The organism is uncultured Coprobacter sp. (assembly GCF_947855755.1).
Taxonomy (GTDB): Bacteria; Bacteroidota; Bacteroidia; order Bacteroidales; family Coprobacteraceae; genus Coprobacter.
Window position 1 is genome coordinate 1 of record NZ_CANUAR010000011.1, and the last position, 96,708, is coordinate 96,708.

A 96,708-nucleotide genomic window follows, 5' to 3' on the forward strand; every position below is an offset into this window, starting at 1 on the left:
TTAAACGAACGTTTTTTTAGACAGCGAAAGGGACTTCTATTTTTCGAAATACCTGAATCTAACCCCAATTTTTCTGTATTTACTTAGTTTTCATATCTGCATTCAATACAAGATATTCGTACCTTAAGAAATTTCTAATAAAATATAATAATGAAAAACGTCAACTTTTTTATAAAAACAGTATCGATTTACTGTATTTGTTTTTTATCTACAGCAATTACGGTATATTCTGCAACAAAAGACATGACAAACGGGAAATGGACCATCCGATTTAATGATGAGACCCGAAAAAGTGAATTTGTGAAAGATGGAACAACTATACTGCAAGATGTATCCGTCAAGTTTAAACATAATGCTTCAATTATAGAAAGCACATCATATTCCGATATAAAATTCAGTGAAGAGAATTATTCCGATGCAGCAGGCGAATGCAAAAGATTTATTATAGAATATAAGAATACAGAAAATTCAACCTATCCGACGATACAACAATGTTTCTATCTATATCCGGATAAAGACTACTTTTTAACCGATGTATTTCTATTATCTTCAGGAACTTCGAAAATAGAAAGCAATTACATCGCACCGATATATACAGAAACACAAAATCGTTTTTTACCACAAGATGCCAATAATCGTTTTTTATTCGTTCCTTTCGATAACGATGGTTTCATTACTTACGGGTCGCTTCCGTTATCCAGAGGAATAGATCCTACATCTTTAGGAGTGGGAAGGTACGCCAGGGATACGATTTCTTTCGAAGTGACATCAATATTTAACGGAGAAACACAAGAAGGTCTGGTTATAGGGTCTGTAGAACATGATACATGGAAATCTGCCATACGAATGACAGGTAGCCCCCTATCTCAAGCTTATATAAACAAACTTGAATGTTACAGCGGAGCGACACACAGTATTACACGAGATGCAACCGATGATAACTGGTTGCAGCCTCACGGAGCTGTAAAAGGAACGAAAATAAAATCGGCCCGAATGTTAGTAGGTCTTTTCGATGACTGGCGCACCGGTATGGAAACATTCGGAGACGTCAATGCTCTTATCGCTCCAAAAAGAGAATGGAATAATCCGACACCTTTCGGATGGAATAGCTGGGGCGGTATGGAAAGAAATATCAATTTCGACGGTGTTATTTCTGTATCAGACTTCATTAAAGAAAATATTCAAGGGAAAGGTCATTTTGGAGAAGATGGACTCGTTTTTGTAGGACTGGACTCTTTTTGGGACAATCTGAACTGGGATCAATTGAAACAATTTGCCGATTATTGTAAAGCAAACGGGCAAGTTCCGGGTATTTATTGGACTCCATTCTGCGACTGGTTTCCGGAAAATGATCGTGCCCTCGAAGGCAATAACGGTTATTTCTATAGCCAAACACATCTCAAAGTAAATGGAAAAACCAAAAAACTTTGCGGTGCCGGATGTATGGATCCGACCGCCCCATCAACCCTGTCCCGTATTAATTTCTTTATCGACAAATTTAAAGCTGCCGGATTCAAATATTTAAAACTGGACTTTATGACTAATGGAATCATAGAGGCAGACAGCTATTATAGAGATGATATTACAACCGGTGTACAAGCATACAATTTTGGGATGAAGTATCTGAGAGAACGCTGCGGAGACGATATGTTTATCGTCGAATCTATCGCACCTCTTTTCCCTGCTAATTATGCTCATGCCCGACGTATCAGTTGCGATGCTTGGGGAGAAATGTGGCATACCAACTACATGATGAACAGCCTTTCTTTCGGATGGTGGCTTAACCGGGTATATTGTTTTAATGATCCCGACCATTTGGTAATGGGAGACCGTAGCGATGCAGAAAATATGTCGAGAATGACAACCGGAGCTGTTACCGGCTATTGCATGTTAGGAGATAATTTGAGTACGGAAGGAACTTATATAGGCTCGGCAACATCTCAAGCCAAAGCAAAAAAATACGCCACATACGAAAAAGTCAACGATGTCATAAGACTCGGAAAGTCTTTCCGTCCTGCATACGGACACAAAGTCTTTGGGGATAATAAAGCCGTAGATCTGTTTTATTTAGAAACAGAAGACTCTTACTATATCGCTTATTTCAATTATAATGAAGGAGAAAAAAGCGGAACTCTCGACTTGAAAAAATTAAATATCGATCCGGATAACATAGATACAGGCAAGAGTTTTGAGTGTTGGTCTTCCGATCCGATAACTATCTCCGAAGGAATGCTAGAATACTCATTACCTAATAATCAGGCAAAATTGTACCATCTATTCAAAAAACAAAACACACAACCTAAAAACTAACAATTAAGAAAATCAACATTACATGCGTTAATAAAAATTTATACATAAATTAATTTCATCATGAAAAAACTCAGAAGTTTCAAACTGACAAGCAGTCTATGGGCTGTATTGTTAATGCTTGTTTTTGCTTCTTGCAAAGACGACAAAGAGAAATCTGCGACACACGATCCCAATAAACCGGTAACTTTAACCAATTTCTATCCGACCAATGGAGGCGTGGCGACCAAACTTATTTTAAACGGGGATAATTTCGGTTCAGATGCTAAAAACATCAAAGTTTTCATCAATGACAAACCAGCAGCCGTCATATCGTCTATCGGAAACAAGATCTATGCCATCTGTCCGAGAAAACCGGGTGAAGGTGACGAAAATCAGATTATCGACTGTAAGATCAAAGTTAAAATCGGAGACCAAGAAGTCGAATATCCTGAACACTTTATCTACCAAATACAGACCGTAGTAACAACCGTCTGCGGAATTAAAGATGCTCCGGACGATGTAGTAACCGGCAACCTTGCCCAAACGACTATGCCTCCGGTAACTTACCTGGCTATCGATAAGGACAACAATATTATTGCTTGTCTTCGTAACAGGAACAGTTATTACGACAATAATAAAGTTATTCTGGTAAATGAAGATGAAGATGCCAGTCGTCTGTTAATTCCGAATACAGGCGCTCCGTTGAATCAACCATGTATGTTGGATGACGGAAATACAGTATATATCCCGACAGATAGTAATTTAGATTATTGGGTTATGTCTTCTGAAAATTTATGGAGTCCGATAAAACAAGCTTTAAAACCTGCCACAGGAGAACAAGTCAATATCAATTTTAAACATTCATTTGCCATGTGTACGGTCGATGGCTATATGTACACTCGTGCTAAACAAAATGGTGTCCTTTACAAATTCGATCCGAAAACAGGATTGACAATGCAAGTTGCAACCGGATTAATGTCAGAAAGTGACGCTTATATGGCATTCAGTCAGAAGAATCCTTCAAAACTTTATTTGGCATATACCAACAGTCATTGCATATATACTTATGACGTACTTACCAAAAAGCATGAACTGTTCGCCGGTATCGTAAATAATTCGGGATATCTCGATGGTATCGGTTCATACGCCATGTTCAATCAACCCCGCCAATTGATTCTCGATGAAGATGACAATCTTTACATCGCCGATACGGAAAACCATGTAATCCGAAAAGTGACGCCTCAAGGACAGGTCAGTACCGTAATCGGACAAGCCGGTGTAGCCGGATATCAGGATGGTGACCCGGATGTAGCCCTATTCAACCGTCCTCACGGAGTTTGTATCAATAAAGAGGGAATTATTTATATCGGAGATTATGAGAACCAATGTATCCGCCGTCTGGCCATCGAATAACCTTAATTGCATCGAATAATTAAAATCTACCATAATGAAAAAAATCATATTTATAATCTTATTAGCGTGCTGTCAGATCACCGCATTTGCACAGCAAGCCGCTAAAACATTTACGGTATCGGGTACGGTAGTGGATGAAACCGACACACCGGTTCCCGGAGCCAGTGTGTACGCCAAGGATAGGGCAGGTATGGGAACCGCCACAGATGTTGACGGAAAGTTCTCGTTAAAAGTCCAAAAAAACGATATTCTAGTCGTTTCGTTTTTAGGTTATGCTCCTTCGGAAACCGCTATTACCAGACCTAAAAGCGATCTGAGAATCAAACTGACTCCATCAGATCACCAGATTGAAGAGGCGGTTGTTGTCGGTATGGGAACTCAACGGAAAATAAGCGTAGTAGGTGCCGTGACCAATGTCAATGTAAAAGAGCTCCAAACTCCGGCTACAAACCTCGCCAATATGTTAGGCGGTCGTATTCCGGGTATCATTTCGGTACAACGAAGCGGAGAACCGGGGAAGAATATTTCGGAATTCTGGATCCGGGGTATCGGAACGTTTGGAGCAAATAGTAGCGCACTCGTTTTGATCGACGGATTAGAAGGCGATTTGAGTGAAGTGGACCCTGCCGATATCGAAAGTTTCTCGGTCTTGAAAGATGCTTCGGCAACAGCCGTTTATGGAGTAAGAGGTGCAAACGGTGTCGTATTGATAACCACCAAAAGAGGTACTGCCGATCGGTTGCAAATCACCGGACGTATCAATCTGACCGTTTCGCATTTGACAAACATGCCCGAATACCTGAATTCATACGAATATGCCAAATTGGCAAATGAAGCTCGAGTTGTACGAGGTGACAGACCCCTATACTCGGATATAGAAATGGATTTGATCAAATACCAACTCGACCCGGATCTTTATCCTGATGTAAACTGGCAAGACGAACTTTTACACAAGAATGCTTTACAACAGACCTACTTCATCAATGCCCGAGGCGGAGGTAGCCTGGCCCGTTATTATTTAAGTATGGGTATGTCCAATGAATCGGCAGCCTATAAACAGGACAAGAACTCTAAATATTCGGCAAAAGTGGGATACCGCACGGTAAATTACCGTTCGAATCTGGATATAAATCTTACGAAAAGTACGGCTCTCTATTTCGGTGCCGACGGATTTATCTCCACCAAATCGGAACCGGGGAACAATGATACGGATGCGCTTTGGGCGACTCAACGCAATTTGACTCCGATTACCATTCCGACAATCTATTCGACAGGACATCTGCCGGCTTATGGCGTCGATAATGCATATTCTCCATACGTGATGTTAAACAAAACAGGTATGACCAATATCCGCCATTACCGGGGAAAAGCGACATTGGAATTGAAACAGGATCTCTCCATGCTCCTGAAAGGATTGAAAATCCGGGCGCAAGGTGCTTATGACACCGAAACGAACCTGAAAGAGATCCGGTCGATCCGTCCCGAAATGTACTATGCCCAAACTCGTAAATATACCGGAGAACTCGGTATCATCAAACGTGTAGAATCAGAACCGGCCAAATATACCCATGAAGATGAACAATTCTATAAAGTACATTTCGAAACAACGGCCACTTACGAAACCACAGTTGCCAAAGAACACCGACTATCCGCATTGCTTTACTATTACATGAGCAGCGAACAACGAATGAATAAAGACATAGACGCTAAGGCAGAAACATTACGAAGCATGTATGCCATACCTATACGCTACCAAGGATTATCCGGACGTATTACTTACGGATTTCGGGATACCTACTTCATGGACGTAAACTTCGGATATACCGGATCTGAAAACTTCCAATCCGGACATCGGTTCGGATTCTTCCCTTCGGTTGCCGTAGGTTGGATTCCCACTCAATATGAATTTATGCAACGGGGATTGCCTTGGCTGAATTTCTTGAAAATCCGGGCATCTTACGGTACGGTAGGTAACGACCGATTAACCGATGAACGTTTTCCCTATTTGACTCTCATGGTCGATGGTGACGGAGGAGGTTGGGGAAGCAGTAGCGGATATATTACAGAAGAACGGGTCGGTGCCAACAATTTAAGATGGGAAAAAGCCAAAAAAGCCGACTTAGGTATCGAAGGACGTTTATTCAACGAAAAGCTACAATTCGTTGTCGATTTCTTCCAGGATAAACGCGATGGAATTTACCAAAGACGTTCTCAAATTCCGAGTTATGTGGGGCTGACTCAAATGCCTTTCGGAAACGTAGGAAAAATGAAAAGTTACGGTTCGGACGGAAACATCTCGTTCACCCAAGATTTCGGCAAAGACATGACTCTTACGCTCCGCGGTAATTTCACCTATTCCGCCAACAAAGTGGAAAACTGGGAACAGGCATTCCAACCATATGAATACCAAAACTACACGGGATATGTCAACAACGCTTTCCGAGGATATATCGCTTTAGGTCTTTTCCGAGACGAACAGGATGTGGCACAAAGCCCGAAACAGACATTCGGTGAATATATGGCGGGAGACATCAAATACAAAGATGTAAACGGTGACGGGGTAATCGATGAAGATGATAAAGTACCTTTATCTTATCCGAACTATCCGCGTCTGATGTATGGTTTCGGAGGTGAATTCCGTTACAAACAATTTACATTAGGAATCTTGTTCAAAGGAACCGGAAATACCGATTACTACTATGTAGACGACAACGGATATTGGGATAAAGGAAAAAACGGTGAAGGCTATATTCCGTTCTATAATGGAGCTACCGGTAACGTACTGAAAATCGTTGCCGACCAGAAAAACCGTTGGACTCCGGCTTCCTATTCAGGTGATCCCTCTACGGAAAATCCGAATGCCAGATTCCCGAGATTAAGTTACGGGAAAAGCGCAAACAACACGCAGTTCTCTACTTTCTGGAAAGGCAATTCTCGTTATTTGAGATTGCAGGAAATCAACTTAAACTATAATCTGACCGCCGGAAAAATTCTGAAAACGTTAGGCGTAAGATCCTTAGACCTGCAATTTGTCATATCGAATCTCTGCGTATGGGGACCGGAGAAATTATGGGATCCGGAACAAGCCGATCATAACGGTGGCGCCTACCCGATTCCTACTCAGTACGCATTCCAGATGTATGTAAACTTCTAACAAAAACATTACGAAAAAATTTCGACAATTATGAACAATATAAAAAAGATAGTCTGGCTTATCGTAGCATTACCGATTATCGGCATAATCAGCTCATGTGACGATTTCCTCGATGTCGATCACTACTTCGACGATACCTTAAAATACGACTCGGTATTCGCATCTCGAAAAAATTTGGAAAAATATCTCTGGGGAGCAGCCGGAGAACTTCCCGATGAAAGCGCCATCTTCGGAGATGATGTAACTCCCGGAGTAACAGCTTCCGATGAAATCTTCACACTTATGAAACAGGATCTATTTCACGGAAAAGCCCTGACTTTAGGAGAAGTAAGTCCGTCAAATCTATGTAGTATGAATTCATGGGATCCGGCTTACAAAGTGATTCGGAAAGCCAATATGATTCTTGCCCGTATCGGAGAATGTAAAGACATTACCCCATTGCAACGGGCAGAATTGATCGGATATACCCATTTCCTCAGAGGATATGCCTACTATTTCATCCTGATGAATTACGGACCGGCAGTGATTGTCGGAGATTTGGTTTTCGACAACAATCAAGACGCATCGTACTACGAACGGCAACGCAGCACATTCGATGAAACGGTCGATTATATCTGTTCCGAATTCGAATTAGCTGCCCAAAATATCCCCGCAGATGCCCCGATTTTAAATTTCGGTCGTCCGACCAAAGGTGCGGCATACGCCCTGATCGCCCGGGTGCGACTGCATGCAGCCAGCCCTGCATTCAACGGAGGATCGGCAGCATACCGCTATTTCGGAAACTGGAAACGTAAATCCGATGGAGTTTATTATGTATCACAAACCTACGATGAACGGAAATGGGCGTTAGCTGCCGCAGCAGCCAAACGGGTAATGGATATGGGCCGTTACACACTTCATACAGCAGAACGCGTTTATTCTAAACCTGGAGGAGACGCAACAGAAGTCACTCCGGAACTACCCGAAAATGTATCGAATGCCGATTTTCCTTATGGAGCAGGAAATATCGATCCGTTGAAATCATATACCAACATGTTCAACGGAACTACCTATCCGGTACAAAACAAAGAATTGATTTGGGGTAAATATTCGGATAAAATACGGGAATATACTCGCCAATCATTCCCCATCTACATGGGAGGATACAATGCAATGTGTCTGACCCAAAAAGTGATCGATGCCTACCTGATGCAAGACGGGAAAACGATAGAGGAAGCACGAGCCACCGGTGAATACAGCGAAACCGGGAACTCCCGGGTCTTAAAATATTTCTCCGGATACCGCTTACTAAGAGGAACATACAATATGTATGTAAACCGGGAAATGCGGTTTTATGCTTGCGTAGGATTCAACGGCTGCTATTGGCCGGCCACCTCTTGCACAAATACCGATGTCAGAAACCAAACCGTATATTATTACAACGGAGGAAATGCAGGGCCTCAAACGGCCGGTTCTTCACAACAAGAGCAAAATACATGTATAACCGGATATGTGCTGAAAAAGTATATCCATCCGGAAGATAACTGGTATAACGGAAACGGTGCGACACGGGTAAATAAGGTGTTCCCGATTATCCGGTATGCAGAAATTTTGCTTTCTTATGCCGAAGCAATCAATCATTTACAAAGTTCGCATACGGTAACTCTGCCCAGCGGACAAACCTACACACTCTCCAGAAATTCGAATCTGGAAGACATGTTATTTGCATTCAACCAAGTACGTTTCCGCTCGGGACTTCCCGCTTTGAAACCGGAACAATACACTTCGGAAGATGCAATGGATGAGCAGATAAAGAGAGAACGTTTTATCGAATTCTTGTGCGAAGGACGTCGTTTCTACGATGTACGTCGGTGGGGTACTTATGAAGAAGAAGAAAATGTGCCCATAAGCGGAATGAATGTTAATGCCGGTCTCAACGATGGCTACTATACCCGCACGATTATGACCCACTCCGATTACAGGAACCGGGTTGTCGATAAGAAAACCGTATTCTTACCGATAGAACGGAATGAGATATTGAAATCCCGTTTATTGGACCAAAATCCGGGATGGTAATGACATAAATAACAAAAACAATACAGTTTATTATGAAAAAAATATTAAATATAGGACTACTTCTTCTAACCCTGACCGGAATAACCGGATGTAACGAAGACGAACAGTTCGAAGGCGAATTATATAAAAAAGTCATCTATCTTTTGAGCGATGATAATAAGGCTTTTCAGTCCGTACATGAATTCGGGAAAGAAAGTACCGGATATATAAGTGTTTGCTGCGGGGGCACTGAACATGTCACACAAGATGTTACGATAGAGTTGGAACCGGATGACCAAGTCCTTGCCCAATACAACAAAATAAACTTCGATATCGAAGAATCGAAATTCGCCAAAGAACTGAAATCCGACAGATATAATATCCCGACTTACCAAACCGTACTGAAAGCAAACAGCGAAGATAACTATGCCTTAGTACCTATTTTTGTCAATCCCGAAGGTCTGAGTCCCGATTCGATCTATATGATTCCGCTCCGGATAAAAAGCACCTCGAACTATGAGATCAATCCGGACAAACAACAGGTTCTATATCAAGTCGTACTTAAAAACGAGTATGCGACTATGGAATCGACGACCCACTATCAAACAGCGGGTACCGAGATCAAGCATACCACCATCGGAGACAAAGCCAACGGTTCGAACGTAACCCGAGTCGTAGCTCCGATCAATAAAAACCGAGTACGGGTATTTGTCGGGACTCATACTTATACACCGGGTAAAGTGACTAAAGAGGATATCGATAAATACGGCATGTATCTTACAATCAATGACGACAAATCCATTACCATAACTCCCTGCGGAAGTCTGCAAGTGGAAATGATCGGCGGAGCCGAAGATAATTACTATGAAATAGATAAAAAAGGTAGACAGATATTCTATCTGCACTACAAATACTTCGACACTAATGTTACGGTAACGGATGAAAGTAATAATAACAATACATGGACCGAAGATTGCTGGATCACCATGGAAGAAAAGGGTGTACGATCGTTATAAATAATGCATGACACTTCAATTTAAGAGCAAAATGAGTCTAAAATGCTATTTTTAGACTCATTTTTTATATAAAAAACAACCTTTTCGGAAGTATCTTTACGAAACGAAACACACAAAAAATACCGATACGTATGAGAAACATTTTCCTACCGATCTTATTTATTTTCTTTTTTTCATATAGCATATATGCAAAAAAGTCTCCTGTCGATTATGTGAACCCTTATATAGGCAACATCAGCCATTTGCTGAAACCGACCTATCCTACCGTACATCTGCCGAACGGAATGCTGCGCATATATCCTCAACGAGGAGACCATACAGAAAGCCATATTCACGGACTTCCGATAATCGTAGTCAATCACCGGGAAAACTGTTGTTTTAATTTATCTGCATTTCAAGGGAATGAGTCTCAACTGTCTCCCGTTATCAGAACAGATTATGACAATGAACAGATTATGCCTTATTATTACAAATCGGATATCGACAACCAACAGATAAAAGCCGAATTTACCCCTACATACAGGGCTGCGATCTATCGATTGACATATACTCAAAATAAACCGGGATATCTTATTCTAAATTCCGGAAACGGAGAAATGGAAATCGATGGAAACTCAATCAAGGGATACCAAAATACATGGGGAAATACCCGAGTATATATCTATCTCGAAACTGATATTATACCTTCAAAATCAGGGATATTGAAAGATAAAAAAATAAACACTGCACAAACCAAAACCTCCGGAGACAATTCTTGTGCCGTTTTTTGTTTTGACGGTCAAAAACAAATAAATGCCAAATACGGAATTTCGTTTATCAGTATAGAACAAGCAAAGAAAAACTTACAAAATGAAATACCCGATTTCAATTTCGACAAGGCAAAAAACAACGGACGCAAAATATGGAACGAAGCTCTAGGGAAAATCGAAGTAAAAGGTGGAACTGAAAATGATAAAACCGTTTTTTACACCTCTTTGTACCGTTGTTATGAACGTCCGGTAAATATCAGTGAAGACGGTTACTATTACTGTGCATCCGACCGGAAAGTACACAAGGACGATGGCCATGCCTACTATACGGACGATTGGTTATGGGATACCTACCGGGCAACGCATCCGCTGCGTACATTGATCGATGCAGATGTCGAAAACGATATTCTCGTTTCATTTATCCGAGCTGCAGAGTTATCGGAAAAACAGTGGTTCCCGACATTCCCGGCGATAACCGGAGATTCACGCAGGATGAACTGCAACCACGGTGTTGCAACGATTGCCGATGCATGGGAAAAAGGTCTCCGGAACTTCGATCTGAAAAAAGCTTACGAATACACCCGTAAAGGAATAGAGGAAAAGACTCTTGCGCCATGGTCTTCGGGAGATGCCGGATGGCTCGACCGTTTTTACAAAGAAAACGGATATATCCCGGCTTTAGCCCCGGGAGAAAAAGAAACAGTCCCCGAAGTAAACGGTTTTGAGAAACGCCAACCGATCCCCGTCACTTTGGGAACGGCTTACGACCAATGGTGCTTGTCGCGAATAGCCGCGGCCTTAAATAAAAAAGATGAATCGGAATATTATCTGAAATGTTCTTATAATTACCGCAATGTTTTTAATCCTCAAACGTCGTTCTTTCATCCGAAAGATAAAAACGGGAACTTCATAGAACCGTTCGATTATCGTTTTTCAGGAGGTATAGGTGCACGAGATTATTATGCAGAAAACAACGGATGGACATATCGCTGGGATGTACAACATAATATTGGAGATTTGGTGAATTTAATGGGTGGTGCCGAAAAATTCTCAGAAAATCTCGATCAAACATTCAGCGAATGGTTAGGTCGCAATAAATATGAATTCTACGCCCAATTACCCGATCAAACAGGGAATGTCGGACAATTTTCCATGGCAAATGAACCTTCTCTACACATTCCTTACTTATATAATTATGTAGGTAAACCATGGAAAACACAAAAAAGAATCAGAGACCTCGTACATCAATGGTTCAGAAACGATGTGATGGGTGTTCCCGGAGACGAAGACGGAGGCGGACTTTCCTCTTTCGTGGTTTTTTCTATGATGGGCTTTTATCCGGTTACTCCGGGATCTCCATCCTATAATATCGGAAGCCCGTTCTTCAATGAAATAAAAATAAAATTAAGCAACGGAAAAACATTCCGAATCATCGGAAAGCACTGCTCCGAAGAAAATAAATATATACAGTCTGCAAAACTGAACGGCAAAGAATGGGAAAAACCTTGGTTTTCTCACGATGATATAAAAGACGGAGGAAAACTTGAATTTATAATGGGAAACAAACGTAATACCGATTGGGGTAGTGATATGAACAACGTTCCTCCATCGGCGCACCCCTATCCGCAAGATTAAATTACCCAAATACATTATATAATATATATTTATGAAAACAGGAAAAAAATTCATCCCGATTTTATGCTGTATCAGCATTGCACATTTCTGTTCTGCGCAACAAATCGAATGGAAATACACAACAAATACCGACCGATGGCAGAACGAACATAATGTAACCATTTCCAAAGCCCAAAATCAGGTTAAATATGATGTTCTGATCACCCCCTACAAAGAACAGGTAATCGATGGTTTCGGAGGGTGTTTCAACGAATTGGGTTGGGATGCACTTAATCTTCTCGATCCTCAAAAGAAACAGGAGGTACTGAACTCTCTATTCCACCCTACTGAAGGAGTATGTTTTACTTACTGCCGGACACCCATAGGTGGAAATGATTTCTCCCGAAACTGGTATAGCCTGAATGATACGGAAGGCGATTTCAAAATGAAAAATTTCAGTATAGAACGAGATAAAGAAGCTCTTATCCCCTATTTAAAATCAGCATTAGCGATAAACCCGGACATGAAATTATGGGCTTGCCCTTGGAGTCCACCTACTTGGATGAAAACAACCCGTCACTATGCGACCAAGCCGGGTGATCATAATGACCTCAAAGACGAAAACCAAGTAGCGGCAGACGATCACTTTATTCAAGAAAAGAAATACCTCGATGCTCATGCTCTTTACCTGTCGAAATATATCAAGGCTTATCGCAAAGAAGGAATAAATGTATCGATGTTACAATTCCAAAACGAGCCTTATTCCCGTCAACAATGGCCGAATTGTCTGTGGACTCCCGAAGCAATGCGGAATTTCATAGCTAATCATTTAGGTCCGTTATTTAAAAAAGAACTCCCAAATGTAGAATTATGGCTCGGCACACTCAACTGTAACCGTATGGAAGACGTGAACCACATAATGAACGATCCTAAAGCCAGAAAATATATTAAAGGTATCGGATTACAGTGGGAAGGTAAAGATATTATTGCTGAAATTCACAGAAAATATCCGAAAATAAGATTGATGCAAACCGAAAACGAAGCCGGAGGCGGAACTTTCGACTGGGGTGCGGCAGAACATACATTCGATTTGATCAGAAAATATATCGGTGGCGGAGCAAATGCCTATATGTACTGGAATATGGTCTTACAGGATAAAGGGACGAGTACTTGGGGATGGAGTCAGAATGCGATGATCGTTATCGATTCCAAAACGAAACAGATCAATTACACTCCTGAATTTTATGTTATGAAACATCTCAGCCATTATGTAAAACCCGGAGATCACAAACTGAAAACATTGGGGCAGGATGAAAACTTATTAGCTTTCAGAAATAAAGAAGGAAAAACAATAATTCTCGTTGCCAATAAAGAAGACAAAATCAAAAATATGACGGTTTCAATCAACGGGAACGTATTGAATCTAAGTCTCAAACCGAAATCTTTCAATACTTTATCTATAAAACTCTAAAAAAACGATTATGAACATTAAATCAATATCCACAGCATTTTTATCGGTCATTTTCTGTGCCGGAATTTCTGCTCAAAAAGTTGAATGGAAATACTCTACTCAAGATAATTATTGGAAAAACGGAAAGGGAATAAAATGGTCGGATACTCCGGAACAAACAGGAGAAATCATCCGCATATCAAATGAAAAAGCACAATATATAGATGGCTTGGGGGGGACATTCAATGAGCTCGGATGGGATGCTCTATGTACTCTTCCCGAAGAAAAAAAGAATGAAATTCTTTATAATTTGTTCAGCCCGCAAGAATCCAACTATACCTACTGCAGAATGCCGATAGGAGCAAGCGATTTCGCCATGAATTTCTACTCACTCAACGATGTTGCCGACGACTTCGATATGATTAATTTCAGTATCGACAGAGACAGGCATATATTGATGCGTTATATTAAAGAAGCTCAAAAAATACATCCGGGACTGAAAATTTGGGCATCACCTTGGTGTCCGCCGGCATGGATGAAAACTAATAATCACTATGCCAGCGAATATGATAACAGCCCCGTCAATCATAACGGATTACCGCAAAAAAGAGCACTAGAACTGCCTACCACCGGATTTAAGATGCAACCGGGATATTTAGATGCCTACGCTCTCTATTTCACCAAATTCGTTCAAGCTTATGAGAAAGAAGGTATCAAAATTGAAGCTATTAATATTCAAAATGAGCCCTGTTCTACCCAAAAATACGCCAGTTGTACTTGGCGTCCTGAAGATATGGCATACTTCATCGGTAAGTTCTTAGGTCCGAAATTCGAAAAAGAAAACATTCAAACCGAAATCTTTTTCGGAACGATCAACCGGGACAACCCTCAATACACCAAAACAGCTCTCGATGATCCTATTGCATCGAAATATATCAAAGGAGTAGGATTTCAATGGGACGGAAAAGGAGCAATACCGACTATACACAAAGAATATCCACATCTGAAAATGATGCATACCGAGGCCGAATGCGGTAACGGATCGAATGACTGGGGCGCAGCAGAACATACGTGGTGGCAAATCAGTCATTATTTAAGAAACGGAGCTCGGGTATTTACCTACTGGAACATGATACTCGACCAAAACGGAATAAGCCCGTGGGGATGGAAACAAAACTCGCTGATTACTATCAATACCGAGAACGGAGATGTCATCTATCATCCTGAATTCTATTTGATGAAGCATTTGTGTCATTATATCGTTCCCGGAGCTTATCGATTGCAAACTCCGGACAATCAAGAAAATATTCTCGCTTTTGAAAATCCTGACGGAAAAATCACGGTATTAATCGTAAACCGAGACAATCAGGAAAAGAACATTTCTCTCTCACTCAAAGGGAAATATCTCAATCTAAAAGTAAGCCCGAAATCTTTCAATACATTAAATCTATAATCCCACCTGCTTATGACAAAAAAAATGAATTTAATGCGAAAAGCACTGTCTGGAGTCGGTCTATTCATGGCTTTAACACTTCATGCCCAAAACGAACAACCGTTATACAAGGACATGGATGCTCCTATTCATGACAGAGTTATGGATCTCCTTTCCAGAATGACAGTCGAAGAGAAAGTATCGTTAATGATACACAATGCTCCAGGAATTCCTCGATTAGAGATAGACAAATATTATCATGGCAATGAAGCGTTGCATGGAATCGTTCGTCCCGGAAAATTTACCGTATTCCCTCAAGCAATCGGTATGGCAGCCTCATGGAATCCTGAACTGATATACAAAATATCGACTGCCATCTCTGATGAAGCTCGAGGAAAATGGAATGCATTAGGATTAGGAAAAAAACAACTCGACGGTTCGAGCGACCTGCTCTCGTTCTGGTCTCCTACGGTAAATATGGCTCGCGATCCCCGCTGGGGACGTACACCTGAAACTTATGGAGAAGATCCCCATTTAACAGGAACTCTCGGATGCGCTTTCGTAAAAGGGCTGCAAGGAAATCACCCCAAATATCTGAAAGCCGTAGCAACACCCAAACATTTTGCGGTAAATAACGAAGAGCATAATAGATCACGCTGTAACGCCATAGTGTCGGAACGTGACTTGCGGGAATATTATCTTCCCTCATTTGAGAAATGTATCGTAGAAGGTAAAGCTCAATCGATTATGACTGCCTATAATGCTGTCAACGGAATCCCTTGCACGGTAAATACCTACCTGATGAAAAAAGTCCTCCGTCAAGACTGGGGATTTCAAGGTTATATAGTAACTGACTGCAGTGCTCCTGCATGGATGGTCACTCATCACAAATACGTAAAAGATTATGAAACGGCTGCTGTACTGATGGCTAAAGCCGGATCGGATATGGAGTGTGCCGATAATGTATATACACAGCCGTTATTGAATGCATATTATAACTATCGAGTAAGTGATGCCGACATCGACTCCATTGCTTATCATTTGCTTCGAGGACGTATGCTACTCGGACTATTCGATGATCCGGAACAAAACCCTTACAACAAGATAAGCCCCGAAAAAGTCGGATGTAAAGAGCATCAAGAATTAGCTCTCGAAACAGCTCGACAGAGTCTCGTGTTGCTGAAAAACGAAAATAACTTCTTACCGATCAATCCGAAAAAAATCAAATCGATCGCCGTGGTAGGGATCAATGCCGATCGTTGCGAATTCGGTGATTATAGCGGAACGCCGGTTAACGAGTCTGTAACGGTACTCGAAGGAATAAAAAGACTGGTAGGAGATCAGGTGAAAGTGGTACATGCGCCATGGGTATCCAGTGCGACAGGTTATGAACCTATTAATAAAAGTTTCTTCCCGAACGGATTAAAAGCCGAATATTTCAATAATAAAAATCTGGAAGGAACTCCGGCTGTCCGCACTGAAGAAGAGTTATACTATGACCCGGTAAACAGACCGCCAGATCCGTTTCTTCCGAAAGCTCCGATGTCGGCAAGATGGACAGGGGATCTGCTCCCGACCGTTTCAGGGGAATACCTGCTTACTCTAAAAACCGATGACGGCTGCCGTCTATATTTAGATGACAAAAAACTGATCGATTCTTGGGTAGATCGTCCTGCCACAGATGATAAGGTGTTGGTAAACCTCGAAGCCGGAAAAAGATATAAAATCAAAGTTGAATATTTCGACGGCGGAGGCGATTGTTTTGCCCGTCTTTATTGGAAAGCTCCCGACCTCGATAGCCGTGACCGTATAGATATGTTTGGCGAAGCGGGCAAAGCAGCTAAAGAGTGTGACGTCACTGTGGCCGTATTGGGTATAGATAAATCTATCGAACGAGAAGGTCAAGATCGATATACGCTCGAATTACCGGCTGATCAACAAGAATTTATCCGGGAAATATATAGGATAAACCCCAAGACAGTAGTCGTACTGGTTGCCGGAAGCTCTATCGCAATCAACTGGATAGATGAAAATATTCCTGCAATTATCGATGCTTGGTATCCCGGAGAACAAGGAGGAACAGCCGTTGCCGAAGCCTTGTTCGGGAAATATAACCCGGGCGGACGCTTGCCGTTGACTTTCTATAATTCGATGGACGAATTGCCTCCATTCGATGACTACGCCATCAAAAAAGGCCGCACTTATCAATACTTTACCGGTAAACCGCTATATGAATTCGGATATGGACTCAGCTATACCAAATTTAATTACAGAAAACTGAATATTGCATCAAAACAGGACACGATCAACGTGCAGTTCTCAATCTCGAATACCGGTAAATACGATGGGGACGAAGTCGCTCAAGTATATGTGCAATATCCCGAGACCGGAACATACATGCCGATCAAGCAATTGAAAGGTTTTAAAAGGGTTCATGTCAAAAAAGGACAGACTAAAAATATATCTATCTCAATCCCGAAAAAAGATCTTCGCTATTGGGATGAAAAAACGAGAAAGTTTGTAACGCCTTCCGGCAGTTATATTTTCCAAGTAGGAAGTTCTTCTCAGAAAATTAATTTACAACAAACTTTTGCTCTGTAAATGTTACTTTATCGTTATCAGGTGCACACATACCTGATAACGATAGACCGAAGCACTGTATAATACAAACTAAAACACAATTATCATGAGAAAAAAACTGTTATTCATATCATTACTTATAACAGCGATAGTAGGAACATCGGTTTCCACTGTTTCTGGAGCAAATGCTAAAAAGAAGAAAAAGGGAACACCGGTGACTTTAGGTCCGAATCCCTTTATTACACACATGTTCACAGCAGACCCGTCGGCCCATGTATGGAAAGACGGACGCTTATACGTTTACCCCTCTCACGATGTAGATCCTCCTCGCGGATGTGACCTGATGGATCGTTACCACGTCTTTTCTACCGATGATATGGTAAACTGGAAAGATCACGGAGAGATACTGAATTCGAGTCAAGTTCCTTGGGGACGTCCCGAAGGTGGTTTTATGTGGGCTCCCGACTGTGCATATAAGGATGGTACATATTACTTCTATTTCCCCCACCCGAGCAGTTCAGATGTGCACTGTTCCTGGAAAGTCGGAATCGCGACAAGCAAGTATCCGGCAAAGGACTTCAAAGTACAGGGATATATAAAAGGTATCGATGATGCTTGCGGAATGATCGACCCGTGTGTATTTGTTGACGATGACGGACAAGCGTATCTTTATCACGGCGGTTGCGGAAGAATTATCGGTGCCAAAATGAAAGACAATATGATGGAACTGGCGGAAAAACCGCGTAGCATGGAAGGTTTGAAAGATTTCCATGAAGGAGCCTGGGTACATAAAAGAAACGGAATTTATTATCTGATGTATTCCGACAATGTTCCCCATCCTGAAGGAAACCGGCTGGTTTATGCTACCAGTACAAATCCATTAGGGCCATGGACCTACCAAGGTGTAATTCTGGAAGCAACAGGTTCAGGTACAAGTCACGGATCTATCGTAGAATACAAAGGCGAATGGTTTCTCTTTTATCATAACAGCGATCTTTCCGGTGGAAAACACGAATTACGTTCTATTTGCGTAGACAAACTATATTACAATCCCGATGGAACCATCCAATTAGTAAGACAAACCAAAGGTACTCCTAAAAAATAATAAGATTCAATACGAATAAAATAACAAAAATTACACTCACTATCATTTTCAAATACCGGATATTTTCCTAAATAGGATATATCCGGTATTTTCATCAGAGTCTATCTAAATTTTACTATGAATACTTTTCCGATACTTTTTTAAGAATCATCACCAAATGATTCCAAAATTTTTCAACAGCAGGAATATGCATCTTTTCATCCGGAGAATGAACACCTCTCAGTGTAGGACCAAAAGAAATCATGTCTAAATGCGGATATTTCGTTAAGAAAAGACCGCACTCCAAACCTGCATGAATCGCTTTTACCTCAGGAGTTACATGATACAATTCTTCATAAGCAGCTACCGCAATATTTAATATCTCAGATTTAAGATTAGGTTTCCAACCGGGATAACCTTCCCCATGTGTAGCCGCTGCACCTGCCAATGTAAACACGCTTTCTACACGGCAAGCTATTTCTTGCTTCAAAGATTCTACCGAACTCCGCTGGCTGGTAGCAACAACAATTTGGTCTTCTCCCACCATTTTTACAGAAGCTAAATTGGTCGAAGTCTCGACAAGTCCGGGAATATCACGACTCATAGATATTACACCATGAGGACAAGCATTCAAAGCATTTATTAAAGCAAAAGTCGTTTGACGATCGATACAACGATCCTGATGCCCTTCCGACTCCATCGTAATTTTCATATTCGGTTCTACGGTAGATAATTCCTCTTCGATAATAGAGTGGAAAAGATTCAGATCTACTCGAATTTTTTCTTTCTCATTTTTAGGAACACCGATAACAGCCGATGCTTCACGAGGAATTGCATTCCGCAGATTTCCACCTTCGATACGACATAGGACCATATCATACTTCTTAGAACATCTGCATAAGAAACGGGCTAAAATTTTATTGGCATTACCCAATCCCTTATCGATATCACTACCCGAATGACCTCCTTGCAAGTTAGAAATACTTACCCGAAAATAAAAATAATCGGCAGGTGTCATCGTCGGTTTATAGGTAAAAGTAGAAGTTGTATCTATCCCTCCGGCACAGCCTATGAAAATTTCAGCTTCATCTTCAGAATCGAGATTAAGCAAATAGTCTCCTGAAATAAAACCTTCTTTCATTCCAAAAGCTCCGGTCAATCCGGTTTCCTCATCTACGGTAAATAATGCTTCCAAAGGACCGTGCTGCAAATTATCCGAAGCTAACACGGCCAATGATGCAGCCATCCCGATTCCGTTATCCGCACCTAAAGTCGTACCTTTGGCACGTACCCACTCTCCGTCGATATATGTTTCTATCGGGTCATTCTCAAAATCATGAATAACATCCGAATTTTTCTCACATACCATATCCATATGCGATTGTAAAATCACTCCGGGAGTCGATTCAAATCCTCGAGTTGCAGCTTTAGCAATAACAATATTTCCCGTTGCGTCTTCTTTCGCATCCAAGTGATGTTCACGTGCAAAATTCAATAAAAAAGCACGTATCTTTCCTTCTTTCTTCGAAGGTCTGGGAACTTTTGTTATTTCATCAAAATAGTGCCAGATCAACTCCGGCTTTAAATCCTTTACATCCATAGTCTTCTTTATAAAATATTAAAATCTTGAAATTATTTCTAAATCACTTCAAAAGAATATACCGCATTATCCTGATACGATGTTCTCTTTCCTCCTATTTATGTCCCGTTTTTTTCTTAACCACATACCGGAAATAATGTTAAAAATATCTGTTTATCCGATATAATAGCCAAAATACGAACGAGAATCCTGTTAAATCAGAGTTTCTTCTTATATTTGCAATACAAATATAATCAAAATGTGGAATACGATACTTCTTACTATGGCGATTGTTGCTTTGGCATTTATTCTTTTAGGAATAAAGGTAATATTCGTTAAAGGCGGCAAATTTCCGAACACACACATCGGAGCAAACAGGGAGATGAAAAAAAGAGGTATTTCATGTGCATTATCAACCGACTCTGTCGATCGTAATAGAAAACAGTTGGCAGATTTATTAAAAGAAAAATAAAACATAAAGTTAGTAATAAAATTCAAAGTTATGAAGATTAGCAGACCCTTTATTCATTCTGTTTTAGCATTCGCTATTGTTATGTTGTTTGTTCAGTGTAACAAAAAAAATAATACGACTGAAAAATCAGCTGAAACACCTGCTGCACAAACTACCTCTATTTCAGGCAAATTGCCTATCGCATACGTTAATATAGATTCTCTATTACAAAAATATAACTATGCAAAAGATTTAAACGAATCGTTATTACGCCGCGCTGAAAACTCACGCGCCAATGTTAACGAGAAAGGCCGCCAATTAGAAAAAGAAATGGCCGAATTCCAGCGAAAATATCAGAATAATGCATTTCTTTCTCAAGAACGCTTGCAACAGGAGCAACAACGACTAATGAAAAAACAACAAGAATTACAAGAATATATTCAGCGTCTCGAAGATGAAAATATGCGCGAACAGCAAAAAATGCTGAGCCAAATGAATGACTCTATCATCAACTTTATTCACGAATACAATAAAGACAAAAAATACGAAGCTATTCTTAACAATGCCAGTACGCTTTATATAGATCCGTCTTATGATATCACAAACGAGATTGTCGATCTGTTAAATAAACGATACGTAAAAAAATAAGAATAGGATTTCTTATAAAAAGAACGCGGTACAAAAAAATATGTATCGCGTTTTTTATTATCCCTATTATTCCCTCATGTAAATTCCGGAAACAAACCTGCCCGATTTTAAACCCGAAGCTCTTGCCGAAAAAAACAAGTCATTATGAATTTTGGTACATAAACCGGCAATTTCAATATGTTTTTTCACTACACCGACACTACACAAGTCGGTATGGTTAGCTTTCCATAAATCGATATGATACTTCCCTGTAACAGGATGCCGAGCACTTAATTCATCTATATTAGAATATGAGTTTTTAAACGCTTCATATACTTCATCTCCGACCTCGAACTGTTCATATCCTATCGACGGACCTATTGCTGCATAAATATCGGCAGACAAAGAACCGAAATGAATAGACATACTCCGAACTGCTACAGATACAATATGCTGCACAGTTCCTCTCCATCCGGCATGAATTGCCGCAATACACTTTTTAACGGGATCATATAACAATACCGGGACACAATCGGCAGTAGTCACACCGATACAGACTTCAGGCATATTCGTAATTAAAGCATCCGATTGAGAAACGGCTTCTTTTTGCTCATCAGAAGACATCTTCAAAAAGTGGTCATCGACAATTGCAATTCCGCTGCCATGCACCTGGCGAGGAAGAATAAAATGTCCCGGAGCAATACCAAGCGTCTCTCTAAGAATATTTCTGCGTTCTAATACACGGGACACAGCTTCTCCGGAGTGTACTCCTAAATTAAAAGATGAGTAAGGATTCCCTTCAATAACACCATTACGAGTCGTAACAAAATTGAAAATGCCGTCAAACGAATTTAACGATTCGAAAGACAACATTTCTATATCTCCTACTTTTATCGGTTTCATTCGTCCCAATCATATTCCTCATAAGCCTCCTCTTCCTCATCGTCATCATCACCGGCAAGCAACAACTCATCCTCCTCTTTTACCCGATGACTGATATCCAAATTACGATGGGTCAATGGAGCAGCCTTATTATCCTCCTTATTTAATTCTTCCCACAAAATATCCTTTAATTCGGTAATTCCCTGTCCCGTAACAGAAGATATAAACACATACGGAATACCCGGAAGATCAGCTTTTAATGCCTCCGTAAGTTCTTCATCCAGCATATCCGATTTAGTAATAGCTAACACCCGATGCTTATCTAATAGTTCAGGATTGAAATTTGCTATTTCATTCAACAATATTTCATATTCTTCCCGAATATCTTTCGAGTCTGCCGGAACCATAAACAATAATAAAGCGTTTCGCTCTATATGTCGGAGAAAACGTAAACCTAAGCCTTTCCCTTCACTTGCGCCTTCTATAATACCCGGTATATCAGCCATTACAAAAGAACGATTATCTCTATACGAAACGATTCCCAAATTAGGTTCTAATGTAGTAAAAGGATAATCTGCAATTTTAGGTTTCGCCGCAGAGACTACCGATAAGAGTGTAGATTTTCCTGCATTGGGAAAACCGACCAACCCGACATCTGCCAACAATTTCAATTCCATTATGACAGACTTTTCTATTGCCGGCTCTCCGGGCTGCGCATAACGGGGTGTTTGATTTGTTGCCGAACGGAAATGCCAATTACCCAATCCTCCCCGACCACCTTTTAACAAAATAACCTCTTCTCCGTGTTCCGTCACTTCACAAAGGAATTCTCCGGTTTCAGCATCGAACACAACCGTACCGCACGGAACTTCTATGATCTGATCTTCTCCATCCTTTCCGAAACTGCGGCTTGCTCCACCCGAACCGCCGTGACCGGCATACACATGACGTGAATATTTAAGGTGTAAAAGAGTCCAATAGTTCCTGTTAGCTCTTAATATTACATGACCGCCCCTACCTCCGTCACCCCCGTCAGGGCCGCCTTTGGTAATAAACTTCTCACGGTGCAAGTGTGCAGATCCTGCCCCACCCTTACCGGAGCGACAATATATCTTGACATAATCAACAAAATTAGATTCGGCCATAAATTCTCTATTTTACGATTTTTATTTATAAATCAATCTCTTAAATTGCAAAGATAATGCTTTTTCGCCCGCTTATCCAAAACAGACAAAAAAGAGGCTGCAACTCATCGCGATACGCTCTGAATACAGCCTCTCTAAAATTCTCGTTTATTTAGAGGTTATCTATCTCTTTTTCAATAGCTGAAAAGATAGATTCGATAGTTCCCATTCCGTGAATAGCTTTATATTTCTTTTCATTAATATAATAATCTTTCAACGGTGTAGTTTGATTGTGATATACATCTAAACGGCTCTTTATCGTTTCGAGGTTATCATCCGAACGACCAGATACTTGACCGCGTTTAATCAAACGATCGATCAACTCCTCTTCTTCGACTTCAAGACCTACGACAGCAGAAACCTCTGCTCCCCGTTCTTTCAACATCGCTTTCAGGGCTTCGGCTTGAGGAATCGTACGAGGGAATCCGTCAAAAATAACACCGTTTTTCGTTTCTTCATTCGAATCCAGCACTTTAGCTAACATATCGATAATGAGTTCATCCGGAACTAATTGTCCTTTGGAAATATAACCTTCAGCTATTTTCCCCAATTCCGTACCATTTTTCATTTCAGCTCTCAAAACATCTCCCGTAGAAATGTGAAACAAGCCGTACTTTTTAATAATCATATCGCTCTGAGTACCTTTTCCCGATCCCGGAGCTCCAAAAATTACAATATTCAACATACTTATATCGGTTTATTTGTGCACTTTATTGCCACCTTTTCACCGTATTAAAATTTTAAGGTCAAAGATTATTAATCCGCAATCACATAAATATCTTTCAAATTACGACCCTGTTCGTCATAATCCAACCCATAACCCACAATAAAATCATTAGGAATCTCAAGCGCTGCATAATCAACATGTACATCGCATTTCAGTGCTTTCGGTTTAAAAAGCAAAGTCGCGATTTTCACCTGCTTCGGTTCTCTTTCTTTCAACTGATTAATAATCCGTTGCATCGTAAAACCCGTATCGACAATATCCTCAACGACTATTACCGTACGGTCTTTGATATCCTCATCCAATCCATGAATAATCTTTACGACACCTGTCGATTGCGTACCGGAATAAGATTTCATGCGCATAAATGTGATTTCGCTTTCGATCGTTATTTCTCGTAAAAGATCTGCAGCAAAGACAAATGCTCCGTTCAAAACACAGATAAACAGAGGATTTTCCCCAGCTAATTCGTTATTGATACGAGCAGCGATATTTTCTATAGCAGCTTTAATTTCCTCTCGCCGGATATATGGCCTGAATGTTTTGTCTTTAATCTGAATAGTGTCCATCGGATCTTGGATATGTAATGAATTTATAGTCGGCAAAGGTATAACAAATATGCCTATTGCAAAAAATAAGCGACTATTTTTCTCTTCGGACAAACGTATTTTTAGGCTATTTCACTCCGTGCATTTTCCCGGTAAGCCACCTGCTAACCGCCAATAAGAATAATCCGAGTAAAATAGAAGTAACTGCAATAACGGCGAAAATACTCATCGCTCCCAACGATACGAAAAATGAAGCGATAAAACCAGCTGTTATATTCGCAAAGAAACTACTCAGCATCCAAACTCCCATCATCAGAGAAGCCAGCCTGACAGGGGATAATTTCGATACCATAGAAAGACCTATCGGGGACAGACAAAGCTCGCCCATCGTATGCATCAGATAAGTACCCAAAAGCCACAATAAATTAGCTTTTACAAGAAGTGAAGCATCATCTCCACCTCGTTGCCACACAGCCCCAAGCATCAAAACAAACCCTAATCCCAGTAAAATCATACCCATAGCCATTTTCACCGGTATCGAAGGATTCTTTCCCCTTTTAGAGAGAAATCCCCAAAACATAGAAAATAAAGGAGCTAACAGAATAATAAAAACAGGATTTACCGACTGAAACCATTCCGTCGGAATAACAAACCCTAAAACATTCCGATCAATGTATTTGTCAGTATAAAGGGTGAGAGAACTACCCGCTTGTTCAAATCCAGCCCAAAAGAAAATACAAAAAGCTACAAGAATAAAAATAACCATCGTCCTGTCTTTTTCCTCTTTGGTTAACGGTTCTTTTTCCACATTCCCGTCTTCATCCTTTTTTAACGCCGGTTCTTTACAAAGATCACCGAGGAAACGGTTCGACAAGAAATTATAGCATATCTGTCCCAACATCATCCCGAGTCCGGCAGCAACAAATCCCCAACGATACCCGTAAGTAATAGCCAAATATCCTGTAATCAAAGGTGCTATAAGTGCCCCTACATTAACGCCCATATAAAAAATCGTATAGGCAGAGTCTTTTCTCGGATCATCAGGTTTATACAAGTCTCCGACGATAACCGCAATATTCGGCTTAAAAAAGCCGTTTCCTATAATCAATAAAAACAACCCCAACGATAAGAATACAGGATCGGCCTTTGCGGCCAAACAGAATTGCCCGATCATCATCGTAATACCTCCGATCGTTATCGATTTCCGTTGCCCTAAATAATTATCGGCAAGCCAGCCTCCTATCAACGGAGTGAAATAAACAAACCCTGTAAAAAAGCCATAAATAAGACTCGCTTGCCTGGCATCGAATCCTAAGCCTCCTTCCATTGCCGTCTTAGTCAAATACAAAATAAGCATAGCTCTCATGCCATAATAACTAAAACGCTCCCACATCTCCGTAAAGAACAAAAGGTACAGACCTTTTGGATGTCTCATTATACTCGTACTCATAAAAAATAGCTATCTTTGTTGATATTTGAGCGGCGAAATTAGACAAAAGTTCTATATTTATCCAATTTTAAACGATTTATTTTGTAATTATCTTTTTTACATTGCAAAATTCAATATAAAATGAAAATATTCTTTACAAACGAAACAAAGAAACTCGATCGGTTTACTATTGAAAACGAACCGATCAAGTCTATTGATTTAATGGAACGGGCTGCTTCATCAGTCACATTCGAAATCATATCCAGATGGAAACGCAACACTCCGGTTGTCGTCTTTGCAGGACCTGGGAATAACGGAGGCGACGCACTCGCTGTCTCCCGAATGTTGATAGAGGAAGGCTACACCCTCAGCATATACCTGTTTAACCCGCTTCAAAAACTGTCTCAAGACTGCCTTAAGAACAGAGACCGTTTACAAGCAATAGAAGGAATAAAATTCTCAAAATCGGTAAAACAATCCGATTCGACAAACACATTCCCTCACAGCGGCTCACACTTCACGGAGATTATAAACGAATTTATCCCTCCGACACTGACTAAAGGAACACTTGTTATAGACGGATTATTCGGATCTGGATTGAGCAAACCTCTTTCCGGAGGATTCGGGTCTGTGGTACAATATATCAATTCTTCTGATGCAACTGTCGTGTCTATTGACCTGCCATCAGGACTTTTCGGGGAAAACAACATAGAAAATATTCCCCGAAATATTATTCAGGCCGATCTCACGATCACATTTCAATATCCCAAATTAGCATTCATGTTTGCCGAAAACGAACAATTCACCGGAGAATGGAAAATTGTCGATATCGGCATTCATCCTGATGTTATCGAACAGACAGAAACCAAATACTACTATATCGAACCGGATGAAGCTGCTCGCATGGTAATGAAACGAAGTCGCTTCGTAAGCAAACATAATGTAGGACATGCCCTATTAATTGCCGGGAGCAAAGGAATGATGGGAGCGGCAATACTGGCTGCACAAGCTACACTACACACAGGAGCAGGGCTGGTATCGGTTCTGTCGGCTGCATGCGGAGAAAGAATTCTTCAAACAGCTGTACCGGAAGCGTTATTTATTGCCGATAAACAAGATTCTCATATTTCCGATATAGTTTTAAATAGATCTTATTCCGCAATTGCCGTCGGTCCGGGTTTAGGTCGCCACGAAGAAACCGCCCGGGCGTTTTACAAATTGCTCGGACAAATAAAACGCCCGATAGTATTGGATGCCGATGCACTGAATTTGTTGGCGGGACATACAGAATTGATCGAAAATCTTCCGAGAAATTCTATCCTGACCCCTCATCATCTGGAGTTCGACCGATTATTCGGGAAAAACGACACCTCTTATGAGCGGCTGAACAAAGCAAGGGAAATAGCAACTCGCTATCATATAATCATTGTCTTAAAAGGGGCTAATACCGCTATCGTCACACCGAAAGGCGATGTGCTCTTCAACAGTTCGGGAAATGCAGGAATGGCTACTGCCGGGAGCGGAGATACTCTGACCGGAATGATCACAGGATTGTTGGCTCAAGGTTACCACCCGATACCGGCTGCAATCTTAGGCGTTTTTCTTCACGGAACAGCAGGAGATCTGGCAGCAGAGAAAGATTCTCAGGAATACATAACTGCAGGAGACATTATTTCCCAAATAGGACAAGCATATAAAAAACTGCATAATTACAGAGTTTAATCTGATATTCAGTATTTTCATTCACAAATTAATTTTATATTTGCATGTGGGTAAAATTCGTATATTATGAATAAAAAAACCGACTAATATGAAAAAAGGAATCATATCTCTCTGCCTGCTCTGCACTATAAGTGCCTTTGCACAGGAAACAACAAAACTGACGGCTGGAAAGCACAATGAATACGGGCTGATTTACTCTTTACCAAAGACCGTTTTCGATATAGAAGTCATAGCTACCCAAACAATCGTAAAAGCCGGTCCGTATTATAAATATGCAGAAAAATATCTGGGTGTACCGGTCAATATTACTGAGGACAAATCTTCATGGAAATTAGATAAAGCAACGATCAGCAGTTATGGAGTAGCGGATAAAGATCAACAATACTTAGTTCAATTTAAATCAGGAAGTGCTCCCTATATGTTTTTAAATAAAGACGGTTTATTACTATCGGTAAATACCGATCCTTTGCCGAGCAATGAAATATCAGACAGTCAGGGGAAAAAGAAAACTGCATCTCCATTAGAGAACAATGGATATGCTTCTGTTCTTACCGAAGAAATGCTTATTTCAGGTTCTACAGCCAAAATGGCGGAAGTAGCAGCCAAACAGATTTACCGGATACGTGAAAGCCGGATGGATCTTTCGACAGGTGACTCCGACCAAAAACCGGCAGACGGAGAAGCGTTAAAACTTATGTTGCAACAATTAGACGAACAAGAAAGAAACCTCACAGCTTTGTTTATGGGAACAACTCAAACACAAACCGTTGTAAAACATTTCACATGGATTCCCCAAGGAGAAACTGCCAATGAAGTAGTTTTCCGCATTTCAGATGTATCGGGAATAGTGGGAAAAACCGACCTTAGCGGAGACCCTATTTACATAAATTTAAAAATTACCGAAAAAGGGGAACTCCCGGTAGACGCAAAAGGGAAAGTCAAAGAAATGCCGAAAGGGGCTTTAGCTTATAATATTCCCGGAAAGGCCAAAGCTTCTTTAACGTATAACGGAAAAAATATTTTCTCCGGAGAATTTCAAGTTGCCCAATTCGGTGTCGTTTTCGGATTAGCACCTAACATGTTCGATAACAAAAAAGCTCCGGCCCATGTAACTTTTTATCCTGAAACCGGAGCAATCCGCGAAATAGGACAAACCAGCGATAAATAATCAAATTCAGAACGCATGAAAAATTTATTAATCGTATTATGTATTCTATCTGTTATTTTCGGAAATAGTTGTTCCGGAATATCACAACAAACAGAAAAGACCGAAAATCCAGTCATAGAAAATATATTATCTCGAAAAAGTGTCCGGGATTTTATCGGCAAAAAGGTCGAAAATGAAAAAATAGCGATATTATTAAAAGCCGGCATGGCCGCTCCCTCAGGGAGAGATCTTCGGCCTTGGGAACTGATCGTAATACAAAACCGTTCTACTCTCGATTCAATGGCTGCGGAGTTACCTTATGCAAAAATGCTGAATAAAGCACCAATGGCTATCATCGTATGCGGAGACTCCATTCGCTCATCTTATTGGTATCTCGATTGTTCTGCAGTTTCAGAAAACATTTTATTAGCAGCCGAATCGCTCGAACTGGGTGCGGTCTGGACTGCAGCCTACCCGTACGAGGATCGTATAAATACAGTACGGAAATATACAAATATTCCTGAAAATATTATTCCGCTCTGCGTTATACCTATCGGTTATCCGAATGGCTCACAATCGCCTAAAAATAAGTTCGACGAAAAGAAAATCCATTACGAAAAATTCTGACAGATTTTCAAATCAGTAAACAAAGTTATTAGAATAGAGTCCATTTACATTTACACTCTCTAAATATATACCGATATTCTTATCGTGATATTTAGAGAGTGTAAATGTTAAATATCCCGAACCTGAGAGCCTGTCTAAATTTTACTCGGGTCAGTTTTGAGAGTTTCTTACGAGGATATTTTTCTGATTTTACGAGTACTAAAGTTTAACAACTTGCTGCAATCGGATATCATCAGAAGATGCTCCTACCATAAAAACATAATTTCCTGACGGAGTAAAAAATTCACTTTTCTTTTCATCCCATATACGCAATTCTTTTTTAGGTACGGTAATAGTAACCGGAATGGTTTTCCCCTTAGCAATATGTACCCGTTCAAAGCCCTTCAATTGTTTTATAGGAACTTTCACTCCTATTTCAGGAAACCGCACATAAACCTGAGCGACTTCATCCCCATTATACTTTCCGCTATTCTTTATCGTAAACGACAGACGCACATTTTCGGCATCTTGATCGACAGACAGCTTACGATAATCAAATTTCGTATAACTCAATCCGTAACCGAATGCATATAAAGGTTTTCCGGTGAAATACATATATGTTCGGTTCTTTTGAACGGCATAATCATCAAAAGGAGGAAGATCGTCCAATGAGCGATAATAGGTAAGCGGTAAGCGTCCGGCTGGATTATAATCCCCGAACAAAGCTTCGGCAACAGTTGTTCCTCCTTGTTCTCCGGGATACCATGCATTAAGGATCGCAGGGACATGTTCGTCCATCCAATTTACAGCCAAAGAACTGCCGGCAACCAATACTACTGCCATTTTGGGATTCAACTTATAAGCCTCTTCAATAAAAAGTTCCTGATCCTTAGGCAATTCAATATGGTCACGATCACGACCTTCTCGTTCAATAGACTTATTGATACCCATAACGGCAATCGTCATATCGCATTCCTGAATAGCCTTTTTAGCATCTCCATAAAGGTCGAGAAGAGCCTTTTTCTCAAAATCAGGAGTACGCCAATATAATTTAGCCGAAGCTTCTCCAGCATTATCGAAATACTCGGCTACCAAACGATACTTTTTATCTTTTTCTAATGTCACGACTACGCTATCGGTTGTCAACCCTCTATTTTTCCACGAATCGATCACCATCTTATCATCTATATACAAACGACATCCGTCATCCGTCGCAAAAGCAAGAGTATATTTTCCTGAAACAGACGGAACTAAATCACCACTCCATCGAATCGATAACGGAGATTCGGGAAGGAACGGATCGGGAGCTTGATTAGCCGGTTCAAAATTTATATTTTCGTCAATACGTACTTGAGGACTCCCCTGTAAATGTTTATTATTATAGTACTCGGCTTTCAATCCATTCGGAAAATTCGCTTTAGTGATCATTTCATATCCTGAAGATGAAGATTTCCAAGGTGCATAAACGATTTTTACATCATCTCCTACTCGATTTCGGATTCCGTCCAAAACAGACACCGGAACATTTACCGGTTTCCCGCTGTAATCTCCGAACTCACAATTTCCGGCATTAATCCCGACTACAGCGATAGATTTCACCTTTTTAGGATTTATCGGCAAAAAATTATTTTCGTTTTTCAACAACACAAGACTCTGCCGTGCCGCCTCAAGAGCCATATTTTTATGTTTCTCGCATCCTACGATCGACGGAGACAAGGCATTGTAGGGGTTTTTCGCAGGATCATCGAACAGTCCCAACATCATGCGGGCACGCAATATCCGGTATGCCGCCGTATCTATTTCAGCTTCACTAACCATATATTGCTTATAGGCATTCATTAAAGGATCAATATAAACATTATCCCCGCATTCCAAGTCAAGACCGGCTTTCAACGCCAATGTAGCAGCCGCTTCAGGCGTTTTCACATATTTATGGTGAGTAACCAGCAGGCTCGGAGCACCACAATCCGATACGACATAACCGTTAAATCCCCAATCGGTGCGCAATACTTTCTTTAATAACCACGTATTCAAAGTACAGGGGACATCGTTAATGGCATTATATGCAGTCATAATCGATTGAGCCTTACCGTCGATAATACAACGCTCAAAGGCCGGAAGATAATATTCTCTCAAATCCCGCTCAGATATTTGAGGATTACATTCAAAACGGTTATGCTCTTCATTATTGGCAGCAAAGTGTTTCGGTGTAGAAACGACCTTTAAATAACGAGAATCATTACCCTGCAGCCCTTTCACAAAGGCAACTCCCAATTTACCGGAGAGAAAAGGGTCTTCCCCGTAAGTTTCTGGAGTACGTCCCCAGCGGGGATCGCGAGCCATATTGACTGTCGGAGACCAAAATGTCAGCAGATCGCTGAAAAGACGTTTCTGATCTTTTCCCCGATTCAACTCATTCCAACGGGCACGTGCTTCATCCGAAATCACAGTAGAAATTTCATACAGAAAATCGGGATTCCACATACTTGCCAATCCTATGGCTTGAGGAAATACGGTAAAATTACCGGGACGTACTATCCCATGCAACGCTTCATTGCCATGATAATATTTTTTTATTTCCAATCGGGGAATTCCGGGAGAAGTCGCCCGCAATAAAGAAATCTTTTCCTCGATCGTTAAACGAGATAACAAATCCATAATCCGCTCATGTTGAGGAGCATCCATGTCTTTATACACCTCTTTTTGAGCAAAAAGCGTTCCCGACAAGACAAAAACGAAAACGACAAATAGCAATTTTGTTTTATGTTTCATGTTGTATGTATGTATTGTGTTAAGAATTATTCAATTTATTAAAAACCGAAATCATCAATTTCCATTTCATCCTCTTTATTTATCTGTATCGGTTTTGCCTGTAAGTGAACGGGATTTCCTTCTATATGGATTGCCCGGAAAGGTCGCACCGGACATACATATTCGCACCCTCCGCAACCTACACAAATATCAGGGTTGATCTTAGGAATTGTCAATCCATCCCTATACGAAACCATTGTAACAGCTTGAGTAGGACAATGTTCGGCACATGCTCCACAATTGGTATTATCGGTGTGTACAATACAATTTTCCTCGATAAATACCACATGTCCCACCTGTGTAAGATGCTTCTCCTCTTTCGTCAAGGGTAATATCGCCTTATTCGGACAGATTTCAGAACAAAGTGTACAATCATAATTACAAAAACCGTTTTCAAAACTCATCACCGGCTGCAATATTCCTCCGATTCCGTATTCTAACAATGAAGGTTTCAACACATGAGAGGGGCATTTGCTTACACAAAGATGGCAGGCCGTACAATGTTGGTTAAAATGCTCTGCGCTGATCGATCCCGGAGGAGACAAAGGGTGCTCTCTTTTATAAGGTTTATTCCCTGTAAGCACCCTCATACTCTGGCTTACCGCCGACTTCGGTGCTGTTAATGCAACAGCGGTCAGAGTTGCGACAAAAGTACGCTTCGACATATCCGGTCTTTCAGATGAAATATTTTTTGGCGATCCTTTTTTATAGCGCAAAGTATAAGATATTGCTCCTTGATGACAATTATCGATACAATCAAAACAAACTACACAACGGCTATAATCAATTTCATGCTTTTTACTATCGATGCAAGAAGCCTTACATTTACGGGCACACAACCCGCAACCGTTACACTTAGAGGTATCGATATGTACTCTAAAAAGAGAATACTTCGAAATAAAACCCAATAAAGTTCCAACCGGACAAACGGTATTACAATATATTCTGCCATAACGATATGCCAAATAGCCGACAATCAATAACGTCATAAGGGCAATAACTAAAGCCGACACACTTGTCACGATAATATCCATATAGTAAAACGTATAGTTATCGAACATCGTAAAAATCCATGTTAAGAAATTATTTACGACTAAATACAAGGGCTTGAAAACATTGACTACGATACGTCCGTAAGCACTATAAGGATCGAGTAAACTAACCAAAATCATAAAACCCGAAAAACCGGCAACTACGATCAATAACAATATTCCCCATCTCCACCGGTTTAATGCCCGACGGTAATCATAATGCTTCTTTTTATTTCGTTTGCGGGAAACCCAGATAACTATATCTTGAAATATTCCCAAAGGACAAATAGCAGAGCAATACGATCTTCCGGTCAACCACGTTAATACCAGCAGAAACAACAATATCCCGACATTTAAACCCAATAACGCCGGAATAAATTGTATATGAGCTAAGACATGAAAAGAATCCGGCAAAACTCCGGCAAAATCGACTAAATAGAATGTGAGCAACAGAAATATCGTAAGCGATATCCCTATGCGTATTTTTCGTAACATAGTTTATAAGAATTCGATTTACAGCAAAAATATAATTACATCTTTAAACGTTTGACTTTCAGTCCATCCAAATTCATCGTACCAATCTTCAAAGCTTCTCCCTTAGCCAAATGTCCGACATCTTCCAGCGGCATAGTACGTATCTGATTAAAGAATTTGGTGGCAGCGGTATCTACTGCGACAATATCGGATGATATAAAAATAGCCTTGGGGGTTACGACATCTGCTGCCGAAGTTCCTCGCGGACCATTACTCTTCAATACCCTATAAGCATCTACGACATTCAACACGGCAGGTTTCCTGAAAGTACAAATATCTGCTATACACTGTTGCAAATCATTCTTATGAAAAGCGCCTCTATCCCAAACAATTCCCATGTGATTTTTCATGGATATAGTCAGATTAGCGCCACCGTGATGTTTCAGAATAGGAACATTTATCCACACATCACAATCGAGAATCGCATTATGAATTTTCGCTTTACGCAGATTCTTCCCCTGCGGAAGATCGACTTCCCTGTAATAAGTCTCTTCATTAGCCGGAACGACTTTTGCTTTCGCAGCTTCTGCGGCATCTTCTATTCCACTGTTCTTATAGCATTTACGCCAATCATCACAAGTATGATCAAAAACGACGACCTCTTTCGCTCCTGCTTTATAACACTGAGAAATAATTTCTTTTACGAGTTTCGGATTCGTATTCCCCGCAAGTTCCGGAACTTTATCCCATCCGATATTAGGTTTAACAACGACTTTATTACCGGGTTTCACAAATTTGCCTATTCCTCCCATCTCTGCAATTGCTTTCCGAAACATCATCTCCGGTTCTCCTCCCATAACAGCGACAAGATCATAAGCAGCCCCGGTTTTCACATTCCTGCCGCTTTGAGCAAGAATATCCATTGCGTCACTAAATTTAAATGTAGAAGCCAAGCCAGCCAAAGCGATTGTTCTTAAAAATTCCCGTCTCTCCATATATTTTTATTTGGAATCGCCAAGATATTCTGTACAAACAGCCAAAACATAATGAAAACCAGACACCTGAACGATTGTTTTTAACTTTCCAAATATACAAATAAATTATTTTTCAGCATTACTATTTTCTTTTTTCACTAAAAAAAATCGTTTCTACAAATTAGAGGCTGTTTAAATTTTCCAATAAAAAAATACTAAACACTATCAGGTCATTTTTGCATTTTCTTCCGGTCTTTTTCCCCGTTTTCCCTCGTCAGATAGCCCGCTATCATCCTCGTAAAAGCAGAAAAACATACTCAGAAGAAATTCTCAAAACTGACCCTGTAAAATTTAAACAGGCTCTAATCGGCTTTTATTATTTTTTATGTTTTGAGAAATCAACTCATCCGATATGCTTTAGGCGTCATTCCTGTATGTTGCTTAAAAAATTTCCCGAAAAAAGAGGGGTTCGGGAAATTCAGATCGTTCGAAATCTCCTGTATTGTTTTTCGAGTATATTTCAACTGTGATTTAGCATCAAAAATAAGTGCGGTCTTTATCCATTCCGAAATCGTCTTTCCGCTTACTTCACGTATTATTCTTGTCAAATACTTATCGGTAAGGCACAACTTCCCGGCATAAAAGCCGACACTCCGTTCTGTTTTATAGTGGGTTACAATTAGCTGCATCAATTCCTTAAACAATATTTCATTTCTATTCAACTGCTGAGGAGCAGCCATTAATGTGCGTCGAAAAATAGCACTGACTTCATAACAAAATCCCATGAACAAAGACTGAACGATCTCTTTACGATAAATATGGTCGGTTCTCATCAATTTGCTCCGAATGAACTCTATAAAAGAAAACAACATCTCAGAATCTTTCTCATCAAGGTTAATTTTCGGATTATCCTTAACATGCAGAAAGAGCTGAATATTAGCTTTCATACTTTTGTCTGACAAAAAATCGGTAGATGCTCCCATCGCATATAATAAAAGATCATCGCTTCTATCTCCTAACTGAATAATAGAACCGGGTAAAATAAAGAAAAAGTCGTTCGGTTTTACCGAATACCGAATAAGATCTATAACCAATTCACAATTTCCGTTACGACATACAATCATGATCAGACCATCCAAACGAAACGGATAATTAAAAGCCGAATCAGGCACTTTTCCTTGTATGGACATAAAAAATTCATCGGAAATCTGTTCATCTACATAATTCCGATTCACAGTTTTTTCCATCGAAATAACCGGAATATCTCTCACTTTCATAAACAATACACTCTATTGCAACAAATATAAAACAATTTTACAAGTTCGCTTACAAGAAATTACGATTAGAGCATTTTTAGAGAAAATCAGAACTTTCCCGATATTCCATTCCCCGTTACCTTTGCTTTTGAAAAGTCACATATATGCCTGAATCAATAAAAAAATATATCGTAAAAATTATTTTCTGCATAGAAATATCATTCCTTTCGGGATGCGAATTAATAGAATATCATCCATACGATACCCGTATTTACGGCGATAAGGGAATTAATTACACACAAATTGAAAAAATAGAGAATTCTTGCTCATCAAAAGAATCCATCCATTTTATTCTTATGGGCGACAGCCAACGTTGTTATGACGAAACCGAAGATTTCGTACACCATGTAAACGCCCGAAATGATATAGATTTTGTTATACACGGAGGAGACGTTTCAGATTTCGGATTAACAAGGGAATTTATCTGGGCTCGTGATATCATGAATAAACTGAATGTTCCTTACGTTACTCTTATAGGAAATCACGATGTATTAGGTAACGGAAAAGCAGTCTTCGAAGAGATATTCGGCACTGACAATTTCTCTTTTATAGCAGGTAAAACTAAATTCGTATGTTTAAATACGAATGCCCTCGAATATGATTATTCACATCCTGTACCGGACTTCAATTTTCTGAATTCGGAAATGACAACCCGGCAAGATGAATACACACAAACCGTTGTCGTAATGCACGCTAAACCGTATTGCGACCAATTCAATAATAATGTTGCAGAATATTTTCATTACACATTGAAAAATTTCAAAAATCTGAGGTTCTGCCTGCATGCTCACGAACATAACACAAAAGAAACCGATATTTTCGAAGACGGAACAATCTATTACGGATGTCCTTCCATGGATAAACGCAGTTACTTGCTATTCACCTTAACTCAAAATGAATACAGTTATGAAGAAATTTTTTTCTAACTTGCTAGTAATTCTGTTTTCCGTGTATCCGCTAAGCCTTTTTGCACAAACAGAAACGGATCATGCGAACGAACGTCTTCTCACGGCATGGCAAAAAATGATACCACGTTATACCAAAATTCAATTTGCAGGCGGAATGGGTCTGCTTTCGGCAGGTGTCGGGTGGAATTACGGTCACAATAAAAACTGGGAAACAGAAGTGTTGTGGGGATTTGTCCCGTCTTTCAGCAACAATCGAACCAAACTTACCATGACATTACGGGAAAATTATGTTCCTTGGTCTGTACGGCTCGGAAAAGGCTGGAGCTTACAACCTCTAAGTTGCGGTATATATATCAATACGATTTTCGACGGGAATTTATGGATCAAAGAACCAAAAAAATATCCGAACGGTTATTATTGGTTTTCTACCAAAATACGTACTCATGTACAACTCGGACAACGGATATCTTTTTATGATAAAAAATTCATACGCAGAACAATGTCTCTTTTTTACGAATTAAGTACTTGCGACCTCTATATATTGAATGCATGCAGTAACCGATATGTTCGATTATCCGATATTTTAAGCCTTTCTTTCGGATTTAGAATACAATTAATCTAATACGCCGTTCGCCTTTTCTGAAATTCTACAAAAATTCAGAGTAGGTTAAGAGCCTGTCGTCTAAATTTTCCGATAAGGAATCGATGTTGTCTTATTTTTCGTTATTTTTGCACGAATCGATAAGAAAGAATGACATGAATATCCAAATAACCGCACCATCTTCCTGCCGGATCACGATACAGCTTCCGGCATCGAAAAGTATAAGTAACCGGGCTTTGATATTAAATGCACTAAGTTACAGCCCATATAATATCCAAAACTTATCGGATTGCGATGATACGCAAGTAATGGTAAAAGCGTTGGAGTCAAATGACAACTATTTCGATATCCATGCCGCAGGTACGGCAATGCGATTTATGACGGCATTCTTATCTAAAATCGTAGGAGAATGGATAATTACAGGGTCTGAACGAATGAAACAACGACCTATCGGATTATTGGTCGATGCTCTTCGTTCATTAGGCGCTCGTATCGAATACATTGAAAACGAAGGCTATCCTCCCCTTCGGATTTTCGGAAGCGCGTTAGAAGGCGGGGAATTAAGCCTGAACGGGAATGTCAGTTCTCAATATATTTCTGCTCTTCTGATGATCGCACCTTATATGAAAGCAGGATTGACGCTTACTCTCTCCGGAAATATCATTTCGAAGCCGTATATCCTCATGACATTGCAAATGATGAAACAGTTCGGTGTTACCGCTCAATGGAACGGGAATGTCATTCGTGTAGCTCCGGCAGAATATAAACCTACCGCATTCAAAGTAGAATCGGACTGGTCGGCCGCATCTTATTGGTATGAGATAGCGGCTTTATCTCCTTCAGCCGAAATAGAATTAATAGGACTGCAAAAAAACAGCGTACAAGGAGATTCCAAAATCGCCGATTTTTTTGTTCCGTTAGGAATAAATACTCAGTTTACCGAAACCGGAATAAAACTCAGACGCAATGGCGAGCGGTGCAAAAAATTAACGCTCGACCTCTCCGATCAACCCGATCTGGCACAAACTTTAGTAACGACTTGCGCGTTTAAGAATATAGCGTTCAGATTTTCGGGTTTACAATCTCTCAAAATCAAAGAGACCGACCGTATCGAAGCTCTGAAACGGGAGCTAAGAAAATTGGGATATGAGATTAATGATATACAAAATTCTATTCTCGAATGGAACGGAGAACGTTGTAAAACAGGAGATAGCGTTTCGATCGACACATACGACGATCACCGTATGGCTATGGCTTTTGCTCCGGCGGCATTCATACTTCCGGGAATTCAAATCAATCACCCGGAAGTCGTCAGCAAATCATACCCTTCTTTCTGGGACGATATGAAAAGCGCCGGGTTTGATATACGGGAACAATAAAACTAACGACAGACAAATGTTATACATAATAGCATCCATCATTATCTTGGGATTCGTTTCCGCATGGTTGGATAAACGTTACAAACGGAAGTTAAAACAAAAAATAGATTCGGGAGAAATTCCGAACCCGCAACATCTGCAACCCGATGATTCAGAATGTTGCGGAATGCATGAAATCTGCGAAAAAGAAAGCTTGCTTGCAGCGGTAAGTAAAGATATAGAATATTACAATGATGAAGAACTCGACATTTTTAAAGGCCGCCACTCAGATAGCTATAATGCTGCCGAAACTGCCGAATTCGGAGAAGTGTTATATACGCTCCGCAGTGAAGAGATTGCCGGATGGGTCAGAAGTCTCCAACTCCGGGGAATAGAATTGCCCGACTCGTTAAAAGACGAAGTACTGCTCATTGTAGGAGAACGAAGAGAAAATTCCTGATATTTTTATCTCTTTTTTTAGTAAGATCATGTCGGACATATTACAATATACTTTTTTTCAGAACGCTTTATTTGCAGTCATCTTGATCGGTCTGGCCGGAGGCATTATAGGGACTTATATCGTTACTCGTCGTATGGTATTTATTACGGGTGGGATCACTCATGCTTCTTTCGGAGGGTTGGGGCTCGGATTTTTTCTTGGAATCAGCCCGACTTTATCCGCGCTATTTTTTGCAGTCTTGTCTGCACTCGGTGTGGAATGGATGTCCCGAAGAAACGGAGTTCGTGAAGACTCCGCGATCGCAGCGTTCTGGGCATTGGGGATGGCTATCGGAATCATCTGCATCTTCATGACACCGGGATATACACCAGAATTAAGCGAGTTTCTTTTCGGGAATATTCTGACCATAACCCATACAGATTTAATTCTGTTTTCACTATATACCGCCGGATTAATTCTCGTATTCATACTATTCTATCGGCATATCGTATATACAGCCTTTGACTGGGATTTTGCGGCAACCCGCAAACTTCCCGTACGTCTGATAGAATATGGCATGACATTTCTGGTATCGGTTTGCGTAGTTCTCACAATCCGGTTAGTCGGCATCATGTTGCTAATGTCACTGCTCACCGTACCGCAAATGATATCCGACCTATTTTTCAACCGATATAAACAAATCATTTACAGTTCTATCATATTAAGTATTCTGTCAGGAATAACCGGACTCGTAATTTCCTACTATATCAATGTTCCGGCAGGAGCTTGTATCGTATTTATATTAGTAATTTTTTACGGGATGGCGAGAATGTCGATATGGGGCAGTCGTTTACGAAAATCCCGGAATTGAGTTTTTTACATTTTAAAAACAATAAAACAGCATTTTACAGGTTTATTTTAATAGGAACTTTTAATCATAAGATTACATTTGAGACGAATCTATCTCCATATCACTTTTATTGCATTGTGCCTGTTTACCGTTTTTTCATGTTCGGTGAAGAAAAACACAAAACTGAGCCGTTCTTACCAGGCAATGACTACCCGTTACAATGTTTATTTCAACGGTATAGAAAATTATAAAGAACAGTTGAAAAATATGGAGAGCAATTATGAAGATAACTTTACCCGATTAGTGCACATGCATCCGGTCAGTGCATACGGAAATCCTAAAGAAACTAAACCGAACGGAAGTTTCGATCGCACCATAGAAAAATGCCAAAAAGCAATAAAGTTACACTCTATTCAAAAAAAACCGAAACGGAATCAGAATAAGATGCATGACCCCAAATACAGGGAATATGTAAAAAGAGGAGAATTTAATCCTTTTATCCATAATGCATGGCTGCTCATGGGGAAAGCACAATTTTATAAAGGAGACTTTCTTGCCGCCTCGGCAACATTTATTTATATTACTCGCCATTTTACATGGAAACCCGATCTGATTGCAGAATCCAGAATATGGCTCGCCCGTTGTTATCTTGAAATGGGTTGGATGTATGAAGCAGAAGATGTTTTGCAGAAAATCAACAACGATGGTCTTCCGTCTAAACTCAACAATTGGTTTTCTACCGTAAATGCAGACTTTTTAATACGTAACGGAGAATATAAACAGGCAATCCCATATTTGCAAACAGCAATAAAAGCCGAAAGTAAAAAAGCCCAGAAAATACGAATGAATTTTCTGTTGGCGCAACTTTATGCCCTGACCAATAATAATCAAGCTGCTTATCAGACTTTCGGCAAAGTGATAAAGATGAGCCCACCTTACAGAACCGAGCTGAATGCCAGAATAAAGCAAACCGAAGTATTTCCGGGAGGTGATATCGAAAAGATAGTGAAAACGCTGAATAAAATGGCTAAAAGCCCGAAAAATAAAGATTACTTAGACCAAATCTATTATGCTTTAGGGAATTTATATCTTTCACGTCAAGATACGACAAATGCTATAAAAAACTATATCCTCGCTGCACAAAAAAGTACCCGTGAAGGTATCGAAAAAGCAATTAGTCAGCTGACTTTGGGGAATATTTATTTCAACCAACGTAAATACACTAAAGCTCAACCTTGTTATGCTGAAGCAATACCTTTGATTGACGAGACATACCCGGACTATGCACAATTGGTAAAACGCTCTGAAGTATTGGATGAACTGGCAATCCATGCACAGAACGTAGAACTACAAGACAGTCTGCAGCAACTGGCAGCACTACCCGAGCCTGAAAGAATGAAGATTATCCAGCAAAAAATAGATGACCTTATCGCTGCCGAAAAAAAAGCTGAGGAGGAAGCAAAGAAAGAAGCATATCTTGCAGAACAGCAAGGAAATGTTCCGCAATTCGGAAATCAGGGCGGAGCTCAACAACCGACAATCCCAAATATGAACCTCGGTAACGGAAGCAATGCTTGGTATTTTTATAATCCGGCTTTAGTATCTGCCGGTAAAACAGAGTTCCAGAGAAAATGGGGACGCAGAAAACTGGAAGACGACTGGCGTCGGCGCGATAAAGCATCGTTTTCTATGGATGACCTGACCGGAACAGATGAAACCGCCGATTTGGAAAATGAAGATGGAGAACACGAAACAACGGACGACACAGCCGTGTCTGATACGACACAAGTCAACGAACCAAGTAATGATCCGCATAAACCGGAATTTTATATACAGCAACTCCCGCTAACTCCTGAAGATATTGCCACATCGAACGAAATAATCGCCGACGGGCTTTTCAATATGGGAATTATTCTGAAAAATCAATTAGGAGATTTCGATGCTTCATTAGATGCATTCAATCGCCTTGACAACCAATTTCCTCAAAACGATTTCCGTCTTGAAGCCTACTATAACACATATTTGATATATATGCAATTAGGTGATATAGCAATGGCAGATAATTACAAGAACCGGATTATAAAAGATTTTCCGGAAAGTAAATATGCAATAGCGTTAGCAGACCCGAACTACCTCGATAATTTGAGAAAAATGGACTCGATGCAAGATTCTATATACAATAAAACATATCAGGCTTATTTGGAAAACAGAAACGAGGAGGTTCACGAATTATACCATTACATGAAAAAAACTTATCCGTTATCAAAACTGATGCCGAAGTTTATGTTGGTAGATGCACTCGCCTATGTAAACGAAAAAAGGATAGACGAATTCAAAAATGGACTGAAAGAATTGTTGGAAAAATATCCGACTGAAGATGTCAGCCCTCTGGCTACAGACATGCTAAAAGGGATAGCGCAAGGTAAATCGGTATTATCCGGAACAGGAAAATCTAATATTTGGGAATTACGCTTAGGAAACAATATGACTAACGATTCTACCGGAATGGCAACAGACTCGATAGCTCCGTTCACAATGGATAAAGAATCTCCACACCTGCTTGTTTTGGTATATCCGACAGACAGTATTTCTTCGAACCAATTATTATTCGACGTCGCAAAATATAATTTTTCAAACTTTTTGATTAAGGATTTTGATCTGGAAATAATCTCCTTTAACGAAATTAGTATGCTTGTTATCAAAGGATTTAATAACTTTGACGAACTAACTCTTTATCGTCGTATGATCGGGAGTGAAAAAGGGATGAGATTCCCCGATACCGTCAGACCGGTAATGATTAGCGAATCGAACTTCAAGTTACTACTCGAGGGACGGAGTTTCGATGAATATTTCCATTTTCTTGAGCAAAACCAATAAATAGTATGAGAAACGAACTAATACTTTGGGCAGACGATGAAATAGATTTATTAAAACCTCATATCCTTTTCTTAAAACAAAAGGGTTATGAAGTTATTACGGTTTCCAATGGACGCGATGCTTTGGAAATGTCTGAGAAAGAGCATTTCGACTTGATTATATTGGACGAAAACATGCCCGGATTGAGCGGGTTGGAAACTCTTAGCCGAATCAAGGAAACAAATCCGGATGTACCGGTAGTCATGATTACGAAAAATGAAGAGGAGAATATCATGACTCAGGCTATCGGCAACAAGATCGCCGATTACTTGATAAAACCCGTAAATCCGAATCAAATACTGTTATCTATCAAAAAGAACCTTTATCAAAAAGAAATAATCTCGGAAAAAGCGACTTCCGGATATCAGCAGGAATTCAACAAAATCAGTTCCCAAATCAATGATTCATTCTCATGGGAAGACTGGTATGAGGTATATAAAAAATTAGTATTCTGGGAACTCGAACTCGAAGAGACTGACAGTAACATGGGTGATTTGCTGAGAATGCAAAAAACCGAAGCCAATTCTGCTTTTACAAAGTTCATTAAAAAAAACTATGAAAAATGGGTCACCACAGACGAGCATCCGTTGATGAGCCACGAGTTATTTAAAAACAGAATATTCCCGTTATTGGATCAAGGAGAAAAAGTATTCTTTATCTTGATCGACAATTTCAGACTCGATCAGTGGAGAATGATAAAACCGTTACTCAACGAATACTATACTTTTAATGAAGAACTCTACTTCAGCATTCTGCCCACAGCGACTCAATATGCCCGAAACGCAATATTCTCGGGATTGATGCCGGATAAGATATCGAAAATGTTCCCGGAACTTTGGGTAGATGAAGAGGAAGAGGAAGGAAAAAATTTGAATGAAGCGCCATTAATTCAGACCCAAATAGATCGTTTTCGTAAAAAATACAGTTTTTCCTATAACAAAATCAACGAATCGCAATTCGGAGATAAACTGATTCAGAATTTTGCTCAATTAGAACGTAACCAACTGAATGTTTGCATACTCAATTTTGTGGATATGCTGTCTCATGCCCGTACCGAATCGAAAATGATACGGGAATTGGCTTCTACAGATGCTGCATACCGATCTCTTACAGAATCATGGTTCAAACATTCATCGGCTCTCGACCTTTTTAAAAGAATAGCCGAAACCGACTACAAAATCATACTGACTACCGATCACGGAACAATTAATGTCGATAACCCGATCAAAGTAGTAGGAGATCGCAATACGAATACGAATTTGCGCTATAAAGTCGGCAAAAATATGAGTTATAATCCCAAACAGGTTTACGAAATTAAAAATCCTAACCGTTTCGGGCTTCCGTCTCCGAACGTAAGTTCGACTTATATTTTTGCAACGAACCGGGATTTTTTAGCTTACCCGAACAATTACAACTACTATGTAGGATATTATAAAGATACTTTCCAACACGGAGGTATTTCAATGGAGGAAATGATGATTCCTTTTATAACACTGTCAAAGAAATAACATAAAACAATTTATGCAAACTATTACAATTAATAATTTAGATAACATCAGAGAGGCTGCACGAGAGTTTATTTCTCGAATGGGAAACACCACCGTATTTGCTTTTCGAGGGAAAATGGGTGTCGGAAAAACAACTTTTATCAAAGCTATATGTGAAGAACTCGGTGTCGAAGACGTAATAAACAGTCCGACTTTTGCCATTGTCAACGAATATCGCTCAGCAACCGGAGAACTCATTTACCATTTTGATTTTTATCGGATCAATAAACCCGAAGAAGCTTATGATTTCGGATATGAAGATTACTTTTACAGCGGTGCTCTCTGTTTTATCGAATGGCCTGAGAAAATAGAAGACTTGTTACCCGGAGACTGCGCCAATATCATTATCACCGAAAATGAAAACGGAAGTCGAAGCGTAACCAGCGAAGAACTTGAATAATTTTAAATATAAGAGTCTGTCGTAAATTTTCCGATAAAAAAATATTATCAGGTCATTTTTGCGTTTTCTTCCGGTCTTTTTTCCCGTTTTCCCTCGTCAGATAGCCCGCTATCCTCCTCCTAAAACGGAAAAATATCCTCGAAAGAAACTCTCAAAACTGACCCGAGCAAAATTAAGACAGGCTCTAAGATCTTGTCTAAATTTTGTACAGATATCTTTTGAGAACTGTTTTCGAAAGTACCTTTTTGATTCCGATAAAGAGTCCGGAAATTCAGACAGGGTCTTAAAAGATTACAACCTTTCATCGTATCCGATAATGATTATCAGTAAATATATTATCTCTATTTTCTTCGCATGTTTAGGTACATTATCGATATGTGCCGCTATTGCAAACTGGGATTGGTTTTTCAACACAAACAATGGAAAAATTTTCGTTCGCTTATTTAAACGGACAGGAGCTCGTATTTTTTATATAATATTGGGAATTCTCATTTGGATAATGGCCATTTCTATATATACTGAAATAAATTAATTCTCTTAGAACCTGTCTTAATTTTCCAATTAGAAAATATTATCAGGTCATTTTTGCGCTTTCTTCCGGCCTATTTTCCCGTTTTCACTCGTCAGATAGCCCGCTATCATCCTCATAAAAACAGAAAAATATCCTCGTAAGAAACTCTCAAATCTGACCCGAGCAAAATTTAGACAAGCTCTTAGAACCTGTCTTAATTAACATTTTAAAATATATTCGAAACATATCATTTTTTTATCCCGCAATCGTTGTTTTCACTTTTATTAACTATATAAATACTTCATTATTCAGGATAACTATATATTATAATATATAAGCAATTATACAAAATATTGACAATCAATCAAATAATTAAAAATAAAAGTTTATTTAAACGCTGCATGTCAAATTAATTATTGTAAACATATATATACCTTTTATTTTTTAGCATACATTTGTATTGCAAAATAAAACGAACAACCATTAAAAGTTTCGTATTTATATGCAATCTTTTCAAACAAACTTTTAAAGTATAACTAAAACTTGAAAATGTATGAAAAAGCTACTTTTAGCAACCGCTGTATGTTTATTGGCATCAGCAAACTCTTTTGCTCAGTACAAACCCGAAGCCGGAACAGTAACTACTGAAATTCAGTTCAATCCGTTTAACCAAGACAATGAAAATTTCTCAATTGACGGTTTGAAATTGCGTTACTTCTTCAACGAAAAACATGCTCTTCGTCTGAATTTAGGTTTTGGTGTAAATTCTAATAAGTTCTCAAATGAAGGGGTACTTGACGATGCAGATAAGACATCATGGAGCAAAGATATCAAATCAAAACAAGGAAACTTCAACTTAGGCGTAGGATATGAATATCACATCGACATCGCACCTCGTCTATCGGTATATGTAGGAGGTGAAACAGGATTCCTTTTAGAAAATGCTAAAACAACTTTCAATACAAAAACAGGAAATGTTGAAACAGATCTTACATTTAAAAATCTCTACACTGATGCATCAACTTTTGACCCAGATTTAAATAATAATCCTCTTGCTGGATGCACCCCAAGTGGTAAATTTTCTTTCTATTTGAAAGCGTTGACAGGTTTTGATTTCTATATGTACAAAGGTTTATACTGTGGTACTGAATTCTGGTTAGGTCTTCAAACCTCAAATTATAAAAAATTAGGTTTAGAAGGTAAAATCGATGGAACAGATATTGATAAAGATGAATATAAAAATGACTCCAAAAAAACCGATTTAGAATTGTTATTTAATGTTGTTCCTTCAATTCGTTTAGGTTGGAGATTTTAATTAAGAACTTATTCTGTAATTACATAAAATGCGCGGAAAAATATTTCGCGCATTTTTATTTTTCGTTCCGGCGCAAAGCCTGTACGATAATCTCTCCTTTAAAATAAATTATCAACGAACAAACGATGATCAGCATTCCTGACACCGTAGTTATCGTAGGATATTCTCCGGCAAGCATAACCCAACTCAAAACCGCGCCTAAAATAGGATTGATAAGACGGCACATATTTATATCCGAAACTTTAGCGCCTTTCGACTGCAAAGCCATAAACCAAAAACTGAATGCAAAAACAGATATGAAGATAAGCACTCCCAAACTTATATAAAAACCCGCAGGCTTGCTGATAAACGAATGATACCCTTCGGTACAAATACCTACACCATAAATCAAAGCTCCACCAAAAAACATTTGAACGGCATTCAGAAAAACAGGATCTATCTTTCCTTTATCTTCAGAAACAGAAATAGCCGAATATCCCTGCAATATAATATTAAGCAACAATAAAACTATTCCGCATATACTTTTTAAATCGAGCGGTTCTCCATCATTTCCCATGCCGATAATCAGAAGCAGTCCCGTTAAACTGACTATCAGACTAACGATCTTATAGATATTGAGTTTATCATTCTTAGCTATCAAATGGGCAAGAACGACATTTATAATAGGTGTCATCCCCATAACGATAGAAGAGATAGCTCCACTCACAAAATCAACGCCGAAATAGAACGCCGAGTAGCCGAAAAACATATTGATAAAAATCAAATTCAAAAAAAGACGCTTATGCAATAATATCTCTTTCCACATACCTTTATGCCATGTATATGCAAAAAGAATCATACCTACCGCCGTAAAACGTAATCCGGCAAAATTCATCGGAGTGAAATCATAGCTCAATCCTTGTTTTATAAACGGATTTACAATTGCCCATAAAAACGAGGCAGCAATTGCATACATCAAACCTTTTTTTATAATCGAGAAAAAATAAAGGGAGACAAAAGCAGATTCTGTTCCTGATTAGAAAATCAACGTGCTGTTATATGAAAACAACCCTGCTTAATTTCATATTTGACATAACAAGCATCTCTTTTTTTTAAGCTCAGTAATACTTCTGCCAAAATATGTTTCAGTTGTTCTTTAGGAATTAAATACCTGTCATCCGTAGCAACAAAACGAGAATAAGCAATATCGAATGTAGTTCCGTAACGATGAGCAGAATTCGCACTTGCATTCCCATTCTTTTTCCGTAAACGTTTAACATCTTGATCTACCCGGAGAACACTGGTAACCAAAATCTGATAGCTTCCTCCTCCCCGACTTTCCAGAGAATCGATAAAGTTTTTTCCGATAGTCTCCAACAATTCTTTTGCTTTCGGCACGAGATAGGGTATAGAGTGGGTAAGAGAATCTACTTTATAATATTCGCAATCTGTTATCTCACATAAATGTATATTTCCGGAGAGCGCCTCTTCTCTGGACGACGCCGGAACAATTCCCAAACGACGAGCGGCTTCGAGATGCCGGTCATTCATATCGTTGAATGCCCGAGAAAAACGCCCGAACGGAATAATTTTCAAATCTTTTTCTACCGTGATTACTTTTTCCTTCGACTTTCCGCATGAAAAACCGGATACTGCTAAAACAAAAATCAAGAGATAAACAATTCTTTTCACACACTTATTTTTACGGATGAATACGAGACAAACTTAAAAAAAGTTTCCCGGTTAGAAAAACAATCTTTGAAGAAATCCCGTATAAAACAAAAAGAAAAAACTTCATTACAAATATTTTGTTATACCTTTAAGGTCTATTAAAAAAAAATCTTAGAGAGCTATCGATATGATGAAAAAATGTACTTTGCCGGTTCTGGAAATGAGTTGTGCCGTATGTGCCAACAATGTAGAAAACAAAGTAAATTCATTATCAGGAGTCACTTCCGCTTCTGTCAACTTTGCAGCAAATACAATTACCGTAGAATATAATCCCGAACAGATCACGTTGCCACAAATCAAAGCAGAGATTCAATCTATCGGATATGATCTTGTTATAGATGAAGAAAATCAAGAAGATATACAAGAAGAAGCGCGAAAAAGCCATTACGCTCTCTTAAAAAGAAAAGTAATCATCGCATGGATTTTGTCTATTCCGGTCATGCTCCTATCTATGATTTTTATGCATATACCCGGAAACGAATGGATTATGATGGTACTTACCTTGCCTATTCTGCTCTACTCCGGACAAAGCTTTTATACCCATGCGTGGAAACAGGCAAAACAGCACACCGCCAATATGGATACTTTGGTAGCATTAAGTACATCGATTGCATTTTTATTCAGCCTGTTTAACACTATATACCCTCAATTTTGGACTGAACAAGGTATGGAGGCTCATGTATATTACGAAGCTGCCGGGATGATCATCGCATTTGTTCTTTTAGGAAAGTTAATGGAAGAGCGAGCTAAAAACAGCACGACATCTGCCATAAAAGGACTTATGGGACTGCAACCGAAAACTGCACGGAAAGTCATTGAAACCGAAGAAATAGAAGTACCGATCGGGCAATTGCAACCAAACGACAAAATCAGTGTACGTCCGGGAGAAAAAATTCCGGTAGACGGTATTGTAATCGACGGAAACTCCTATGTTGATGAAAGTATGATCAGCGGTGAAGCTATTCCGGTAAAAAAACAATCGGGAGACCGTGTATTGGCAGGGACAATAAATCAACGGGGATCGTTTATCTTGAACGCAACCCAAGTCGGAAGCAGTACCGTACTCGCACAAATCGTACGTATGGTACAAGAAGCCCAAGGCAGCAAAGCCCCTGTTCAAAAAGTAGTAGATCGCATTAGCAGCATCTTTGTCCCTATCGTCATCAGCATTTCCATAATAACATTTATCGTATGGATAATCATCGGGGGCAACCATTATTTTTCCTATGCCTTGTTATCAGCAGTATCGGTACTTGTCATTGCATGTCCATGCGCTTTAGGATTGGCAACCCCGACCGCACTTATGGTCGGGATAGGTAAAGGTGCAGAACAGCACATACTGATCAAAGATGCTTTTGCTCTTGAAAACTTATGTAAGGTAAATTGCGTCGTATTAGACAAAACCGGAACATTAACCGAAGGTCATCCTTCGGTAAGCGATGTTCTCTGGATTACAGATTCTGATCAAACCTCCCAATCGATATTACTTGCTGCAGAACAAAAGTCGGAACATCCTCTTGCAATCGCAATTACCGAATATCTGAAAGAGAAGGGTGTTGCACCGGAAGAAATCAATTCATTCGAAAGTATTACCGGAAAAGGGATCGAAGTTGTTTTCGAAGACAGTAAATACTGGGTAGGAAGTTTGTCTTTCGCTCAAACACAACAAATACAATTACCGGAAAAAGCATTACAAAAAACAGAAATGTGGTCTAAGGAGAATAAAAGTATCATATACTATGGAAGGGATTCTTTCCTCATGGCCGTTTTTGCTATCACCGACTCACTAAAACCGACATCGGCTCAGGCAGTACAAACTCTTGAAAAAAGAGGTATAGAAGTGCATATGCTCACAGGCGACGGCAACAAAACCGCACAAATGATAGGCGAGACATTGGGGATCAAACATATACAGGCCGAAGTCATGCCTGCTGATAAAGAAACATATATACAGAATCTGCAACAAAAAGGGAAAATCGTTGCAATGGTAGGAGACGGCATTAATGATTCTCAAGCTCTGGCACGGGCAGATGTAAGTATCGCTATGGGAAAAGGCACAGATATTGCGATGGATGTAGCTATGGTAACGCTGATGACCTCAGATCTTTTACTGTTACCCCAAGCAATCAAACTTTCTCAAAGAACAGTCCGACTCATCCACCAAAATCTGTTCTGGGCATTTATCTATAACGTCATAGGTATTCCTATTGCCGCAGGAATATTATTCCCGATAAACGGATTGTTATTAAATCCTATGTGGGCAAGTGCGGCAATGGCATTCAGTTCGGTTTCGGTTGTTCTGAACAGCTTACGTTTAAAATATAGCTAAATTCATCTTCAGCAATACTCCTGACGAGATAATAACTTTTTTTGTCGTCTCCAGTTTTCCTCTTTAAAGAGAGATACATAAACATAGATAAAAGCGATTAAATTCGAATGAGAACAATCCAATAATTATTCTCATTTGTTCGGGACTATTTATCTAAATTTCCTCTCTTAAAAAAGGCTAAGAGCCTGTTTAAATCTTCCAATAAACAATAGGCTTATCTGTTTACCATATTTCTACTAAAAGATTCACTTTTTCATTCATAATGATAAAAAAATCGCCTTTTTGTATCACAAAATAAATAAATTGCTTATTTTTGCACACATATTTGCATAATAAATGCATAAAAAAACATTTTATCAATCTTTTATTTTGACATAAAAATTCAAAATCGTCTAAAAAAACGATCGTTTTTTCGGACGTAATCAACCTAAACAGTAATTGAAATGAAAAGGAAATGGTTTATACTTCCTTATGTGTTAGTGTTTTGCATAATCAATATTTTTGCACAATCTAAAAAGCCCGAAGATAAATTTATGTCCGAATGGCATCTGCTATTCAATGATTCAATTATCGGAACAAATGTTTCATCTGCACTCGTATGGTTAGAATCACAAAAATTAAAACCGAAAAAAAATATTATCGTCGGAGTAATCGATTCCGGGACTGATACCACCCACCTTTATATACAAAAAGCTTTATGGCACAATAAAAAAGAAAAACACAATGGTAAAGACAATGATAAAAACGGATATAAAGGCGATGTTTCCGGTTGGAATTTTTTAGGAACTCCCGACGGATCTTTTAATATGCGAAGCGCCGGTACAGAAGAATTTCGCGAATTTAAAAGATTATATCCGAAATATAAAAATTACCCGACCGACTCGACAACAATAGCAAATGCGTCTCCCGAATTTATCTATTACCTGAAAATGAAGGCAGGAGCACGCATCGAATCCTATTTCAAATTCACCGAATATTTGCAACAACAAGCAAATGCGTACGAAGAACTCACTAAACGGGCAAAATCGGCATATCCCGGTAAAGACTCCCTGAGAGTCATCGACATTATGAGTATCGATGCAAACGATTCTCTATTCAATATATCTGCACAACTGATCGCCATCGATCTTATGAACGGCAGCAAAAACCGACTATGGCAAACTCTGGTCGACAAGCATAATGCAAAACTGAATCAGGCACAAACCCGTATCAAAAGCATCGAAGCAGACAAAGATAAACGGCTGCTTATGGGCGATGACATACACGACGCATCCGACCGCTTTTACGGGAATCCCGATATAATGTGCGATGATTACTTCCACGGCACATTCGTTGCCGGAATAATCGCAGCCCAACCAAACCCTGAAAATAAAATGATCGGGATTTACCCGACAGCAAAAATAATGACGATCCGGGCAGTTCCTGAAGGTGATGAATACGATAAAGACATTGCATCTGCAATACGTTATGCTGTCGATAACGGAGCTAAAATCATCAATATGAGTTTCGGCAAACAGACTTCTCCCGATGCCGATATGGTAGAAGATGCTATTCGTTATGCTGCAGACCATGACGTTTTGTTAGTCATGGCATCCGGAAATAACGGTACAGACTGCGATAAAAAAATCTATTATCCGCAAGGACTCGATAAAACGGGGAAAAGAATAGATAACCTGATCCGTGTCGGAGCTTCGGACATAAACGGCAACCCCGGATCAATATCCAATTATGGAAAAAACAGTGTAGATCTCTTCGCTCCGGGAATGGATATTACATCTTTAGGTGAAAACAACGGATATACCACCTCAAGCGGAACGAGTATAGCAGCTCCCGTAGTAGCAGGTATTGCCGCCATCATCCGGGACTATTTTCCCAAGCTGTCAGCCGGTCAAGTAAAAGATGTCCTGATAAAGAGCGTAACGCCGATGAACGGCAAGTCTGTAAAAATTCCCGGACCGAATAAAAAGGGGAATACTACTATGTACGATTCGCTTTGTGTTTCCGGAGGTATTGTTAATGCTTTAAATGCCGTAAAAATGGCTCAACAGTTGTCTTCAAAAAAGAACAAATAAGATGAAAAAATTATATTTAAAACTGTTTTCTTTCCTGTTTTTAGCAGCTATATTTCCTTTTAACAGTCTATGTCAAGACTATGTAAATTGGAATGTTGCCGAGAAATATACGGCAGACTCTCTGTCGGGACATTATCGCTCCTCTCTTTTAGCAACATGGATTCCTGACACTCACCACTTTTATTATGCCATAGAAAAAAACGGAGTGCGGAGCTTCTATTTAGTCGATGCGACAAAAGGAAAGAAGAAATTGCTTTTTGATAACAAACGTTTAGCTGAAGATATTTCCCGGCTTACCCAAACAGAATACACACCCGAAAAATTAAAAATATACCGGTTAGATTTCTATAATAAAGATCTTAGTAAATTCTATATTCGCAAAGATAATAAGACTTTCGAATATAATGTAAACACAGGTAAAATCAAAATCGTTTCCACTGTTCCGGAAGTCAAGAAAAAAAGTACGGGCAGCGGTTTTCCCGCTATTTTCGGGAAAAAATCATGGGAAAAATATTCGAAAGACAACAAATTCTACATATACGGAAGGGATCATAACTTATACCTTTCGCATAAAGATAAGATAGAAGATATACAACTGACGACCGATGGCGAACCGTATTTCTCTTATACTTCGAACAGCGATGAAAAACGGGACACGGCATGTTGCTATACGTCGGCTCGCTGGATAGACGACACGCATATCATTTTTGCTTTCAGAGAAGATAAGCGGGCAATCAAGACAATGACTTTGGTCAACAGTCTCGCAAATCCCCGCCCGACCACGGACACTTATAAAATGCCGATGCCCGGAGATCAGGGAATAAGTCAATACGATATAGCTCTTTTCAATGCAGATACTCAAGAAAAAATTCCGGTTTCCATAGCTAAATATCCCGACCAGAAAGTTGAAATAAGTTATTCTTCAACTCCGGGATATGTATTTTTTACCCGAAGAAGTCGTCCTGCCGATTATATCGACTTGTGCAGACTCGATATTCGCACGGGAAAAGTAGAAGAACTGATCACGGAACATTGCGCCCCGCACATAAACATCCAACTTTTCAAATATCACCTTATCAATGACGGAAAAGAAATCATCTGGTGGTCTGAAAGAAATGGCAAAGGACAATACTTTCTGTATGATAATAACGGAAACCTGAAAAACGCCATTACCCCGCCCGACATGGTTGCCGGAACGATTATGAAACTCGATACGCTGAACCGTACGATTATTGTTGAAGGATATGGCCGGGAAAAAGGAATCAATCCGCATTACCGATTCTTCTATAAAGTTAATCTGGACGGAAAAGGTTTCACATTACTGACTCCGGGAAACGGGACACACAGTATAGAACTTTCACCTGACGGAAAATATTTAATAGACAACTATTCGCGCATGGATATGCCGACGGTCAGTCAGCTGATAAAAATCGCCTCGCCTAAAAAGAATATGGTATTAGAAGAAAGCGATGACTCGGAACTAAGGAAACTGGGATGGAAACCTCCCGTATTATTCCAAATAAAAGCAGCAGACGATTCGACCGATCTTTACGGAATCATGTATCTTCCGTTCGATTTAGATACGACACGTCTTTACCCGATTATAACAAATGTATATCCGGGTCCGCAAGACGACCAGATTCCGAGAGCATTTACGGTCGATGACAATTATAATCAATCTTTAGCCCAACTGGGTTTTGTAGTTATCAATGTAGGGGCAAGGGGAAGTTCGCAAATACGAGGACGGGATTTTCATTGTTTCGGATACGGAAACTTAAGAGATTATCCGTTGGCAGATGATAAACATGCGATCGAGACACTTGCCCGCCGTTATCGGTTTATCGATCTCGACCGAGTAGGAATTTACGGACATTCAGGAGGAGGATTCCAAACCGTAGCTGCCATGCTCACTTATCCGGACTTTTACAAAGTAGGTATAGCTGCATCCGGAAACCACGATAACAACTTATACATACAGTGGTGGGGAGAAACTTATCACGGAGTAAAAACCCACACCGACAGCATAACGGGAAAAACTGTCTTTACCTGCAAAATTCCGACAAATAACGAACTGGCAAAAAATCTGAAAGGTCGGTTAATGCTGATCACTGGAGATGTCGATAAAAATGTACATCCGTCGACGACTTTCAGACTGGCCGATGCCCTAATGAAAGCCGATAAACGGTTCGACATGATGGTTATGCCCGGAATGGATCATGGAGTAGGGAATACTTATTATTACAATTTGATCCGCTACTACTTTGTCGAGCATTTATTAAACCCGAAAAAAGAACACATAGATATCATTCATCACAAGTAATTAAAACAAGAAAGTTTTGTATGAAACTCAAGCAAGTAATACTGAAAAGCGTGTATTTATATCCGACAATGTTAGCGGTCTTCATGCTGATGATTCCCGGAATAAATGCTTTTGCGCAGGACAAGTCCGACAAAATCAAAATTACCGGAACGGTCTATGATGAAACGAAACAGCCGTTAGCAGGAGCTTCTGTACGAGAAGAAAGAACAAGTAACGGAACAATTACCGATCAAGACGGAAACTTTACGATTTACGTGAAAAAAGGAAGTACTCTCCGTATCTCTTTCTTAGGACTCGAATCGAAAGTAATGACGGCAAATATCGCAGGGAAGTTCGATATTATGCTGAAAGACAACACTAAAGAACTGGGTCAAGTGGTTGTAACGGGATATGGAAAAACAACTAAAGACCGGGTCACAGGTTCTGTCGGCATAGTAACCGCCAAAGACTTGAAAGGATCTCCTACCGCCAATATAGACCAGCTCCTTCAAGGGAAACTGGCCGGTGTCAGCGTACAGGCCGTTTCAGGTCGTCCGGGAGAATCTTCCACGATCCGCATACGCGGAACAAAGTCATTGACAAAAGAGAGTGCTGATCCGCTCTGGGTCATAGACGGTGTTCCCTTGCAACGTAATATTCCTAAAATCGACAACAGTCAATTATCGACCGGAGACTTCAATAATATTTTCACCAGCGGAATCGCAGGAATAGATCCGAATGAAATCGAGTCGATCAGTGTCTTAAAAGATGCTTCGGCCGCCGCAATTTACGGTTCTCAGGCTGCCGCAGGCGTTATCGTCGTAACGACCAAGCGCGGAAAAGCGGGAAAAATGCAGATCAACTACTCCGCCAATATGACGTTCGTTACCAAACCTCCCCGCAGCGCGAACCTGATGAACTCTCAAGAAAAATTAGCATGGGAGCAGGAACTATGGGATGAATTTTCGGCTGCAGGATACCAACAATACATAAGCGGAGATGAAACCTCCCATTATCCGGTAATCGGAATCGTCGGTATGATACGTTCGGGAAAAGGCAATTTCAAAGATTGGACGAAATCCGAACAGGATGCCTATATCTCCCAATTAGGCCAGCACACGACCAATTGGTTCGACGAGATATTCCGCACCTCCATTTCGAACAGTCACCATCTCTCGTTCTCCGGCGGATCGGACAAAAGTACATACTACATATCTGCCGGATATAACCGCAATAACGGTTTAGTGAAAAAGAGCAATTACGACCGTTATAATGTGAGTGCAAAGGTCGATATGAAACCCAATAAACGCGTTACGTTAGGCGTGACTACCGACATGGCCTATCAAATCTCTCGGGGAGCGTCCTTGAACGTCGATCCGTTCAAATACGCCTATTTCGCCAACCCGTACGAAATGCCGTACAACAGCGACGGTTCTTACGCCAAAGACCAGACCTATTTTACATTAGCAAAAAATAACGGTTCTACGAGTTCGCAGATACCATCGAACGGTTATAATATCTTACGGGAAATGGAAAACACCTCGACCGAAGCGAAAAACGTAAATGTGAACATAAATGTGAATTTAGGCATCTCGATCTTGAAAAACTTGAAATTCGAAGGATTGGGTTCTTACAGCTACACTAACAACATCTCCGAAAATATCAACGGGCAAGACACATACGCCGCATGGACAGACCGCCCGTTCGAAGGAAGCAGCTTCTCCTCTACCCGCACTTACGGATCGATTGCTCAATCCACGGCATTCAATCAAAGTTACAGCCTGCGGGGACAATTCCATTTCTCCCAGACATTTGCCAATATACATAACATAAGCCTGCTTGCCGGATCGGAGATCAGACGACAATATGCCAAAAACATCTACTCCAAAAGATACGGATACGACACGGTAACCGAAAACTCTTCCACTCCGGTATATCCGAGCGACCAAAAGGTGGATTATAATAAACTTGTTGAATTTGCCTCCCTTATGGACGGAAATTCGGGGCAAAGCACCGATGAGGACGCAATGGCATCATTTTACGCTTCATTAGACTATGTATTGATGAACAAATATGTACTCAGCTACACGATGCGTACCGACGGCTCGAACCGTTTCGGAAGCAAAGAACAGTTCAACCCGACCGGTTCTTTAGGTCTAAGCTGGAATATGGGCGAAGAGAATTTTATGTACAGGTTGAAACCGGCATTAAGTTCCCTGCAACTCAGAGTATCGGGAGGATATACCGGAAAAGTAAATGCTTCCGCAACTCCTTATATCATAATGACATACAATAGTAATTTCAGAAAAACCGACGAGACCTATTATCGTATGGGATATATCAAAAATCCGCCCAATCCGAAACTCCGCTGGGAGCGTACGTTCGATATCAGCGGATCGGTAAACGCCGGATTTTTCGATGAACGCATGCAGATAGAAATCGGCGGATACCGTAGTTTGGGTAAAGATATAATCAGCAGCGTTTATGTCCCGTATTCCACAGGATTCGATGACCAATCATACAATACCTCCAAGATTCTGAATAAAGGGGTCGAAGTAACCGTATCGGGACAAATCGTCAAAACAAAAGATTTTAAATTGAATGTTTCAATCAATGCTGCATACAATGCTAATAAATTAGTAGAGTACAATTCACCGTACAGTGCCTACAATACCGAGCAAGAAGGATATCCGATCAGTTCCCTCTTCTCGGGTATATGCAACGGCATCGATCCGAAGTTGGGAATATATACCTACAAACTGCGATCCGATACCGACCGTAAAGAGAACAACTACCGAAAAAATTCGGATAATTACCGTTTCTATATCGGAACTTCCAATGCTCCTGTAAACGGAGGATACTCGATCAATTTCTCTTACAAACAATTTTCATTGGGAGTAAGCGGAAACTACTCTATCGGGAATAAGATAAACAGCGAGATCTCCTCTCCTGCATATTACAGCATAATAAATGGATCTGTACAAAACAGTCCACAGACATCTCGCAGCGATCTCTACGCAAACCACCTGAATGTTTCGAAAGATGTGGTAAACCGATGGACCGAGTCGAACCCGATTACCGACGGATACCCGCGTCTTGTCGATGCATTCGGTACGAAGATATCTATCGATGGAAAATTTCTCGAAGACTATATGACGACATTGTCCTATATCACTAACGGGGCTTTTATCGAGAATATCTCCTATTTCAAGATCGGGAATATCTATCTCAATTACAGTTTCCCTGACGCGCAGTGGATGCGGAAAGCCCGCATCACATCATTCGGACTTACCGCATCGGTCAGCAACGTATGCATATTCAGTAACTACTCGGGAATAGACCCCGAAACACCGGGTGCCGTATATCCCCAAGCAAGGAATTTCACATTAGGACTTAATATCGGATTCTGATAAATTATGACATTATGAAACGACTATTTATAACATATCTTCTATTCCTAAGCCTCTCTTCTTGTAAGGAATTTCTCGATATCAAACCTCACGAAGAGACGATACCCGAAAGCGCGGAAGAGTTTTCGGCTCTCCTGCATACTCATCTCAACGGGTTGGATTACGGAACATCTACTATTATTCCCAATAGCGATAATGTTGCGTCAAACGAATCGGCCTGCGACAACTTGGAAGTGGCGCTTACCCAAACAGGAGGATCTGTATTAAAAAACTACATTGGTAATATCGTTACACAAGAAACAATTTATTCCTCTTATTATGAAATCATACGAGATTGCAATATCATACTCGGAGAGATGAAAGACTCCGAATCGGACATAGCAAAGAACGTATTGGGTACTACCTACGCCATGCGGGGAATTTGTTACTACGAACTGATGCGCCTCTATTGCGATGTATATGATCCTTTGCAGAAATCGCAATTGGGATTGCAACTGGTCACGACATTCGATATGGAAGAGCGCCCTATTCGCAGTTCTTTAGAAGAAACGATGACACTCATCGAAGAAGACTTTAAAAAAGCACTGTTCTATAACGTTCAAGAACCGATATGGCGGTTTACCGCAGATGTTGTAAAAGGATATCTCGCCCGTTTTTATTTCTGGACCCGACAATGGGACAATGCCATTTATTACGCAGGAGAAGTGATAAAAAGTCATCCCTTGGTAGATAGGGAAGGATACAAGGCCATGATGGAAAACGGTTATTCTCTGAAAGGGAACATGCTGATAAAGTCGGAACTGATTTCCTCTTCCAGCAGTGAACAGGAAGGAGCAGGCACTTATGAACCCCTCAATTACAGGCCTGTCAGCAAACGGTTTCTCGATACATTCAGCGATACGGAAAAGGCCAACGACATACGCTATGAAATGAATTTCTCGAAAAAACGTATCGCTACAAAATTTATTTTCTCAGGCATGCGTAGTGCCGAAATGCTTCTGATCAGAGCGGAAAGCTACTATCACAAAGGCAGTGAAGACCTTGCATTGGCGGATATCAATACCCTGAGAGGAAACCGTATATTGAATTATGAACCGTTGACACTATCTTCTCTGCCCGAACCGATACCCGGAACCGATTACATTACTCAGGACGTAACCGGAGCACCGCTCACCAAACTGATGGCATTGATACTGACCGAGCGTCGCAAAGAGCTGTTTCTCGAAAACGACCGCTTTTATGAACTGAAACGAAACGGACGTCCCGAATTCTGGGTTGCCGTAAACGGACAAAAATATACAAACAGAAAGTTCATGTATAACTTCCCCATCCCGATACGCGACACCAAACTTATTCCCGATCTGCAACAAAATGAAGGTTACGAGGATTATATAATTAACTAAAAACGAAGTTATGAAACTATTAAATAGACCAATATTCGGAACGATTCTTTTTTTCGTATCAGCTGTTTTTTCAGCATGCGACTCTTACGAGGATGAAGCTCCTCGGGTAGATAACAATAACTCCTATTTTTATTTCCCAAGTACAGAGTTGACCTCATCGGAAAGAGCCGAATACGAGGCAATAAAAAAGGAATATCAAGACAATGTCGGAAACTGATAATATACGAATCTCACTCCAAATGAAATTTTAAATAAATTATAAAAAACAAATTTTCCACTAATCAAATTTATTAATCTAAAAAAACAGAACAAAATGAAAAAAACAGTGTATGCAATGGCTGCCATTCTGCTTTCTTTAGGATTTGCAGCCTGTTCGGAAGACGATGATGAAAAAGAAGTTTTCGATGACGTAACGACAGAACTGACCGAGGATGTGATCTACTCGTTCTCATACGACAATGCGACGATGTTCGAAACGGCGACAGTCGAAGTCTCTTTATTGAAAAAAGAAAACTCCACTCAATCTTTTACCGCACCGAAGGATATTACTTTCCCGATCGTTGTAGATGAAACATCTACTGCCGTAGAGGGTACGCATTTCGAATTCGATGGAGAAAAGGCACTCACCGTAGCAAAAGGAGCGTCGAAAGGTACTCTCAAACTGAAACTGTTACAAAAAGAAGAAGGCAAAGATGTTATCGTCCTGAATATACAGAAACCCCAAAACGATACCGACCGGTTTTCCTTGGGAAATAACGGATCGGTTACGATCAAGATCGCCGGAGAAACGTTAGAAGTACTGAAAGGGACATGGAGCAATTGTACATGGGATAATTCAGCGTATTATGCACTTTGGCTTGATATAACAAAGTTCCCTCAAGTATCGGCGGAAGACCAGATCACCATCAGCGACCAAGGAATCGAAGTAAACCTGAAAAGCGACCTGAAAAATTATTTCGTCGGTAACAGCAACCTGCAATATGTAGGAGAAAAAGATTTCCGTTATGGGGACAACTTCTATGTTAAAAGAACTGTCGCCGTATTTATCTTGGATAATATCAACGCCAACTTTTCAGCGACAAGCTCGACAATCAAGGACTCTCGAGTAGGATTTACCGTAATCAAAGACGAAAACAACGAAGAGGTTCTCGAAATGGTTATCTACTCTTATGAACCGACAGACTTCCTCGTCGAAGAGTATGAATTTGCGAAAGAAGAAGGGGAAACAGAAGATGAACCGGCTATGTTTGGTTATCCGTTGCGTTACCACTTCAAACGGGTACAATAATTATATATGCAACTTACAAAAACAGGAAATGCTTTCATTAGTATTTCCTATTTTTTTGTATAAACGTTTTTGTTACTTTTGTTGTTATAAAATTCAGACAGGCTCTAAAACCTAATTTCAAAAAAATGGAAACAAGTAAATTTAAGACAAATGCCAAATGCGGAGGATGTGTTGCCAAAATAGCGGAATCACTCGATAAAATATTACCTCGCGAACAATGGGATATAGATCTGAACAGTGCAGATAAAATACTGACCGTAACGTCCGACCAGCCGGATGCCGTCATTATAAAAGCGGTTAGCGATGCAGGATTTAAAGCCGAAAAAATCGGTTAGAGCTTGTCTAAATTTTGCTCGGGTCAGATTTGAGAGTTTCTTTCGAGGATATTTTTCTGTTTTTAGGAGGAGGATAGCGGGCTATCTGACGAGGGAAAACGGGAAAAAAGACCGGAAGAAAACACAAAGATGACCTGATAGTATTTTCTAATTGGAAAATTCAGACAGGCTCTTAGAGCCTATAAAAAATAGCGGAGCTACGGGAAACAGACTTAAAAACATCGAGTAACGTTCTTTTTTAACAGAACGACAGATACGATATAACATACCCCGACTCCCCTTTATATTACAAAATAAAAGCGATTTCGTTATTTCAATATCATTTTATTGCTATTACCGTCCTTTTCTTTAACTTTGCACAAGTTAAACAACTATAATTATGGACGAACAGATAAAGCAAATTGCGATCCGGTTAAAAGGACTGCGCGATGTACTCGACCTGACTACTCAAGATGTAGCTCAGGCTTGTGGCATTTCTGAAGAAAAATACATAGCATTAGAATCGGGAGAACAAGATATTCCCGTAAGTATATTACATCAAATCAGCCTGCATTACGGTATAGACTTATCTGCACTGATGTTCGGTGACGAACCGCGCATGAATGCATACTTTTTAACCCGCAAAGGAAAAGGAGCTGCCGTCGAGAGAACGAAAGCTTATAAATACCAATCTCTGGCAGCCGGATTTATGAACCGTAAAGCCGACCCGTTTATCGTTACCGTAGAACCGGGAAACGAATCAGCTCCCGTACATTTGAACAGCCATCCGGGACAAGAATTCAACCTTGTGATCGAAGGACACATGATGCTGCAAATCGGAGACAAGCAATTGTTTCTTAATGAAGGCGACAGCATTTACTTCGATGCCAACCGACCTCACGGCATGAAAGCTCTCGATGGTAAACGAGTTCAATTCCTTGCTATAATTATCTAAATTAAAGTCCTATTTATTAATAACATGTTAGAAAAATTTCTAAAACAGACCTCTTTTTCGTCACAAGAGGATTTTATGCAGAATTTTAAAGTTATCGTACCCGAGAACTTTAATTTCGGATATGACGTCGTCGACGAATGGGCTCGGATCGCTCCGGAGAAAAAAGCTCTTTGCTGGACAAATGATAAAGGAGAACATATCGATTTTACTTTTGCCGATATAAAAAGAGAAAGTGACAAAACTGCATCCTATTTCCAATCATTGGGTATCGGACACGGAGACATGGTTATGCTCATTCTGAAGCGAAGATTTGAATTCTGGTTTTCTATCATAGCACTCCACAAGTTAGGAGCAGTATGTATTCCGGCAACACACCTCCTTACCGAAAAAGATATTATATATCGCTGTAACGCAGCCGATATAAAAATGATTGTAGCAGTAGGAGAAGATATTGTCACAGGTCATGTAGATCGTTCCCTGTCCGCATCTCCGTCTTTGCAACATTGCGTATCGGTAGGTCCTGTGATTCCGAAAGGCTGGGACGATTTCCATGCCGGTATCGAGGCGGCAGCACCATTCTCTCGCCCGGCATTCGTCAACACAAACGAAGACACCTCTCTCCTTTATTTTACGTCCGGAACTACAGGTAACCCTAAAATGGTAGCACATGATTTTACCTATCCTCTGGGACATATCATTACCGGAAGCTTTTGGCACAATCTGAACGAAGAAAGTCTGCACCTGACCCTGGCCGACACGGGTTGGGGGAAAGCCGTATGGGGGAAATTATACGGGCAATGGATCGCCGGAGCAAATGTATTTGTTTACGATTTCGACAAATTCACGCCTGCAGATGTATTGGGTATGATAGAAAAATACCATATTACTTCATTCTGCGCCCCTCCTACCGTATTCAGATTCTTAATACGAGAAGATCTGAGCAAATTCAATATTTCGTCCCTAAAATATTGTACGATTGCGGGAGAGGCTCTGAACCCTAAAGTCTATGAGGAATTTTATCGCATTACCGGCATTAAATTGATGGAAGGTTTCGGACAGACGGAAACAACCCTGACTGTCGCAACCTATCCGTGGGTAGAACCTAAACCCGGTTCTATGGGAATACGCAATCCGCAGTATGACATCGATTTGCTGACAAACGACGGACGATGGGCAGAAGAGGGAGAACAGGGACAAATCGTAATCCGTACCGATAAAGGGAAACCTCTGGGACTCTTCAAAGAATATTATCGCGACCCGGAAAAAACAAAAGAGGCTTACCATGACAATATCTACTATACCGGAGATGTAGCTTGGAGGGATGAGGACGGATATTATTGGTTCGTGGGACGTGCCGACGATGTAATTAAATCATCGGGCTATCGTATCGGTCCGTTCGAAGTAGAAAGTGCCTTAATGACCCATCCGGCAGTCGTAGAATGTGCAATCACGGGAGTTCCCGATGAAATACGCGGACAAGTAGTCAAGGCAACTATCGTTTTGGCAAAAGATTACAAAGATCGTGCCGGAGAAGCTCTCATCAAAGAAATACAAGATCACGTAAAACATGTTACAGCTCCTTATAAATATCCGCGAATCGTAGAATTTGTAGAGGAGTTGCCGAAAACGATCAGTGGAAAAATCCGACGAGTAGAGATACGGGATAAAGACCATAAATAAAATATACATAATGTTCAGCAACGAATGGTTTGCCGGAGAATCGGAATCGGATAAAGGAAGGATTATCACCCGGGGACGTATGTTTGCCGAAAACGGCAATGCCTCCGGGTCGTTCCGTACCCGGGCGGAAATGCAATGGAAATATAAAGGGGAAACAGACGGTATGCCGTCTGCCGATGAAACCGAAGTGATAGACCGGATCATGAATCTGCTCACGGAATCACTCGAAAGATCGAATATTGCAATCTTAACGGCTATTCATATCGGTGGCAGGCAAGCTTTATATGTTTATTATACGCAAGAATTACAAGCCTTTTCAGGGAAAGTAAACGAGTTATTAGGAAAACTTCCGTCCTTACCTATACAAATAGGTGCAACCGAAGACCCTGATTGGACAGACTATAAACAAATGCTCAAGAAATTCGGAATCAATCATTAAATAACTATTCTTCTTATGTTTCAATATAAACGAATAGCGGTAAAAATAGGCAGTAACGTACTGACACGGAAAGACGGGACTCTCGATATCACCCGAATGTCGGCGTTGGTAGATCAAATAGCCGAACTGCATAAAGCCGGAATGGAAATCGTTCTTATCTCATCCGGAGCTGTCGCCTCGGGACGCAGCGAATTGAAACAACACCGAAAATTGGATGCGGTTTCGGCGCGACAATTATTTTCGGCCGTAGGTCAGGCTAAACTGATAAACCGTTATTTCGAACTTTTTCGCGAACATGGAATTGCTTGCGGTCAAGTATTGACGATGAAAGAAAATTTTGCGACCCGGCAACATTATCTCAATCAAAGGCACTGTATGGAAGTCATGATCGAAAACGGAGTTATTCCTATCGTGAACGAAAATGATACGATCTCGGTGACCGAACTGATGTTTACGGATAATGACGAACTTTCCGGTCTGATCGCTTCGATGATGAATATGGAAGCCTTGATTATTCTCAGTAACATCGACGGCATTTACAACGGGAATCCCGAAAATCCTCAAAGCCGGGTCATTACTGAAATCACAGGCAACAGACAGAATTTGTCCGAATATATACAGACAAAAAAATCTTCTTTCGGAAGAGGGGGGATGCTGACGAAATGCAATATAGCAAGAAAAGTCGCAGATGAAGGAATTATGGTTATTATCGCTAACGGCAAAAAAGAGAATATTCTTCCCGACGTATTGCGAAAAAACAGCGATGCGGTATGTACTCGATTTTTACCGGCAGAGAAACCCGCATCCAGCATAAAAAAATGGATTGCTCACTCCGAAGGTTTTGCAAAAGGCGAGATACATATCAACGCATGTGCACAAGAGACTTTGATGTCTCATCAAGCCGCAAGTTTATTGCCGATAGGCGTAACCCGAATTGAAGGTGATTTCGAAAAAGACGACATCGTACGAATTTTTGATCATGAAGGGAATCAAATAGGAGTAGGACGTATCGGATATAACAGCGAAAAAGCTCGTTCTCTTATCGGGAAACAGGGTGCTCGTCCCCTTATTCATTATGATTATCTATATTTAGACTAATAATACTTATGGAATAACTTTAAGAACCTATTTAAATTTAACTTTAAAATAATATCACTATTTTACACTCACAACTACACACATGAAAAAGATCTTGAAGTATTATCTGCTAATATCGGCAGTATGTTTCGGGCATATAGACAATTATGCCGAAACAAAGGATTTAAGTCCGCAACAACGTTATGAACAAATGCAACGGGAACTGGCCACAGGTTGGAATACGTGGGATACCCGTAGTGCACTTACGCATGTGCTGCTCCCTTACGGCGCAGCTATCGACCTGCATGTAATCGATGGAAAAGGAATACGAAAAAATTCCTTTACCATAGGAAGCGGCTTGCTACATGCCGGACCTCACACCTATGACGGAAAATATACCGATATAAGTCTTCGATGGAACGATCAAAAATTACGGATCGAAAGTTCTGCCGACTCTTTGGAAAATATTATTCGAATTACTCCTTTGAAAGGGAATAACCCGGAAGGGAAAATCGTCGTTGTCTTAAAAGGAGTATGGCAACGCGATGTGAAAATACAAGTTAACGGTCAACAATTTCAATTTCGTCCCGGTAACCTAAAACAAAAAATAGAAGGGAAAGCATACGGAAAATGGATAAAAAGCGAACGGAATGAGATTACATTTTCTACACAAGAGCCGATTACCATCTGCTGCGGCTCAGATATAGAACCGGCAAAAGCCCAAAATAAATTACGTGAATCCGCTGATCGTTTTATAAATAACAACAAGAAACAGTACGGAGACGATTATGAGGTATATAACGCCATGCAGAATGTGCTTTCTTGGGACAATATATATGATCCGACCATTCGTAAAGTTATTACTCCCGTCAGTCGGGACTGGAATATAAACTGGAGTTCCAACCCTAACTACGGAGGATTTGTTCTTTTCTGCTGGGACTCTTATTTTGCCTCCATGATGTTTTCGGCGGGAAATCGGGAACTTGCCTATGCGAATGCCGTCGAAATAACCAAATCGATTACAGAATCTGGCTTTGTTCCCAATTTTTACTCAGGAAATGATTATAAATCGAGAGATCGTTCTCAACCGCCTGTAGGATCATTGGCCGTATGGAGTTTATATAAGAAATACGGAGACAGATGGTTGTTAGAGTTGCTTTATCCCGACCTTATAAAATGGAATCGATGGTGGGATAAGAACCGAAATATCGACGGTTTATTATGTTGGGGGTCTTCTCCTTATTCTCGGATAACCTATCGTAATCATGAATATGGTAGCGTCAACAACCATTACGGAGGCTGCCTAGAATCGGGACTGGATAATTCTCACATGTTCGACAATGTACCGTTCGACACTGAGCGACACATGCTTTTACAAAATGATGTTGGACTATCGAGTCTTTATATCATGGACTGCAAATTATTGGCACTTATCGCCCAAGAATTGGGATATAAAAAAGAGGCAAAAGAACTGAAAAAACGAGCAAAACAATATAGCCTTGAATTACAAAAATTGTGGGATGAAGAAAAAGGTTTTTACTACAACCGGAGAACTGATACAGGGAAAAAGAACCCACGTATATCTCCGACCAACTTTTATCCTATGTTAGCAAATATTCCCAGCCAAACTCAAGCCGAGCGTATGGTAAAGGAACATTTGATGAATCCTCAGGAATTTTGGGGAGAATGGGTTATTCCCGCCACTCCTCGCAACGATCCGGCTTTCAAAGACAATGATTATTGGCGAGGCCGCATTTGGGGACCGCTCAACTTCCTTGTATATATGGGATTACAGAATTACGATCTGCCTGAAGCGTGTAAAGCTGTTGCCGAAAAATCGAAAGCATTGTTATTGAAGGAATGGCTTAAAGACGGATCGGTATACGAAAATTACGATACGGTTTTAGGTGAAGGTCCGCATAGACGTAGTGATCGCTTTTATCATTGGGGAGCACTGCTGAGCTATATAGCATTAATCGAAGATGGCTATATAGCCCCAATAAAAATAAACAATTAAAACAGAAAAATATTCCCGAAAGGAAACTATCAAAACCGACCCGAGTAAAATTCAGACAAGCTATAAGAGCCATATCGCTCTCGAAAATAGAGTTGATATGGCTCTCACTATTGAATCAGGTTTCAGACTAAGAGCCATGTCTAAATTTTCCAATTAGAAAATATTATCAGGTCATCTTTGCGTTTTCTTTCGGTCTTTTTTCCCGTTTTCACTCGTCAGATAGCCCGCTATCATCCTCCTAAAAACAGAAAAACATCCTCGAAAGAAACTCTCAAAACTGACCCGAGCAAAATTTAGACGGGCTCTAAAAGTCTTTCTCTGCTAAAATCGAATTTTGATATTCCTCTACACAATAAATTATATCCGCTTAAAACAGTGAATCGATCGAATTGTTTACTTCTCCTTTTTTGTTACAGATTTAGTTTTACTTTCTCCGGCTACCGCTTTTTCAGCCTTTACCCGAGCGACCTTTTCCGCTTTCGCCGACTTTAATTCTTTACGCAGCAACTCTATCTCGGACGCCTGATTACGAATAGTAGTAATCAAAGAGTTCAACTCCTCATTTTCAATCGAATCCGGATACTGAGCTTTTACCCGCACGATAAAATCGCTCAAAACATTCATATAGTTGGTAAATGCTTCATAAGGCGAGTCATAAGGGCTATAATGACTATGTACCGCACCATCGGAAAAATGCTTGGTACACATATAATAAAAATGGTCGCTCGCTTGCAAATAATTCCAGTCTTGCTTCAAACGACGGTCATTACACAACCGTACCCGTTCTGCCATAGAATAAAGTTTTTCGAAAGCCTCGTTCTGAAGCAAATTCCCTAACCAAGCGCTTGTATCCCGTTCCTCATCAGCCCAAGATATGGGATAAGTAACTGATAAAGAATCCACAGGTTTCAGTTTAGAAATAATCTCGGTAGGTGTAGAAAATGAAATACCCTTCTCTTCGGCAAAACGGGGAAGAGCTTTCATAAACTCAAAGATACCGGTTTCGCGAGGTTGCAGTTCCCCTAATGTTTCATAATTCATAAACAGGTTTATAATCTGTTCTGTTTCCGGAAGGGCTGTAATCCAGTTTATAAACTTATCGGCAGTCAACGGATATTCATTCCACTCATAATTCGAAAACCGGAAAGAAATATCGTCGCTCAGTTTCGAATTTTTAAGAAGCAGTTTCAGTTTCGGGGCAGCTGCCGAACTATACAAATAATTGGGGCTTTTCCATCCTAAAATATGCTTAGCTCCTTCTGTAATGCACCCTTTAAATCCCATAGATGCAACCATCCCGGCTATTTCATCGGAATAGATCAACTCGGTATTGCGAAATACTTTAGGCCGTTGACCGAACAACATCTCGATTTTATCATCGTGTACCTTTACCTGATCGACAAATTCCTCCGGATCTTTAAGAGAAGCTAAAGAGTGTGCATACGTTTCGGATAGAAACTCCACACATCCCGTTTTCGCTAAGTCTCTCATACTATCGATAAATTCCGGCACATAAATCTCGAACTGTTCCAGTGCAACTCCGGAAATCGAAAATGCAACTTTAAATTTCCCGTTCGAGTTCTTAATCATCTCCAGTAAAGTATAGTTTGCAGGAATATAAGACCGATGAGCTATACGACTCATAATCTCTTCGTTATTAAAATCGTCATAATAATAATGATCGTTACCTATATCAAAGAAACGATAACGTTTCAAGCGGAACGGCTGATGAATTTGAAAATAAAAACAGATGGTTTTCATATCGTGTTATTTTTTATTTCTGATTAATTAAAATATAAGACTATCTATCGATGAATCACTTTATTATAAATGTCAATTACTTTTTGACCGGCATACACCCATTTGATCTCATCGACCTCTTTTTTCCCCTCAATCTTCAGTTGCTGGTACATTGCAGGATAGGTAATTATCGAATAAATGGCATCTGCCATCGCATCAATATCCCAATAATCGGTCTTTATCGCATTTGTCAGAATCTCCGCACATCCCGATTGTTTCGATATAATAGAAGGAACTCCCACCTGCATGGCCTCAAGAGGAGATATTCCGAATGGTTCTGATACAGAAGGCATTACATAAACATCGCTTGCCTTCAACATCTCATAAACCTGCTTTCCTTTAAGAAAACCCGTAAAATGAAAATGATCGGAAATATTACGCTGAGCGGCAAGACGTATCATTTTATTCATCATGTCTCCGCTCCCTGCCATGACAAAGCGTACATTATTATTTTTCCGCAATACCTGAGCCGCAGCTTCTACAAAATATTCCGGGCCTTTCTGCATCGTAATACGTCCTAAAAATGTCACGACTTTTTCCTTTGTATTGCGAGGCATATTAATAGCTTTGATTTCTTCGCTCAACGGTTCGACTGCGTTATGAACAGTTGTTACTTTGGCCGGATCGATATTATATTTTTCAATAACCGTCTTACGAGTCAAATTACTTACAGTGATAATATGATCTGCCTGATTCATACCGTCCTTTTCTATGGCATAGACCGTCGGATTTACATTTCCCCGACTCCGGTCAAAATCCGTTGCATGTACATGTATCACTAACGGCTTTCCGGTTACTTGTTTGGCATGAATTCCTGCCGGATAAGTAAGCCAATCATGAGAATGAATCACATCACAAGGATAGGTTCTGGCAATCACTCCGGCGACAATAGAATAATTATTGATCTCTTCCAATAGGTTATCCGGATATCGGCCCGAAAATTCTATACATCCCAAATCATTAAGATGCATATAATTGAAATCTGCATAAATATGATCCCGCAGATTAAAATATTCTTGAGGATCCATATATCGTCCTAACCGATCCCGTACCTGTTCCCAAGAAACATCACGCCAAGCAACCGGCGTATTACATGCTCCTACAATATGAGCAAAACTTTTATCTTCATCTCCCCACGGCTTGGGTATAACAAACGTAATATCCATATCACCGCATTCGGACATACCTTTTGTAAGCCCGTAGCTGGCAGTTCCCAAACCTCCAAGAATGTGCGGTGGAAATTCCCACCCGAACATGAGTGCTTTCATACAACTTCAGTTTTAAAAATGGTTGTATTTCTTTAATAAACTCAATACTCTCAATATTTCTCCTACATTCGCCGCAAAACTAATAGCCCCACGCCCCATATAAGGAGGATTTCCGTCAAATAACTCAGAAATCGTTCCGATACAATTATTCGACATCTCTTCTTCATAGCCGATCAACATCCGTTCCAAAAACGAAACTCCACTTAATCCGAATATCTTGAGGTATGCCTCTGCATAAGCTCCCATCAACCATGGTCGGGCCGGACCTTGATAATAAGCATTCTCCCGTTCTGCTTCATTGCCTAAATAAGTAGGAGAATACCCATGACTTTTGGGGCTTAATGTTCGGATACCTTTCGGTGTCAACAGTTCTCGAGTAACTACATCCAGCGCTTTTTTCCGCTCCTTTTTATCTAATGGGGAGTAATCGAGCGAAAGGGCGAACAGCATATTCGGGCGAACACTCCAATCTGCAAAATTTCCATCGACATAATCGAACAAATAACCATAATCATTTAAAAACATATCCTTAAATGACGAAGCGAGCTTATCACCCAAAGCATTCAACCGATCGACAATAGCTCTTTGGTCCGGCTTATCTGCAATTAATGAGGCTGAAAAACGTAATGCGTTATACCATAATGCATTAAATTCTACCAGATAACCACTGCGCGGTATGATAGGTTTTCCATAAGCTACCGCATCCATCCACGAAACAGGAACATCATGTCCATTACTGTATAATAATCCGCTTTCATGCAAAAAAAGATTCGGATGCTTGCCTTTGATTATATAATCGACAATTTCAGTAATTAAAGATCCGTATTTTACTGTACAATGTTCAATAGAAGTTTCCTTGGCATATTGTTGTAATGACCATATTGCCCACAAAAGAATATCGGGATAATCTATCCCCTGAATTACTTCATTCCGACTACCTTTTTCCATAAAGGCTTTTAACGCTCGCATCGCCGTATGCATGATAGAGTCGAACGTTTCTATATCCCCTATTGCCAAAGTGCATCCGGGAAGAGCAATAAACAAATCTCTGGCTCGAACACCAAACCAAGGATAACCCGCCAACAGATAATTATCTTTCTGTTTTTTCAGATAAAATTGTTGTGCGGAATTTTTCAGGCAATTAAAGAAACTGTTACGATAAGTACGTATCTTCATTTCCTTATTATACATCATGCTCAAAGAACGAGGTTTTATTTCCCCTACTCCAGCAGAAAATATAATACTTTCTCCTTTTTTTATAGGTAATTCGAAATATCCGGGAACATACAGATCTTCTTTATAGTCATACCCTCGTTCCTGATCTTTGACATATTCAATGCCTTTATTCCAATACGGATCACTCACGAAACTAACCTCTTTATTGAACTGTAAATATAATGCCGGATACCCTTCATAAAGGCAAAAGCTAACGCCATTTGCAGCCTGCTCATAATGCCGGTTTATTCTATCGTTTTCAAGACAAAGAGCATTCGCATTTCTAAAGGCAAGAAAAGGACGGAACTGCAACGTCGTTTCAGAATGGGCATCTAACAATGTGTATTTAATCAAAATTCGGTTCTCATGCGAAATGAAGACTTTCTCCTTACTTAAAACTACACCCCCCACCCGATATACAGTTTTGGGAACTGATTCACAATCGAACTCACGGATATATTTATGTCCGTTAGGGCTGAAACAATCTCCCTGATATTTATGTAAACCTAAATTAAAAGGAGCACCGTGTTGTATCACGGTTTCATCGAATGATGATAGAAGAACATGAGAGTCATTATCCATCTCCGGAATAGGAATTACCAATAATCCGTGCTGTTTTCGAGTGTTACAATCAACAATCGTCGTACAATGATAAGCTCCCGATTTGTTTGTACGTAACATCTCTTTAGGAAGAGACTGTTCCAAGTTAATCATCAAACTTTTGTCAAACTTCAGATAACTCATATTTATTGCTAATTAAAAAAATCGGTTAACGGTCAAATCTTGTGCTTTAATACTTGATATTAGTTTTCACGAATATAAAAATTGTTATCAGAAAAGCCAAATATTTAATCGATTTATTTAGTAAAAAGGCGTCTTTCTCAATAAAAATTTTCAAATCAAAAAAGAAAAAGAAATTTTCGTTGTCATTCTCTTTTTTTATTTTTATCTTTAAACACACTTTATTTTTTAAGTGCACATCTATATCCGGGCTATAGCTAAAAAGCAAGATTGCAAAGTAATCACTATCACCAGCCATATTCTTTGAGAATGATCTGCGTTCATATTCAGAAAAGCATACTGTAAAGCACCATGATTGCACGCAGAAATACAATCTCCGCAGTAAGAACAATTTATTCCCAGTTTGCCGGTTTTTATTTGCGCTTTCGATAATGCCCCATAACGACATCTGCTGATACAAGCCCCACACAAAGTGCAGACATCCTTATTTATTTTAAAACGAAAAGGAGAAATATATTTTCCTAAAGACACTAAAGCTCCGACCGGACAATAACCCGAACAATGTACCATAACATGCCTTTTATAGGAGAGGATCATAACAAAAAACCCCGCAATCCCGAATAAAACGACTATCCCGGATACTATCGCATACGACAATCCTACCCATCTGGCGACAAAAGCCACAATAACAGTCAATACCAATATTGTATATCGCACCGGCAGAAGAAATTTATAAGGTCTTGGGGATAATGATAAATGTCCTGCAGCCATATTATCTAATGCGCCGAAATAACAAAGATGACTACACCACGCTGGTCCTGACAATAAAATAGTAAAAATAAGCAATAAAGGCATAAAACCGAATTCCCAACGATAGACCGCACCTCCGATTATCACCATCGGAATGGGAAAATGCAACTCTCCGGATAAAAGAAATATCGAATCGAATATAATTCCTAATAAAAGTTGCCCAAAAAAGGAAAAAGAAAATACCAACCAACTATACCTCCTCCAACGAGTTCTCAGACGAATATCCTGCATTTTCCAACATAATAAAAAAGCATAAGCCGAAGTTAATATTACCTGCAACCAACATCCATCCGTAAAAAGCCTTTCACATAAAAACAGATATGGAACTTTTACCGCAACAACCGATAACAGAAATAAAGTTAATAATGCAGGAACAAATGCAGTAAACAACCGTATATGGGAAAAAGACACGGTCATGAGTTTATAAAAGAGTGGATAATAGTTTGGTGAGATTGTCGATAAACATTCTTACGGAAATAGCCAATAGAATAATCCCAAAGAATTTTCGAAGTACATAAACGCCCCCTTTACCCAACAGCTTTTCGATAATATTGACCCGCTTTATTACAATATAAATTATCAAGATATTAAGAACCAATGCTATTATTATATCAAGCAAACTATACAACGCCCGCAAAGAGAGCAGAGTAGTAAAAGATCCCGCCCCGGCAATCAGAGGAAAAACAATCGGAACTATTGTTGCAGAGCCTGCCGGTCCGTCCATCTTAAAAATCTCTACACCAAAAATCATTTCTATAGCCATTACGAAAATCACTAACGAACCGGCAATAGCAAAGGAAGATATGTCTACATGGAAAAGTTGTAACATCATGTTTCCCATAAAAAGAAAAACAATAAAAGAAAATAAAGAATAAAATGCCGCCTTACCTGCATTGATCTCATTTCCTTTTTCTTTTAAATCGATAATGATAGGTACTAACCCCGTTATATCAATTACAGCAAATAAAACGACAAAGGCACTGATCACCTCCTGAATATCAAAATGCAATAAATTGTCCATAGGTTTAAGTTTTTACAGGAGCAAAGTTAACAAAAAAAAAATAAATCAATAGTTTCTAAACAATTGTATCGATTTTATGTTTACAAATTGAAGGTTAGATTTTTATTTATACTTTTGAATAAACAAAATATGGATTCGATGGACAGCATGTATGACGTTTTGTTGCAACTTCCGTTATTTCAGGGAGTCAGCAGAGCAAAAATTTCAGAGCTTATCGAGAAAACAAAATTTCATTTTCTCAAATATAAATCAGGAGAACAAATCGTATCAAAAGGAGAAGAATGTACACACCTGAAATTCTTGATATCCGGATGCGTACGGTCAGAAATGGTTAACAAAAGCGGAAAAATTCGTGTTTCGGAAGTTCTTTGCGCTCCGAACGTATTATCTCCCAATCACCTATTCGGCAGGAATACGAATTATCCATCCGACCTATATGCAGTAGAAGAGACAGGTATCATGCAAATCGACAAGCAAACATTTATCCGCATTATGCAGGATGAATCGATTATCCTTATAAACCTGTTGAATATCATATCGAGGCGTTCTCAAAAGAGTGTCGAAACATTTCTCGCACTTTCTTCCGGAAATGTAAAGGAACGTTTGGCATTCTGGGTACTCTGTTTTACACAGCGCAAGTCGATAGATGTAAGGGTAATATGCAAACAAAAAGATTTGTACACATTTTTCGGAGTACAACGTTCTGTTTTTATGAATGCTCTAAACGAACTGAAAGAAGACGGCATTATCGATTACTCGACTCGGGAGATTACTATCCTCGACCGGGAAAAACTTAAAGCCATTCTTGCCACAGATGATGAGGATTAAATAAAGGACTTACAAAAAATAAGGAAGCCGGAATTAGTTCTTTCTATTCCGGTTTTTATATTTGTTTACTTAGAGTCTGTCTGAATTTTACGACAAAAAAATAAAAAGGTATTGCCCGTTCTTCAAAAAGCAATACCTTTTATCTATTCAAAGAAAATATATAAAAAGCTAAAGTCAGTCGTCATTTCGTGATCCCAAAAACAAGAGAATATAATATACCAATGTAGCCAATGAACTAAGAGCTGCCACTACATACGTATATGCCGCCCATGTAAGGGCATCTTTGGCTTTATCATGCGTATTTACATTTGTTACTCCAGCTCTGTCAAGCCAAGCTAAAGCTCTTGCACTCGCATTTATTTCTACCGGAAGCGTCACAAAACTGAATAACGTAGTCAATGCAAACAAGATAATTCCGAAAAGCATAAGCTGCGGAAAACTCTGCAACAATATAATACCTGCTAACAGCACCCATTGTACCCAATGCGATGCAAAACTCACAATAGGAACTAATTTGGACCTCATATTCAGAAATGCATAAGCAGTAGCATGTTGCACGGCATGTCCGCACTCATGAGCTGCGACTGCCGCAGCAGCAACACTATTACCATAATAAACATCATGGCTTAAATTTACCGTATGATTCTCCGGATTATAGTGATCTGTCAATTTCCCGTCAACAGAGGTAACGGTAACATTATAAATGCCGTTATCATGTAACATTTTTTCGGCTATATCTTTCCCTGTAAGGCCATTCGGGATAGGAACTTTAGCATAATTTTCAAATTTGTTTTGCAATGTTTTTTGCACCCAAAAACTAATCAGAGCAAAAACAATGAAAATAAGATAAATCATAAATTTCTCTTTTATTGTTTGAGACAAATATACTACAAAAAGGAGACTTCAAATGTTAAACAAAACGGAAGGTATAAATAAATAGAGTTAAAACGGTTTATATTCGAGCCATAAACTTAGAGCCTGTTTAAATCTTCCAATAAAAATTCTTTTAGGTACATTTTTGACATTTTTTTTCGATCTGTTTTCTCATTTTCGTTCGTCAAAGAACCTACATCCTCGAAAAAAGACTCTCAACCTGACCCGCACAAAATCGAAACAGGCTCTTACTCTTTTATCTTTTTCAGAATCAGAAACGCACAACAACAGATATTTCATAACGAATAGGGATAAAAGATTTTATATATTCTATATCTTTGTAAACAAGATTATAAACAAGCGATTATGAAAAAACGTATCAAACCATTTTTCCAACAGATATCCGGCACTGTAAAAAACAATACTGCAGAGATAACAATCTCGATTCTCTGTTTTATATCAGCATCTCTCATTCGGGAGAATATAATTACGACAAACAAATTGTATCCTTTTGTTTTCCCTCTTTTCTTTGTTCTTTCTTATCTTTTAAATAAATGGTTTTCACAAGGAGCATGGAGAATTTTATACTATATCTCACCTTTATTGATATTTCCCTTTTTCTGTATAGATGTTTCTGAGTGGATCTTTTCCATAGAATATTTTGTGGCGCTTATCATCGCAGGGCTCATGCTCCTCATCCGAAACTGGATTTCCGACAATGAGTCTTTTACCTTTCAAGCAACCCGCTATTTCTCCCATCTGCTTCAAGCGGCTCTCCTAAGCGGATGCGCATACTTCTTATTAATCGGCATTTATTACTCCGTCACTTACATCTTCAATATATTTCCCCAAAGCGAGTATAATGTTTCTGTCTATTTATCTATGATATGTTTCATTATAGGAATGCCATGCCTATTTTTAACATTCAATAACCAACAAGAAACCTTATCGACTGAAGAAAAAAAATCTGCTCTGGAAATACTTACAAACTATATACTATCTCCTGCGATACTCATATACACGATCATACTATACATATATTTTACGACTATTTTCTTTTCGTGGAGCTTACCTAAAGGCGGAATTGCGTATATGGTATTCGCTTTTACGCTAATTACGGTATTGGCAAAGGCCCTGCAACCATTTTTACACAAACAAATATACAACTGGTATTACAGACATTACAGTCTGATCTCTATCCCAGCCCAGCTCATGTTTTGGATAGGGGTACTATGTCGGGTTCAACAATACGGATTTACGACAGCACGAGTTTATCTGGTTATCTGTGGATCTATTATGTCGATAACACTACTTTTATTCTTATCAAGCAAAACCGGCCGGTACTTATACGTTACAGCTCTGTCTATCATACTACTCGCAAGTTTCACTTATATTCCGGGAATAACAGCTAAAAACATCGGTATAGAATCCCAACAGAAAAGAGTAAGTGTTTTATCTCGGAATTTAGGTCTTTTAAGAGAAAATGGAAAATTAAAAAATATATCGGAAACAAATAGCGACAGTCTGCTGTACGACCCGCAATACACACAACTATACGAAGCTTTTTTATACATAAAACACGAAAAAGGAAAAGATTTCGTACAGAAAAAATACGGTACGAATTTACTTCCTGAACCACAAGAAAGATATAAGGACTCTGCCTATGATTTCGTTTCATTACCCTCATTCGATGGAAAAACAAAAAAAATAGATATCAGTATGTATCGATCTCTGTACCCGATAAATCGAAGTGACAGTTGTGAAGATATCAGTGTCGATACTTCCGGGAAAAAACTATTAATCAAAGACAGAAATAGTATTTTACTAAACATTAGTTTTGATGAATTACAAACATCATTACTTCAAAAATCAGGACTTACAAAAAATTCCACAAAAAAGAGATTCTTACAGCATGAAAATACACTTACAAATTACGAAACTGATTCTTTATATATATCTTTCGGACGAATAATATTCGATATGAATACAGACCTGAAAATAAGTGATCTTCAAGTAAGTTATATTCTTCGAAAATAATAAATCTATTATTTTACCGATACAAAAAACAGAATACCCTATCTAAAAAGCTTGTCTAAATTTTGTTCTGTCAGATTTGAGAGTTTCTTTTGAGTATGTTTTGTTATTTTTATAAGGATGATAGCAGGCTATTTGACGAGTGAAAACAAGAAAACAAACCGGAAAAAATGACCTGATAATATTTTTTTACTGGAAATTTTTAAACGGTCTATAAAAAAATTCGTAGTGAAAAATAAAATAATTACAATATAAAACTCCAAAAGCCATCTATATATCAAAAAGAATATACAAAGTCTTATTTAACAATAATTTATCACTATAAAATCTATTAATAAAACAATATGAACATATTACCGATATTTCATTGTACATTTTATTATTTTTGAAATGTTCTATGGTTAATACAGGAAGCGTCATCCGGGAATATCAAATACAATGTAAAAGATATAACATACATCCCCCATATATCTTTCACTTGTCAAGATACCGGATCTCGCTTATTTTTCCTACAAAAGGCCATATAATCAACATTATAGGAGGTCAATGATAACCTCCGCATAGAGGCGTCTATGCCTCAAAATCCTTTCTGCATAAAAAGAACGCTTCCGATAAGAGATTTACCGGAAGCGTTTATTTTTACAAAGTACTGTTCTTAACGTCAAAAGCCAAACAACAGTCCATGACTATATTCAAATATCTGATCATATATTCCGCTGATTAAACCGATTGCTACAATACCCAATACGCAAAGTGATATGCTCAGACGAGAGGCATTATCGGAACGGAAATTTTCAACTACACATTCATCTTGCTTGATAAACATCGCTTTGACTACTAACAAATAATAGTACAATGAAATAACCGTATTAATAAGTGCAATCAATACAAGAATATAAAATCCCTGTTCGGCTGCTGCATAAAAGATAAAGAACTTGCTGAAAAAACCGGCAAAAGGAGGAATTCCGGCTAATGAGAACATCGCCAGCATCATCGCGATACTTAGTTTAGGATTAGTCTTATAAAGACCATTATAATCATCCATATTCACTTTTCCTGTCCGATTTTCAATAACCGATATCACTCCGAAAGCAGCAAGATTAGAGAAGATATAGACCAATACATAATAACTCAACGATGTTAAACCTAAACCTGTATTCGATATAACTCCCAGCATTATATAACCGGCTTGCGAAATAGAAGAGAAAGCGAGAAATCTTTTCAGATTTTGCTGACGAATCGCAAATAAGTTACCGATTGTAATCGTAAGGATAATCAACGCGTATAAAATACCTTGCCAAATACATTCGACAGAGCCAAATACTTTATACAATATCATCATAAAGGTAAAAGCCGCAGCTCCTTTAGATATAACAGACAAATAAGCCGTCACCGAAGTCGGCGCTCCCTGATAAACATCTGCCGTCCATAAATGGAAAGGAACTAAGGACAACTTGAAGCCCAATCCGGCAATAAAAAGAACCAGTCCCACAATAAGCAAAGGCGACATGCTAAGCATATAACTCAAATCGTTAAAATAAAGCGTTCCTCCTATTCCATACAAATAAGAAATGCCTAATAACATCAGTGCAGATGAAAATACGGCAATAAATACATATTTAGCTGCTGCTTCATGAGAATCGTGTTTGTATTTTTCCATTGCAATCAAAGCGGTAATAGGCAAAGATGCCGTTTCGAGACCGAGGAAAAACAATAAAAAGTTTCCCGAAGAAGTCATTAAATACATACCCAAAAGCGTAATAAGCGTCAATACGTAATATTCTCCGCGACGAATTACCACATCTTCATTTTTTATCCAAGATGAAGCTTGTATCAGAACGAGCAATGTTCCGATATTGAGTATGGTCTTAATTACCGATGTAGCCGGTCCTGACTGATACATGCCTCCGAAAAGAGAAACTTGTTCTCCCGGAACAATCGTAAATATCGTATGAGCCAATAATAAAACACAGGCTGTCGCTGAAAAGCATTTCAAGCTTTTAGCCGACCCGAATGTATCATATAAAAACAGGAGTACGATAACTACCAATAACGATAGCTCATCCCGCATTCCTAAAAAATTTGAATAATCCATACTCTTTCTATTAGATATATTGTAAAATGCGTTGACTAATTACTTCCATACTGTTGCTGATCATATTAGATACCCAAGAAGGAGCGATACCCAGAGCAGCAACCGAAACGATCAAAGATATTGCCGAAAGCCGTTCGAACCAAGTTGCATCGGTAAGAGACAAATGATGTTCATTCTCGACTTTACCATAAAGCAGTTTTCCTACTACCCGAAGAATATATACAGCTGTAATTACAATTGAAGTACAAGCTACGATAGTAAAGGCTCTATGGAAAGTATCCGTCCACTGGAAAGCTCCGACAAATACTGTCATTTCTGCAACAAAACCGCTTAATCCTGGAAGTCCTAAAGATGCAAAACCGGCAATTACATAGCAAGTCGAAAGGAATGGCATAATTTTCATAAGCCCGCCCATCTCCCGAATATCACGGGTATGCGTACGACCGTAAATCATACCGATCAATGCAAAGAAAAGTGCTGTCATCAAACCATGAGACAACATCTGCAATATAGCACCTGTCATAGCCGTAGTATTCCACATCAACAACGCAAACAATACCAAACCACAATGGCTCACAGAAGAATATGCATTGATATATTTCAAGTCTTTTTGTACGCATGCGCTAAATGCTCCGTAAACGACACTGATACCGGTCAAAATCAAAAATATCCAAGAAAGTTCTTGTGTAGCTTGCGGCATCAAATACATCGCTACTCTGAAACATCCGTATCCCCCAAGTTTCATCAACACACCGGCATGCAGCATAGAAACCGCTGTCGGAGCAGAAGCATGACCATCGGGAGACCATGTATGAAACGGGAACATCGCTCCTAATACTCCGAAACCAACAAATGTCAACGGGAAAAAGAGATACTGAGCACTCATCGGAATCGCATTATTTCTTGCAATTTCCAATATATTCATAGTCAAATGTCCATCGGCTGAAGAATGGAAATAAATACCCAATATGCCAACAAGCAATAATGCAGATCCTCCCATCAGCATCAAGGTCAACTTCATCGCCGCATAATTCTTATTACCGCTTCCCCAAACTCCGATTAATAAATACATCGGAATCAAAGCGATCTCATAGAACATGAACATCGTAAACAGGTTAATGGAAATGAAGAACCCGAATACTCCGATCGATAACAGTATGAGCCAAAGGAAAAATTCTTTTGGTAGAGGATCCATCTTCCAAGAGGCAAAAACACCGGCAAAAACGATAATTGCAGAAAGCAAAATCATCGCCACCGAAACGCCATCGACACCCACAGCATAATGGATATTCAGAGGAGCATACCAAACGGTATCGGCAAGAAACAACATCTCTGCTGTATTCCCGGCAGAACGTTCACTCAAATAGAGCACAACCAAACCTATCGCTAATAATAATTGAATGGCTGAACCGGCTACGGCTACCAATCGTATCTGTTTCATCTCTTTCGACAAGGCCAATCCGACCATCATCAAAAGAGGAATAAGCACAAATAAAGATAAAAAATTCATAGTAATTCTTTTTATAAATATCTTTCAACCATTCTCTACAAGCATATAACCGCTATAATGGCAATGATCATAGCACCTAAAATAAATACTAACGCATAAGATTGCAAACGTCCCGACTGCAACCCGCGAATATGATAGGATGTTGTCTGGGTTATCCATGCCAACATATTCATACTTCCATCAATAACATGACGATCGAACCATGCAATCGGAGAACAAATACCATTGAAAATAATCTTATGGGTAATAAACTGGTAAACCTCATCAATATAGAAACGATGATATGCCCATTTATATAAACCGCTCATCGAAGCTGCCATACGGGCAGGTTTATCATTCGGATTCTTATACAACCAAGTTGCCAATGCTATCCCGACGATAGCGATAATGACACTGGTCACGGCAACCGACATTTCGATATGAATATGGTACGGCAGACCGTCACTTGTCACAAACTCTCCGAAAGGAATAAATCCTGCGACACATGTCACCAGTGCTAAAAATATCAAAGGTATAGACATAACTTTCGGAGCTTCATGAGGTGTGTGCTCATGTTCAGCTTCTTTTCCCCAGAAAATGTTATAATATAAACGGAACATATAGAATGCGGTAAGACCGGCGACTACAGTCATCCAAATTCCCCAGAAAGCACTCTTTTCGAACACAGCCGCCAAAATCTCGTCTTTACTGAAGAATCCAGAGAAGGGAGGAATTCCGGCAATAGCCAAACATGCGATTAAGAAAGTTATATGAGTTATCGGCATATACTTACGAAGTCCGCCCATCTGAGACATTTCATTCGAGTGAACGGCATGTATAATAGCCCCTGCTCCCAAGAAAAGTAAAGCCTTAAACATGGCATGAGTAAACAAATGGAACATCGACGCCATATAACCTAAACCGGCGGCTTCACTGGCAACACCTAAAGAAACCATCATAAATGCGATCTGAGAAATGGTAGAAAATGCCAAAACTCGTTTTATGTCGGTCTGCACGCAAGCCACCACAGCAGCATACAATGCTGTAAATGCCCCGATATAGGTTATCAAGTCGAGAACTTCTGGTGTCATGCAATAAACCGGAAATAACCGAGCTACCAGATAAACTCCGGCAACAACCATCGTTGCGGCATGGATCAATGCAGAAACCGGAGTCGGACCTTCCATTGCATCGGGTAACCATATATGCAAAGGAAACATTGCTGATTTTCCGGCACCACCCATGAAGATAAGAGCCATTGCCCAAGATGCTATCGAGAAACCGAGGAATGTTTTACCTCCTGTAGAAGAAAGAATAGAGACACTGCCATCGGTCAAAGTTTTAAAATCGAATGTTTCGGTATAGAATGAAAGAATCAAAATACCAACTAAGAATCCGAGATCCGCAAATCGAGTTACGATAAATGCTTTCTTAGATGCAGAAACCGCAGACGCTTTTGTATAATAGAATCCGATCAGCAAGTAAGAAGAAGCACCCACCAACTCCCAGAAAATATACATTTGAAAAATATTGGTCGCCACAACCAGACCTAACATCGAAAAGCTGAACAGCGACAAGAACGCAAAATAACGTTGAAAGCCGACTTCTCCATGCATATAGCCGATACTGTATAAATGTACCATAAGGGATACTGTGGTTATTACGACCAACATCATTACAGAAATAGGATCAAGCAATATTCCCAAACTGATATGCAAATGTTCAGTAAAGTGCAACCACTCGATATTAAAAGGTATCAATGTTTGATACACTCCGTTTACACGTGGTAAAGTAAAATACTGAAAAGCGACCGTATAAGCCAATACTGTCACGATAAATAATCCGGTAGTTCCTAACAAACCGGCAGTACGGTGCGACATCTTATGCCCGCAAAGCCCTAATAACAGGAACATAAAGAGCGGTAACAAAAGTATAATCAATGAATATTCCATAATTCGTTGTTTAAAGCAATGATCAATATTTCATCTTATCCAGATTACCCACCTGAATATTCCGAATATTACGGTAAATATTTATAATAATCGCAATTGCTATTGCAGTCTCAGCAGCAGCAATTCCCACAGCAAAAAGGGTGAAGAAAAATCCTTCTAACTGCTGAGGGAAAAGATATCGGTTAAACACCACAAAATTTATATCTACCGAGTTGAGCATCAGCTCCAGCGAAATGAGTATTGCCAGCATATTTCTACGGGTAATAAAACCGTAAACTCCGGCAAAAAACATGACGGTACTCACCATCAGATAACCAATCATAGGGATTTCCATACATTTTATCTTTTTCGGGCAATCATAATGCCGCCGATTATACAAGCTAATAATAAAACACTGATTACCTCAAAAGGTAATATATACTGGTACTTTTCCATCCCCATAAGAGCATGTCCGACTGTTTTCATATCTAATTCCGAAAAACTCTGAAAATTAGACGGTACAAAAACCTGCGTAAGCAATGCATAACCGCAAACCACTGCTCCGACGACAGATGCCAAAATTCCCCAAAATTTTTTCTTGCTGGTCAATTTCTCAGCTTTTTCTCCCAAACCGCTGGTCAATAAAATAGAGAAGACAAACAACACGACGATTCCTCCTGCATAAATAGCAATTTGCACTGCACCGAGGAAATGATAATCGAGCTGAAAATAGAGACCGGCAGTAGCAAACAACACAAAAAGAAGATATGTCGCTGCCCGTAAAATACGACGGGTAGTCACCGTAAGAACAGAAAATATGACAATAACCGCCGCAAGCAAATAAAAGATAACCTGATTCGCTATTTGTTCCATAATAAATTATTTGTTTTCTACAGTTGCTTCTGTAGTATGATTAAGTTGTTTTACCAATTTTTCACGGGTAAAGACAGCATGTTCAAAATCCGGAACAAACTCCAATGCATCGTGAGGACAAGTTATTACACATAATTGGCAGAAAGTACAACTACCCAAATCATACATATATTTATCTAACACTCGTTTCGTTTTTCCGTCTTCCGTTGTAATCTTAGAAGAAAGGACCTTGATAGTTCCATTCGGACAATTCATTTGACAGATACCGCAGGCAATACATTTGTTATGCCCGTTCTCATCCTCAATCAATGTCAATGTTCCCCTGAAACGATCAGCGATCTTTAAAGTCTTTCTGTTCTCAGGATATTGTTCGGTCACTTTCGGGGTTACAAATTCCTTTCCCGTTACTTTCATCCCGACCAATAAGCTCCACAAGCCTTTCCAGAAAGAAGTGATGTAATTTTTAAAACTTTCCATTTCTACGTTTTCGCAACTATATTTTTGAATCTTATTTTTCTTTTATTTGTGTGTTACTTATTCTGTGTCTTTGACTGTTCCACCCAAAATATCGAGCAATTCGGTTGTGATTCCCTGCTGACGCAATTTATTATACTCAAGTTGTAAATCCTCTAACAGATTCTTGGCATTATCACTCGCCATTTGCATTGCCATAATACGAGCCCCCTGTTCCGAAGTCCGACTCTGATAACAAGCCTCTTGCAAAGTCGAACGCACAAAAAGCGGAAGTACAAGCTCAAATATCGTAGAACGGTCAGGTTCATAAATATAAGGCGTATTCCTATGCGCTTTAGCATCAGACAAAAACTCTTCTGTACTTATCGGTAAAAGAAGACGTGTTTTCATCACCTGAGAAGCAACACTTTTATAATATGCATATACAACTTCTATCCGATCAAACTCGTGGGCAAGAAAAGCCTCCGTCAATTCATCGGAAAACCGTTTTAAGGTATCAGGAGTACTCTTAGAAGAAAGATACTCTACCGGACGTACCTGTATTCCCGGAGTTTTTGCAACTAAAGACTTGACTTTTTTCCCGATCGGATATACCGTTACCTCTATCGTGGAATCTGACGATTCACGTAATATATCTATAGAATCGATAAGAGATTTGTAAAGCTGCACATTAAATGCCCCGCAAAGCCCTTCATCAGAACCGAAAATGACAAAAGCGACCCGCTGAACGGGACGTTGTTCGGTCAACGGCGATTGATAGTCACTATCGGCCCCCAGCAAATTATTAATCGTACTCTGTATCTGATCTCTAAACGGCACGACATGCTTCAAAGCAATTTCTGCTTTCCGCAACTTTGCCGAAGAAATCATCTTCATAGCACTGGTAATCTTTTGGGAAGACTGGACAGACCCGATTCTTCCCTTCAATTCGCGCATCGTTGACATAACTTCTAAGCCTTAAATCGGTTTGCGACATCAGCAGCAACATCCTGAAGAATTTTTTCCATTTCTTCAGTCAACTTACCTGCACGAAGTTCGTCCAGAACTTCTGTCTTATATTTCGTTTTCAATATCTGTAAAAATACTTTCTCAAATTCCGCAACTTTATCCAAAGGAACATTCCGGAGTAATCCTTTCGTTCCGCAATAAATTACGGCAATTTCATCTTCTACTCGCATCGGCGAATATTGAGGCTGAACAAGGATCATACTATTTTTACGACCTTTGTCGATCACCATTTCTGTAACAGGATCAAGATCTCCCCCGAATTTAGAGAACGATTCCAACTCCCGATATTGAGCTTGGTCGATTTTCAACGTTCCAGCCACTTTCTTCATCGCTTTCACTTGGGCATTTCCACCCACACGAGATACAGAAATACCTACATTGATAGCAGGTCTCATTCCTTGGTTAAATAATCCTGTTTCAAGGAATATCTGTCCATCGGTAATAGAAATTACATTCGTAGGAATATAAGCAGAAACATCTCCGGCTTGAGTCTCGATAATAGGTAAAGCAGTCAAAGAACCACCTCCTTTTACCATCGGCTTAAGAACTGCAGGTAAATCATTCATTGTTTCTGCCACCTCATCATTCGCGATAATCTTCGCTGCACGTTCCAATAAACGAGAATGCAAATAAAATATATCACCCGGATAAGCCTCACGACCCGAAGGACGACGCAAGATCAAAGATATTTCACGATAAGCAACTGCCTGTTTCGACAAATCGTCATAAACAACTAAGGCGTGGCGACCACTATCCCTAAAAAACTCTCCGATAGCCGCGCCTGCAAACGGTGCATAATACCTCATCGAAGCCGAATCGGATGCATTGGCTGCAAGCACAATCGTATATTCCAACGCCCCATGTTCCCGCAACGTATTTACCAATGTCGCAACAGAAGATGCTTTTTGCCCGATAGCTACATAAATACAATATACCGGATCACCAGCAAGGAAATTATCCCGTTGATTCAAAATAGTATCTACTGCGATCGAAGTCTTTCCGGTTTGGCGGTCACCGATAATCAGCTCTCGTTGACCACGTCCGATAGGCACCATAGAATCGACAGCTTTTATTCCCGTCTGCAACGGTTGATTCACCGGCTGACGGAAAATTACACCCGGAGCTTTACGGTCAAGAGGTAACAAAACTGTTTCTCCTTCAATGGGACCGGCTCCATCAATCGGCTCACCCAACGTATTAATTACACGTCCCAACAAACCTTCTCCTACAGGTATAGAAGCGATCTCGCCCGTACGACGCACCGTCATGTTCTCTTTTACCTTATCTGCAGCACCCATAAGGATCACCCCTACATTGCTTTCTTCAAGGTTCATCGCCACTCCGCGTACACCGTTTTCAAACTCGATCAACTCGCTGGAACGAACATTATCCAACCCGAACACATGGGCAACACCATCACCCACTTCAAGTACAGTACCAACCTCTTCAAAATCGATTTTAGTATCGACTTCTTCAAGTTGTTGTTTCAAAATATCGGATATCTCGTTTGGTTTTATCATAATTGCTTTTTGCTGTTTAGTAATTTTAAACGCAATAATTTAAGTTCCTTATTTACGGAAGCATCTAATTGCATAGAATCGACCCTCACGATAAATCCCCCGATAATAGAAGGATCTATTTCATGAATAAATTCGACCTCATGTCCTGCTTTCTGCAGAATCAGCGTTTTGATTTTATCGATCGCCTCTTTATTCAACTCCATTGCCGTAATAATACGAACCTGAGCTATCTGTTTCAACTCCCGATAAAGTTCCTGATACATCAGGCAAATCGGCCGAATATATGCTTCACGCCGGTTATGGATTACTAAACGAACAAAACGAAGGTAGTCTTCTCCCGGAGCCACACCGACGGCAGCAGCAAGGAGACTCTCTTTATCCTTTGCGGAAAGCACCGGATTCAACAACGCTTTCTGCAACTCAGGATGCGAGACAAAGTTCTCTTCAAACTTCTTTACCTCCTCATATATCTGGTCCGTAGTTCCGCGATCCTGTGCAAATTTAAGCAAGGCTTTAGCATACCTACGTGAAATCAGCCCCTCGTCCATGTTCTTTTAGTTTTTGTTCTCAATATCATTCAGTAGTTTGTCGATCATCTCAATCTGAGTCTTATCATTCGACAACTCTTTCCGCATCAATTTTTCAGCAATTTGTAAAGCAAATGCACTGACTTCGGTACGGAACTGTTGTTCTGACTCTTTACGAGCTTGCTCGATCGACAAGGCAGCAGCATCCATCACTTTCTTGGCCTCTACGGAAGCCGCTTTTTTAGCCTCTTCAATAATCTGAGACTTCATCTGCGTCGCTTCTCGTATAATATCCATTTGCTGACGTTGAGCTTCTGCCAATAAGGACTGTGCGTTCTCCGTAGCCTTTTCTAACTGAGCTTTTGCATCTTGAGCATATTCGACTCCTTTGTCTATGAGATCGGCTCGGTCATCAATACTCCGAATAATATAAGGCCACGCGTATTTTGCAAGTATGGCAAAAAGAACCACAAATACAAAAAACATCCAGAACACCAGCCCGAATTCGGGCTTAAACAGTTCCATAGCTTATTATAAAAATATCGCTAACAAACAAACAATAATAGCAAACAAAGCCACACCTTCGACCAAAGCGGCAATCACGATCATGTTCGCACGAATATCGTTAGATGATTCCGGTTGACGGGCAATAGACTCCATGGCAGAAGATCCGATCTTACCAATACCCAAACCTGCACCGATTGCTGCAATACCAGCACCTATACATGCTCCGATTTTTGCTAAACCTGCACCGGCAGCTGCTTGTAATAAAATCATTCCTAACATAACGTTTTAATTTTAAAGTTATACATTAATTCTTTTTCGTAATTATTGTTTTTCTTCACCTCGTACACGTGCCAAACTGATAAATATGGTAGATAACATGGTGAAAACATAAGCTTGAATAAAACAAATAAGGAAATGCAACAGATTCATGAAAAGGGAAAAAGCAACTGATAAAACCGTCGTTCCTCCCAAAACTGCAGTTCCCATAGTTCCGAATATAAAAATAAGAGAAATCAACACCAATACGATAAGATGTCCTCCCAGCATATTAGCAAACAGACGAATCATCAATGCAACCGGTTTTGTAAATACCCCGAATATCTCGATAACGGGCATCAAAGGAACCGGACATTTCATCCACATCGGCACCTCCGGCCAAAACAGATCTTTCCAATAATGTTTTGTACCGAAAAGATTCACTGCCAAAAACGTACAAACCGCCAATACAAGAGTAATTGAAATATTTCCAGACAAGTTTGCACCTCCCGGGAATATAACGATCATACCCAAAATATTGATACAAAGTATAAAGAAAAAGAGAGTAAGCAGATAAGGAGCAAAACGCCTTGCATCCGGCCCTAAAATCGGCTTTATCATATCTTTATAAATCATATCTACAACAAATTCTAACGATCCTAACCAACGACGCGGAGCTTTGTAAGGATGTTTCTTATACCACCGAGCTAACGGGAAAAACAATAAAAACATCACCAAAGCAGTTATAAAAAGCGCCATTACATTTTTCGTAATGGATATATCAAAAGGTCGATATTCTTTTCCCGAAGCATCAAGTCCTACGATTTTACCCTTATAATCTCCGTCTTGAGCTATAAAATATCCATTATAAATATTCCCTTCTTCCAACCGTTTAGAGTTGAAAATCGACCAATCACCCTTATAATCACGAACAATCACCGGCAATGCCATGCGACTATGAGAGAAAGGGATTTCCCATCCGTAATTATCAAGCAAATGCTCAAAGATCGTTTCTTTGGCATTGAACGGTTCTTCCTCTTCCGATGCAGATGCCACGAAAGGCATAAACAAGAAGAGCAGTAATCCCATCCAATATATTAAAGTATGCTTCATTTCTTTTTCTCTTTTGCAATAGACCTGCCAGACTCTGTTTCCCTTTAACGAAGGCAAACGGCGATCCGGTTATTATTTACATCTACAAATCCACCATCTATATCGACTGTCTTCAATTCTCCACCAGTCTCGTATTCAATTACCCCCGACACTAATGTCGAGAGTAAAGAAGCATGATCCTCCAATACAGTAAACGATCCTAGTTCTCCGGGAAAAGTAACCTTGGTCACCTCTCCTCGAAATACGATTCCTTCTGAAGAAATAATCTCGAGATTCATAGTATCACTTATTTATTTTCCTTAGCCTCTTTCATCATCTTTTCACCCTTAGCGATAGCTTCATCAATCGTACCGACGTTCATGAAAGCCTGTTCAGGGTACTTATCCATTTCCCCATTCAAAATCATCTTGAATCCACGTATAGTCTCCTCTAAAGGAACCATCACTCCGGGAATACCGGTAAATTGCTCAGCAACATGGAAAGGCTGGGACAAAAATCTCTGCGCACGACGAGCACGATTTACTACCAGCTTATCGTCATCCGACAATTCATCCACACCCATGATGGCAATAATATCTTGCAACTCATTATAATGTTGCAATAACTGTTTCACTGCCTGAGCCGTATTATAATGATCTTCACCGATAATCAGCGGATCAAGAATACGAGAAGTAGATTCCAAAGGATCTACAGCCGGATAAATTCCCAACTCGGTAATCTTACGACTTAACACCGTAGTAGCATCCAAGAAGCTGAATGTCGTCGCCGGAGCAGGGTCTGTCAAATCATCTGCCGGCACGTATATAGCCTGTACAGAAGTTATAGAACCGGTCTTCGTCGAAGTAATACGTTCTTGCAAAGCACCCATCTCAGAAGCTAATGTCGGCTGATAACCCACAGCAGAAGGCATACGTCCCAATAATGCAGAAACTTCTGAGCCGGCTTGTGTAAAACGGAATATATTATCAATGAAGAAAAGTATTTCTTTTCCTCCTTCATTCGAATCGCGAAACTGTTCTGCAACGGTCAATCCAGACAAAGCGACACGTAAACGAGCTCCGGGAGGTTCATTCATCTGTCCAAAGACCAAAGAAGCCTGAGAACTATTCAATTTCTCCATATCGACTTTAGACAAATCCCAGTTTCCTTTTTCCATCTCTGTCTTGAATTCGTCGCCATAATTAATAACTCCCGATTCGATCATTTCACGAAGTAAATCGTTTCCTTCACGAGTACGTTCTCCGACACCGGCAAAAACAGAAAATCCATTATGACCCTTTGCTATATTATTGATCATTTCCATGATCAACACAGTTTTTCCGACACCTGCACCACCGAACAATCCGATTTTACCTCCTTTCGAATAAGGTTCAAGCAAATCAATAACCTTTATTCCTGTATAAAGGAATTCTGTATTGATAGACAAATCCTCAAAAGCGGGAGCCGGACGATGAATTGGTTGTACGTCTTTATAATCAAGATTCGGAAGATGATCAATCGTTTCTCCAATAACATTCATCAGACGACCTTTGATCTGAGAGCCTGTAGGCATAGCCAACGGACGTTGCAAGTCAATTACTTTCATGCCGCGTCTTAATCCGTCGGTAGTGTCCATAGCTACGCAGCGAACGGTATTTTCCCCGATATGCTGTTCTACTTCCACAATAAGATCGGTAGAGTCTTCACGTTCGATTTTCAAAGCAGAATAAATAGGAGGCAATTCATTATCCTCCCCTTCGAACGCAACATCGACAACCGGACCGATAACCTGTGTTATATATCCAAATTTATCTCTCATAATTCATCTTTTTAACTGTTTATATATAGCGACAAACCGTTATTTAATCAAAAATGTAAGCCGAATACGACAACTAAAGTCATAACCAACAGATTAATCAGCCCTATCGGAACCAGGTATTTCCACTCCAGATGAAGCAACTGATCAATACGCAAACGGGGGAATGTCCATTTAAACCACATAATAATAAACATCACTACCGCTGTTTTTCCAAAGAACCATATCACAGAAGGAATATAATCCATAACCTGGTTAAAAGCATCCCAACCGCCAATATGGAAAGGCATCCAACCGCCTAAAAACAATAAACTGGCAATACCGGAAACAATAAACATATTCAGATATTCGGCCAAATAATAAAAACCGAAATGAATACCTGAATATTCGGTATGGTAACCTGCCGTCAACTCCGATTCTGCTTCAGGCAAGTCAAACGGTCCACGATTTGTTTCAGCCGTTCCAGCAATTAGATAAATAATAAAAGCCACCAACATGGGAATATGTCCTGTAAATAAAAACCACCCCCTATTTTGAGCTTCAATAATACCCGATGTCTGCATAGTGCCGGCAAACACAACGACAGTCAACATTGAAAGACCGATAGACAACTCATAACTAATCATCTGAGCTCCGCTTCGCATAGCTCCGATCAGCGTAAATTTATTATTACTAGACCAGCCGGCCAATAAAATACCCAACACACCGATCGAAGAGACTGCCATAATAAAGAATACACCAATATTAAAATCAATAGCTATCAATCCTTTGCCGAATGGCATACAGCCAAAGGCCAGCATAGAAGAAAGAATTACTAAAAACGGTGCAAGATTGAATAAAAATCTATCTATATGTTTAATTTCTATCAACTCCTTGATAAGAATCTTGAGCATATCGGCTACACTCTGGAATATTCCATAAGGCCCTACCCGATTCGGACCTAAACGACATTGGAAGAATGCACATACCTTACGTTCGGCATAAATCAATACAAGAGCAATAACCGCGTAAAGTAAAAGCAAAACAACTCCTACCAGCACAAATTCAATAAGGAGAGCTCCCCACTCCGGCAACCATTGCCGCAACAGTGTATCTATCCAATGAGTAACTACTGAAAAATCGAACATGATATATTTCAATTATATAAGTTTATAAATTCGGTTTATCTGTCAATATCGGGTACAACATAATCTAACGATCCACCAATAGCAATCAAGTCGGCTATTTTAGACCCGCGAGTCATGTGATCAACAGCTCCAACCAGATTGAATCCCGGAGAATTAACTTTAAGGCGATAAGGGAACTTATCACCACGACTTTCAAGGTAAATACCAAAAGCTCCACGAGCAGCTTCGACTTCCTTAAAGTAACGACCTTCCGGAACTTTAATAATAGGTTTTGTCTTAGCCAGATAATCACCTTCCGGAATATTATCTACCAATTGTTCCAATATATATAAGGACTGTTCAATCTCTTTCATACGTACCATATAACGAGCGTATGAATCTCCTTCATTATATAAAACTTCATCGAACTGAACCTTATCATAAGCAGCGTATGGTGATCTCTTCCGAACATCGCACGCCCATCCCGATCCTCGACCGGAAGGCCCTGTCACACCATAATTAATAGCATCTTCCCGACTCAAGAAACCTACTCCTTTCAGACGGTTCTGTGCTATCACATTTCCAGAAAAGACTTCATGATATTCTTTCAACCGAGCAGGCATCTCCTTTATAAATTCTTTGACCTTACGTTGAAAATCAGGATGAATATCTGCTATTACCCCTCCGATAACATTATAGTTCATCGTCATACGAGCACCACATGTATCCTCAAAAATATCCAGAATCTTTTCTCGTTCTCTAAACCCATAGAAAAATGCAGTCAATGCACCTAAATCCATGCACATAGTTGCAAAGAACAACAAGTGAGAAGATAAACGCATCAGTTCATCCATCATTGTACGAATATATATTGCACGCTGAGGGACTTCTAACTGCATAGCCTCCTCGATACACATACAAAGAGCATGACGATTGTTATGAGCCGAGAGATAATCAAGACGATCTGTCAAATGAAGAGTTTGCGGATAAGTCATACTTTCCCACATCTTCTCAATTCCTCGATGAATATATCCACAATGAACATCAATTTTTTTAATTGTCTCACCGTCCAATGCCGTTTGAAAACGCAATACACCATGTGTCGCAGGATGCTGAGGACCGATATTCACTATATAATCATTATCATGAAAAACTTTCCGCTTCTCCTCTATGATCCGACCTTCTGCATCTTTCCGCAAAGAAACTGTATCAACACTGCATGATTCATTTTCCGTAGGGATAGGATTAATCTCCGGATTAGCATCATAATCCTTACGGAAAGGAAAACCGATCCAGTCTTCACGCAAAAACAAATGCCGCATATCCGGATGATTTATAAAACGAATACCGAAAAAGTCATAAACCTCACGTTCATTTAATTCGGCATTTTTCCAAATATCGGATACCGTATATAAAAGAGGATTCTCTTTATCAGAGGTTTCTACTTTTAAAATTACCCAATGATTATATTTCGTCGAGTTCAAGTAATACACTACACCAAGTGTCTCTCCCCAATCCATTCCGATTAGAGATACCAAATTATCAAACTGCAGATCTTTATCATCATGCAAAAAGCGGCATAGAGCATTCAATTTATCGGCGGGAACCGAAACAGTAAGGTACTGACCTTCCTCAAAAATCGCCTCAGGTAAAAAAGCGCCTATTTTTTCTTGTATATTTCCCATGAATCGAATTCTATTATCATTATTCTTCATCAAAATCTTTCGGTTTCTTTTCCTGACGGTTCACTCCTCCGAAGAATTTCTCAACTTTCAATTTCCGTTGCAACTGCATCATTCCGTATAACAAAGCCTCAGGACGAGGAGGACAACCGGGTATATAAACATCAACCGGAAGAATCTCTTCAACCCCTTTTAAAACATGATATGAATTTTTAAAAGGACCTCCCGAAACAGCACAACCACCGACAGCAATTACATATTTCGGCTCTGCCATCTGATCATACAAACGTTTCAGTACTGGAGCCATTTTGTGAACAATAGTTCCGGCAACCATAATAAAATCGGCCTGACGAGGACTTGCTCGAGCTACCTCGAAACCGAAACGGGCCATATCATAACGGGCTGCCCCGACCGACATAAATTCAATCCCGCAACAGCTGGTTGCAAACGTAAGAGGCCATAACGAATTGGATCGCCCCCAATTAATTGCTTCATCAAGGCTACCGACAACCACATTGACACCGCCTTCATGCAATTTTTTAACCAATTGTTCAATATACTCATTGTCTTTGAAGTCTTCATACTTCATCGATTTTATTTTTACTTCCATTCCAAAGCTCCTTTCCTCCAGGCATAAGCTAAACCAAACGCAAGGATCACTAAGAAAAACAAAACACTCATTAGTCCGGCAACTCCCAAATCTCTTACTATTACTGCCCAAGGAAACAAAAATACCGTTTCCACATCAAACATCAAAAAAAGGATTGCAAACAGATAATACCCTGCTTTAAACTGCATCCAAGAGGTTCCCCGAGTAGGGATACCGCATTCATAAGCTTCACCTTTCTGAGAATTAAATGATCGCGGAGAAATTAAACCGGCAATGGCCATAGCTGCAGCCACTAAAGTGATCCCGGTAATAAAAACAACGACAAATAATGCTAAATTCATATATCTAATTAGTTATTATTCTATCCTCTATTCCACACTCAACAACAACAAGACGGGTATAATACCTAATCTTAAGCAAATTGCATCAGATACCGTAAAATATACCCTATAGAACCTTATTCCGTAGTACAAATAATACTCATAGAATACCTCAAATCAAGGTGGTCCTCCAAATGAGCATTCAAAGTAACACAATAAAAAATCGCAATGCAAATTATTTAAATGGAAATTTTCTAAAGAGATTGAGAAAAATCCAAATCAGACATTTTGTTGCGACTTATAGAACATTTTTATAAGACACACGTAAAAACTAACAAAATAATTCAACAAAAAGCAATAGGAGCTAACAAATTGACACTTTGAAACAGTATGAAAGATTCAATTAACATAGTTAAAAGAGTTATAATAACACTTTGATATAAGAGCTCGCATTAATTTCCCCCAAAAGCAGAACAAGTAAAATTCAATCGGGCTTGAAACAAGTCGTATAAGTCAGCATAAAAAATACTTTTGTTTTTTATGCTATTTTTATCTTTATCGGATAAGGTAAGCAATGGGGATGTATGCGGGGGAAGGGACTCAAAACAAAAAAAGAGAGAGGGGTTCGATCCTTTATCGTATCCCTCTCTCTCTA

The 96,708-nt window shown here is 39.7% G+C and carries 76 protein-coding genes; 40 read left to right on the plus strand and 36 right to left on the minus strand.

Going from position 1 to position 96,708, the window contains the following annotated elements:
- The first annotated feature begins 150 nt into the window (after positions 1–150).
- The 10 genes from Q0093_RS07530 to Q0093_RS07575 all read left to right on the plus strand — a co-directional run bounded on the left by Q0093_RS07530 (position 151) and on the right by Q0093_RS07575 (position 18,836).
- The gene (locus Q0093_RS07530) at positions 151–2,310 is read left to right on the plus strand and encodes a hypothetical protein (RefSeq protein ID WP_297929407.1); all 2,160 of its coding nucleotides are present in this window, start codon (positions 151–153) and stop codon (positions 2,308–2,310) included.
- Between the two features lie 60 nt (positions 2,311–2,370).
- Positions 2,371–3,702, plus strand: coding sequence for an IPT/TIG domain-containing protein (locus Q0093_RS07535; RefSeq protein ID WP_297929409.1), 1,332 nt, complete (start codon positions 2,371–2,373; stop codon positions 3,700–3,702).
- A gap of 34 nt (positions 3,703–3,736) precedes the next feature.
- Entirely contained in the window at positions 3,737–6,856 is a 3,120-nt protein-coding gene (locus Q0093_RS07540; RefSeq protein ID WP_297929412.1) for a TonB-dependent receptor, read from the plus strand.
- 30 nt (positions 6,857–6,886) lie between these two features.
- On the plus strand, positions 6,887–8,911 hold the full coding sequence (locus Q0093_RS07545; protein ID WP_297929414.1) for a RagB/SusD family nutrient uptake outer membrane protein: 2,025 nt from the start codon (positions 6,887–6,889) through the stop codon (positions 8,909–8,911).
- A gap of 32 nt (positions 8,912–8,943) precedes the next feature.
- A complete protein-coding gene (locus Q0093_RS07550; RefSeq protein ID WP_297929416.1) occupies positions 8,944–9,906 on the plus strand; it encodes a DUF4361 domain-containing protein in 963 nt (320 codons plus the stop codon).
- Between the two features lie 131 nt (positions 9,907–10,037).
- Positions 10,038–12,290 carry a GH92 family glycosyl hydrolase gene (locus tag Q0093_RS07555; protein WP_297929418.1) on the plus strand — a complete coding sequence of 751 codons (2,253 nt, stop codon included), beginning with the start codon at positions 10,038–10,040 and terminating at the stop codon, positions 12,288–12,290.
- A 31-nt stretch (positions 12,291–12,321) separates the two neighbouring features.
- Positions 12,322–13,740 (plus strand): glycoside hydrolase family 30 beta sandwich domain-containing protein, encoded by a 1,419-nt coding sequence (locus Q0093_RS07560; RefSeq protein WP_294178604.1) that lies wholly within the window; start codon positions 12,322–12,324, stop codon positions 13,738–13,740.
- A gap of 10 nt (positions 13,741–13,750) precedes the next feature.
- Complete coding sequence (locus Q0093_RS07565; RefSeq protein WP_297929420.1) at positions 13,751–15,172, plus strand: glycoside hydrolase family 30 protein; 1,422 nt, start codon at positions 13,751–13,753, stop codon at positions 15,170–15,172.
- A gap of 66 nt (positions 15,173–15,238) precedes the next feature.
- Complete coding sequence (locus Q0093_RS07570; RefSeq protein ID WP_297929517.1) at positions 15,239–17,752, plus strand: glycoside hydrolase family 3 protein; 2,514 nt, start codon at positions 15,239–15,241, stop codon at positions 17,750–17,752.
- Between the two features lie 85 nt (positions 17,753–17,837).
- Complete coding sequence (locus Q0093_RS07575; protein WP_297929422.1) at positions 17,838–18,836, plus strand: family 43 glycosylhydrolase; 999 nt, start codon at positions 17,838–17,840, stop codon at positions 18,834–18,836.
- Between the two features lie 115 nt (positions 18,837–18,951).
- On the opposite strand, the gene Q0093_RS07580 is transcribed toward Q0093_RS07575, so the two are convergent.
- A complete protein-coding gene (locus Q0093_RS07580) occupies positions 18,952–20,415 on the minus strand; it encodes an aminoacyl-histidine dipeptidase (RefSeq protein WP_297929425.1) in 1,464 nt (487 codons plus the stop codon).
- Positions 20,416–20,653: 238 nt separating this feature from the next.
- On the opposite strand from Q0093_RS07580, the gene Q0093_RS07585 reads away from it, so the two are divergent.
- Entirely contained in the window at positions 20,654–20,866 is a 213-nt protein-coding gene (locus tag Q0093_RS07585; protein ID WP_294178611.1) for a hypothetical protein, read from the plus strand.
- A gap of 30 nt (positions 20,867–20,896) precedes the next feature.
- Complete coding sequence (locus Q0093_RS07590) at positions 20,897–21,493, plus strand: OmpH family outer membrane protein (protein WP_294178612.1); 597 nt, start codon at positions 20,897–20,899, stop codon at positions 21,491–21,493.
- 66 nt (positions 21,494–21,559) lie between these two features.
- On the opposite strand, the gene pgeF is transcribed toward Q0093_RS07590, so the two are convergent.
- The 5 genes from pgeF to Q0093_RS07615 all read right to left on the minus strand — a co-directional run bounded on the left by pgeF (position 21,560) and on the right by Q0093_RS07615 (position 26,260).
- Positions 21,560–22,375 carry a peptidoglycan editing factor PgeF gene (pgeF, locus tag Q0093_RS07595; protein ID WP_297929427.1) on the minus strand — a complete coding sequence of 272 codons (816 nt, stop codon included), beginning with the start codon at positions 22,373–22,375 and terminating at the stop codon, positions 21,560–21,562.
- A complete protein-coding gene (gene obgE, locus Q0093_RS07600; RefSeq protein WP_297929429.1) occupies positions 22,372–23,499 on the minus strand; it encodes a GTPase ObgE in 1,128 nt (375 codons plus the stop codon). The genes pgeF and obgE overlap by 4 nt, the downstream gene beginning before the upstream one ends.
- 151 nt (positions 23,500–23,650) lie before the next feature.
- Entirely contained in the window at positions 23,651–24,223 is a 573-nt protein-coding gene (locus Q0093_RS07605; RefSeq protein WP_297929431.1) for an adenylate kinase, read from the minus strand.
- Between the two features lie 71 nt (positions 24,224–24,294).
- Positions 24,295–24,831, minus strand: a complete 537-nt coding sequence (gene hpt, locus Q0093_RS07610) for a hypoxanthine phosphoribosyltransferase (protein ID WP_297929433.1) — start codon at positions 24,829–24,831, stop codon at positions 24,295–24,297.
- A 106-nt stretch (positions 24,832–24,937) separates the two neighbouring features.
- On the minus strand, positions 24,938–26,260 hold the full coding sequence (locus Q0093_RS07615; RefSeq protein ID WP_294178621.1) for a peptide MFS transporter: 1,323 nt from the start codon (positions 26,258–26,260) through the stop codon (positions 24,938–24,940).
- A gap of 120 nt (positions 26,261–26,380) precedes the next feature.
- Between Q0093_RS07615 and Q0093_RS07620 the strand changes: the two genes are divergently transcribed.
- The 3 genes from Q0093_RS07620 (at position 26,381) to Q0093_RS07630 (ending at position 29,735) form a co-directional block, all read left to right on the plus strand.
- Positions 26,381–27,961, plus strand: a complete 1,581-nt coding sequence (locus Q0093_RS07620) for an NAD(P)H-hydrate dehydratase (protein ID WP_297929435.1) — start codon at positions 26,381–26,383, stop codon at positions 27,959–27,961.
- An 88-nt stretch (positions 27,962–28,049) separates the two neighbouring features.
- A complete protein-coding gene (locus tag Q0093_RS07625; protein WP_297929437.1) occupies positions 28,050–29,129 on the plus strand; it encodes a DUF4831 family protein in 1,080 nt (359 codons plus the stop codon).
- 15 nt (positions 29,130–29,144) lie between these two features.
- Complete coding sequence (locus Q0093_RS07630; protein ID WP_294178626.1) at positions 29,145–29,735, plus strand: nitroreductase family protein; 591 nt, start codon at positions 29,145–29,147, stop codon at positions 29,733–29,735.
- 198 nt (positions 29,736–29,933) lie between these two features.
- Here Q0093_RS07630 and Q0093_RS07635 read toward each other — a convergent pair whose 3' ends face one another.
- From Q0093_RS07635 to Q0093_RS07650, 4 genes are all read right to left on the minus strand, one after another.
- Complete coding sequence (locus Q0093_RS07635; protein ID WP_297929439.1) at positions 29,934–32,486, minus strand: glycoside hydrolase family 3 protein; 2,553 nt, start codon at positions 32,484–32,486, stop codon at positions 29,934–29,936.
- Between the two features lie 38 nt (positions 32,487–32,524).
- A complete protein-coding gene (locus Q0093_RS07640; protein WP_297929441.1) occupies positions 32,525–34,051 on the minus strand; it encodes a 4Fe-4S binding protein in 1,527 nt (508 codons plus the stop codon).
- A gap of 35 nt (positions 34,052–34,086) precedes the next feature.
- Complete coding sequence (locus tag Q0093_RS07645; protein WP_297929443.1) at positions 34,087–35,025, minus strand: DUF362 domain-containing protein; 939 nt, start codon at positions 35,023–35,025, stop codon at positions 34,087–34,089.
- Between the two features lie 377 nt (positions 35,026–35,402).
- The gene (locus Q0093_RS07650) at positions 35,403–36,281 is read right to left on the minus strand and encodes an AraC family transcriptional regulator (protein WP_297929444.1); all 879 of its coding nucleotides are present in this window, start codon (positions 36,279–36,281) and stop codon (positions 35,403–35,405) included.
- Between the two features lie 143 nt (positions 36,282–36,424).
- Between Q0093_RS07650 and Q0093_RS07655 the strand changes: the two genes are divergently transcribed.
- The 10 genes from Q0093_RS07655 (at position 36,425) to Q0093_RS07700 (ending at position 47,165) form a co-directional block, all read left to right on the plus strand.
- Positions 36,425–37,246: a metallophosphoesterase gene (locus Q0093_RS07655; RefSeq protein WP_297929446.1), complete on the plus strand. Its 822-nt coding sequence runs from the start codon at positions 36,425–36,427 to the stop codon at positions 37,244–37,246.
- The gene (locus Q0093_RS07660) at positions 37,227–37,850 is read left to right on the plus strand and encodes a hypothetical protein (protein WP_297929448.1); all 624 of its coding nucleotides are present in this window, start codon (positions 37,227–37,229) and stop codon (positions 37,848–37,850) included. Before Q0093_RS07655 ends, Q0093_RS07660 begins: the two co-directional genes overlap by 20 nt.
- Before the next feature lie 134 nt (positions 37,851–37,984).
- Positions 37,985–39,208: a 3-phosphoshikimate 1-carboxyvinyltransferase gene (gene aroA / locus Q0093_RS07665; RefSeq protein WP_297929450.1), complete on the plus strand. Its 1,224-nt coding sequence runs from the start codon at positions 37,985–37,987 to the stop codon at positions 39,206–39,208.
- 16 nt (positions 39,209–39,224) lie between these two features.
- Positions 39,225–39,647 (plus strand): phospholipase, encoded by a 423-nt coding sequence (locus Q0093_RS07670; RefSeq protein ID WP_297929452.1) that lies wholly within the window; start codon positions 39,225–39,227, stop codon positions 39,645–39,647.
- Between the two features lie 28 nt (positions 39,648–39,675).
- A complete protein-coding gene (locus tag Q0093_RS07675) occupies positions 39,676–40,497 on the plus strand; it encodes a metal ABC transporter permease (RefSeq protein WP_297929454.1) in 822 nt (273 codons plus the stop codon).
- A 78-nt stretch (positions 40,498–40,575) separates the two neighbouring features.
- Positions 40,576–43,353 (plus strand): tetratricopeptide repeat protein, encoded by a 2,778-nt coding sequence (locus Q0093_RS07680; protein WP_297929456.1) that lies wholly within the window; start codon positions 40,576–40,578, stop codon positions 43,351–43,353.
- Between the two features lie 5 nt (positions 43,354–43,358).
- Positions 43,359–44,900 (plus strand): bifunctional response regulator/alkaline phosphatase family protein, encoded by a 1,542-nt coding sequence (locus Q0093_RS07685; RefSeq protein WP_294178651.1) that lies wholly within the window; start codon positions 43,359–43,361, stop codon positions 44,898–44,900.
- A gap of 13 nt (positions 44,901–44,913) precedes the next feature.
- Positions 44,914–45,339 (plus strand): tRNA (adenosine(37)-N6)-threonylcarbamoyltransferase complex ATPase subunit type 1 TsaE, encoded by a 426-nt coding sequence (gene tsaE, locus Q0093_RS07690; protein ID WP_297929459.1) that lies wholly within the window; start codon positions 44,914–44,916, stop codon positions 45,337–45,339.
- A 316-nt stretch (positions 45,340–45,655) separates the two neighbouring features.
- Positions 45,656–45,871, plus strand: coding sequence for an immunity 17 family protein (locus Q0093_RS07695; RefSeq protein WP_297929461.1), 216 nt, complete (start codon positions 45,656–45,658; stop codon positions 45,869–45,871).
- A gap of 532 nt (positions 45,872–46,403) precedes the next feature.
- Positions 46,404–47,165, plus strand: a complete 762-nt coding sequence (locus Q0093_RS07700; RefSeq protein WP_297929463.1) for an outer membrane beta-barrel protein — start codon at positions 46,404–46,406, stop codon at positions 47,163–47,165.
- A 55-nt stretch (positions 47,166–47,220) separates the two neighbouring features.
- On the opposite strand, the gene Q0093_RS07705 is transcribed toward Q0093_RS07700, so the two are convergent.
- Together Q0093_RS07705 and Q0093_RS07710 are read right to left on the minus strand one after the other, a co-directional pair.
- Positions 47,221–48,135: a DMT family transporter gene (locus Q0093_RS07705; RefSeq protein ID WP_297929518.1), complete on the minus strand. Its 915-nt coding sequence runs from the start codon at positions 48,133–48,135 to the stop codon at positions 47,221–47,223.
- Between the two features lie 53 nt (positions 48,136–48,188).
- The gene (locus tag Q0093_RS07710) at positions 48,189–48,836 is read right to left on the minus strand and encodes a DUF5715 family protein (protein WP_297929464.1); all 648 of its coding nucleotides are present in this window, start codon (positions 48,834–48,836) and stop codon (positions 48,189–48,191) included.
- A 166-nt stretch (positions 48,837–49,002) separates the two neighbouring features.
- Between Q0093_RS07710 and Q0093_RS07715 the strand changes: the two genes are divergently transcribed.
- The 13 genes from Q0093_RS07715 (at position 49,003) to Q0093_RS07775 (ending at position 68,158) form a co-directional block, all read left to right on the plus strand.
- On the plus strand, positions 49,003–51,204 hold the full coding sequence (locus Q0093_RS07715) for a cation-translocating P-type ATPase (protein WP_297929465.1): 2,202 nt from the start codon (positions 49,003–49,005) through the stop codon (positions 51,202–51,204).
- 443 nt (positions 51,205–51,647) lie between these two features.
- Positions 51,648–53,276 (plus strand): S8 family serine peptidase, encoded by a 1,629-nt coding sequence (locus Q0093_RS07720; protein WP_297929467.1) that lies wholly within the window; start codon positions 51,648–51,650, stop codon positions 53,274–53,276.
- 1 nt (position 53,277) lies between these two features.
- The gene (locus Q0093_RS07725; protein WP_297929469.1) at positions 53,278–55,596 is read left to right on the plus strand and encodes a prolyl oligopeptidase family serine peptidase; all 2,319 of its coding nucleotides are present in this window, start codon (positions 53,278–53,280) and stop codon (positions 55,594–55,596) included.
- Between the two features lie 20 nt (positions 55,597–55,616).
- The gene (locus Q0093_RS07730) at positions 55,617–58,985 is read left to right on the plus strand and encodes a SusC/RagA family TonB-linked outer membrane protein (RefSeq protein ID WP_297929471.1); all 3,369 of its coding nucleotides are present in this window, start codon (positions 55,617–55,619) and stop codon (positions 58,983–58,985) included.
- A gap of 14 nt (positions 58,986–58,999) precedes the next feature.
- Positions 59,000–60,388 carry a RagB/SusD family nutrient uptake outer membrane protein gene (locus Q0093_RS07735; protein WP_297929473.1) on the plus strand — a complete coding sequence of 463 codons (1,389 nt, stop codon included), beginning with the start codon at positions 59,000–59,002 and terminating at the stop codon, positions 60,386–60,388.
- Between the two features lie 10 nt (positions 60,389–60,398).
- Entirely contained in the window at positions 60,399–60,605 is a 207-nt protein-coding gene (locus Q0093_RS07740; protein WP_297929475.1) for a hypothetical protein, read from the plus strand.
- A gap of 96 nt (positions 60,606–60,701) precedes the next feature.
- On the plus strand, positions 60,702–61,676 hold the full coding sequence (locus Q0093_RS07745; RefSeq protein WP_297929477.1) for a hypothetical protein: 975 nt from the start codon (positions 60,702–60,704) through the stop codon (positions 61,674–61,676).
- A gap of 125 nt (positions 61,677–61,801) precedes the next feature.
- Positions 61,802–62,011: a heavy-metal-associated domain-containing protein gene (locus Q0093_RS07750; protein ID WP_297929479.1), complete on the plus strand. Its 210-nt coding sequence runs from the start codon at positions 61,802–61,804 to the stop codon at positions 62,009–62,011.
- 379 nt (positions 62,012–62,390) lie between these two features.
- Positions 62,391–62,945, plus strand: coding sequence for an XRE family transcriptional regulator (locus Q0093_RS07755; protein WP_009318566.1), 555 nt, complete (start codon positions 62,391–62,393; stop codon positions 62,943–62,945).
- 24 nt (positions 62,946–62,969) lie between these two features.
- A complete protein-coding gene (locus tag Q0093_RS07760; RefSeq protein WP_297929481.1) occupies positions 62,970–64,625 on the plus strand; it encodes an AMP-binding protein in 1,656 nt (551 codons plus the stop codon).
- Positions 64,626–64,635: 10 nt separating this feature from the next.
- A complete protein-coding gene (locus Q0093_RS07765; RefSeq protein ID WP_297929483.1) occupies positions 64,636–65,064 on the plus strand; it encodes a DUF695 domain-containing protein in 429 nt (142 codons plus the stop codon).
- A gap of 15 nt (positions 65,065–65,079) precedes the next feature.
- Entirely contained in the window at positions 65,080–66,162 is a 1,083-nt protein-coding gene (gene proB / locus Q0093_RS07770) for a glutamate 5-kinase (RefSeq protein WP_297303992.1), read from the plus strand.
- 82 nt (positions 66,163–66,244) lie between these two features.
- Positions 66,245–68,158, plus strand: coding sequence for a trehalase family glycosidase (locus tag Q0093_RS07775; RefSeq protein ID WP_297929484.1), 1,914 nt, complete (start codon positions 66,245–66,247; stop codon positions 68,156–68,158).
- Positions 68,159–68,551: 393 nt separating this feature from the next.
- Here the strand turns inward: Q0093_RS07775 and Q0093_RS07780 are convergent, their stop codons facing one another.
- The 5 genes from Q0093_RS07780 to Q0093_RS07800 all read right to left on the minus strand — a co-directional run bounded on the left by Q0093_RS07780 (position 68,552) and on the right by Q0093_RS07800 (position 75,013).
- On the minus strand, positions 68,552–69,919 hold the full coding sequence (locus tag Q0093_RS07780) for a glycoside hydrolase family 57 protein (RefSeq protein WP_297929486.1): 1,368 nt from the start codon (positions 69,917–69,919) through the stop codon (positions 68,552–68,554).
- A gap of 44 nt (positions 69,920–69,963) precedes the next feature.
- A complete protein-coding gene (locus tag Q0093_RS07785; RefSeq protein ID WP_297303987.1) occupies positions 69,964–71,226 on the minus strand; it encodes a glycosyltransferase family 4 protein in 1,263 nt (420 codons plus the stop codon).
- 12 nt (positions 71,227–71,238) lie between these two features.
- Complete coding sequence (locus Q0093_RS07790; protein ID WP_297929488.1) at positions 71,239–73,185, minus strand: glycogen debranching enzyme N-terminal domain-containing protein; 1,947 nt, start codon at positions 73,183–73,185, stop codon at positions 71,239–71,241.
- 237 nt (positions 73,186–73,422) lie between these two features.
- Positions 73,423–74,409, minus strand: coding sequence for a 4Fe-4S binding protein (locus Q0093_RS07795; RefSeq protein WP_297929490.1), 987 nt, complete (start codon positions 74,407–74,409; stop codon positions 73,423–73,425).
- Positions 74,410–74,413: 4 nt separating this feature from the next.
- Positions 74,414–75,013 carry a MarC family protein gene (locus Q0093_RS07800; protein WP_022601202.1) on the minus strand — a complete coding sequence of 200 codons (600 nt, stop codon included), beginning with the start codon at positions 75,011–75,013 and terminating at the stop codon, positions 74,414–74,416.
- A 129-nt stretch (positions 75,014–75,142) separates the two neighbouring features.
- Between Q0093_RS07800 and Q0093_RS07805 the strand changes: the two genes are divergently transcribed.
- Positions 75,143–75,841 carry a Crp/Fnr family transcriptional regulator gene (locus Q0093_RS07805; RefSeq protein WP_297929492.1) on the plus strand — a complete coding sequence of 233 codons (699 nt, stop codon included), beginning with the start codon at positions 75,143–75,145 and terminating at the stop codon, positions 75,839–75,841.
- A gap of 174 nt (positions 75,842–76,015) precedes the next feature.
- Here the strand turns inward: Q0093_RS07805 and Q0093_RS07810 are convergent, their stop codons facing one another.
- A complete protein-coding gene (locus tag Q0093_RS07810) occupies positions 76,016–76,696 on the minus strand; it encodes a zinc metallopeptidase (protein ID WP_297929494.1) in 681 nt (226 codons plus the stop codon).
- A gap of 384 nt (positions 76,697–77,080) precedes the next feature.
- On the opposite strand from Q0093_RS07810, the gene Q0093_RS07815 reads away from it, so the two are divergent.
- Complete coding sequence (locus Q0093_RS07815) at positions 77,081–78,751, plus strand: DUF4153 domain-containing protein (protein ID WP_297929496.1); 1,671 nt, start codon at positions 77,081–77,083, stop codon at positions 78,749–78,751.
- A 658-nt stretch (positions 78,752–79,409) separates the two neighbouring features.
- Here the strand turns inward: Q0093_RS07815 and Q0093_RS07820 are convergent.
- The 18 genes from Q0093_RS07820 to Q0093_RS07905 are packed head-to-tail and all read right to left on the minus strand — an operon-like array spanning position 79,410 to position 96,074.
- A complete protein-coding gene (locus Q0093_RS07820; RefSeq protein ID WP_297929498.1) occupies positions 79,410–80,843 on the minus strand; it encodes an NADH-quinone oxidoreductase subunit N in 1,434 nt (477 codons plus the stop codon).
- Between the two features lie 10 nt (positions 80,844–80,853).
- Positions 80,854–82,353, minus strand: a complete 1,500-nt coding sequence (locus tag Q0093_RS07825; RefSeq protein ID WP_297929500.1) for a NuoM family protein — start codon at positions 82,351–82,353, stop codon at positions 80,854–80,856.
- A gap of 35 nt (positions 82,354–82,388) precedes the next feature.
- Positions 82,389–84,284: an NADH-quinone oxidoreductase subunit L gene (gene nuoL / locus Q0093_RS07830; protein WP_297929502.1), complete on the minus strand. Its 1,896-nt coding sequence runs from the start codon at positions 84,282–84,284 to the stop codon at positions 82,389–82,391.
- Between the two features lie 22 nt (positions 84,285–84,306).
- Complete coding sequence (gene nuoK, locus Q0093_RS07835) at positions 84,307–84,606, minus strand: NADH-quinone oxidoreductase subunit NuoK (protein ID WP_031258604.1); 300 nt, start codon at positions 84,604–84,606, stop codon at positions 84,307–84,309.
- A 17-nt stretch (positions 84,607–84,623) separates the two neighbouring features.
- Complete coding sequence (locus Q0093_RS07840; RefSeq protein ID WP_297303963.1) at positions 84,624–85,136, minus strand: NADH-quinone oxidoreductase subunit J; 513 nt, start codon at positions 85,134–85,136, stop codon at positions 84,624–84,626.
- A 6-nt stretch (positions 85,137–85,142) separates the two neighbouring features.
- Positions 85,143–85,613 carry an NADH-quinone oxidoreductase subunit I gene (locus Q0093_RS07845; protein WP_009318548.1) on the minus strand — a complete coding sequence of 157 codons (471 nt, stop codon included), beginning with the start codon at positions 85,611–85,613 and terminating at the stop codon, positions 85,143–85,145.
- Positions 85,614–85,670: 57 nt separating this feature from the next.
- Positions 85,671–86,555: an ATP synthase F1 subunit gamma gene (atpG, locus tag Q0093_RS07850; protein ID WP_009318547.1), complete on the minus strand. Its 885-nt coding sequence runs from the start codon at positions 86,553–86,555 to the stop codon at positions 85,671–85,673.
- A 5-nt stretch (positions 86,556–86,560) separates the two neighbouring features.
- On the minus strand, positions 86,561–88,138 hold the full coding sequence (gene atpA / locus Q0093_RS07855) for a F0F1 ATP synthase subunit alpha (protein ID WP_297929504.1): 1,578 nt from the start codon (positions 88,136–88,138) through the stop codon (positions 86,561–86,563).
- Complete coding sequence (locus Q0093_RS07860) at positions 88,135–88,686, minus strand: F0F1 ATP synthase subunit delta (RefSeq protein WP_297929505.1); 552 nt, start codon at positions 88,684–88,686, stop codon at positions 88,135–88,137. The genes atpA and Q0093_RS07860 overlap by 4 nt, the downstream gene beginning before the upstream one ends.
- A 6-nt stretch (positions 88,687–88,692) precedes the next feature.
- Complete coding sequence (gene atpF / locus Q0093_RS07865) at positions 88,693–89,190, minus strand: F0F1 ATP synthase subunit B (RefSeq protein ID WP_009318544.1); 498 nt, start codon at positions 89,188–89,190, stop codon at positions 88,693–88,695.
- A 6-nt stretch (positions 89,191–89,196) separates the two neighbouring features.
- Positions 89,197–89,451, minus strand: coding sequence for an ATP synthase F0 subunit C (gene atpE, locus Q0093_RS07870; RefSeq protein ID WP_009318543.1), 255 nt, complete (start codon positions 89,449–89,451; stop codon positions 89,197–89,199).
- Positions 89,452–89,493: 42 nt separating this feature from the next.
- Positions 89,494–90,540: a F0F1 ATP synthase subunit A gene (gene atpB, locus Q0093_RS07875; protein WP_297929507.1), complete on the minus strand. Its 1,047-nt coding sequence runs from the start codon at positions 90,538–90,540 to the stop codon at positions 89,494–89,496.
- A 44-nt stretch (positions 90,541–90,584) separates the two neighbouring features.
- On the minus strand, positions 90,585–90,818 hold the full coding sequence (gene atpC / locus Q0093_RS07880) for an ATP synthase F1 subunit epsilon (protein WP_297929509.1): 234 nt from the start codon (positions 90,816–90,818) through the stop codon (positions 90,585–90,587).
- A gap of 8 nt (positions 90,819–90,826) precedes the next feature.
- Positions 90,827–92,338, minus strand: a complete 1,512-nt coding sequence (gene atpD / locus Q0093_RS07885; protein ID WP_297929510.1) for a F0F1 ATP synthase subunit beta — start codon at positions 92,336–92,338, stop codon at positions 90,827–90,829.
- Between the two features lie 47 nt (positions 92,339–92,385).
- Positions 92,386–93,462 (minus strand): NADH-quinone oxidoreductase subunit NuoH, encoded by a 1,077-nt coding sequence (gene nuoH, locus Q0093_RS07890; protein ID WP_022601211.1) that lies wholly within the window; start codon positions 93,460–93,462, stop codon positions 92,386–92,388.
- Between the two features lie 35 nt (positions 93,463–93,497).
- Entirely contained in the window at positions 93,498–95,126 is a 1,629-nt protein-coding gene (locus tag Q0093_RS07895) for an NADH-quinone oxidoreductase subunit D (protein WP_297929513.1), read from the minus strand.
- Positions 95,127–95,145: 19 nt separating this feature from the next.
- Positions 95,146–95,733, minus strand: coding sequence for an NADH-quinone oxidoreductase subunit B (locus tag Q0093_RS07900; protein WP_009318537.1), 588 nt, complete (start codon positions 95,731–95,733; stop codon positions 95,146–95,148).
- Positions 95,724–96,074 carry an NADH-quinone oxidoreductase subunit A gene (locus Q0093_RS07905; protein WP_297303947.1) on the minus strand — a complete coding sequence of 117 codons (351 nt, stop codon included), beginning with the start codon at positions 96,072–96,074 and terminating at the stop codon, positions 95,724–95,726. The genes Q0093_RS07900 and Q0093_RS07905 overlap by 10 nt, the downstream gene beginning before the upstream one ends.
- Positions 96,075–96,708 lie beyond the last annotated feature (634 nt).

Excerpts from the sequence above, each read along its gene's own strand:
- Q0093_RS07530 (WP_297929407.1), top strand. The coding sequence starts at position 151 with ATGAAAAACGTCAACTTTTTTATAAAAACAGTATCGATTTACTGTATT.
- Q0093_RS07535 (WP_297929409.1), top strand. The coding sequence starts at position 2,371 with ATGAAAAAACTCAGAAGTTTCAAACTGACAAGCAGTCTATGGGCTGTA.
- Q0093_RS07540 (WP_297929412.1), top strand. The coding sequence starts at position 3,737 with ATGAAAAAAATCATATTTATAATCTTATTAGCGTGCTGTCAGATCACC.
- Q0093_RS07545 (WP_297929414.1), top strand. The coding sequence starts at position 6,887 with ATGAACAATATAAAAAAGATAGTCTGGCTTATCGTAGCATTACCGATT.
- Q0093_RS07550 (WP_297929416.1), top strand. The coding sequence starts at position 8,944 with ATGAAAAAAATATTAAATATAGGACTACTTCTTCTAACCCTGACCGGA.
- Q0093_RS07555 (WP_297929418.1), top strand. The coding sequence starts at position 10,038 with ATGAGAAACATTTTCCTACCGATCTTATTTATTTTCTTTTTTTCATAT.
- Q0093_RS07560 (WP_294178604.1), top strand. The coding sequence starts at position 12,322 with ATGAAAACAGGAAAAAAATTCATCCCGATTTTATGCTGTATCAGCATT.
- Q0093_RS07565 (WP_297929420.1), top strand. The coding sequence starts at position 13,751 with ATGAACATTAAATCAATATCCACAGCATTTTTATCGGTCATTTTCTGT.
- Q0093_RS07570 (WP_297929517.1), top strand. The coding sequence starts at position 15,239 with ATGGCTTTAACACTTCATGCCCAAAACGAACAACCGTTATACAAGGAC.
- Q0093_RS07575 (WP_297929422.1), top strand. The coding sequence starts at position 17,838 with ATGAGAAAAAAACTGTTATTCATATCATTACTTATAACAGCGATAGTA.
- Q0093_RS07580 (WP_297929425.1), bottom strand. The coding sequence starts at position 20,415 with ATGGATGTAAAGGATTTAAAGCCGGAGTTGATCTGGCACTATTTTGAT.
- Q0093_RS07585 (WP_294178611.1), top strand. The coding sequence starts at position 20,654 with ATGTGGAATACGATACTTCTTACTATGGCGATTGTTGCTTTGGCATTT.
- Q0093_RS07590 (WP_294178612.1), top strand. The coding sequence starts at position 20,897 with ATGAAGATTAGCAGACCCTTTATTCATTCTGTTTTAGCATTCGCTATT.
- pgeF (WP_297929427.1), bottom strand. The coding sequence starts at position 22,375 with ATGAAACCGATAAAAGTAGGAGATATAGAAATGTTGTCTTTCGAATCG.
- obgE (WP_297929429.1), bottom strand. The coding sequence starts at position 23,499 with ATGGCCGAATCTAATTTTGTTGATTATGTCAAGATATATTGTCGCTCC.
- Q0093_RS07605 (WP_297929431.1), bottom strand. The coding sequence starts at position 24,223 with ATGTTGAATATTGTAATTTTTGGAGCTCCGGGATCGGGAAAAGGTACT.
- hpt (WP_297929433.1), bottom strand. The coding sequence starts at position 24,831 with ATGGACACTATTCAGATTAAAGACAAAACATTCAGGCCATATATCCGG.
- Q0093_RS07615 (WP_294178621.1), bottom strand. The coding sequence starts at position 26,260 with ATGAGTACGAGTATAATGAGACATCCAAAAGGTCTGTACCTTTTGTTC.
- Q0093_RS07620 (WP_297929435.1), top strand. The coding sequence starts at position 26,381 with ATGAAAATATTCTTTACAAACGAAACAAAGAAACTCGATCGGTTTACT.
- Q0093_RS07625 (WP_297929437.1), top strand. The coding sequence starts at position 28,050 with ATGAAAAAAGGAATCATATCTCTCTGCCTGCTCTGCACTATAAGTGCC.
- Q0093_RS07630 (WP_294178626.1), top strand. The coding sequence starts at position 29,145 with ATGAAAAATTTATTAATCGTATTATGTATTCTATCTGTTATTTTCGGA.
- Q0093_RS07635 (WP_297929439.1), bottom strand. The coding sequence starts at position 32,486 with ATGAAACATAAAACAAAATTGCTATTTGTCGTTTTCGTTTTTGTCTTG.
- Q0093_RS07640 (WP_297929441.1), bottom strand. The coding sequence starts at position 34,051 with ATGTTACGAAAAATACGCATAGGGATATCGCTTACGATATTTCTGTTG.
- Q0093_RS07645 (WP_297929443.1), bottom strand. The coding sequence starts at position 35,025 with ATGGAGAGACGGGAATTTTTAAGAACAATCGCTTTGGCTGGCTTGGCT.
- Q0093_RS07650 (WP_297929444.1), bottom strand. The coding sequence starts at position 36,281 with ATGAAAGTGAGAGATATTCCGGTTATTTCGATGGAAAAAACTGTGAAT.
- Q0093_RS07655 (WP_297929446.1), top strand. The coding sequence starts at position 36,425 with ATGCCTGAATCAATAAAAAAATATATCGTAAAAATTATTTTCTGCATA.
- Q0093_RS07660 (WP_297929448.1), top strand. The coding sequence starts at position 37,227 with ATGAAGAAATTTTTTTCTAACTTGCTAGTAATTCTGTTTTCCGTGTAT.
- aroA (WP_297929450.1), top strand. The coding sequence starts at position 37,985 with ATGAATATCCAAATAACCGCACCATCTTCCTGCCGGATCACGATACAG.
- Q0093_RS07670 (WP_297929452.1), top strand. The coding sequence starts at position 39,225 with ATGTTATACATAATAGCATCCATCATTATCTTGGGATTCGTTTCCGCA.
- Q0093_RS07675 (WP_297929454.1), top strand. The coding sequence starts at position 39,676 with ATGTCGGACATATTACAATATACTTTTTTTCAGAACGCTTTATTTGCA.
- Q0093_RS07685 (WP_294178651.1), top strand. The coding sequence starts at position 43,359 with ATGAGAAACGAACTAATACTTTGGGCAGACGATGAAATAGATTTATTA.
- tsaE (WP_297929459.1), top strand. The coding sequence starts at position 44,914 with ATGCAAACTATTACAATTAATAATTTAGATAACATCAGAGAGGCTGCA.
- Q0093_RS07695 (WP_297929461.1), top strand. The coding sequence starts at position 45,656 with ATGATTATCAGTAAATATATTATCTCTATTTTCTTCGCATGTTTAGGT.
- Q0093_RS07700 (WP_297929463.1), top strand. The coding sequence starts at position 46,404 with ATGAAAAAGCTACTTTTAGCAACCGCTGTATGTTTATTGGCATCAGCA.
- Q0093_RS07715 (WP_297929465.1), top strand. The coding sequence starts at position 49,003 with ATGATGAAAAAATGTACTTTGCCGGTTCTGGAAATGAGTTGTGCCGTA.
- Q0093_RS07720 (WP_297929467.1), top strand. The coding sequence starts at position 51,648 with ATGAAAAGGAAATGGTTTATACTTCCTTATGTGTTAGTGTTTTGCATA.
- Q0093_RS07725 (WP_297929469.1), top strand. The coding sequence starts at position 53,278 with ATGAAAAAATTATATTTAAAACTGTTTTCTTTCCTGTTTTTAGCAGCT.
- Q0093_RS07730 (WP_297929471.1), top strand. The coding sequence starts at position 55,617 with ATGAAACTCAAGCAAGTAATACTGAAAAGCGTGTATTTATATCCGACA.
- Q0093_RS07735 (WP_297929473.1), top strand. The coding sequence starts at position 59,000 with ATGAAACGACTATTTATAACATATCTTCTATTCCTAAGCCTCTCTTCT.
- Q0093_RS07740 (WP_297929475.1), top strand. The coding sequence starts at position 60,399 with ATGAAACTATTAAATAGACCAATATTCGGAACGATTCTTTTTTTCGTA.
- Q0093_RS07745 (WP_297929477.1), top strand. The coding sequence starts at position 60,702 with ATGAAAAAAACAGTGTATGCAATGGCTGCCATTCTGCTTTCTTTAGGA.
- Q0093_RS07750 (WP_297929479.1), top strand. The coding sequence starts at position 61,802 with ATGGAAACAAGTAAATTTAAGACAAATGCCAAATGCGGAGGATGTGTT.
- Q0093_RS07755 (WP_009318566.1), top strand. The coding sequence starts at position 62,391 with ATGGACGAACAGATAAAGCAAATTGCGATCCGGTTAAAAGGACTGCGC.
- Q0093_RS07760 (WP_297929481.1), top strand. The coding sequence starts at position 62,970 with ATGTTAGAAAAATTTCTAAAACAGACCTCTTTTTCGTCACAAGAGGAT.
- Q0093_RS07765 (WP_297929483.1), top strand. The coding sequence starts at position 64,636 with ATGTTCAGCAACGAATGGTTTGCCGGAGAATCGGAATCGGATAAAGGA.
- proB (WP_297303992.1), top strand. The coding sequence starts at position 65,080 with ATGTTTCAATATAAACGAATAGCGGTAAAAATAGGCAGTAACGTACTG.
- Q0093_RS07775 (WP_297929484.1), top strand. The coding sequence starts at position 66,245 with ATGAAAAAGATCTTGAAGTATTATCTGCTAATATCGGCAGTATGTTTC.
- Q0093_RS07780 (WP_297929486.1), bottom strand. The coding sequence starts at position 69,919 with ATGAAAACCATCTGTTTTTATTTTCAAATTCATCAGCCGTTCCGCTTG.
- Q0093_RS07785 (WP_297303987.1), bottom strand. The coding sequence starts at position 71,226 with ATGAAAGCACTCATGTTCGGGTGGGAATTTCCACCGCACATTCTTGGA.
- Q0093_RS07790 (WP_297929488.1), bottom strand. The coding sequence starts at position 73,185 with ATGAGTTATCTGAAGTTTGACAAAAGTTTGATGATTAACTTGGAACAG.
- Q0093_RS07795 (WP_297929490.1), bottom strand. The coding sequence starts at position 74,409 with ATGACCGTGTCTTTTTCCCATATACGGTTGTTTACTGCATTTGTTCCT.
- Q0093_RS07800 (WP_022601202.1), bottom strand. The coding sequence starts at position 75,013 with ATGGACAATTTATTGCATTTTGATATTCAGGAGGTGATCAGTGCCTTT.
- Q0093_RS07805 (WP_297929492.1), top strand. The coding sequence starts at position 75,143 with ATGGATTCGATGGACAGCATGTATGACGTTTTGTTGCAACTTCCGTTA.
- Q0093_RS07810 (WP_297929494.1), bottom strand. The coding sequence starts at position 76,696 with ATGATTTATCTTATTTTCATTGTTTTTGCTCTGATTAGTTTTTGGGTG.
- Q0093_RS07815 (WP_297929496.1), top strand. The coding sequence starts at position 77,081 with ATGAAAAAACGTATCAAACCATTTTTCCAACAGATATCCGGCACTGTA.
- Q0093_RS07820 (WP_297929498.1), bottom strand. The coding sequence starts at position 80,843 with ATGGATTATTCAAATTTTTTAGGAATGCGGGATGAGCTATCGTTATTG.
- Q0093_RS07825 (WP_297929500.1), bottom strand. The coding sequence starts at position 82,353 with ATGAATTTTTTATCTTTATTTGTGCTTATTCCTCTTTTGATGATGGTC.
- nuoL (WP_297929502.1), bottom strand. The coding sequence starts at position 84,284 with ATGGAATATTCATTGATTATACTTTTGTTACCGCTCTTTATGTTCCTG.
- nuoK (WP_031258604.1), bottom strand. The coding sequence starts at position 84,606 with ATGATTGGTTATCTGATGGTGAGTACCGTCATGTTTTTTGCCGGAGTT.
- Q0093_RS07840 (WP_297303963.1), bottom strand. The coding sequence starts at position 85,136 with ATGGAACAAATAGCGAATCAGGTTATCTTTTATTTGCTTGCGGCGGTT.
- Q0093_RS07845 (WP_009318548.1), bottom strand. The coding sequence starts at position 85,613 with ATGGAAAGTTTTAAAAATTACATCACTTCTTTCTGGAAAGGCTTGTGG.
- atpG (WP_009318547.1), bottom strand. The coding sequence starts at position 86,555 with ATGTCAACGATGCGCGAATTGAAGGGAAGAATCGGGTCTGTCCAGTCT.
- atpA (WP_297929504.1), bottom strand. The coding sequence starts at position 88,138 with ATGATAAAACCAAACGAGATATCCGATATTTTGAAACAACAACTTGAA.
- Q0093_RS07860 (WP_297929505.1), bottom strand. The coding sequence starts at position 88,686 with ATGGACGAGGGGCTGATTTCACGTAGGTATGCTAAAGCCTTGCTTAAA.
- atpF (WP_009318544.1), bottom strand. The coding sequence starts at position 89,190 with ATGGAACTGTTTAAGCCCGAATTCGGGCTGGTGTTCTGGATGTTTTTT.
- atpE (WP_009318543.1), bottom strand. The coding sequence starts at position 89,451 with ATGTTAGGAATGATTTTATTACAAGCAGCTGCCGGTGCAGGTTTAGCA.
- atpB (WP_297929507.1), bottom strand. The coding sequence starts at position 90,540 with ATGAAGCATACTTTAATATATTGGATGGGATTACTGCTCTTCTTGTTT.
- atpC (WP_297929509.1), bottom strand. The coding sequence starts at position 90,818 with ATGAATCTCGAGATTATTTCTTCAGAAGGAATCGTATTTCGAGGAGAG.
- atpD (WP_297929510.1), bottom strand. The coding sequence starts at position 92,338 with ATGAGAGATAAATTTGGATATATAACACAGGTTATCGGTCCGGTTGTC.
- nuoH (WP_022601211.1), bottom strand. The coding sequence starts at position 93,462 with ATGTTCGATTTTTCAGTAGTTACTCATTGGATAGATACACTGTTGCGG.
- Q0093_RS07895 (WP_297929513.1), bottom strand. The coding sequence starts at position 95,126 with ATGGGAAATATACAAGAAAAAATAGGCGCTTTTTTACCTGAGGCGATT.
- Q0093_RS07900 (WP_009318537.1), bottom strand. The coding sequence starts at position 95,733 with ATGGAAGTAAAAATAAAATCGATGAAGTATGAAGACTTCAAAGACAAT.
- Q0093_RS07905 (WP_297303947.1), bottom strand. The coding sequence starts at position 96,074 with ATGAATTTAGCATTATTTGTCGTTGTTTTTATTACCGGGATCACTTTA.